Source organism: Microbulbifer sp. CAU 1566 (assembly GCF_023156515.1).
Classification (GTDB): domain Bacteria; phylum Pseudomonadota; class Gammaproteobacteria; order Pseudomonadales; family Cellvibrionaceae; genus Microbulbifer.
Window position 1 is genome coordinate 1 of the sequence record NZ_JALNMG010000008.1, and the last position, 111,543, is coordinate 111,543.

General features: G+C 58.6%; 98 protein-coding genes and 1 tRNA gene. 47 read left to right on the plus strand and 52 right to left on the minus strand.

Annotation, left to right across the window (positions count from 1 at the left end; genetic code table 11):
* From M0G74_RS17080 to M0G74_RS17130, 11 genes are all read left to right on the plus strand, one after another.
* Positions 1-91: IS3 family transposase (locus tag M0G74_RS17080; RefSeq protein WP_248216187.1), on the plus strand; the 91-nt coding region annotated here is incomplete at its 5' end.
* A gap of 43 nt (positions 92-134) precedes the next feature.
* On the plus strand, positions 135-551 hold the full coding sequence (locus M0G74_RS17085) for a hypothetical protein (protein WP_160151540.1): 417 nt from the start codon (positions 135-137) through the stop codon (positions 549-551).
* Between the two features lie 543 nt (positions 552-1,094).
* A complete protein-coding gene (locus tag M0G74_RS17090) occupies positions 1,095-1,883 on the plus strand; it encodes a DUF4349 domain-containing protein (protein ID WP_248219893.1) in 789 nt (262 codons plus the stop codon).
* Between the two features lie 62 nt (positions 1,884-1,945).
* Positions 1,946-2,476: a hypothetical protein gene (locus M0G74_RS17095; protein ID WP_248219895.1), complete on the plus strand. Its 531-nt coding sequence runs from the start codon at positions 1,946-1,948 to the stop codon at positions 2,474-2,476.
* Between the two features lie 149 nt (positions 2,477-2,625).
* Positions 2,626-3,177 (plus strand): DUF3592 domain-containing protein, encoded by a 552-nt coding sequence (locus M0G74_RS17100; RefSeq protein ID WP_248219896.1) that lies wholly within the window; start codon positions 2,626-2,628, stop codon positions 3,175-3,177.
* A gap of 41 nt (positions 3,178-3,218) precedes the next feature.
* Entirely contained in the window at positions 3,219-3,551 is a 333-nt protein-coding gene (locus tag M0G74_RS17105; RefSeq protein WP_248219898.1) for an excalibur calcium-binding domain-containing protein, read from the plus strand.
* 213 nt (positions 3,552-3,764) lie between these two features.
* A complete protein-coding gene (locus M0G74_RS17110) occupies positions 3,765-4,211 on the plus strand; it encodes a GNAT family N-acetyltransferase (protein ID WP_248219899.1) in 447 nt (148 codons plus the stop codon).
* Positions 4,212-4,257: 46 nt separating this feature from the next.
* Positions 4,258-4,863, plus strand: a complete 606-nt coding sequence (locus tag M0G74_RS17115; protein ID WP_248219902.1) for an RNA methyltransferase — start codon at positions 4,258-4,260, stop codon at positions 4,861-4,863.
* A gap of 53 nt (positions 4,864-4,916) precedes the next feature.
* Entirely contained in the window at positions 4,917-5,831 is a 915-nt protein-coding gene (locus M0G74_RS17120) for a sialate O-acetylesterase (RefSeq protein ID WP_248219903.1), read from the plus strand.
* A 38-nt stretch (positions 5,832-5,869) separates the two neighbouring features.
* Positions 5,870-6,373 carry a DUF3592 domain-containing protein gene (locus M0G74_RS17125; RefSeq protein WP_248219904.1) on the plus strand — a complete coding sequence of 168 codons (504 nt, stop codon included), beginning with the start codon at positions 5,870-5,872 and terminating at the stop codon, positions 6,371-6,373.
* Positions 6,374-6,582: 209 nt separating this feature from the next.
* A complete protein-coding gene (locus tag M0G74_RS17130) occupies positions 6,583-6,807 on the plus strand; it encodes a DUF2061 domain-containing protein (protein WP_248219906.1) in 225 nt (74 codons plus the stop codon).
* Positions 6,808-6,949: 142 nt separating this feature from the next.
* On the opposite strand, the gene M0G74_RS17135 is transcribed toward M0G74_RS17130, so the two are convergent.
* The 3 genes from M0G74_RS17135 to M0G74_RS17145 form a co-directional block, all read right to left on the minus strand.
* Entirely contained in the window at positions 6,950-7,519 is a 570-nt protein-coding gene (locus M0G74_RS17135; protein ID WP_248219908.1) for an NAD(P)H-dependent oxidoreductase, read from the minus strand.
* Between the two features lie 82 nt (positions 7,520-7,601).
* The gene (locus M0G74_RS17140) at positions 7,602-9,443 is read right to left on the minus strand and encodes an IlvD/Edd family dehydratase (protein ID WP_248219909.1); all 1,842 of its coding nucleotides are present in this window, start codon (positions 9,441-9,443) and stop codon (positions 7,602-7,604) included.
* Between the two features lie 258 nt (positions 9,444-9,701).
* Entirely contained in the window at positions 9,702-9,881 is a 180-nt protein-coding gene (locus M0G74_RS17145) for a hypothetical protein (RefSeq protein WP_248219911.1), read from the minus strand.
* A gap of 657 nt (positions 9,882-10,538) precedes the next feature.
* On the opposite strand from M0G74_RS17145, the gene M0G74_RS17150 reads away from it, so the two are divergent.
* Positions 10,539-11,231: a hypothetical protein gene (locus M0G74_RS17150; protein WP_248219913.1), complete on the plus strand. Its 693-nt coding sequence runs from the start codon at positions 10,539-10,541 to the stop codon at positions 11,229-11,231.
* Positions 11,221-11,856, plus strand: a complete 636-nt coding sequence (gene rrtA / locus M0G74_RS17155; protein ID WP_248219915.1) for a rhombosortase — start codon at positions 11,221-11,223, stop codon at positions 11,854-11,856. The genes M0G74_RS17150 and rrtA overlap by 11 nt, the downstream gene beginning before the upstream one ends.
* Here rrtA and M0G74_RS17160 read toward each other — a convergent pair.
* Positions 11,842-15,078: a DEAD/DEAH box helicase gene (locus M0G74_RS17160; protein WP_248219917.1), complete on the minus strand. Its 3,237-nt coding sequence runs from the start codon at positions 15,076-15,078 to the stop codon at positions 11,842-11,844. The two genes, rrtA and M0G74_RS17160, sit on opposite strands and share 15 nt — an antisense overlap.
* Before the next feature lie 141 nt (positions 15,079-15,219).
* On the opposite strand from M0G74_RS17160, the gene M0G74_RS17165 reads away from it, so the two are divergent.
* Complete coding sequence (locus M0G74_RS17165; RefSeq protein WP_248219918.1) at positions 15,220-16,023, plus strand: DUF3298 and DUF4163 domain-containing protein; 804 nt, start codon at positions 15,220-15,222, stop codon at positions 16,021-16,023.
* Complete coding sequence (locus M0G74_RS17170) at positions 16,010-17,248, plus strand: MFS transporter (RefSeq protein ID WP_248219920.1); 1,239 nt, start codon at positions 16,010-16,012, stop codon at positions 17,246-17,248. The genes M0G74_RS17165 and M0G74_RS17170 overlap by 14 nt, the downstream gene beginning before the upstream one ends.
* 52 nt (positions 17,249-17,300) lie before the next feature.
* On the opposite strand, the gene M0G74_RS17175 is transcribed toward M0G74_RS17170, so the two are convergent.
* Complete coding sequence (locus M0G74_RS17175; protein WP_248219922.1) at positions 17,301-17,651, minus strand: DUF2200 domain-containing protein; 351 nt, start codon at positions 17,649-17,651, stop codon at positions 17,301-17,303.
* Positions 17,652-17,807: 156 nt separating this feature from the next.
* Here M0G74_RS17175 and M0G74_RS17180 point away from each other — a divergent pair, with 156 nt between their 5' ends.
* A complete protein-coding gene (locus tag M0G74_RS17180; protein WP_248219924.1) occupies positions 17,808-20,153 on the plus strand; it encodes an arylsulfatase in 2,346 nt (781 codons plus the stop codon).
* Positions 20,154-20,385: 232 nt separating this feature from the next.
* On the opposite strand, the gene M0G74_RS17185 is transcribed toward M0G74_RS17180, so the two are convergent.
* The 7 genes from M0G74_RS17185 to rpsU form a co-directional block, all read right to left on the minus strand.
* Positions 20,386-20,462: transfer RNA gene (locus tag M0G74_RS17185), tRNA-Ile, on the minus strand.
* Between the two features lie 94 nt (positions 20,463-20,556).
* Complete coding sequence (locus M0G74_RS17190; protein ID WP_248219926.1) at positions 20,557-22,500, minus strand: autotransporter outer membrane beta-barrel domain-containing protein; 1,944 nt, start codon at positions 22,498-22,500, stop codon at positions 20,557-20,559.
* A gap of 206 nt (positions 22,501-22,706) precedes the next feature.
* Positions 22,707-23,096, minus strand: coding sequence for a diacylglycerol kinase (locus M0G74_RS17195; protein WP_201276871.1), 390 nt, complete (start codon positions 23,094-23,096; stop codon positions 22,707-22,709).
* 173 nt (positions 23,097-23,269) lie between these two features.
* Positions 23,270-25,147 carry an RNA polymerase sigma factor RpoD gene (gene rpoD, locus M0G74_RS17200; RefSeq protein WP_248219927.1) on the minus strand — a complete coding sequence of 626 codons (1,878 nt, stop codon included), beginning with the start codon at positions 25,145-25,147 and terminating at the stop codon, positions 23,270-23,272.
* A gap of 295 nt (positions 25,148-25,442) precedes the next feature.
* Positions 25,443-27,479, minus strand: coding sequence for a DNA primase (dnaG, locus tag M0G74_RS17205; protein ID WP_248219929.1), 2,037 nt, complete (start codon positions 27,477-27,479; stop codon positions 25,443-25,445).
* 23 nt (positions 27,480-27,502) lie between these two features.
* The gene (locus M0G74_RS17210) at positions 27,503-27,946 is read right to left on the minus strand and encodes a GatB/YqeY domain-containing protein (RefSeq protein ID WP_248219930.1); all 444 of its coding nucleotides are present in this window, start codon (positions 27,944-27,946) and stop codon (positions 27,503-27,505) included.
* A 201-nt stretch (positions 27,947-28,147) separates the two neighbouring features.
* The gene (rpsU, locus tag M0G74_RS17215; protein WP_010133379.1) at positions 28,148-28,363 is read right to left on the minus strand and encodes a 30S ribosomal protein S21; all 216 of its coding nucleotides are present in this window, start codon (positions 28,361-28,363) and stop codon (positions 28,148-28,150) included.
* Between the two features lie 329 nt (positions 28,364-28,692).
* Here rpsU and tsaD point away from each other — a divergent pair, with 329 nt between their 5' ends.
* Genes tsaD through folK form a run of 3 tightly spaced genes read left to right on the plus strand, consistent with a single transcriptional unit; the run spans position 28,693 to position 30,640 of the window.
* Positions 28,693-29,748 (plus strand): tRNA (adenosine(37)-N6)-threonylcarbamoyltransferase complex transferase subunit TsaD, encoded by a 1,056-nt coding sequence (gene tsaD / locus M0G74_RS17220; protein WP_248219932.1) that lies wholly within the window; start codon positions 28,693-28,695, stop codon positions 29,746-29,748.
* A 24-nt stretch (positions 29,749-29,772) separates the two neighbouring features.
* Positions 29,773-30,141, plus strand: a complete 369-nt coding sequence (gene folB, locus M0G74_RS17225; RefSeq protein ID WP_160151492.1) for a dihydroneopterin aldolase — start codon at positions 29,773-29,775, stop codon at positions 30,139-30,141.
* 1 nt (position 30,142) lies between these two features.
* Complete coding sequence (gene folK, locus M0G74_RS17230) at positions 30,143-30,640, plus strand: 2-amino-4-hydroxy-6-hydroxymethyldihydropteridine diphosphokinase (RefSeq protein WP_248219933.1); 498 nt, start codon at positions 30,143-30,145, stop codon at positions 30,638-30,640.
* Between the two features lie 16 nt (positions 30,641-30,656).
* On the opposite strand, the gene M0G74_RS17235 is transcribed toward folK, so the two are convergent.
* The 4 genes from M0G74_RS17235 to M0G74_RS17250 form a co-directional block, all read right to left on the minus strand.
* Positions 30,657-31,571, minus strand: a complete 915-nt coding sequence (locus M0G74_RS17235) for an alpha/beta hydrolase (RefSeq protein ID WP_248219934.1) — start codon at positions 31,569-31,571, stop codon at positions 30,657-30,659.
* A gap of 93 nt (positions 31,572-31,664) precedes the next feature.
* Positions 31,665-32,939: a HAMP domain-containing sensor histidine kinase gene (locus M0G74_RS17240; RefSeq protein WP_248219937.1), complete on the minus strand. Its 1,275-nt coding sequence runs from the start codon at positions 32,937-32,939 to the stop codon at positions 31,665-31,667.
* Positions 32,929-33,636: a response regulator transcription factor gene (locus tag M0G74_RS17245; protein WP_248219939.1), complete on the minus strand. Its 708-nt coding sequence runs from the start codon at positions 33,634-33,636 to the stop codon at positions 32,929-32,931. Before M0G74_RS17245 ends, M0G74_RS17240 begins: the two co-directional genes overlap by 11 nt.
* An 86-nt stretch (positions 33,637-33,722) precedes the next feature.
* On the minus strand, positions 33,723-34,835 hold the full coding sequence (locus M0G74_RS17250; protein ID WP_248219940.1) for an NADH:flavin oxidoreductase: 1,113 nt from the start codon (positions 34,833-34,835) through the stop codon (positions 33,723-33,725).
* 139 nt (positions 34,836-34,974) lie between these two features.
* Between M0G74_RS17250 and M0G74_RS17255 the strand changes: the two genes are divergently transcribed.
* Complete coding sequence (locus tag M0G74_RS17255) at positions 34,975-35,436, plus strand: helix-turn-helix domain-containing protein (protein WP_248219941.1); 462 nt, start codon at positions 34,975-34,977, stop codon at positions 35,434-35,436.
* A gap of 93 nt (positions 35,437-35,529) precedes the next feature.
* Here M0G74_RS17255 and M0G74_RS17260 read toward each other — a convergent pair whose 3' ends face one another.
* Genes M0G74_RS17260 through M0G74_RS17270 form a run of 3 tightly spaced genes read right to left on the minus strand, consistent with a single transcriptional unit; the run spans position 35,530 to position 38,120 of the window.
* Complete coding sequence (locus tag M0G74_RS17260; RefSeq protein WP_248219942.1) at positions 35,530-36,108, minus strand: phosphoribosyltransferase family protein; 579 nt, start codon at positions 36,106-36,108, stop codon at positions 35,530-35,532.
* Positions 36,109-36,124: 16 nt separating this feature from the next.
* The gene (locus tag M0G74_RS17265; RefSeq protein WP_248219944.1) at positions 36,125-36,850 is read right to left on the minus strand and encodes a pteridine reductase; all 726 of its coding nucleotides are present in this window, start codon (positions 36,848-36,850) and stop codon (positions 36,125-36,127) included.
* Positions 36,851-36,893: 43 nt separating this feature from the next.
* Entirely contained in the window at positions 36,894-38,120 is a 1,227-nt protein-coding gene (locus tag M0G74_RS17270) for a multifunctional CCA addition/repair protein (protein WP_248219946.1), read from the minus strand.
* Positions 38,121-38,638: 518 nt separating this feature from the next.
* Here M0G74_RS17270 and M0G74_RS17275 point away from each other — a divergent pair.
* Positions 38,639-39,202, plus strand: coding sequence for a response regulator (locus M0G74_RS17275; protein ID WP_248219950.1), 564 nt, complete (start codon positions 38,639-38,641; stop codon positions 39,200-39,202).
* A gap of 78 nt (positions 39,203-39,280) precedes the next feature.
* On the opposite strand, the gene M0G74_RS17280 is transcribed toward M0G74_RS17275, so the two are convergent.
* From M0G74_RS17280 to M0G74_RS17290, 3 genes are all read right to left on the minus strand, one after another.
* On the minus strand, positions 39,281-40,843 hold the full coding sequence (locus M0G74_RS17280) for a SpoVR family protein (RefSeq protein WP_248219952.1): 1,563 nt from the start codon (positions 40,841-40,843) through the stop codon (positions 39,281-39,283).
* Positions 40,843-42,123 (minus strand): YeaH/YhbH family protein, encoded by a 1,281-nt coding sequence (locus M0G74_RS17285; RefSeq protein WP_248219954.1) that lies wholly within the window; start codon positions 42,121-42,123, stop codon positions 40,843-40,845. The genes M0G74_RS17280 and M0G74_RS17285 overlap by 1 nt, the downstream gene beginning before the upstream one ends.
* A 110-nt stretch (positions 42,124-42,233) precedes the next feature.
* Positions 42,234-44,156, minus strand: coding sequence for a PrkA family serine protein kinase (locus tag M0G74_RS17290; RefSeq protein ID WP_160151480.1), 1,923 nt, complete (start codon positions 44,154-44,156; stop codon positions 42,234-42,236).
* 395 nt (positions 44,157-44,551) lie between these two features.
* Between M0G74_RS17290 and galE the strand changes: the two genes are divergently transcribed.
* A complete protein-coding gene (gene galE, locus M0G74_RS17295) occupies positions 44,552-45,577 on the plus strand; it encodes a UDP-glucose 4-epimerase GalE (protein ID WP_248219956.1) in 1,026 nt (341 codons plus the stop codon).
* A 308-nt stretch (positions 45,578-45,885) separates the two neighbouring features.
* Entirely contained in the window at positions 45,886-46,686 is an 801-nt protein-coding gene (locus M0G74_RS17300) for a CPBP family intramembrane glutamic endopeptidase (protein ID WP_248219958.1), read from the plus strand.
* Between the two features lie 33 nt (positions 46,687-46,719).
* Here M0G74_RS17300 and M0G74_RS17305 read toward each other — a convergent pair whose 3' ends face one another.
* From M0G74_RS17305 to M0G74_RS17325, 5 genes are read right to left on the minus strand one after another with little or no spacing between them, the layout of a single operon-like run.
* Positions 46,720-47,544, minus strand: coding sequence for a symmetrical bis(5'-nucleosyl)-tetraphosphatase (locus M0G74_RS17305; protein ID WP_248219961.1), 825 nt, complete (start codon positions 47,542-47,544; stop codon positions 46,720-46,722).
* A 13-nt stretch (positions 47,545-47,557) separates the two neighbouring features.
* Entirely contained in the window at positions 47,558-48,379 is an 822-nt protein-coding gene (gene rsmA / locus M0G74_RS17310; RefSeq protein ID WP_248219962.1) for a 16S rRNA (adenine(1518)-N(6)/adenine(1519)-N(6))-dimethyltransferase RsmA, read from the minus strand.
* A gap of 51 nt (positions 48,380-48,430) precedes the next feature.
* Positions 48,431-49,432 (minus strand): 4-hydroxythreonine-4-phosphate dehydrogenase PdxA, encoded by a 1,002-nt coding sequence (pdxA, locus tag M0G74_RS17315; RefSeq protein ID WP_248219964.1) that lies wholly within the window; start codon positions 49,430-49,432, stop codon positions 48,431-48,433.
* A 6-nt stretch (positions 49,433-49,438) separates the two neighbouring features.
* Positions 49,439-50,806: a peptidylprolyl isomerase gene (locus tag M0G74_RS17320; protein WP_248219966.1), complete on the minus strand. Its 1,368-nt coding sequence runs from the start codon at positions 50,804-50,806 to the stop codon at positions 49,439-49,441.
* Entirely contained in the window at positions 50,806-53,421 is a 2,616-nt protein-coding gene (locus M0G74_RS17325; RefSeq protein ID WP_248219968.1) for an LPS-assembly protein LptD, read from the minus strand. The genes M0G74_RS17320 and M0G74_RS17325 overlap by 1 nt, the downstream gene beginning before the upstream one ends.
* Before the next feature lie 375 nt (positions 53,422-53,796).
* Here M0G74_RS17325 and M0G74_RS17330 point away from each other — a divergent pair, with 375 nt between their 5' ends.
* The 8 genes from M0G74_RS17330 (at position 53,797) to trpC (ending at position 62,102) form a co-directional block, all read left to right on the plus strand.
* Positions 53,797-54,906, plus strand: a complete 1,110-nt coding sequence (locus M0G74_RS17330) for a phosphotransferase (protein ID WP_248219971.1) — start codon at positions 53,797-53,799, stop codon at positions 54,904-54,906.
* Positions 54,907-54,913: 7 nt separating this feature from the next.
* On the plus strand, positions 54,914-55,606 hold the full coding sequence (gene murU, locus M0G74_RS17335) for an N-acetylmuramate alpha-1-phosphate uridylyltransferase MurU (RefSeq protein ID WP_248219974.1): 693 nt from the start codon (positions 54,914-54,916) through the stop codon (positions 55,604-55,606).
* A 221-nt stretch (positions 55,607-55,827) separates the two neighbouring features.
* Positions 55,828-56,496, plus strand: coding sequence for a ribulose-phosphate 3-epimerase (gene rpe / locus M0G74_RS17340; protein WP_160151471.1), 669 nt, complete (start codon positions 55,828-55,830; stop codon positions 56,494-56,496).
* A gap of 616 nt (positions 56,497-57,112) precedes the next feature.
* Positions 57,113-58,594: an anthranilate synthase component I gene (gene trpE / locus M0G74_RS17345; protein WP_160151470.1), complete on the plus strand. Its 1,482-nt coding sequence runs from the start codon at positions 57,113-57,115 to the stop codon at positions 58,592-58,594.
* 36 nt (positions 58,595-58,630) lie between these two features.
* Complete coding sequence (locus M0G74_RS17350) at positions 58,631-59,488, plus strand: ion transporter (protein ID WP_160151469.1); 858 nt, start codon at positions 58,631-58,633, stop codon at positions 59,486-59,488.
* Positions 59,485-60,063, plus strand: a complete 579-nt coding sequence (locus M0G74_RS17355; protein WP_248219976.1) for an aminodeoxychorismate/anthranilate synthase component II — start codon at positions 59,485-59,487, stop codon at positions 60,061-60,063. The genes M0G74_RS17350 and M0G74_RS17355 overlap by 4 nt, the downstream gene beginning before the upstream one ends.
* A gap of 205 nt (positions 60,064-60,268) precedes the next feature.
* On the plus strand, positions 60,269-61,303 hold the full coding sequence (trpD, locus tag M0G74_RS17360; protein ID WP_160154740.1) for an anthranilate phosphoribosyltransferase: 1,035 nt from the start codon (positions 60,269-60,271) through the stop codon (positions 61,301-61,303).
* Positions 61,304-61,307: 4 nt separating this feature from the next.
* Positions 61,308-62,102, plus strand: coding sequence for an indole-3-glycerol phosphate synthase TrpC (gene trpC, locus M0G74_RS17365; RefSeq protein ID WP_248219978.1), 795 nt, complete (start codon positions 61,308-61,310; stop codon positions 62,100-62,102).
* A 128-nt stretch (positions 62,103-62,230) separates the two neighbouring features.
* Here the strand turns inward: trpC and M0G74_RS17370 are convergent, their stop codons facing one another.
* Positions 62,231-63,358 carry an S-(hydroxymethyl)glutathione dehydrogenase/class III alcohol dehydrogenase gene (locus tag M0G74_RS17370; RefSeq protein ID WP_248219980.1) on the minus strand — a complete coding sequence of 376 codons (1,128 nt, stop codon included), beginning with the start codon at positions 63,356-63,358 and terminating at the stop codon, positions 62,231-62,233.
* Positions 63,359-63,519: 161 nt separating this feature from the next.
* Here M0G74_RS17370 and M0G74_RS17375 point away from each other — a divergent pair, with 161 nt between their 5' ends.
* A complete protein-coding gene (locus M0G74_RS17375; RefSeq protein ID WP_248219983.1) occupies positions 63,520-64,407 on the plus strand; it encodes a LysR substrate-binding domain-containing protein in 888 nt (295 codons plus the stop codon).
* 246 nt (positions 64,408-64,653) lie between these two features.
* Positions 64,654-66,840 (plus strand): M3 family metallopeptidase, encoded by a 2,187-nt coding sequence (locus M0G74_RS17380; RefSeq protein WP_248219985.1) that lies wholly within the window; start codon positions 64,654-64,656, stop codon positions 66,838-66,840.
* Between the two features lie 63 nt (positions 66,841-66,903).
* On the opposite strand, the gene M0G74_RS17385 is transcribed toward M0G74_RS17380, so the two are convergent.
* Together M0G74_RS17385 and crp are read right to left on the minus strand one after the other, a co-directional pair.
* On the minus strand, positions 66,904-69,042 hold the full coding sequence (locus tag M0G74_RS17385) for a transporter substrate-binding domain-containing protein (RefSeq protein ID WP_248219987.1): 2,139 nt from the start codon (positions 69,040-69,042) through the stop codon (positions 66,904-66,906).
* A gap of 288 nt (positions 69,043-69,330) precedes the next feature.
* The gene (gene crp, locus M0G74_RS17390; RefSeq protein ID WP_160151462.1) at positions 69,331-69,966 is read right to left on the minus strand and encodes a cAMP-activated global transcriptional regulator CRP; all 636 of its coding nucleotides are present in this window, start codon (positions 69,964-69,966) and stop codon (positions 69,331-69,333) included.
* Between the two features lie 320 nt (positions 69,967-70,286).
* On the opposite strand from crp, the gene M0G74_RS17395 reads away from it, so the two are divergent.
* Entirely contained in the window at positions 70,287-70,694 is a 408-nt protein-coding gene (locus tag M0G74_RS17395; protein WP_201276951.1) for an OsmC family protein, read from the plus strand.
* 98 nt (positions 70,695-70,792) lie between these two features.
* On the opposite strand, the gene coq7 is transcribed toward M0G74_RS17395, so the two are convergent.
* From coq7 to M0G74_RS17450, 11 genes are all read right to left on the minus strand, one after another.
* Positions 70,793-71,437, minus strand: coding sequence for a 2-polyprenyl-3-methyl-6-methoxy-1,4-benzoquinone monooxygenase (gene coq7 / locus M0G74_RS17400; protein WP_248219990.1), 645 nt, complete (start codon positions 71,435-71,437; stop codon positions 70,793-70,795).
* Between the two features lie 25 nt (positions 71,438-71,462).
* On the minus strand, positions 71,463-72,758 hold the full coding sequence (gene purD, locus M0G74_RS17405) for a phosphoribosylamine--glycine ligase (RefSeq protein ID WP_160151459.1): 1,296 nt from the start codon (positions 72,756-72,758) through the stop codon (positions 71,463-71,465).
* Between the two features lie 287 nt (positions 72,759-73,045).
* Positions 73,046-74,620 (minus strand): bifunctional phosphoribosylaminoimidazolecarboxamide formyltransferase/IMP cyclohydrolase, encoded by a 1,575-nt coding sequence (gene purH, locus M0G74_RS17410; protein WP_248219991.1) that lies wholly within the window; start codon positions 74,618-74,620, stop codon positions 73,046-73,048.
* 141 nt (positions 74,621-74,761) lie between these two features.
* The gene (gene fis, locus M0G74_RS17415) at positions 74,762-75,067 is read right to left on the minus strand and encodes a DNA-binding transcriptional regulator Fis (protein ID WP_160151456.1); all 306 of its coding nucleotides are present in this window, start codon (positions 75,065-75,067) and stop codon (positions 74,762-74,764) included.
* Positions 75,064-76,074, minus strand: a complete 1,011-nt coding sequence (dusB, locus tag M0G74_RS17420; RefSeq protein WP_160151455.1) for a tRNA dihydrouridine synthase DusB — start codon at positions 76,072-76,074, stop codon at positions 75,064-75,066. The genes fis and dusB overlap by 4 nt, the downstream gene beginning before the upstream one ends.
* A gap of 209 nt (positions 76,075-76,283) precedes the next feature.
* Entirely contained in the window at positions 76,284-77,606 is a 1,323-nt protein-coding gene (locus M0G74_RS17425; RefSeq protein WP_248219993.1) for a DUF3426 domain-containing protein, read from the minus strand.
* Positions 77,607-77,852: 246 nt separating this feature from the next.
* Positions 77,853-78,743 carry a 50S ribosomal protein L11 methyltransferase gene (prmA, locus tag M0G74_RS17430; RefSeq protein ID WP_248219995.1) on the minus strand — a complete coding sequence of 297 codons (891 nt, stop codon included), beginning with the start codon at positions 78,741-78,743 and terminating at the stop codon, positions 77,853-77,855.
* Between the two features lie 404 nt (positions 78,744-79,147).
* Positions 79,148-80,491: an acetyl-CoA carboxylase biotin carboxylase subunit gene (accC, locus tag M0G74_RS17435; RefSeq protein ID WP_160151453.1), complete on the minus strand. Its 1,344-nt coding sequence runs from the start codon at positions 80,489-80,491 to the stop codon at positions 79,148-79,150.
* Between the two features lie 16 nt (positions 80,492-80,507).
* Positions 80,508-80,984 (minus strand): acetyl-CoA carboxylase biotin carboxyl carrier protein, encoded by a 477-nt coding sequence (accB, locus tag M0G74_RS17440; RefSeq protein ID WP_160151452.1) that lies wholly within the window; start codon positions 80,982-80,984, stop codon positions 80,508-80,510.
* Positions 80,985-81,088: 104 nt separating this feature from the next.
* Positions 81,089-81,523, minus strand: coding sequence for a type II 3-dehydroquinate dehydratase (aroQ, locus tag M0G74_RS17445; RefSeq protein WP_160151451.1), 435 nt, complete (start codon positions 81,521-81,523; stop codon positions 81,089-81,091).
* Positions 81,524-81,863: 340 nt separating this feature from the next.
* On the minus strand, positions 81,864-83,771 hold the full coding sequence (locus M0G74_RS17450) for a protein-disulfide reductase DsbD (protein ID WP_248219997.1): 1,908 nt from the start codon (positions 83,769-83,771) through the stop codon (positions 81,864-81,866).
* A gap of 300 nt (positions 83,772-84,071) precedes the next feature.
* Between M0G74_RS17450 and M0G74_RS17455 the strand changes: the two genes are divergently transcribed.
* The 4 genes from M0G74_RS17455 to M0G74_RS17470 all read left to right on the plus strand — a co-directional run bounded on the left by M0G74_RS17455 (position 84,072) and on the right by M0G74_RS17470 (position 88,153).
* The gene (locus M0G74_RS17455; RefSeq protein ID WP_248219999.1) at positions 84,072-84,851 is read left to right on the plus strand and encodes an N-acetylglucosaminyltransferase; all 780 of its coding nucleotides are present in this window, start codon (positions 84,072-84,074) and stop codon (positions 84,849-84,851) included.
* A 47-nt stretch (positions 84,852-84,898) separates the two neighbouring features.
* A complete protein-coding gene (locus tag M0G74_RS17460; RefSeq protein WP_248220000.1) occupies positions 84,899-85,447 on the plus strand; it encodes a copper chaperone PCu(A)C in 549 nt (182 codons plus the stop codon).
* A gap of 116 nt (positions 85,448-85,563) precedes the next feature.
* Positions 85,564-86,142 carry a YajG family lipoprotein gene (locus M0G74_RS17465; RefSeq protein ID WP_248220002.1) on the plus strand — a complete coding sequence of 193 codons (579 nt, stop codon included), beginning with the start codon at positions 85,564-85,566 and terminating at the stop codon, positions 86,140-86,142.
* Positions 86,143-86,371: 229 nt separating this feature from the next.
* Positions 86,372-88,153, plus strand: coding sequence for an EAL domain-containing protein (locus M0G74_RS17470; protein ID WP_248220004.1), 1,782 nt, complete (start codon positions 86,372-86,374; stop codon positions 88,151-88,153).
* Positions 88,154-88,222: 69 nt separating this feature from the next.
* On the opposite strand, the gene M0G74_RS17475 is transcribed toward M0G74_RS17470, so the two are convergent.
* On the minus strand, positions 88,223-89,227 hold the full coding sequence (locus M0G74_RS17475; RefSeq protein ID WP_248220006.1) for an adenosine kinase: 1,005 nt from the start codon (positions 89,225-89,227) through the stop codon (positions 88,223-88,225).
* A 294-nt stretch (positions 89,228-89,521) separates the two neighbouring features.
* Here M0G74_RS17475 and mrcB point away from each other — a divergent pair, with 294 nt between their 5' ends.
* From mrcB to M0G74_RS17495, 4 genes are all read left to right on the plus strand, one after another.
* Positions 89,522-92,260 (plus strand): penicillin-binding protein 1B, encoded by a 2,739-nt coding sequence (gene mrcB, locus M0G74_RS17480; RefSeq protein WP_248220008.1) that lies wholly within the window; start codon positions 89,522-89,524, stop codon positions 92,258-92,260.
* Between the two features lie 81 nt (positions 92,261-92,341).
* Entirely contained in the window at positions 92,342-93,361 is a 1,020-nt protein-coding gene (locus M0G74_RS17485; RefSeq protein ID WP_248220010.1) for a response regulator, read from the plus strand.
* 190 nt (positions 93,362-93,551) lie between these two features.
* Positions 93,552-93,878: a helix-turn-helix transcriptional regulator gene (locus M0G74_RS17490; protein WP_248220012.1), complete on the plus strand. Its 327-nt coding sequence runs from the start codon at positions 93,552-93,554 to the stop codon at positions 93,876-93,878.
* A gap of 229 nt (positions 93,879-94,107) precedes the next feature.
* Positions 94,108-95,865 (plus strand): cellulase family glycosylhydrolase, encoded by a 1,758-nt coding sequence (locus M0G74_RS17495; RefSeq protein ID WP_248220014.1) that lies wholly within the window; start codon positions 94,108-94,110, stop codon positions 95,863-95,865.
* Positions 95,866-95,915: 50 nt separating this feature from the next.
* On the opposite strand, the gene hemB is transcribed toward M0G74_RS17495, so the two are convergent.
* From hemB to M0G74_RS17530, 7 genes are all read right to left on the minus strand, one after another.
* Positions 95,916-96,929 carry a porphobilinogen synthase gene (hemB, locus tag M0G74_RS17500; RefSeq protein ID WP_248220017.1) on the minus strand — a complete coding sequence of 338 codons (1,014 nt, stop codon included), beginning with the start codon at positions 96,927-96,929 and terminating at the stop codon, positions 95,916-95,918.
* Positions 96,930-97,092: 163 nt separating this feature from the next.
* Positions 97,093-97,713, minus strand: coding sequence for a GntR family transcriptional regulator (locus tag M0G74_RS17505; RefSeq protein ID WP_248220019.1), 621 nt, complete (start codon positions 97,711-97,713; stop codon positions 97,093-97,095).
* Positions 97,714-97,740: 27 nt separating this feature from the next.
* Positions 97,741-98,937, minus strand: coding sequence for a benzoate/H(+) symporter BenE family transporter (locus M0G74_RS17510; protein ID WP_248220020.1), 1,197 nt, complete (start codon positions 98,935-98,937; stop codon positions 97,741-97,743).
* Positions 98,938-99,073: 136 nt separating this feature from the next.
* Entirely contained in the window at positions 99,074-100,357 is a 1,284-nt protein-coding gene (gene hemL / locus M0G74_RS17515) for a glutamate-1-semialdehyde 2,1-aminomutase (protein WP_248220022.1), read from the minus strand.
* Positions 100,358-100,498: 141 nt separating this feature from the next.
* Positions 100,499-101,290 carry a hydroxymethylpyrimidine/phosphomethylpyrimidine kinase gene (locus tag M0G74_RS17520; protein WP_248220024.1) on the minus strand — a complete coding sequence of 264 codons (792 nt, stop codon included), beginning with the start codon at positions 101,288-101,290 and terminating at the stop codon, positions 100,499-100,501.
* 187 nt (positions 101,291-101,477) lie between these two features.
* Entirely contained in the window at positions 101,478-101,912 is a 435-nt protein-coding gene (gene hemJ, locus M0G74_RS17525; RefSeq protein WP_160151438.1) for a protoporphyrinogen oxidase HemJ, read from the minus strand.
* 102 nt (positions 101,913-102,014) lie between these two features.
* A complete protein-coding gene (locus M0G74_RS17530) occupies positions 102,015-103,850 on the minus strand; it encodes a chloride channel protein (protein WP_248220027.1) in 1,836 nt (611 codons plus the stop codon).
* Between the two features lie 83 nt (positions 103,851-103,933).
* Between M0G74_RS17530 and argC the strand changes: the two genes are divergently transcribed.
* From argC to erpA, 4 genes are all read left to right on the plus strand, one after another.
* On the plus strand, positions 103,934-105,037 hold the full coding sequence (gene argC / locus M0G74_RS17535; protein WP_248220029.1) for an N-acetyl-gamma-glutamyl-phosphate reductase: 1,104 nt from the start codon (positions 103,934-103,936) through the stop codon (positions 105,035-105,037).
* A 62-nt stretch (positions 105,038-105,099) separates the two neighbouring features.
* Complete coding sequence (locus M0G74_RS17540) at positions 105,100-105,840, plus strand: DUF6776 family protein (protein WP_160151435.1); 741 nt, start codon at positions 105,100-105,102, stop codon at positions 105,838-105,840.
* Positions 105,841-105,955: 115 nt separating this feature from the next.
* Positions 105,956-106,363, plus strand: a complete 408-nt coding sequence (locus M0G74_RS17545) for a polymer-forming cytoskeletal protein (RefSeq protein WP_236250482.1) — start codon at positions 105,956-105,958, stop codon at positions 106,361-106,363.
* Between the two features lie 151 nt (positions 106,364-106,514).
* The gene (gene erpA / locus M0G74_RS17550) at positions 106,515-106,868 is read left to right on the plus strand and encodes an iron-sulfur cluster insertion protein ErpA (protein WP_160151433.1); all 354 of its coding nucleotides are present in this window, start codon (positions 106,515-106,517) and stop codon (positions 106,866-106,868) included.
* Between the two features lie 89 nt (positions 106,869-106,957).
* Here the strand turns inward: erpA and M0G74_RS17555 are convergent, their stop codons facing one another.
* Together M0G74_RS17555 and M0G74_RS17560 are read right to left on the minus strand one after the other, a co-directional pair.
* Positions 106,958-108,070, minus strand: coding sequence for an anhydro-N-acetylmuramic acid kinase (locus M0G74_RS17555; RefSeq protein ID WP_160151432.1), 1,113 nt, complete (start codon positions 108,068-108,070; stop codon positions 106,958-106,960).
* Positions 108,071-109,453 carry a peptidoglycan DD-metalloendopeptidase family protein gene (locus M0G74_RS17560; protein WP_248220031.1) on the minus strand — a complete coding sequence of 461 codons (1,383 nt, stop codon included), beginning with the start codon at positions 109,451-109,453 and terminating at the stop codon, positions 108,071-108,073.
* Between the two features lie 333 nt (positions 109,454-109,786).
* Between M0G74_RS17560 and tyrS the strand changes: the two genes are divergently transcribed.
* Complete coding sequence (gene tyrS / locus M0G74_RS17565; protein ID WP_248220033.1) at positions 109,787-111,094, plus strand: tyrosine--tRNA ligase; 1,308 nt, start codon at positions 109,787-109,789, stop codon at positions 111,092-111,094.
* A gap of 229 nt (positions 111,095-111,323) precedes the next feature.
* On the opposite strand, the gene M0G74_RS17570 is transcribed toward tyrS, so the two are convergent.
* A partial coding sequence (locus tag M0G74_RS17570) for a hypothetical protein (RefSeq protein ID WP_248220034.1) occupies positions 111,324-111,543 on the minus strand: 220 nt, incomplete at its 5' end.

The window sequence follows — 111,543 nt, forward strand, 5'->3', positions numbered from 1 at the left end:
TGAGTACATCGAAGTGTTCTATAACCGAGTACGTAGGCACTCCGCTATTGGGCATCTCAGCCCAGCGGAATTTGAGCGCAAATGCGCGTAGTTAGGGTGTCTACTTATCGTGGGTAAGACCAAGTCACACCACAATGAAGAGCCTGCTGATATTAATACTATGCCTAGAAAGTTTTCCGGTGCTAGCAATAAACTTGGATCTTGATTATCAAGAGCCAGATGAAGCAATTATGCACTACATTGGCGGCCTTCGGTCTGGCGATTTACCGACCATTAAAGAGGTCTTGTTGCCACTCCCAGGAAAAGAGTTTCAATTTCATCTGCCTGGGCCAATATCAATTCATCATGTAGAGAAAACTGGCAAACGAGTATATACAGCAGAAATGGTTAAGGCTTGCAAAGCCACGCCAAAGCCCGAAGAGGGAGATGTAGAACTTGAGGTTAAGCAATACATGGGGCCACGTAATGACGCTTTTATGTATACCTACATACTGCGAAAAATAGAAAACAGCTGGTATATTTTGTCGGCTACGTCATGGGATCAACCTTGAAAGTTCTAACAAGTCAATCAGCTTCGCGCTTTCGCCCCCGGGCAGCTAAAAGCGTGGCTCCGTCACAACGCTGCCGGCTATTGAAGCGTTATGGCATGTGAGGTGGCATGATCTTTTTCGCTTGCTGGTCATTTGGATTATTATTAATTGCTTTCTGGTTTTACTTCCATGGGAAATTTTTAGGCCGCCTCAAGAGTGCTTACCCTCAGATTTATAGTGAGCTCGGTGAGCCACGAGCGTTTACAAAATATCCTGTATCTACGAGCTTTATCGTAAATGATTCGAGTCCAAATAAAGCTCTCACGAAGTACGCGGAGTTCATGTCGGGCAAGAAATGGAAGGAACTGCGTGATAGTGAGCTTGATAGGTATGTTCGCTACAGGAGGTTCACGCAGTGTGTCCTAGTGGCAGTATTTTTCGTGGCGTTCATGAGTGTTGAACCTTGGTCATAACAATGTCGGGGATAATAACCCAGGCCTTCGCCGCCTCCGTAAGGCGGCTTACTTTGTGTGGTGGGTAATATGACTTCAAGAAGAGTAACCAATGAATCTTAGATATTTGATCGCTTTATTAGCGTTTGCAGTTTTGGTGTCGGGTTGTAGTTCAAGTGAAGATGACTCCAGTGCGGAATTTTCCGATATTAGGATGGGTGCACAGCAGGAAGAGAAGAATAAATATCTAGCGTATACACATAGAATTTCAATTGATTTACCTGTCAATAAGGTGAAAGATCGATACGACGAGCTAGTTGAATGGTGTGTAGATGATAGAGAATTTAAATGCATGCTGTTAGATAGCAGTTTGTCTACGAGTAATTTTGTGCATGCAAAGATTCGTGTGAGGATTGTTCCTGAGGGCGTTGTCCCTTACCTCACAAAAGCATCTGATCAGGGATCTACTACGGAAAAATCAACTGAAGTTGAAGATCTGGCCGAATCGATTGTTGATAATCAAAAGCGATTAGAAATGCTAAGTGATTATCGGGATAAGCTGGAGGCGCTAAGTGAGCGATCCGATGGAGATGTTGAAGCGCTAGTAAAAATTGCATCTGAGCTGGCCAAGGTGCAGTCCGATCTTGAATATTCATTGGGGAAGAAAGCGCATTTGATGCAACGGGTTGAAATGGATGTCGTAAATTTAAACCTGTTTTCCAGGTCTCAAAAATCATTTTGGCGCCCAATTGGGGAGTCTATCTCTGAATTTGGAAGTAATCTTTCAGAGGGGATCTCTTCCGTAATAACTATTATCGCGTACCTTATCCCTTGGACAATTTTGCTAAGCATTATTGTGTTTGTAGCAAGAAAATTATGGGTTCGGCGTAAGAGGCTATAGAAGTAGCTACGGTTGATCTGGGCCTTTGGCCCTGCGCAGGGCACGCAAAGCGTTGTTTCGCCATGGATTTATTGCTGAAGGAGTCTTTGTTGGAAATCTTGTTAGTTCGACGAACGGGAGCGTTTAAATTACTGTCTGTGATGTTTTTTCTTTGCTTTGGAGTTCCAGAAATTCTTAAGGCAAATGAGATCAATGCATATCTATGTGTGTTCACGGTCATAGTGTTTTTTACGATTTTATTTCATTTTTCCTTTAATCATAAAGTTTTGGTGAAAGACCTTAGGGGTGATATTTTTATTTCCTTTAGTCCATTTCCTTTGTTAAAAACGAAAGTTGGAAATGTGAGGAATGCGCTCTTTATTGGTGTTCAAGAAGGAGGCTACTCGAGACTCTCTTCAATTAATGAGTATGGTGGTCGCGCAGCGTCAGGAGAAATGCGGTGGGTATATGTTGCATTTCGTGGGAATGTTAAGAAATACTTGGTTGGTTACTTCGATAGTGCATCGCGTCAAATGGCCAGTAGCACAGCAAAGGCATTAAGTGACTTCCTGAATATAAAGTATATAAAAGGCACTGAAGTCCGAAGGTCATAACGGGTTCAAGGAGTTTGCTGCGGTCCTTCGGGCCTCCGCCGGGGGTTCGGCGCCATACAAATTTTATGCAGACGCTACGCATCCAGTTTTACAAAAATGTGCATAGTAGTGGTCGCCCTTTTTATGAGTGTTATGTTTAAAACGAAAATATGAAATTTATTACCTGGCAGTTCAAATTTTTTGTATGTTGGTTTGGTATATTTTTTTCATGCACAGTGGTTGCAATGGCAACAGCGCATGAAGCTGCTATCGATGCGGTTCTGCTGTTACTGATCGTTTTGGGTCTTGTCATGTTGGCTACGACTGGAAGGGATGCTTTTCTTTCTGTGGCAAGTAAAGATTGGCCGAGGACTGAGTTCTCTGTATTGGATTCAGGAATCCAAATTCAATCCTCGACTGAAGGGGCAAGAGTCTTTTATAAGGCTTATTTCGAACTTGGATATAATGTAATTGGTCGTGAGTATCGCTTGTTGCATCATCATTTCAATGTCCCGGATCACGATAGTAGATCGGACGCAAATGCATATATAGAGGAAGTATATAATGGGAAGCACGGGAAACATGTCTACTATATGCCTGGTTCTCCTGAAAAAGCTTATGTGAGTCCCGGGTTGAAAATTAATCACATCCTGGCCATTTTTTTTGGTTTAGGATTTGTGGTTATACCAATGGCAATCATGCTTGGATATGTATCAGCATAAAAGGTTTTTTTATTCTCCCATTAGAGTTTTGAGTGTTAATAATGAAAAAGATAGTAATTTTCGGCCTGTTGGCCTTCGCTGGCTGGAAGCTGTACCAAGATAAATTCGCTGGTCATGGCGTTCGCTGGGGAGACTACGAGGTAGAAAGTGTTGGTCATTCTGTTGATGGCATAGAAACAATCAAACTTTCTCCATCCAAAGAGCCAGTGAAATCTAGCCAGGCTTCCTATCAAAGATTTAAATGTGATGGCCGGCAGCATTGTAGCCAAATGACATCCAGAGAAGAGGCGGTTTTCTTTATAAGAAACTGTCCCAATACAAAAATGGATGGAGACAATGATGGAATTCCCTGTGAGAACGACTCCAGGTTCTGAGTCCGCCAGCTCTAATAGTCATAGGTGGCGTACCGACACAGAAAGAAAGTTTCATCAAGTAACAAAGTGCTTCGAGGCATGATCTGACAGTGAAGGGTTTAACATCGTCACCTGTGATGGTCTCGCTTGATTAGTAGCCGTAGGAAATGAATCTGGGATTATTTACCAATTTGTGGCGGTGAATGGGCAGGTGTAAATTGAATTTCTCAAGGAATGATAGTGATTGAACAAGTATCAGAAGAGAATCTGAAAGAGGTTTTGCCTCTGATTCGTGCCTATCAGGAGTTCTACAAGGTATCGGATATCTGCGATGAGAAGAATTTTGAATTCTTCTTGCAGTTCTGTAGAAACCCCTCCACAGGAAGCCAGTTCTTGTACCGGAAGGATGGGTGGGTAGTTGGATTTTCCACCGTGTATTTTACCTTTGCTTCTTCAATTATCTCGAAAGTATCAATATTGAATGACCTCTACACGGTGCCGGAGAGTCGCGGTAACGGTGTAGGGCGGAAGTTGATCGAGCATTGCCGGGGCTTCGCAGAAAGGCATGGTGCGGCAAGGCTGCAGTGGGTTACTGCACCAGAAAACGAGGCCGCACAGAAGCTCTATGATTCCATGAAAACCAGCAAGAGTTCCTGGTATTTCTATACCTATCGCAGTTAACCCGGCAATGGTGCTATTGCGGCTATCGAATAAGTGTGACACCAATATGGATGATCAAAAATCTGACGTTCGAAAAAAGGCAGACGAAATAAAGCCCTATCGCTGCAAGAACCTGATTGCCGTTCTCGAATGCCCGATGGATGTCAAGAATATCGGTACCGTCATTCGTAACGTCAACGCGCTGGGTGTGGAAAAGACCTATATCGTAGATCCGAGAAATGCGCTGCCGGACGACTGGGAGGAGATGCGAGAGCGGAAGTCTCTGTCCAAGACCTCGGTTTCCGCGATCAAGTGGAGCTTTGTCAAAAGATTCGACAGTACCGAGCACTGTCTGGAGCACCTGGCCAAAAACAGGTTCACGTCCATTGTGACCTCGCCACACGTCAAGGGAAAACAGAACTTCATCCTGCACAAGGCGGATTACACCCATCCGAAACTGGCGGTGTGGTTTGGCAATGAATCCCGTGGTATCAGTGACCTGGCGGTGGAGAACAGTGCGTTCTGTGTGTCTATTCCCATGTTCGGGATGATAGAGAGCCTGAACCTTGGCACCACCACGGGTATCGTGCTTTACGAAATCACCAAACAGCGGCGTGAGTATCAGGAAAGATACAAGCGAGCCAACCGTGGACCAAATAATCATATTGAATAGTCCCTGCGCCGCCTTTCGTTGGCCTCATTCTGTTTCACTTCTGGAGTAATACAGTGAAAATCACCAATCTAAGTCTTCTATTCTTTTTGTCGCTGCTGGCAGCTTCTCCGCTGCAGGCAAAAACCTATCAGGTGTACTTTCTCGGTGGCCAGTCCAACATGGTGGGCTTCGGATTTAACCGGGACTTACCGGAAGTACTGCAAAGCCCCATTTCCAAGGTCCGTATTTTCAATGGTGCGCCGCGGATGGACGAGGCAGCAGATGGTGGCAATGGCCACTGGGCAGCGCTGCAGCCGGGTTTTGGTCTGAATTCTGACTACCAGAGTGGCAAGTACGTCTTTTCCGATAGGTTCGGCCCTGAAGTAAGCTTCGGTCACACAATCCAGCAACTCGCGCCGGACGAGAATGTCGCCCTCATCAAGTATGCCTGGGGTGGCAGCGCGTTGGTCGATGGGGCCTCCGGCTTTGGCTCCTGGGACCCGAATGTTTCCAAGGTGAACCAGTACGATTACTTTCTGAATACGGTTAGCCAGGCACTTGGCACTGCGGATATTGATGGGGACGGGGAGGAAGATACGCTTGTCCCCGCGGGTATCCTGTGGATGCAGGGGGAGGCGGATGCCTTCGACAATGAACGAGCGGCAGTACAGTATCTGGATAACCTCAATTTGCAGGTAAAGCTGATGCGCGCTGCGCTGCACAACAATGCGCTGCCGGTTGTGATCGGCCGGATTACCGATTCGAAACACGGCCAGGCGCAGACAGTGATGCAGTTTTCCGAGTCGGTGCGCAACGCCCAGAAGGCATTTACCGAGATCGACCGGTGTGCCGCGCTCTCAACGGCGACCGAAGATTTTGCGTACGCCGATGGGGACGACTGGCACTATCGCTCTGAGGGCTATATCGCACTGGGCCGTGACTTTGCGGAGAAGCTGCACGCTCTTAAAACCCAGTGCACCAGAGGTTGATACCAATGCGCGTTGAATAGCGCTTTTACAGGTGATCCATGACCGTCAATTATTTCTCCATAGTAAACGGCGCCGGGCTTTTTCTTGCGGCGGCAGCGTTCATCTACTTCTGTTTGGTGTTCCGAAGGAACAATTGGTCTGCGGCTAAGGCGAAAGTCGAACGCAGTGGGGTAGACCGGGAGGTGGACACGGGCTTTGTCTTGACCGGAAGCGACTATGCCCCGGTCAAGAAAATCACTTCGGTCAGCTACACCCCACAGTTGCGTTATCGCTACAGCGTTGCGGGGCGTGAGTATTTGGGGGCGAAGTTGTTCTCGGTCAATCTGCTCCCGATTTCGACATCTGACCTGCTACCCATTATCGATGGATCAACGGTGCCGGTTTTCTACAACCCAAATAAGCCTGAGCGGTCATATCTGGTGGCAGCGTCATACCGTTGGCCTGTTGGGGCCTTGGTGGCAGGGGTTTTACTGGCGCAATTCAATGAGAGTCAGTACTCACAGCTGCTGAAGGCTCTCGGTAGCCTGCTAACGGCAATCTAAGCGGTGGAACTGCCGTGTTATCTACAGGGCTTTTGAAGTGGGGCGGACTAACCGGGCGCGCTTCATGCTATTGGTCATATCTATCAGGGCGAGAAGCATAAGCAATTTTTACAAATAGGAATTATTCTCAATAATAAGCATAGTGTTCTGGTGGTTTTTTGAACAACCATTGAGTTGTCGAACAGCGCTTAGCGCAAGAGGGTGATTCCATGAAGCAGCAAGCCATGACCAAAACCTGTAGTTTCGCCGCTGTCCATATGGCCGTCGCGTTTGCGGTGGGTTATGTGATGACTGGTGATATCTGGGTCGGAAGTGCGCTGGCGCTGGTGGAACCGGCCTGTAATACCGTGGCGTTTTACTTCCATGAAAAGTGGTGGAACCGGAGCAAGTCCGGGCAATCCGATTCCGCTGACATTCAAGCCGCCGCAGCCTGATCTGGGGCTGTCTGCCTGGTCATATTTCCTGTCGTCGCCGGCTACCGCAGAATTGATACGCGGTAGTCGGCGTTATTCCGTATCTGGCTGATACCCGCTAACCGGTGTTTCCTCAACCGGTATTCCCTCAACCAGTGTTTTCTCAAAAGTCCTCGGGCGCCAGTCGCCGCGTCCATTTCGCCAGGGCCTCCACCAGATCTCCGATAAACTTCCGCGTATCCGCATCGGTCAACTGGCCGCTCTCATCAAATTTCTTGTGCGCAAAGCTGATCATCACTTCCGGCTTATTCACGAAGTGGGCGTTCAGGTAGATCAAAATCCGGCGCAGGTCGTACTGGGCGCGAGCACCGCCGAAGGCGCTCATGCTGGCGCTCATCACTGCGACCGGCTTGTCCGCAAACGGCTGCGGCTCCACGCGCGAGAGCCAGTCGATGGTGTTTTTGAGTACCCCGGAAACCGAGTAGTTGTACTCCGGAGTGGAAAACAGAATGGCGTCCGCTTCCAGTATCTGCTGCTGCAGGGTTTCTACCGCCTCCGGCACTCCCATATCCCGTAGGTCCTGGTCGTACAGGGGGATGCCGGACAGCTTGGCAAAAGTGAACTCCGCAGTGCCACCGGCAATGTCGGCGGCGACCTGCAGGGCGGCGCTGTTAAAGGAGCTTTTGCGCAGGCTGCCGGAGATGGCGAGAACTTTGAAGGGCGCTGATGTCACGGCTGTTTTCCTCGGGGCTTACTGGTGAACCAAGTGAACCCCAAAGATAGCAGCCGGACGCGTCCGTCACGGTTTGATTGTATTAATGCGAGTGGCGCCCGACCGGGTGCGCATCGAGAATCCGCACAAACTGTTCGTCGGTCTCCATTACCGCCCCGGTATCCAGCTGGCTCACGGTCTTGCGATAGATTTCCTGCCAGGGCGTCTGGTTGGCCAAGGCGGGCGTCTTTCGTTGCTGCTGCCGCTCTGCCAGGGCTTCGTCGGACAGCAACACATCAACCCGGTGATTAGCGAGGTCCACGCGAATCCGGTCGCCGGTCTCCAACAGGGCAATACCGCCACCGGTGGCCGCCTCGGGGGAGATGTGCAGGATCGAGGGGCTGCCGGAGGTGCCGCTCTGGCGGCCGTCGCCCATGGTGGGGAGGCAGTTGATACCCTGTTTGACCAGCCGCTTGGGCGGCAACATGTTGACCACTTCCGCGGAGCCTGGGTAACCCACCGGGCCCACATTGCGGATCACCAGAATACAGTGCTCGTCGATATCCAGGGCCGGGTCGTCAATACGCGCGCGGTAGTCCTCGGGGCCTTCGAAGACGATGGCGCGGGCGGTGAAGCAGTCCGGGTGCGCGGGATCCTGCAGGTATTTTTGGCGGAATCCCGGATTGATGACGGACTTCTTCATCAGCGCCGAGTCGAAGAAATTGCCACGCATGATGGCGAAGCCGGCTTTTTCCATTAACGGTTTGTCCGTCGGGAAAATCACGTCGCGATTGCGTACCTGGAAGCTGCGGCAGTTATGGGCCAGGCTCTGGCCGGTGACGGTGTTCTGCTCGCCGTCGATGAGGCCGTCGGCGATCAGCTGATTCAACAGGGCGGGGACGCCACCCGCGCGGTAGAACTCTTCCCCCAGGTATTTCCCCGCGGGCATACAGTTGACCAGCAAGGGAATATTTTCGCCGTAGTCTTGCCAGTCATCCATGCTCAGTTCCACGTCTTTCAGCCCTCGGGCCAGCGCCAGCAGGTGCACTACCGCATTGGTGGAGCCGCCCAGTGCGCTGCAGGCGACCACCGCATTGAGGAAGGACTGCCGGGTGAGAATGTCCGACGGTTTCAGGTCTGCAACGGCCATTTCCACGATGCGCCGCCCGGTGTGGTAGCCCATTTGTGCGCGCTCTTTGTAGGGGGCCGGAATCGCGGCGCAGCCGGGCAGGGACATGCCGAGTACTTCCGCTAGTGCGTTCATGGAAAGCGCTGTGCCCATGGTGTTGCAGTGGCCGACACTGGGCACGGATTCTGCCGAGGCATCCATAAAGCCGGCGTAGTCCAGCTCACCCTTTGCGAGCCGTTCGCGGTTTTGCCAGATGGCGGTGCCGGAGCCGACACGCTCTTCGTGCTCCTGCGGTTCGGGTTTGTCGCTATCTCCCTCGCAACTGACCGGCCGCCAGCCATTCAGCATGGGGCCGCCGGAATAGACGATGGCGGGGATATCCAGCTGCAAGGCGGCCATCAGGGTGGCCGGCGTGGTTTTGTCGCAGCCGGTGGTCAGCACCACGGCGTCTACCGGGTAGCCGTGTAGGATTTCGATCAGCCCCAGGGTGGCAAGATTGCGATCCAGTGCGGCGGTGGGGCGGCGCCCCTGTTCGAAGATCGGGTGGACCGGAAATTCCATGGGAATACCGCCGGCATCCCGGATGCCGTCTTTTACCCGCTGCGCCAGCTCCTTGTGGTGGCGATTGCAGGGGGTCAGGTCGCTGCCGGTTTGGGCGATACCAATAATCGGTTTACCGGACTGCAGCTCTTCCCGGGTAAGACCGAAGTTGAAGTAACGCTCCAGGTAGAGGGCTGTGTGATCCGCATGGGCCTTGTCGTCGAACCAGAGTGCGCTGCGGAAGGGGCGAGAAGGTTTTCGGGTGGTATCTGTCATGGTCGCATGGTCTATGGCGCGGTGTTAGCAGTTGTTCTTATTGTGAAGCGGTTGTCGCCTGCGATATTTGTTTTTCACGCAGGTTATCAAGCGAACACGCTTATGCTCAATCGGCTTAATACGGTCGTATTGGCGCTCGCTACCTGTTGTGACGGATCACGGATGGAAAAAATCCCCGACACAGCGGGGATAAGTTTAACCACACCCGGTCACGGATGACCGGGAGAGATCGAGTAATATCCTTGTCGATTTCGGTAATTAGTTATTACCGAGCACAAAACAGCGTTCCAATTCTTTCGGGTATCGCAAACTTAGATTGTTGACGCTTTTGCCGATCTTGGCCTGCGGGTTTTGCTGGGCTTGCTCGGCTTTATGTGGTGTGGCGAGCAGATTGGGTTTGGCTGAGCCTTGAGCTGATAGTGGCAATTGCGTATTCACGGTGGCGACCTCTACTACTTATACGCTTCTGTTCTATCCTTGTGACTTTTGTTCGCTGTTGCGGCCGCACCCTGAGGGCGGTGCAAATTGCCATAAATCGACAAGGTTACTGGGTTAACTGTAGTGTAAAAGTTGCCGAACTAGCGGTACCGAATGGTGTTTGCGCGTAAATCCAGCCACTGGTGAGACTCGGCGCAAATTCCGGTTTTGAATCTGCCCGCAGGCCGGATATGTCCATGGGATTTGGCTTCACAAAAGGTCTATCATAGACTTATTTGATTAGATCTAAAGGTTTATTTAATTTTAGCTATTTCTGTGGTGGGAATATCCTGCAATTGTTCTCAATAACTAGTGCGGGAGAGAATCTATGAAAACTTTAACGACAGCTTTATTTTTAGAAACCTCGGCAGCTGAAACAGAGTGCAACTACAGCGATAACTATTACGGTGACCAGGTATGTGTGCTGAAAAAGTCGTGACCGAACTGGTGACGAGAGTCGTTTTGGGTGCACTGCAGTCCCGCTTTGGCGAGCGGGGTCGCGCGGAGTCCAGTGGCCCGTAACAGGTCGATTTTTAGGGTTGCTAGCAATAGCCGGCAGCGTTAGATTCCGGGGCTGTAAAGGCTGCCAGGGCAGCCAGTATGACCGGGTATCCAGATATGAAATTCCGCAAGCTCCATTTTCCCATTCTCGCGGCGATAAGCGTTTTTGTGGCCGCCTGCTCCGGCCCAGAGTCTCCGCAGGATGTGACCAAAGCATTCTGGCAGGCCGCAGTAGAGGGGCATGCCGCAGATGTTGCCGAGTTTTCTACCCTTCAGGGGCCCGAGCGATTCGATGACGATTTTGCGGGCTGGGCCGGATATCAGCCTTCCTGGGGACGGGTGATCATCGATAGCGATGAGGCCAGCGTGGTTTCCCGTTTCTCCAGTAAAGAGTACCCGCAATACAAGGCGCGCTCCTTTACCACCTACCTGATCCAGCGGGATGGCGAGTGGCTGGTGGATTACGAGCGCACTATCAGTAGCGCCCGTGGCGACGCCTTCGGTGACCTGCTGCGCCAGTTTGACCAGCTGGGTAAAAGCCTGTCGGAACAGTTTGATCGGTCCGCGGAGCAGGCTGGTGATCAGATGGACCTGATGCTTGAGCAGCTGGGGCGGGAAATGGAGAAAGCCCAAGGCCAGATGAACGAGCAGGCAACAGAGGCTGTGGAAAATTTTTCCGAAGAGCTGCGCAAGGCACTGGAGGAAATGGATAAGTCACTGCAACGCGCGCTGGAAGAAGAGCAGGAAGCGCCAGCAGACGCGAAGCAGTTCCACTCCACCGCACTGAGAAATTCTTTGTATGCCGGGTGAGGCCCCTTCATTGACGGGGGGTTATTGCGAAAGACTGCGTCTCCCTGCTGGCTCGGGCGGCCCGCTGGCGTTGCTGCTGCTCTGCGGAACCCTGCAGTTTTTGCAAGCCTTCTTCCCTGATGTGTTTTTATATGAACGTACCGCTATCGCAAGTGGACAATGGTGGCGCCTGCTGAGCGGACACCTTGTGCACACTAATATGGCGCACTTGTTGTTGAACATGGTCGGAGTATTTGCGCTTTGGCTGCTATTCGGTCGCAGCGCACTTCTCGGTAGCGGCCATTCTGCGGTGAAGTATCTCGGGCTGGTGGCCCTGCTGTCGCTGATGATCAGCCTCGGGCTCTGGCTGTACTTCCCTGCGGTGGATAATTACTACGGACTGTCTGGTGCGTTGCACGGCGTTTTCTGTTTCGGTGCAATCGGTGAGTTGTATCAGCGCCGCTGGTCGGGGGTGTTACTGCTCGCGGGGTGTGCGGGTAAGCTTACCTGGGAGTGGTTTGTTGGGCCCAGCGCGTCGACGGGTGCGTTAATCCAGGCAGAAGTAGCTGTACCCAGTCATCTTCTGGGCGCTATTTGCGGCTCGGTGATTGCCGCGCTACTGTGGGGTATTTCAACGTTGAAGTAGCGCCAGCAAATCCTCTTTACTGGCCGGAAGCTCCTTGGTCCTTGTCGCATCAAACAGCGCGTCTGCAAGCGCCTGCTTCTGTTTCTGCATTTGCTGAATACGTTCTTCCACCGTATTTTCTGCCACCAGCTTGTACACAAATACCGGTTTGTCCTGACCGATGCGGTGGGCGCGGTCGGTGGCCTGGTTTTCCACGGCGGGGTTCCACCAGGGGTCCATATGGATCACCACATCCGCCGCGGTCAGGTTGAGGCCCGCGCCGCCCGCCTTGAGGCTGATCAGGAATACCCGCACATCACCATTCTGGAAGCTGTCGATGGCCTGCTGGCGCTTGCGGGTCTGGCCGGTGAGTTTACTGTAATCGATGTATTGCGCGTTCAGTTGCTCTTCGACCAGTTTCAGTACCTGGGTGAACTGGGAGAAGATCAGGATGTTGCGGCCTTCTTCCAGTAACTGCGGCAGGTTTTCTTGCAGCCAATTGAGTTTGGCGCTCTCGTGAATTCCAGCGGCCTTTTCCAGTTTGACCAGGCGCGGGTCAATACAGGTCTGGCGCAGTTTCAGCAGGGCATCGAGAAATTCGATATGGCTTTTGCCCATGCCCTGGCGCTCCACCAGATCGCGGATACGCTTTTCCATGCTGATGCGCACACTTTCGTAGAGTGCGCGCTGTTTTGAGCCCAGTTCCACATACTGAATGGATTCGGTTTTCGGTGGCAGTTCGGCGACCACTTCGGATTTGGTTCGCCGCAACATAAACGGGCGCACTTTCTGTGCGAGCTCCCGCTGGCGCTCGTGATTGCCGTGTCCTTCGATCGGTGTGCGGTATGCCTGTTGAAAACTTTTGCGACCACCGAGCAAGCCCGGCAGGGCGAAGTCCATCAGCGACCAGAGTTCGCCCAAGTGATTTTCCAGCGGCGTACCCGACAGGCACAGACGGGTATCGCTGTGGATCAGGCGCACACACTCAGCGATTTTGGTGGTGGGGTTTTTGATGGCCTGGGCTTCGTCCAGAGCCAGCAGGCTAAAGGCGCGATTTCGATAGCGAGCCTGATCCCGCGCCAGCAGTGGATAAGTGGTGATGACCAGGTCGCTGTCTTTGATCTGGTCGAAGGCACTATCCCGTGCTGGCCCGTGAATCAGGGTAGTTTTCAGTTGCGGGGTGAACTGCGCGGCCTCGCGCACCCAGTTGCCGGTCAGGCTGGTGGGAGCCACTACCATTGCGGGTTTGGTGAGTGCGCCGGTTTCCTTCATGTATTGAACCAGTGCCAGGGTCTGCAGGGTTTTACCCAGCCCCATGTCGTCGGCGAGTATGCCGCCGAAACCGTACTGCTGTAAAAACACCAGCCAGTTGAGCCCGTCCTGCTGATAAGGGCGCAGGGTGGCATTGAGGTGTTTCGGTTTGGGCACTATCTGCAGGCCAGAAAAATCCTGTAGCGTCTCCATCAGCTTTTGGGTGATGGGTGCGTGGCGTTGATCGAGGCCTTCAATCCCGGAGAATTGTGCGGCTTGAAACGCGGGCAGGCGTACTGGCCGGCCGAGTGCTTTTTCTTTGAGTAAATCCAGCAGCAGGCCGCGGATGCTCTGCAGGGGTTTTGTGTCTACGCTGATCCAGTCGCCGTCGGCGATAATACTCAGCTGATCTGGAGCATCCTGTTCCAGCCACTGCTCGATCAGGTCGACAATGGGCCACTGCTGGCCATTGGGCAGTGTCAGATCCAGCCCCAGCTCAAACCAGTTTCCGCTGATGTCAGTGCTATCGGTCAATTCCATCGCAATTTTTGCGCGGGAGATATCAAATCGATAGCTGGGATCGGTCTCAACGATCCAGCCCTGCTTCTGCCACTCGGGTATTTGATTCCGCAGCAGTGCGCTCCAGCGTTCAAAAATTTTCTCGGGCTTGGTGGCATCCAGTACCCACACCTCTTTCTGGCCACCGAGGTTTTCCGGGATCAGATATAAGCCCTGGTCGTAAATCTGGTCGTTGCACTGGTGCTCCCGCAACATGTCGCGTATTACCTGCAGATATTCGCCATCGCTTTCCCGGATGACTTCCAGGCCTTCAAATTCGCTGCTGTACGAGGGCGACAGTATCAGCCCTGCGTAATTGAAGTGGAGTTTCAGCGCCGGGAGTTTGTAGTGGTCGAAGTCGCAACCTACCAGGGTGATACGGGGGGTGAATTCACTGGTCTGGGTAAGCTTTGGTTCTACCGGCAGTGGCAACTGGGAAATGGGAATCTGCCGGCGCAGTTGCGCCGCCATAAGCCCGAACTCTTTTTCGGGTACCGGTGGCATCTCCATTAGATGGATCAATTGGCCTGTGGGCAGTGGTGTAGTGATGTCCCCGATGCAGATATTTTCTGTATCCAGATAACAGGGCGGTACCACCGGAATCAGTCGCCACTGGCTGGCGCTATTCATTCCCTCAAGAACCGGCTCCAGTTGCTGGTTGCCGCTCTCATCGGGCTTCCATTGCCACTGCAATCTGCGCGCCGGTGCTCGCTGGATCACGCTGTCGTCAAAATAGAAACGGTTGCTCTCGAGCAAGTAGGTGAGGGCGCGACGGCCCTGTTCCCCGATCAATCCGAGGCGACCGGCGGCATTGATCCGGGGCAGCAGTTCCAGAATGGTGACATCTTCATCCAACAGGTGGCTGGGGCGATTCCAGCTCAGGTACTTGGTGTCCTGATTAAAATAGCGGATCTGGCTCCAGCTACCGTCCTTTTTGAGGTAGCCCTTTTTCGTGGAAAGCTGCAGAAGGCCCTGAGTGTTTTCTTCCAGCACGTACAGCAGGTAATGATGGCCGTATTCCAGAGGCCCGGAGCCTTCGCGAGGAGCCTGTGGCAGATCATTCAGCCAGTCCAGCCACGCCGGGTTGGCAGGTATCGGGGAATTTGGTGTTGATGGTGCGCCACTGACAGGCCCGTCGCCGGCGGATTCCTGCTCGCGCATTTCCTGTTCAAGGATCTCCAGTGCCACTGCGACGGCATGTTTGCAGTTCAGTGATACGGGGCAGGAGCAAAGGCCGACCAGACGCGATCGCTCGACGCCCAGTTCCACCCGGTACACGTAGCGCGCCGAACCCTTGACCCGGCCGCGGTATACCTCGGCATCTTCATCCCAATAGGCTTCCTGCACCCGGCCGCGCAGGAAGTAATCTTCCCCGCGCGCAAAGCTGCGCTCGTTGGCCATCTGGTGAATGTTTTTGAGGGCAAACGTTCTCAATCGAAGCTCCGGTGTAAGCAGTATTCTGGCCAGCCACAGTCGTCGAACCGTCCACTCTAACAGGTTCATCGCGCTTGCGAGAGAGGGGGAGGCTACTTATGCTCGAGGCTGTAAACACTTTCAAATCGGAATGGAGAACCTATGTTGATGACACGGTTGCGCGCGAATCTCGTATTGCCGCTGGCGATAATGTTCCTGCTCACTCTGGTCGGCTGCGGACAGGAAAGGAACACGGTGTCCGCGGAACTCGAGTCGCAAGTGGAGACTCTGGAGCTGCGCTCACCAAATTGCGCATCACCGGATGCCTGTGCCTCTGTCACCATTCGGAGGCTGGTGTTTTCCGATCGCCCGGCACTGAACGACGCGATTTATGCGCAGTTGCTGGAACAGCTGCAGGGCAACGGTGAATCCGACAGTGCGCCCCTCAACTCCCTGGAAAAGGTCGCACAGAAATTCCTCGAGGATGCCGACGCGGTAACAGTTGCTTCGGCGGCGTCTTGGCAGTTGAACGGGGATGCCAAGCTGCTCGCGCACCACGGCAACCTGCTGACGGTGGCCATCAACAGCTACCTGTACACCGGCGGCGCCCACGGTATGCCGGTCAGCCACTGGCTGAACTGGGATCTCTCCCGGGAGAGCGCCGTCGCTCTTGGGGATGTCATCGTCGCAGGGCAGGAGCAGGCCTTCTGGACGTTGGCTGAAGAGGCCCATCAACAGTGGTTGGATGCACAACAGGTCGACGGTGATTTTCGCCACAACTGGCCCTTTACCCACAGCGAGGATTTCCGACTCACGGAAGCCGGCCTGGTGCTACGGTACGGCGTGTATACTCTCGGCCCCTATTCCATGGGGGAGGTTGAATTGACCCTGCCGCGGGACAAACTGGCGGGTGTGATTCGCGAACCCTACCTCTCGGCCACAGGAAGTTCTGGTGACGGAAACTAGTCTGCAGGGCAGCGCCCCCCTGGCACTCAGTGCGCACGAACAGCGCAGTAATGTCTGGCGCCTGGCCATAGCCCAGGCGCTGGCAGGGGCCAACTCGGTGGTGGTCTATGCCACCGGAGCCATTGTTGGCAATACCCTGGCGCCCTCACCGGTACTGGCTACCCTGCCGCTCTCCATCTTTGTTGTGGGTATGGCGCTGTGTATTTTGCCGATGGGTGCCATTGCCGGCCGTCATGGCCGCAGCACCGCATTCCTTACCGGTGCTGGTACCGGCGTGCTGTCTGGCCTGTTGGCCATGTATGCGACGTTTTTGGGTGGCGTGGAAGGTTTCTGGCTGTTCTGCCTGTCGACCTTTTTTGGCGGCGCCTACGCGGCGGTTGTACTGACTTTTCGCTTTGCCGCGGCGGATGGGGTTGCGCCCGGCCGCAAGGCGCAGGCGCTTTCCATGGTGATGGCCGGTGGTGTTGCCGCCGGAGTCGTCGGCCCGCAACTGGTGACCTGGACCATGGACCTTTGGCCCAGGTACCTGTTTATCGTCACCTTTTTCGCGCAGGCAGTGGTGGCCCTGCTGGCGGCGTTTATCCTGATTGGCGTGCGTCTGCCGAAACCTCCGGTCGAGCCGGCGAGCGGTGGTCGCTCACTGGGCGCGATTGCCCGACAGCCGCGCTTTATTGCTGCGGCTACCTGCGGCGCCATCTCCTACACGCTGATGAACTTCCTGATGACCGCCGCCCCCCTGGCCATGCATATGCACGGGCACTCCACCGAGTCATCCAATCTCGGGCTACAGTGGCACGTGATCGCCATGTTCGGGCCGAGTTTCTTTACCGGAAAATGGATTGCGCGCTTTGGTGCGGAGCGAGTAATGATGGTGGGATTGCTGCTGATCGGCATTTCCGCCGCGGTGGGCCTGATGGGCGTGCAGGTGATGCACTTCTGGTGGACACTGATCCTGCTGGGGCTGGGGTGGAACTTCGGCTTTCTCGGCGCATCGGCGCTGGTGCTTGAGTGTCATACCGATGCCGAGAAAACCCGCGTGCAGTCCCTCAACGATTTCATCGTATTCGGGCTGATGGCCCTGGGCTCGTTTTTCTCCGGCGGTATTCTCAGCGCCTATGGCTGGAGCGCGGTGCTGTGGGTGTCCTTCGCACCGTTGGCGATCACCGTCTTTGCACTCGCGGTATTGATCCTGCGGAAAAACGCCGAGAGCATTCAGCCCGTTTGACGCTACAGTGGGCGTGTTCAATGGGTGTGTACAGTGGCGCCGAGCAAGTGCGCTACTGTCGCAGAATTTTCTCCATCGCCTTTCCCTTCGCCAGCTCGTCAATGAGCTTGTCCAGATAGCGGATTTTCTGCATCAGTGGATCTTCGACCTCCTCCACGCGCACGCCGCACACCACACCTTTGATCAGTGCCGTACCGGGATTCATTGCCGGTGCTTCGGCAAAGAAGGTCCTGAAGTCATTTTCCCGAGCAATCTGTCGTTGTAGCCCAGTGTGATCGTATCCGGTCAACCAGAAGATGATTTCGTCCACTTCTTCCTTGCTACGGTTTTTTCGCTCCGCTTTCTGTACATACAGGGGATAGACCCTGGCAAACGGCATCGAAAATATCTTGTGCTCGGGCATGTTCGCGTCTCCGTTTTCAATGGCGGGATTTTTCTGAACTGACGACGGTCGCGTACAGCCATTTGCGCCTGATTGCGTCGAAGGCTGTGCGTCATTGCTATACCTATTCATTGATATATCTGGTCAGTGACATAGTGGACCTAGAGGGAAGATCCGATGACTCGATTGCTAGTGGCTATTTTAATTGGTGCCGCGACATTCGTTGCGCTCAACGCCCATGTCCGCGCTGAGACGCCGGAAGTACTGCCGCGCCCGGATTTCCATTTCAAGGGTAAGGTCGGCAAGACCTACAAGGATTCGGATCCACCCGAGTTCCCGCAGCCAGTGCAGGCGCCAAAGGGCGCGCCAAACGTGGTGTTGATCATGCTCGACGACACCGGCTTCGGCCAGTATTCGACGTTCGGCGGCGGCATTCCCTCGCCGACCCTCGACAAGCTCGCGTCCGAGGGCCTGAAGTACAACCGCTTCCACACCACCGCGCTGTGCAGCCCCACGCGGGCGGCACTGATCACCGGCCGCAACCACCACTCCGCCGCCACCGGCGTCATCACCGAAGCCGCCACCGGCTACGACGGCTACACCAGTATCATTCCGCGCAGCGCCGGCAGTATCGCCGAGGTGCTGCGCCAGAACGGTTATATGACTGCGTGGATCGGCAAGAACCACAACACGCCAGCGTGGGAGACCAGTCTGGTGGGTCCTTTTGACCGCTGGGCCAATGGCCTAGGTTTCGACTATTTCTATGGCTTCAACGCCGGCGACATGAACCACTGGGATCCGTTCCTGTACGAAAACCGCAACCTGGTGCCGCGCAGCAAAGATCCCGATTACCACCTCACCGAAGATATCGCCGACCGCGCCATCGACTGGGTGCGCCGCAGCACCAGTATCGCACCGGACAAACCCTTCTTCCTGTATGTGGCGCCCGGTGCCAATCACTCCCCACACCACGCGCCCAAGGCGTGGATCGACAAATTCAAGGGACAGTTTGATCAGGGCTGGGACGCCTACCGCGAAGCCACGCTGGCGCGCCAGCTCAAAGCGGGCGTGGTGCCCAAAGGCACCAAGCTCACCGCGCGCAGTGAGGGCTTGCCCGCCTGGGACAGCCTTAACGCCGACCAGAAGCGGCTCTACGCACGCATGATGGAAGTCTTCGCCGGTTATGCCGCCCACGTCGACCATCATATGGGACGGGTCATCGATGCGGTGAAGAAGACGCCAAATGCCGACAACACCATTTTCATCTACATCGTCGGTGACAACGGTGCCAGCGCCGAGGGCGGCCTGGACGGCAGCCTCAACGAAAATCTGTTCTTCAACGGTTTCCCGGAGAAGTGGCAGGAAAACATCAAACACATCGATGAACTCGGTGGGCCCAAGTGGTTCAACCACTTCCCCAGTGCCTGGGCCCACGCAATGTCCACCCCCTTCCAGTGGACCAAGCAGGTGGCCAGCCATTTCGGCGGCACGCGCAATCCGATGATCATCTCGTGGCCGGAGCAGATCAAAGATCAAGGTGGCCTGCGCAGCCAGTTCCTCCATGTGATCGATATTGTGCCGACGCTGTATGAGGCCATCGGCGTGACGCCGCCAAAAATATTGAACGGCATCGAGCAGAAACCGCTGGAGGGCTTCAGCTTCCTGCAGACCTTCAAGAACAAGAATGCCCCGGAAACCCACAAGACTCAGTACTTCGAACTGCTGGTGAACCGCGGCATGTACCACGATGGCTGGATGGCCTCTAGCCGCAGCTTCGTGCCCTGGGAACCCACTCGCGGCGACTTCGATCCGTTCGCTGCCAAATGGGAGCTGTACAACATCAATGAGGATTTCTCCCAGGCCGTAGACCTCGCGGAAAAGCACCCGGACAAGGTGAAGGAGCTGGAAGCCATATTCTGGAAAGAGGCGGAAAAATACAGCGTGCTGCCGCTGGACTGGCGCGCCACCGTGCGTCTGAACGCGGAGCTGCAGGGGCGGCCGAGCCTCGCCGGCAAGCGCAGCCAGTATGTGTATTACCCCGGTCAGGTCGCACTGCCCGACGGCGCCTCGCCGCCAGTGCTGAATAAATCCTTTTCCGTCACCATGGATCTCGATATTCCCGAGAATGGTGCCGAGGGCATGATCTTCACCCACGGCGGTCTCACCGGCGGCTATGGCATCTATCTGCGCGACGGCAAGGCGCACTTCGTCTACAACATGCTGGCCGTCGAGCGTTACACCGTTTCCAGTGATGTTTTGCCAAAGGGCCGTGTGAAACTGGTGGCGGATGTCGCGTACCAGGGCGGGAAAGACGAGCGCGGTAAACCGGCCAAGGTCACGCTCTCGGTCGACGGCAAAAAGGTGGGTGAGGGCAATCTGCCGAAAACCATACCGCTGCAGTTCTCCCTCGGTGAAGGGGTGGATGTGGGAACCGACACCGGCTCCGCGATCGACTTCACGTACAACCTGCCGTTTGATTTCACCGGCAAGATTGAAAAGGTTACGGTGGACTTGAAGAAATAATGCCCGCGATGGGAATTCAGTAAATATACGGTGCGGGCTGACGTGCGCAGGCGCTTTGGCCCGCAGAACACACGCCCAAATTAGTGTGGGGCGCGAAGCTACATAGAGCAGGGAAATCGGGCAGGGAAAATGGTGGGCCTTCCGAGACTTGAACCCAGGACCTGCCCGGTTTTCGGGTAGAGAGGTGAGTCGGCATCCGACGGGTTCAGAGTGTGAAGCTTTGGGATAGAGATGGTGGGCCTTCCGGGACTTGAACCCAGGACCTGCCGATTATGAGTCGGATGCTCTAACCAACTGAGCTAAAGGCCCCCACAGAAAGGTGCTTGCGGCAGTGCGCGAGCGGGTTGGCAAAGTACTCGATTTTCCCCGCTAAATCAACGCTTTGAGGTTCGGGCTGTGGGGTTTACCAGGCCCAGTTGAATCCCAGACTGGCGCTGCCACCGGACCAGTTGAGGTCATCCAGGGAGCGCTGGTAGCCGAGGTTGAAAAACGCGCTGCCATACTTGCTCTGCAATAGCACGGCACCGCCGCCGAATTCTCCCCAGGTGGCTTGGCGCTCAAGATCGGTCTGCAGGTTGCCGTCGAAGAGTAACTGGTCGTTGCCACCCAGGGTGTGCCAGACATTACCGAAGAGATAGACGCGCAGGTTGCCGTCTAACCAGGCGGTGTCGGTGTTGTAGCCTCTGAGCCCCACACGAAAGTTGGCTTCCGGGGTCATGTCGGGTTCTACCCAGGATATGCCGTCGTTAAACGCACTGAGGTTGCTGTAGTTGGCGATGACCTGCAGCTGTGGTTCCAGGTTGAAGTGTTCGGCGGCCTGCCAGGTGAAGCCCTTTTCCACGGACAGGGTCAGCTGCGGGCCGCTGATGGTGTCACCGATTCCCCGGGACGAGCGGCTTTCCAGTGTGAGGTGGGCGACTTTGGCGGTGAAGTCGAAATAGCCCATGTCCGGGCGGTAGTCGTTGAAGTAGAAACCGATGTGGTGACTGGTGAGCTGATTCTGGCCCGCGCTGTAGTCGCTATAGCCGCGGGCGAAACCGCTGACATCACCGCTGGCGCGGGTACTGCCGACGAACAGCCCGGTTTCGCGGGCGCCGCCCGTGCAGGTGGGGCCTGACCAGAGATTGGTGCCGAGCTGAATACCGGTGATGCTGCCATCGAAGCGGTTGTCGATGTCGCCGCTCCAGTTGTAGTCGGTGCTCATATGGTGGACACGCAGCCAGTCGTCATTGATGCCGTCAAACCAGCTGCGCTGCTCACCCCGGCGTTTGTGGTAGCTGCCTATCTCTTGTAAGGAGCTGAGGCGGGCGAGGGATTTGGCCTGGGCGTAAAGCGGGATTTCGGGGCGGTAAAGGGTTATGGGGGCTGCCCCCGATTCCGGTGCGGCCGCAATAATCCCTTCAGAGGGAGAGAGAGAGGCTTGGGCGTCTGACGCTACTGAAGCATCATCAGCCACGCTACTGAAGCGGATACTGGACTGGGTGTCAGCTGGCTGTGTAACCGGCGTACTACTGGGCTGGAGGTTGGATCGCAGGTACCAATTGTTGGCGTCCTCGGGATCCTGGCTGCCGCGGAACAGGAAGTATTCATAGGGGCCGGCGGACACTGAGCCGTCCATAAAAAAAGCGCTGTTTGTGGTGCTGCCGCCGTCGCGGGCTTCCACTACCAGGATGCCGTTATCGGTATCGGCTCCGTTGCCCGTGAGGCGGTTGAATAGCAGTTGTGTGCTGCCGCTGGCACGCCCGCCGCTGATGATCAGGCGGTCGGCGAGGCTGTCATCACCGCCCGCAACCATATCCATGAGAATACTGCCACTGCCGATATAGTCGCCTCGAATCAGCAGGCTGTTGGCGGTGTTGTCGCCACTCATGTTGATCACGCCGTGATTGATCACAGAGAGAGGCTGGCCACTACCGGGCAATATACCGGCGCTGAAGTACGGCAGCAGCAGCCGGCTGCTGGAATCGATTTCCAGGAGCCCCGGCAGGGCATCGCTGCCGCCAAGTACCAGGCTGGAATCCAGTGTGAGATCGGCGGAGTGTTCGAGCGAGATGGTCTCCCAGTGCTGTAGTCTCGATGGGTTACTCAGCGAGACTCCCTGGATGCTCAGGCGGTCATTGCCCGCGCCACCGTCGATCCGTTGACCGCTGTCGATATTGGCGCGGTTGTCGCTGTTCAGGGTGTAGTGGTTGTCTTCACTGCCAAACAGTACCTGCCCATAGCCGGTGGCTGGGGCCAGAAAAACCGGCAGGGCGACGATGAGAGCTGGAAGTGTGGGGCCAAATGCGGTGATACGCAGAGCGGGGGCGCCGGCGTTAAACGCACTAGCCGCGCGGGGGTACGACATAGTTCCGTCCCTGAGTCTTATTCGTCAGGCACACATCCATTGTGGGCCCAATTGGTACGTAAGTACCGGAAGTCTAGGTCGGGAGTCTGGGGGTTGCCGGGCCTGGTGCCCGGCGGTCACAAATTTTGTCGGGCTATGCCGCGCTGTAGTGAGAGGGTAATAAAGCGGGGCCCTTGTCTGTCAATCCATTGCCAGCCAATCCAGTGTCAGCCAATCCAGCGCGGCAGCAGGATGCAGCCCCAGGTAGTGAGCCACATCAGTAGGGAAATGGACACGGCGGCGGAGCCGGTGTCTTTGGCGATTTTGGACAGCGGGTGCTTCTCTGGCCCAACGCGATCCACCACGGCCTCTACGGCGCTGTTGAGTAGCTCGACGATCATCACCAGTAGGGTCACGCCGATCAGCAGCGCGCGCTCCACGCCGGTTTCGCCCAGCCACAGGGCGGCGGGAATCAGGAAAATGGCGAGGGATACTTCCTGGCGGAAAGCCGCTTCATTGCGCCAGGTGGCGATCAGACCCTGGCGAGAATATTCGCTGGCATCGATCAGTCGGGAGATGCCGGTTTTACCAGGTTTGTTGACGAATTCGTCTTGCATGGCTGGTTTCTTGCGTCCCATTGTTTAGGTTTGGTCGTTCAGCTTGGATGGTTCAGTTTGAGCGCTTTCGCGCGTGTATCGCACCGGGTTCGAACGGTGCTGTAGCGGATCTTAGCTTGTGAAGTGTCAATAAAATGTCATAAAAAAAGCCCGGCGTTGCCGGGCTTTTCAGGTTACTCGTCCAGGAAGCTGCGTAGGTGCTCGGAGCGCGAGGGGTGGCGCAGTTTGCGCAACGCCTTGGCTTCGATCTGACGGATACGCTCACGGGTAACGTCGAACTGTTTGCCCACTTCCTCAAGGGTGTGGTCAGTGTTCATGTCGATACCGAAGCGCATGCGCAGTACCTTGGCTTCCCGCGCCGTCAGGCCGGCGAGCACGGAGCGGGTGGCGTCGTGCAGGCCAGTGGCGGTAGCGGTGTCCACCGGGGAAGACTGGTTCTGGTCTTCGATGAAGTCGCCCAGATGGGAGTCTTCGTCGTCGCCGATGGGCGTCTCCATGGAGATCGGCTCTTTGGCGATTTTCAGTACCTTGCGGACCTTGTCTTCCGGCATCTCCATGCGCTCACCCAGCTCTTCCGGGGTGGGTTCACGGCCCATCTCCTGCAGCATCTGGCGGCTGATGCGATTGAGCTTGTTGATGGTCTCAATCATATGCACCGGAATCCGGATGGTGCGCGCCTGGTCGGCAATGGAGCGGGTAATGGCCTGGCGAATCCACCAGGTTGCGTAGGTGGAGAACTTGTAACCGCGGCGGTATTCGAACTTGTCCACCGCCTTCATCAGGCCGATGTTGCCTTCCTGGATCAGGTCCAGGAACTGCAGGCCGCGGTTGGTGTATTTCTTGGCGATAGAAATAACCAGACGCAGGTTGGCCTCGACCATTTCTTTCTTGGCGCGACGGGAGCGGGCCTCACCGATGGACATGCGGCGGTTGATCTCTTTGATCTGGCCGATGTCCAGCTGGGCTTTGTCCTGGGCCTGCTGCAGTTTGCGCTGGGCGCGCTGGATCTCTTCCGCTACCTGGCGCAGGGCGTCGGAGTAGTCGCGCTTTTTCTTGATGATGGACGGGATCCAGTCATCGTTGGTCTCGTTGCCGGGGAATTCCTTGATAAAGGTTTTGCGCGGCATGCGGGCGCGTTTGATACACAGATTCATGACGGTGCGCTCTTGCTCGCGCACGTTGTCCAGAATGCTGCGCACCGCGTTGTACAGCGGGTCGAACTGGCGCGGGGCCAGCTTGAAGAAGCGGAACACTTCGCCCACGGCTTCCATGGCCTCACCGGCCTCTTTGGAGTCGCGGCCGTACTTCTGGATCGCGGCATCGGCTTTCTTCTGCGCGGCGATCAGGTTGTTCATGCGCTCGGCGAGCTCTTCCGGGTCGATGCCGCCGACGTTTTCTTCTTCCTCCTCGGAAGAGTCGTCATCGCTGTCATCGTCACCGTCGGACTCTGAATCATCGTCGCTATCGTCGCTTTTCGACTCCTGCGCAGCCTGGCCGGCCTGGGCGCCCGGGGGCACTTCGTCGGCGGGGTCGAGCCAGCCGGCGATCACGTCGGGGATGCGGCGCTCTTCTTTTTCGATCAGCGCGTATTCATCGATGATCTGCTGTACCGCACCCGGCCAGTAGGCAAGGGCAGCCATCAGTTCACGCAGGCCTTCTTCGATGCGCTTGGCGATGGCGATCTCGCCCTCGCGGGTCAGCAGTTCCACGGTACCCATTTCGCGCATGTACATGCGCACCGGGTCGGTGGTACGGCCAACGTCGGACTCAACCGCGGCGAGGGCGGCGGCCGCTTCGGCGGCGGCGATTTCATCGGCGGAGCTGTCGCCTTCGGCCATCAACAACTCTTCGGCATCCGGTGCTTGTTCAAACACCTTGATGCCCATGTCGTTGATCATGCCGATGATGTCTTCGACCTGATCGGGATCGGAGATGTCTTCGGGCAGGTGGTCATTTACTTCCGCATAGGTGAGATAGCCCTGCTCTTTACCGCGGGCGATCAGCTCCTTGATACGGGAAGTAGTCTGCTGCTGCTGGGTTTTGTCGGTCATGCACAACCCTGAATTCTGGGAATTGAAAGTCTGGACTTTTGTCTGGACAAAGACGCGGGATTATAACGTATCTGCGATAGCAATAACCACAGTGACTGTCAAGGCAGGCTGGTGGTTCAGGGTGTCCGGGCGCGCTTGTCTTAGGCATTTCCGCCGACTTTGGTCGGCGGGTCAGTGTATATGGAGATGTTAGTGGGGAATTCAAGGGGCGGTGTGAAAAAGCTTGGCTGACGCTAAAGACTGCAGGTTGCCTCGCTTTCTGCCGGGTACTTCTTATTGAGTGCTACTTGAAGAGCTACTTGCGGCGAAATTGTGCCAGCAGCGCCAGCTGTTCCGCACTGAGCTGGTTGCCGTTGCTCTTCAGTTGATCCACCAGTCCCCGCTTGCGCTGTCTTTCCGCCGCCAGTTCCAGGTTGCGCAGGCAGTCGCTGAATTCGGTCTGGGGGTCGTATTCCATCCCCTGACCCTGCCCGCCCACGATGGGGTGGCTCATGGCGAGGCGCGGCAGCAGCTCGCGGGCCTCTTTGCTTTCCAGATTCATCAGGCGGCCGAACAGCTGGTTGCTGTTAAGGGCCGGGTTTTTATGCAAAACCTGGAGGATTTCGCCGAACAGCTGTAAATCGGCGTCGTTACTGCTGCGATATTGCGCGCTGTCGTCGATCAGCGTTGCCAGCTGGGGGTGGTGCAGCAGCAGCGCGATCAGCATGCGCTCGGCGGGCAGGCGGTACTGGCCGCTGCGCCGGCGCGGTGCTTGGTGGGGCTGACCGCTGTCTTCGTGGTATTCCGGTGGCTCGTGGCCGTAGCCTTGTTCACCGTATTCAAAACCTGGCGGTGGGCCATCGTAGGCTTCCGGGGGCGGTGTTTCCTCGCCGTAGCCGGGAGCCTGGAATTCTCCCGCGCTGCTTGGCGCCCCGGTGGGTTTTGTCGCCGGTTTCGGCGCGGGTGCGGGGGCCGGCTGGGCCTGGCGGTTGAGTTCTGCGGCGCGGGCTTTTTCCGCGGCGATGATCTCTTCCAGCATGTCCTGTTCGAGGCCGGTACGCCGTGCCAGTTGCTGGAACATCAGCTGGCGGTAGACACCGGCCGGTAACAGATCGAGCAGCGGAGCGGCGGCCTTGGACAGGCGCGCGCGGCCGTCCATGGTCTGGATATTGATGCCTTCGCCTACCAGATCGAACAGAAAATCTTCCAGCGGGCGGCCCTGCTCGTCGATCAGTTGGTCGAAGCGCTCGCCGCCGATCTGGCGCACCAGGGTATCGGGATCTTCCCCTTCCGGCAGCAACAGGAAGCGCAGGCTGCGGCCGTCCTGCATGTGCGGCAGGGCCGATTCCAGGGCGCGGCGGGCGGCAGTGCGGCCGGCCTTGTCGCCATCGAAACAGAATACGATTTCCCCGGTGTGGCGGAAAGCCAGCTGTATGTGGTCCTCACCGCAGGCGGTGCCGAGGGTGGCGACGGCGCAGCGGATGCCGAACTGGGCCAGGGCTACCACGTCCATATAACCCTCGACCATGATCAGCCGCTTGAGCTCGCGGTTGGCCTGGCGCGCTTCCCACAGGCCGTAGAGTTCGCGGCCCTTGTGGAAAATGGGGGTTTCCGGGGAGTTCAGGTATTTGGGTTTGTCGTCTCCCAGTACCCTTCCGCCGAAGGCGATGGTGCGGCCGCGCTGGTCGCGGATGGGGAACATGATGCGGTTGCGGAAGCGGTCGTAGTGATGGCGCTTACCCGGTTCGTTCTTTCCCGGATTGCCGTCACTGTCGGTGCGGCGGATCGCGAGGCCCGCCAGCTCCAGCTGTTCCGCTTTCTCGGAGCTGGTGCCGAGATGGTTGAGCAGGTTGTCCCACCCGGGCGGCGCCAGGCCGATACCGAACTCCTTGGCCACGGCGCCGGACAGGCCGCGGTTTTTCAGGTAGGTGATGGCAGGGGTGGAGACCTTGTGGTCCTTCAGCTTTTCCCGATAGTAGTCCGCGGCTTTTTCCGTCAGCTGGTAAAGCGACTGGCTCTCCTGCTGCCGTTTGAGCTGCCCTGGCGCCAGCTGTTCGCGGGGGACTTCAAGCCCGAGGCTGGCGGCCAGTTTTTCCACCGCTTCCGGAAACGGCAGCCGGTCGTATTCCATCAGGAAGCCAACGGCATTGCCGCTGGCACCACAGCCGAAGCAGTAGTAGAACTGTTTGTCGGGACTTACGCTGAAAGATGGCGTTTTTTCATCGTGAAACGGACAGCAGGCGGAATAGTTTTTCCCGGTTTTACGCAGTTTTACCCGGCTATCGACGACCGGAACTATGTCGGCACGGGCCAACAGGTCGTCGATAAAGTACTGGGGAATCTTGCCTGCCATAGGGGGCTCTTAGCGCACAGCCTTTAGAAGGCCGCTTTGACCAGCTTGCTGACGGCACCCATATCGGCGCGGCCTTGCACCTGGGGTTTTACCAGTGCCATCACCTTGCCCATGTCCGCCATGCTCGCCGCGCCGGTCTCTTTCACCGCCGCGGTGACGATCTCCTGGATCTCCGCTTCGCTCAATTGCTCCGGCAGGTATTCCTGGATGACGTCGATTTCCTGCTGTTCCACTGCAGCCAGCTCCGGGCGACCGGCTTTTTCGTACTGGGCGATGGAGTCGCGGCGCTGCTTGGTCATCTTGTCCAGCAGGGCCAGGATGCGGGCGTCATCCAGCTCGATGCGTTCGTCGACTTCCACGCGTTTGATCTCGGCGTTGATCAGTCGCAGGGTTGCTAGGCGCCCTTTGTCGCGGGCCTTCATGGCATCTTTGGTGGCGGTGGTCAGGGTTTCCTTGAGGGTGCTCATGGGTTCGTCCGGTGGTCGATTGCTGTGGTTGGGTAAACAGAGGCCAATAATGGGGGATCGGGGAGAATTGGCAAGGCCCGGTTGCTCGGATCCGGGCAATAAAAAACGGCGCGCGAGAAACCTCGGGCGCCGTCTTGTTGCGAACCGCGTTCGCATCAGCGTGCTGTGAGCGAGAGAGAGGGCTCGGTTAGAGCCTCGAACTCAGTAGAGACGCTGGAACTTGCGGTTTTCGCGCTGCATTTTCTTGGCGTGACGCTTAACAGCAGCGGCAGCCTTGCGCTTGCGTACGGAAGTGGGCTTCTCGTAGAACTCGCGACGACGTACTTCGGAAAGTACACCGGCTTTCTCGCAGGAGCGCTTGAAACGGCGCAGGGCGATGTCAAATGGTTCGTTGTCTTTGATGCGTACTGAGGGCATTAGATTACCTGTAAAATTTGTTTCTCTCTGCCAGTGCCCAAATACAGGGGTTTCTGGCGGTGGCCTTCCGGCAAATTGCTCATCTCGCGGAGTGCAATCCGGAGGCCGGTTCACAGCGAGGGCGCAAATTCTATACAGATGATCTGGCCTTCGCAAGCCTTGCCGGTGCAATCCGCGGATGCCTCTAGGGCCTCGTGGGGCTACAGAGTATGATAGCGCCCCTGTAAGCCCATCAGCAGCGGTCAAATGACCGGTTTTCTGCTCTTTAGGGCGCAGTGGGCACTGAAAGACGAGCCAATACATCTTAGATTGAGGGTTTAACGAGCGCCGTGCGAGTACTCGGAATAGAAACATCCTGCGACGAAACCGGCGTCGCCCTGTACGACAGTGAGCAGGGGCTGCTGGGTCACACACTTTATAGCCAGGTGAAGCTGCACGCCGATTACGGCGGTGTGGTGCCGGAACTGGCCAGTCGCGATCACGTGCGCAAATTGCTGCCGCTGATCCGTGAAGTGATGGCGCAGAGCAACACCGAAGCCGCAGATATCGACGGCGTCGCCTATACCGCCGGCCCCGGTCTGATCGGCGCGCTAATGGTGGGCGCCTGTGCCGGTCGCGCCATTGCCTACGGCTGGGGAGTGCCCGCCATCGGTGTGCACCATATGGAGGGGCATTTACTGGCCCCGATGCTGGAAGAGCAGCCACCAGAGTTTCCCTTTGTGGCGCTACTGGTATCCGGTGGTCATACCCAGTTGGTGGATGTGCAGGGGCTCGGCCAGTACGAGTTGCTCGGTGAGTCTCTCGACGACGCCGCCGGTGAGGCCTTCGACAAAGCCGCCAAGATGCTCGATCTCGACTACCCCGGTGGCCCGCGCCTGGCGGCTCTGGCGGAGCAGGGCGATCCGCTGCGTTTTACCTTCCCGCGGCCGATGACCGACAGGCCCGGACTGGATTTCAGTTTCTCCGGCCTGAAGACCTTTACCCTGACTACAGTGCAGAAGCACGCTCTGGAAGACGGCCTGCCGGACGATCAGACCTGTGCCGATATTGCCGCGGCCTTTCAGGAGGCGGTGGTGGACACTCTGGTGATCAAATGCCGCCGGGCACTCAAGCAGGCCAAGCGCAAAACCCTGGTAATAGCCGGTGGTGTTTCCGCCAACAAATTGCTGCGCCAGCGCCTGGAAGCGCGATTGGTAGAGGACGGTTGCAGTGTGTTTTATCCGCGCCACGAATTCTGCACTGACAACGGCGCCATGATTGCCTATGCCGGCTGCCTGCGCCTGCAGGCAGGGCAGCGAGCTGACCTGGATATCGAGGTGCGCCCCCGCTGGCCCCTCACCGAATTGACCGGCGCCCTCGGCGCGGATACTACGTCGAACAAATAAGAGCGGAATAAAAGGAGATTAGTTTTGGACATCGTTTATATCCGTGATCTCAAGGTCGACACCATTATCGGGATCTACGACTGGGAGCGGGAAGTAAAGCAAACGGTCAGCCTCGATCTTGAGATGGCATTTGATATCCGTGAGGCCGCACGCACCGACAATATCGAGCACACCCTCAACTACAAGGCGGTGGCCAAGCGTCTGATCGCGTTTATCGAAGGCAGTGAATTTCTGCTGGTGGAAACCATGGCCGAGCAGGCCGCGGAAATCGTGCGCAAGGAATTCAATGTGAGCTGGCTGCGCCTGCGCCTGTCCAAACCCGGCGCCGTACGCGGTGCCCGTGACGTGGGCGTGATCATTGAGCGTGGACAAAAGCAGACCTCGGAGGCCTGAGATGGCGACCGTTTACCTGAGCCTGGGCAGCAATATTGATCGCGAAAAAAATCTGAGCGCGGGGTTGGACGCATTGGTAGAAGCGTTCGGCGATCTGCGTATGTCACAGGTGTATGAAAGCGAAGCGGTGGGCTTCGATGGCGATAACTTCTATAACCTGGTCGCCGCCATCGATACCGAATTATCGGTTGGTGAGCTGGCATTGCGCCTGCGCCATATCGAAGACGATAACGGCCGCCTGCGCAGCGGCCCCAAGTTCAGCGCCCGCACCCTGGACATCGATATCCTGACCTACGACGAGCTCACCGGTGAAGTGGACGGGGTAAAACTGCCCCGTGGTGAGATCCTCAAGAATGCCTTTGTGTTGCTGCCGCTATCGGAGCTGGCTCCTGAAACTGCTCATCCGCTGCAGGGAAAAACCTATCAGCAGTTGTGGGATGAGTACGATCAGGATTCGCAGAAGCTGTGGCCGGTGGCGTTTGATTGGCCCGCTGCCTGAGTTCATCTGCGCGCGCCTACAGTCGACTAACCAGTGCGTCGATGTAATTGCCGGGAAGAATATGGTTGCCTTTAAAAGTGAGGTGTTCCTTCTTACTGCTTGCAATCGCGGTGTAGAGGTGCTGATTCTCTTTGTGTGATGCGTATTCATCATCACTTGCTGTGATCAGAAGCACCTCGGGGTTCACGATCCGTGAGGCGAGATTTTTTGGTGCCACGGCTGCCGTCTTGTCATCCAGGTAGGGTGGCGCCACCGCGATAACCCGGTTTATCTCCGCATCTAGCCCGCCGATCAGCAGGGCGATCTGGGCGCCCATACTGTATCCCACTAGATTCAGGTTACTGCTATCCAGCTTTTTCTGCGTGCGAATCCAGTCGATCAGAACTCGGTAGTCCTGGACGGTATTCCGGACCATTTCTTCATAGTCGGTTTTGTCTCCGAAAAAATGCAGGTTGTTCATTATCGAGCGCAGTGTCTTTTTCGGGTCCTTTCTCATGCCGTGGTACCGTGCGTCGATGGCCACTAACACATAACCTTTCTCGGTGGCACTGCGCCCGATCTCGTTGACCCGGGTTACTGTCGGGCGTCCCTTGTATGAGCCCGTCCACCAGCGTTGGTGGCTCCGCCCCATTGCGGAGATGCCGATCACTACGGGGTAGCTTTCCTGTTCTATCGATGGGTAGCTGATTTGCCCGTTAACTACTGCGCCGTCAAAACTCCTGTAGGAAAAAGAATAATTCCTATCGCCGATGTCCTTTAACGTCATTTTGATATCTTCCGGCGCCTGGTAAGTGTAGGAGTCCAAAATTTCATCCTGTGGTATCGGTTGTACTTTTAACGCGAAAAAGGTGTACCAGAGCAGAGCTAGGAAACAGATTGCCAGGCAGGTAATAGCAGATGCTTTGACTAATTTGGATGGTGTATGGTTCATGATGAATGCTTCCTGATTGATGGAGGCACTCTACAAAGTCGTTGGTGAAATCCGGGTGAAATTTCGGGGATAGCAGGGCGATACGTATCGGGCTTATTGTGTCTTGTCAGAAAAAACGGATATGGAAATAGAAAAAGTGCCATTATGGCATTCAGCCGCGTAATGCCACTGTTGTGCGGTGAGGATCCGGCTTGCCAGGTAAAGCCCCTGCCCAATCCCTTCGCTGTTCTCTCTACTGCTCTCTCCGCGAACGCCAGCGTTAAACAGGGTCTCGGTTTCAAACGTAGTGCGAATCGGATTTTCAAAAACGATGGCATCGCCGCTGTAAAAGATGGTGAGCTTGGGCTGCAACGCGTAGCGAATGGCATTATCCAGCAGGATATCCAGAAGCAGCTCCGTGAGATGCGGGTTGCCTGTGACAGGAAGTGTGGCGGGTAGGGTAAGGTCTACCTCGAAACTGTCTTCGAGGGATATTTCCGGACGTGCCAGTAAGCGGCCCTCCAGCAGTGGGCGAAGGTCAAACGTCTTGCGCGCGAACGACTCCGATCTCGCGAGTGCCAACAGTGTGGTTACCGTCCGATTCATGTTTGCCAGTATTGCACCAAGTCCCTGGGTCTCGGAGACATTCAGGCCCCTGTTCCCGCACAGGGATATCGTATTGGATGCTACCGCAAGGTTGGTGCGGAACTCGTGGCTGACATCGCGCGTAAATTCCGCTTCTCTTTGTCTCGCCTGCTGAAGTTCGCGCAGATTCCGCTCCAGAGTGCGTGCGAGAAAACCGATTTCATCATTGCGGTTGCTGGTCGTTAGCGCCAGAGAGGGGGTGTTGACCGCCTGTGATTCCAACTCTCGCGCGAGAGAGAGAATCGGTCGGACGGTACTGGTAATCAGTCGATGGGCAAGCCAAAGTGCCAGCGCGGTTGTGCAAAGAAAGGTAGCGATCAGTGTCCAGACCAGTCGGCCCGACTGACTGGATACCGTGAGAAGATTACCCACTTCTGAAGCAAGGATCGCGCCTGTCTCTGGTGTCAGCTCTCGCAGGTGGTAATGCTCCTGGCCGGTAACAAATAGCTCGGCTCTACGTCGTTCACCACCCAGTGCGGCTACAAACTCCGGCGGCGTTTTGGCGGGCGAGGTGTAGAGGGTGAACTGCGGTAGTCTGGGGGAAGGCAGTTCACCGTGCTCGCGAAAATGCTGCTCGATATAGTCGATCTCGCTGTTGATCAGGTTGTCGATCAACTGGTCTTCAATCACATAGGCAGCGATTACGCCAATGCTTGAATAGATCAGGCACAGCAGCAGAGTGAATCCCCCGAAGAGCGTGAGAACCTTGCGTTTCAGCCTCCCCTTTGGAATTTCAGTTTGCACCTGGTTGCTCCAACCGGAAACCGATACTGCTGATGGTTTTCAGCATGGGGTCGGGGAAGGGGCGGTCGAGCTGACCACGAAGACTGTAGATGTGGGATTTTAGGGCGTCGCTGTCCGGTGGGTTGTCGCCCCAAATGCGGTGGCTGAGTTCACTGCGACTGAGTGGCTCCGGGTAGGCGCAGGCGAGCTCCCACAGAATATTGAATGTAATCGTGGTGAGCTTTAGTGGTTGTCCGCTTCGTGTCGCCTCGCGACGACGCCCAGAAATGCTCAGGGCGCCGATATTGATTTCATCGCTGCGATGGAGCTCCCGGCGGCGTGCGAGCGCTTCGCAGCGCAGTGCCAGCTCGCGAGGGTCGAAGGGCTTGCAAAGATAATCGTCGGCACCGGAGTGAAAGCCCTGCGCTTTATCAGCAAAGGCATCGCGGGCGGTGAGCATTAGAATCGGTGTGGCAACGGGAGCCTGCTGGCGGAGTTCGCGGCAAACCTCGATGCCGTCCATGTCCGGCAGGTTCAGGTCCAGTAGAATCAGGTCGTAGATTTCGGTAAGGGCGAGTTGCAGGCCGCGTTGTCCGCAGTTGGCGAAATCCACCTGCCAGCCGTGGCCCTCCAGGAATTCACCGGTCTGTCGCGCGAGGGTCGGATTGTCTTCAACCAGAAGAATTTTGAGTTGCTTCACCGGCAGTTGCCTGTCCATTTATCCGCTTAAGCGGACATTGTGACAAGCTGCCGGTGAAATTGAAGTGAAATATGGCCGAGGCTTATGATCGGCCTGGTGTCCTATCAGCTCAGGTTTGCCAGCGCTTCCTTGGTAAACGGCACTATCTCTTCCTCGCGGCCTTGCTTCACTTTCTGCAGCCAGTTCGGATCCTGCAACAGTGCACGGCCCACAGCGATCATGTCGAATTCGCCGTTATCCATGCGGCGGGTAAGCTCTTCCACTCCGGTTGGGTTGGCGGTGCCGCCCATGCCCTGGTTGTTGCCACCGATAAAGTCATCGTCTAGGCCGACACTGCCCACAGAAATAACCGGCTTGCCGGTAAGTTCCTTGGTCCAGCCCGCCAGGTTCATGTCGGAACCTTCAAATTCCGGCACCCAGAAACGCCTAGTAGAAGCGTGGAAGATATCCACACCGGCTTCGACCAGCGGTGTCAGGAAGCGCTTCAGCTCTTCCGGAGTTTGAGCCAGGCGCGCGTCGTAATCCTGCTGCTTCCACTGGGAATAGCGCAGCACGATGGCGAAGTCTTCGCCCACGGCTTCGCGCACAGCTTTCACGATCTCCACCGCGAAACGGGTGCGGTTTTCGATGGAGCCGCCGTACTCGTCGTCGCGCACATTGGTACCTTCCCAGAAGAACTGGTCGATGAGATAGCCGTGGGCGCCGTGGATTTCCACTCCGTCGAAGCCGACTTCCTTGGCTGCCTTGGCCGCATCCGCGAATGCGCGCACCACGTCCTGGATGTCTTCTTTGGTCATGGCGTGGCCGTTGGCTTTGCCGGGCTTGAACAGGCCGGAGGGGGAGTAGCCGGGCACGGATTTGTCCGGTCCGGTTCCCTCTTTGCGCACCGAGCCCACATGCCAAAGCTGCGGAATGATCTGGCCGCCGGCCGCGTGGACTTCGTCGACCACCTTCTTCCAGCCGGCCAGCGCTTGGTCACCGTAGATGGCCGGCACATTCTCGTAGCCATTGGCGGCCTTGCCGTCCACGAAGGTGCCCTCGGTAATGATCAGGCCCACTTCGCCCTCGGCGCGGCGGCGGTAGTAGCCGGCCACCTGGTCGTTGGCGATGTAACCGGGGGAGGCGGTACGGGTCATGGGGGCCATGGCCACGCGATTGCGCAGCTTCAGGGATTTGTGCTCGAAAGGACGCAACAGGCTGTCCAGGTTACCGCTCATAACACTCTCCGAAATCTCGTTTACAGACGCTTCAGTTATCCACAGGTGGGTCCCGATGTGGGGGTAGCCACCAATAAGGTTGCGTTATGAAACTTTATTTGGTTTTTTAATGCAACCCTTTTCGCTTATACTGATTTGCATGACACGTAAACGATTTGACGATATTGGCTGCTCCATCGCCTGTGCCCTGAACGAGGTGGGAGACTGGTGGTCCCTGCTGGTGATCAAGCAGGCAATGCTGGGTACGCGGCGCTACGGGGATTTCCAGAAGAGCCTGGGAATTGCCAAGAATATTCTCTGTGACCGTCTGTCCCGACTGGTGGAAAACGGGGTGATGACGCGGGTGGATGTGGGGGAACACGGCACCCGTTACGAGTATCGCCTGACGGAAAAGGGGCGCGACCTGTTTGCGGTGGTGGTTGCCCTGCGCCAGTGGAGTGAGCGCTGGAATGGCAACAAGGATTCCATGCAGCTGGTCGCACGCACTAGTGGTGAAGCAATTGCGCAGGTGGCGGTTCAGGATCGCGACGGCGAGGTGCTCACGGTGCGCGATGTGCTGTTTGTGGATAGTGATGGCCGGCCTATAGAGCAGGCTGGCTGAGCCTGTGTTTGCGAGTGCGAGTGCGAGTGCGACGGCGGGCGACTGACAGCGGCCGCCCGTGTTTCCCTCTGTGTTTCGCTGCCGGTTATCGGCTTATTTCTCGCCGTTCATTACCTTTCTCAGCAGTTCCTGGTGCCGGCGCAGTTCCGGTTTATTCTCCAGAATTTCCTCTTCAGACAGCCCCTTTAATTCGTGGGGGAACACCAGCCATTCGTCGGTTTTGTGCAGGTAGTAATCCGGCTCCTGGTCGGTGCGATTGCGTGTGGGCTTGAAGTAGGGGCAGGCAATGCGGATTTCCGGAGTATTCTTTTTGCACGCCTTGCGCAGGTCGGTAATCGCCTGCTGAATGCTGAGTCCGGTGTCGTAGACATCGTCGACGATCAGCAGCTTCTGGTGAGACTCCACCCGTTTGATCAGGTAGGTGAGCCCGTGCACGATCACTTCCTTGCTGCGCTGGTCGACGCCGCTGTAGGACGAGGTGCGGATGGCGATGTGGTCGGCGTGGAAGCCGAGAAAGTCGAACATCTCCTGCACCGCGATGCCAATGGGCGCACCGCCGCGCCAGACGCCGACGATATAGTCTGGGTGGAAGCCGCTCTCGACGACTTTCAGGGCCAGGGTGAAGGAGTCCTCCAGCAGTGACTGGGCGGAAATAAACTGTTTGTCGCTCACAAGGTACCTCGAGCTTTTAAATGTTGAGGCTGCGGCCGCCGTCTACGGCGATGACCTGGCCGGTGATATAGGGAGCGTCAGCGGCGAGAAAGCGCACGGTACGCGCAATGTCTGATGGGTCACCGCTTCGCTGCATGGGGATTCGCGCCAGAATCTGCTCCTTGTTATAGCCTTCACTCTCCTGTTCTGGCCACAGAATCGCACCGGGGGCTACGGCGTTGACCCGTATCCGCGGCGCCAGCTCCCGTGCCAGGCTCTTGGTCATCATCACCAGCCCGGCTTTGGCGGCGCTGTAAATGGTATGGCCGGGCATGGGCTTTTCGGCGTGGATGTCTGCCAGATTGACGATGCAGCCACCGGCATCCGCCAGGGCGGGCGCCAGTGCCTGGCTGAGAAAGAAGGGCGCCTTCAGGTTGCTGCCCATCAGTTCGTCCCACTGCTGCTCGTCGGCGTTGCCGATGGGGGTGGGGTAGAAAGCGGAGGCGTTATTTACCAGCAGGGAAATTTCGCCAAAGCAGGCGATGGCGGCAGTGGCCAGCTGCTGGCAGTCCGCGGCACTACCCAGTTCGCTGTGTACGGCTACGGCAGAGTTGGTGCGGCGTTGATTCAATATGTCCGCCAGTGACTGCGCCGCCTGAGAGGAGTGCCGGTAGTGGATCACTATCTGGTGGTCCCGATGTAACTCCTCAACGATGGCGCGTCCAAGTCGGGCGGCGGCACCGGTGATCAGGGCTGTGGCCATGGTGGTATTCCGTGTGCAGAAGTGATCGGCGGCAGGCCGGGTTTTACCCGGGGGTGCCGTAGGTATTTTTCAGGTTAGTCAGCGCTTGCAGTCGCGCCCGATCCAGGGCTTTACCCAGTTCGGCACCTTGAAAGCCCTCGGAAATCAGGACCTGGGGGTCGACATTGGCGGCCGAGTCCCGGGCCGCGCGCAGGTAGTCCACCTGTGGATACTCCCGGTCCTCCAGGCCAAGGCGGCCGCGGGCATCGGCCTCACAGCTTTCCAGAAACTGCTCGAATCGTTCTGGCCGCCGCAGGGCGTCCAGCGCGCGCAACATTTTCAGAATGGTTTGCGGGCGCAGTTCAAACGCTTTGTGGCAGTGCAGGTGGTATTCACATACACCGAGGGAGAGCGTGGTAATCGGGTTGGGAACGCGCAGGCGCTGGCAGACCTCTTTTACCAGTGGTAGTCCCGCAGCCTCGTGTCCGCGGTGGCTGGGCAGTACATGCTCAGGCGTTATGCCCTTGCCCAGGTCGTGCACCAGTACCGCAAAGCGTACCGGCAGGTCCGCTGGCGCCTGGCGCAGGGCCCGCAGTATATGGTCGCCAGTGTCCACTTCGGGGTGGTGCAGCGGCGGCTGGGGTACACCGAACAGGCAGTCCACTTCTGGCAGCAGTACCTTCAGGGCGCCGCAGTCGCGCAGCACCTGAATGAAAATATCCGGCCTGGGTTCGGTGAGGGCGCGGCTTATTTCCTTCCATACCCGCTCGGGTACCAGATGTTCCACTTCCCCTGCATCCACCATGCCCCGCATCAGCGTCATAGTTTCCGGAGCGACAGAAAACCCCAGTGGCGCGTAGCGAGCGGCGAAGCGCGCGACCCGCAGAATACGCAGCGGGTCCTCGCTAAAGGCGGGTGAAACGTGGCGCAGCAGGCGGGCGTCGAGGTCGGCGCGGCCCTGGTAGGGGTCGATAACCTCGCCATCCTCGGTTTCCGCCATGGCGTTGACTGTGAGATCCCGGCGCTCCAGATCCTGCTCGAGGGTGACATCGGGACTGGCGTAGACGGTAAAGCCGCCGTAACCGTGGCCGCTTTTGCGCTCGGTGCGGGCGAGGGCGTATTCCTCGCTAGTTTGGGGGTGGAGAAATACCGGGAAGTCTTTACCTACGGGGCGAAAGCCCTGGGCCAGCATCTCGGCCTCAGTGGCGCCGACGACGACCCAGTCGCGCTCGTGCACCGGGCGATGGAGGAGTCTGTCGCGAACCGCGCCGCCAACCAGGTAGGTTTTCACGATCCGCCCCCTGACTGAGGATTGCTTCCAGAGTCACGGAATCTGTTGATCAAATGGGGGGCGGAAGATGCCATATAAGCCGCTGAACCTGACACTACGTCGGAAAAACCCGCGGGTATCAGGTAAATACTAGGGAATTGAAGGTCGGGGAAGATAAAAAAAAGGCCCCAAAATTACAAGGGGGCCCAGGGTCTTAGGGTATTCGTGAAGAGAGAATCCCAACAAGCTCGTGTGCGCCAGGTTTCCCGAAGATCTCTGCATTTTTCTGTAAATAGTTACAAAAGGCTACAGAATCGGGGTAGATAGCGCATGTTGCTGGCGGTTAAATGACCTCATGCAACATGCTGTCCATTCTATTTAACCTGTCTTAACTGTCAACCATGGCAATCAAACTTTTATTGAGGGATGTGCCAGTTGGTTCGTTAAACATATATAGGCATAGAATTAACGCCTGTTTATTTGGTTTAATTCAGCATAATTAATAACTAAATGCGCGATTCGTGGGGGATAGTAATAAGATGAGCGAAGTGCATGTTCTTACCACCGGGGAAGCGGCCCGCTACTGCGGAGTAAATTTCCGTACCGTTATTCGCTGGATTGAGCGTGGCCAGCTGAAGGCGTACAAGCTGCCGGGCCGTGGAGACCACCGTATTTGTGTGGAAGATTTCGTCGGCTTCCTGCGGGACAACGCTATGCCGGTGCCTGCCGAGCTGGGAAGCGCCAGCCGCAAGGTGCTGCTGGTGGCGAATTCACCGGAACTGATTGCCGGCCGCCAGCTGCTGCAGCAGGCCGGGTTCGACGTGGATATTGCCGGGGACAGTTTCAGTGCGGGCGCGCTGATGGTAACGGCAAAGCCCGTATTACTGGTGCTGGACACCAACCTGGACGGCGTTAACGGTTTTCAGGTCCTGGATATGATCCGCTCGAAAGGCGAGTTCACCTCCTTGAGCGTACTGGTGATTGCCCCTGAGGGCGATCCGAGCCAGCAGCGTTGGCTGGACGCCGGTGCCGATGCGGTGGTTGCCGCCTCTTGTGACCGCAATGAGCTGGTTGGGCGCATCAACCTGTTGATGGATGTCTGATGATCGGTGCCGTTGAAGTCAGCCGCTGAGTTTCGACTGATAGGCAGGACTTCTGGCGTGCTGACCCCGGGCCGATTTTCACATCGGCTTGGGCACCAGCATGGATTCTTCTTCCTCCGATCTGTCTCTGCCCATTTCCGGGCAGTGGAAGCTCGCGGTAATGTCATCACCGTTGAGGCTGTGCAGGTGCACGTCAAATCCCCACAGGCGGTGCAGGTGACGCAGAACCTCGCTGGTATCCCGGCCCAGTGGTCTCCGCTGGTGCTGGGTGTGATGCAGCGTCATTGAGCGGTCGCCGCGGGTGTCCACCGAATAAACCTGAATGTTCGGTTCGCGATTCCCCAGGTTGTACTGCCCCGCCAGCTTGGCCCTCAACTCCCGATAACCATCTTCGTTGTGGATGGCATTCACCACAATTTCCTTCTCGCGATCGTCGTCGGAAATGCAGAAAAGCTTCATGTCCCGCATTACCTTCGGGGACAGGAACTGCAGAATAAAACTCTCATCTTTGAAATCGCGCATGGCGAACTGCAGGGTTTCCTTCCAGTTGCTGCCGGCGATATCCGGGAACCACTCTCTGTCTTCATCCGTAGGATTTTCACAGATGCGACGCAGGTCGGTAAAAATGCTGAACCCGAGCGCGTAGGGATTGATACCGTTGTAATAGGGGCTGTCGTAGGGCGGCTGATAGATGACACTGGTGTGGCTCTGCAGAAACTCCATCATAAAGCCATCGGTCACCTTGCCGCGGGCATAGAGTTCGTTCAGCAGGGTGTAGTGCCAGAAGGTCGCCCAGCCCTCGTTCATCACCTGGGTCTGGCGCTGCGGGTAAAAATACTGGGCCAGCTTGCGCACGATGCGCACCAGTTCGCGCTGCCAGTTCTCCAGTAATGGCGCATTCTTTTCGATGAAGTACAGGATGTTTTCCTGTGGCTCTTCGGGAAAGCGCCGCGCGTAAACCTGTTCTTCCGCACCGCCCATTTTGGGGATGGTGCGCCACAGGTCATTCAGTTGCCGCTGCCGGTATTCCTCACGCTCCTTCTGGCGGCGCTCTTCTTCGTGGGCAGAAATGGGGTAGGGGCGTTTGTAGCGGTCCACCCCGAAATTCATCAGCGCGTGGCAGCTGTCAAGCAGCGCCTCCACTTCGTCCACACCATGGCGCTCTTCACAGCGGGCAATATAATTTTTCGCGAACAGCAAGTAGTCGATAATACTGCTGGCATCGGTCCAGGTACGGAACAGGTAATTGCCCTTGAAGAAAGAGTTGTGCCCGTAACTGGCGTGGGCAATGACCAGCGCCTGCATGGTCATGGTGTTCTCTTCCATCAGGTAGGCAATGCAGGGGTTGGAGTTGATCACAATCTCGTAAGCCAGCCCCATACGCCCGCGCTGATAGTTGTTCTCTACACTGATGAACTGTTTGCCGAAGGACCAGTGGTTGTAACCCACCGGCATGCCTACGGAAGAATAGGCATCCATCATCTGTTCGGAGCTAATGATTTCTATCTGGTTGGGATAGGTTTCCAGGCCAAATTCCTTGGCCAGCAGCGCAATTTCCCGGTCGTACTCCTGAACGAGTTCGAATGTCCACTCGGAAGTGGTGGAGATGGGCTGCTTGTTGGTGATCGCTGTATCTAGCATCAGGCGGCAACCTTCTGTGAAAAGAGTTGGCGGAATACCGGGTAGATATCCTGCACATCGATAATCTGCTCCATAGCAAAGTGCTCGGGGAAGGCCCGTTCAACACTCTGGTATTCATCCCACAAAGCCTGGTGATCCCGCGGGGTAATTTCTACATAGGAGTAGTACTGCACGTGGGGCATGATGTCGTCGATCAGGATTTTGTGGCAGGTACTGGAGTCGTCATTCCAGTTGTCGCCGTCGGACGCCTGGGCGCCATAAATATTCCATTCGCTGGCGGGATAGCGATCACGCATGATGTCGCGCATCATTTTCAGTGCGCTGGAAACAATGGTGCCGCCGGTTTCACGGGAGTAGAAAAACTCCTGTTCATCCACTTCCTTGGCGCTGGTGTGATGGCGAATAAACACCACCTCGGTGTATTCGTAACTGCGCTGCAAGAACAGGTACAGCAGCAGGAAGAACCGCTTGGCCATATCTTTGGTGGCCTGGTTCATCGAGCCGGACACATCCATCAGGCAGAACATGACGGCTTTGGATCGGGGGCGCGGCTGGCGTACCAGCAGGTTGTATTTCAGGTCGAAGTCGTCGAGAAAGGGAATGCGATTGACGCGGCTTCTCAGATCCTCGATTTTAAGGCGCAGTTCATCCACCCTGCGCTGGTCGCGCAACGCGGGATCTTTTGCTTCTTCTATTTCCAGTTCCTGCTCAAACAGTTTCAGGTTGCGACGCTTGCCGCCACTGAGGGCAATACGGCGGGCATTGGCGGAGCGCATGGAGCGGACCACGTTTAGCCGGCCGGGGGTGCCTTCGTTAGAAATACCGGCGCGCACGACCTGGAAGGATTCGTTACCCGCCAGTTTGCGTTTGACCATGTTCGGCAATTCCAGGCCTTCGAACATGAAGTCGAGGAATTCTTCCTGGGAAATCTGGAAGGCAAATTCATCCATGCCTTCGCCGCTGTCACTGGCACCGCTGCCGCCACTGCCTTGCCCCTGTCCCTGACCTGGGCGGGGGATACGGTCGCCGGTAATGAATTCTTTGTTGCCGGGAAGTACTTGTTCCATATGGCCGCCGCGGCCATTGGAGAAAATGGGTTCGTTGAGGTCGCGGGTGGGAATGCTGATCTTTTCGCCTTTGTCCATGTCGGTAATGGACCGGCTATTCATGGCTTCGCCGACGGCTTTTTTGATATGGGATTTATAGCGCCGCAAGAAACGCTGACGGTTGACGGTGCTCTTCTTCTTGCCGTTCAGACGACGGTCGATGATGTAGCTCATTGTAATACTGCCTTATGTTGCGGTGCCCGCTCCTGTCACAGCGCGCGTGTCGTTGCGCGCAGTGGCAGGGCAATCACCGTAAGACTTCGAGACGCTAAACCGCTCTGAACTTACTGCGATTTACGTACTCGCAGGTACCACTCGGAAAGCAGGCGAACCTGTTTCTCGGTATAGCCGCGCTCTACCATGCGGTCGACGAAGTCTGCATGTTTTTTCTGATCGTCCGCCGATGCCTTGGTGTTGAACGAAATTACTGGTAGCAAGTCCTCGGTGTTAGAGAACATTTTCTTCTCGATGACAGCGCGCAGTTTTTCGTAGGAGCGCCAGTCCGGGTTCTTGCCCTGGTTGCCGGCGCGGGCGCGCAGGACAAAGTTGACGATCTCATTGCGGAAGTCTTTCGGATTGGAAATGCCTGCCGGTTTTTCGGTTTTCTCCAGCTCCTCGTTCAGGGCTGCACGATCGAGGATTTCGCCCGTTTCCGGATCGCGGTATTCCTGATCCTGAATCCAGAAGTCCGCATAAGTCACGTAGCGGTCGAACAAGTTCTGACCGTACTCGGCATAGGATTCCAGATAAGCGGTCTGGATTTCCTTGCCGATAAACTCCACATAGCGCGGTGCCAAGTACTCCTTGATAAATCCCAGGTAGTTTTCCTGCACTTCCGGCGGGAACTGTTCCTGTTCAATCTGCTGTTCCAGTACATACAGCAGGTGCACCGGGTTGGCGGCCACCTCGGTGGCATCGAAGTTGAAAACCTTGGACAGTATCTTGAAGGCGAAGCGGGTAGACAGGCCGTTCATGCCTTCGTCCACACCGGCATTGTCGCGGTATTCCTGAATGGTTTTGGCTTTGGGGTCTGTGTCTTTCAGGTTCTCACCGTCGTAGACCCGCATTTTGGAAAAGACACTGGAGTTGTCCGGATTTTTGACCCGGGACAGCACCGAGAACTGGGCCAGCATGCGCAGTGTATCGGGGGCGCAGGGAGCCTTCGACAGCGAGCTGTGTTCCAGCAGTTTGTCGTAAATTTTGATTTCTTCTTTCACCCGCAGGCAGTAGGGCACCTTGACGATATAAATACGGTCGAGGAAAGCTTCATTGTTGCGGTTGTTGCGGAAGGACTGCCATTCGGACTCGTTGGAGTGGGCCAGGATTACCCCGTTGAAGGGGATGGCGCCGAGGCCTTCGGTACTGTTGTAGTTGCCTTCCTGGGTGGCGGTCAGCAGTGGATGCAGCACTTTGATCGGTGCCTTGAACATCTCCACGAATTCCATCATGCCCTGGTTGGAGCGGCACAGGCTGCCGGAGAAGCTGTAGGCATCCGGGTCGTTCTGCGGGAAATCTTCCAGCTTGCGGATATCGACCTTGCCCACCAGTGCGGAAATGTCCTGGTTGTTTTCGTCGCCCGGTTCGGTTTTGGCAATGCTGATCTGGTCGAGAATCGAGGGGCGAATTTTCACGACCTTGAATTTGCTGATATCGCCCTTGTACTCGTGCAGCCGTTTTACCGCCCAGGGGGACATGATGGTGTTCACGTAGCGGCGTGGAATACCGTAATCCTCTTCAAGGATCTGGCCATCCTCGGTGGGCGAGAACAGAGCCAGCGGTGACTCAAACACCGGTGAGCCCTTGATGGCATAAATCGGGATCTGTTCCATCAGCGCCTTGAGGCGCTCGGCGAGGGAAGATTTACCGCCGCCGACCGGGCCGAGCAGATACAGGATCTGTTTCTTCTCTTCCAGCCCCTGGGCCGCGTGACGGAAGAAGGAGACGATCTGTTCGATGGCCTCTTCCATTCCATAAAATTCATTGAACGCTTTGTAGCGCTTGATCACTTTGTTGGAAAAGATGCGCGACAGTCGCGGATCACGGGAGGTGTCCACCAGCTCGGCTTCGCCAATCGCCATCAGCATGCGCTCTGCGGGAGAGGCATAGGCACTGCGGTCGTTTTTGCACAGCTCCAGGTACTCCTGGATGGTGAGTTCTTCCTCCTGAATCGACTCGTAGCGTTCCAGGTAGTGATTGAATATCGACATGGTGTACGACTCCCTGTAGCGTACCGCGTCAGTAACCGGCCTCCTGCCGTGGAGTGCCTACCGCGCTGCAGCGTAGTGATGACCGCGAATACTTCTCGCAACGAATGCTGAAGAGCGCTGACGCGCGAGAACGCTATCTTTATTACCTATTGATTGCGCGACGGTGCTGCTGTCGCAACAGGGGGACTGCTATCAGTTCCCGCACTTTCAGGATAGCCACCGCTGTGGCTTTCAATGGGGGAAGGGCTCAAGATGGGTAGATTCTGGCGTCAGTTTTGCGAAAGCCGTTTACGGCGTAAAATGCCTCATTTGCTTTTAACGCCCTCTGGGTAGCCAGCTGGCCCCGTTAAAAGCAGTGAATATCGCGACAAGAATACGACCATAAAAGGAAGATCATGAAAATTCTGGTAACCGGTGGCGCTGGCTATATTGGCAGTCACACTTGTGTGGAGCTTCTCGAGGCGGGGTTTGAGCCGGTTGTGGTGGACAACCTGTGCAACAGCAGCGAAGAGGCTCTGCAGCGGGTTGAGGCCATCACCGGCAAAACGGTGCCTTTCCACAAGGTGGATATCGCCGACGCCGAGGGATTGCGGGAAATATTTCGCCAGTACTCCGTCAGTGCCGTGATCCACTTTGCGGGGCTCAAGGCCGTGGGGGAATCCGTTTCCCAGCCTCTGCGCTATTACCAGAACAATGTTGCAGGCACTCTCACGCTGTGCGAAGTGATGGAAGAGTTTGGCGTGCGCCAGCTGATCTTCAGCTCTTCGGCCACCGTCTACGGCGATCCCGCCACTGTGCCCATCCGCGAAGACTTTCCCACCGGTGCGACCAATCCCTATGGCGCCAGCAAGCTGATGGTGGAAGATATGCTGCAGGACCTGTGCAAGGCACCCGGCAGCCAGTGGAAAATCAGCCTGCTGCGCTACTTCAACCCCATCGGTGCCCACGAGAGCGGCACCATCGGCGAAGACCCCGCCGGTATACCCAATAACCTGCTGCCCTACGTTGCGCAGGTGGCGGTGGGGCGCCTGCCACAACTGCAGGTTTTCGGCGACGACTACCCGACCCCGGACGGCACCGGTGTGCGCGATTATATCCACGTGGTCGACCTGGCCCGCGGCCATCTGGCGGCGCTCAGTAAGCTGCAGAAAGCGGAGACCGAGGCCGGCTGTTACACCTATAACCTCGGCACCGGTCGCGGCAGCTCGGTATTGGAAATCGTCCGTGCTTTTGCCGAGTCTTCTGGCAAAGAAATTCCCTTCAATATTGTTCCGCGCCGTCCCGGCGATATTGCCGAATGCTACGCGGATCCAGCGTACGCGGAGAGTGAGCTGGGATGGAAAGCAGAGTTCGATCTCAAGCGCATGGTGGCCGACACCTGGCGTTGGCAGTCGCAAAATCCCAACGGTTACGCGGAGTAAGTCGGTTGCGAATGCGCGGGCACTACACTTCGGAATAAACGGGCCTTCGGGCCCGTTTTTTATGTGTGTCACCGTTGGGTATACCCTTGGGGACAGGGCGCGAATTGACAGGCCTTTCCGGGATCGCGGTGTAATAGCCTGTAATGTCGGACTCTTGATTTGGAAGGCGATTCGCATAACTATTTCGCACAACAAGTTCGTATATCTATGCGCCAGTATCTTTGCCGGCTTGGGTAATCGGTCCGCAGCAAGCGAATAGATAGCGAATTCATAGATAGAATCGTAAATCGACATGGAAAGGAAACCTTATGGAACCCACTGCTGTACCACCCGCTGCCGGGCTACTGGACGAAACCCCGTCATCGCCTGAGCCCGTGGCCGGACCAAACCCCTGGCGAGCGGCCGGCTGGTTGCTGGTTTTTGCGCTGCTGAATCTGGTCGCCGTGTTTCTGTATGTCGGTGGCTACGGTGGTTACCTCGGTGCACAGCTGGGCGCTCAGGGCGAGGCGGTGGACCCGGTGGCGATACAGGCCCAGGTGATGGAGCATATGGGGACAGCATCGGCGATGGCGGGGATGTATCTGGCCCAGTTTGCGCTGATTTTGCCGGTGTTATTGCTGGTCGCTCGGTTCAAAACCCAGACCGCGGGACAGACGTTGGGGGTTCGCTCATTTCCGCAGAAACTGGCGTTGCCCTGGGTGGGCCTGCTGGTGGTATTTCTTGCGGTGCAGGCGGTCGTGGTTCAGGTGTTCGATGTCGAGCAAGGCGAGTTCATGCATATGCTCGCGGGCAGCAAACATCTGTTGCTGGCACTGGTATTGGTGTTTGCAGCACCGCTGCTGGAGGAGCTGGTGTTCCGCGGATATCTGTTTCGCGCCTGGAGAAATACCCGCCTCGGGTTCAGCGGTACTCTACTGCTGACCTCTACACTGTTTACCCTGTTGCACTGGGGGCAGTACAACGTGATCCAGCTGAGTTTCATCTTCGCTCTGGCGCTGCTTCTTGGATTCGCCCGCGAGAAAAGTGGCTCGGTGCTGCTGCCGATGTTGCTGCACCTGTGCAATAACCTGGTGGCGGCGGTAGCGGTGCTTTATCTCGGTATTTTGTGACCCTGCTGACACCGACAAAAGTGCCGCGCGGGGTTAAAAAGTGCAATCCGCACAGAAGAATGCCTCGTCTTCCAGTCGTAGGGCGGTGAGATAGCCGCCCCACACGCAGCCGGTATCCAGGGCATACACATTTTTGGTGTGTGCCTCCCCCTCCAGGGCCGCCCAGTGCCCAAAGATTACCCGGTCGTTTTTGGTTTTGCGGTTTGCATAGCTGAACCAGGGCTTGTAGTCGTGGTGTGCCGCCAGTGGCCCCTGTTTGGTGATCAGGTCCAGGGTGCCATCCGCTTTGCAGAAGCGCATACGGGTAAAGTAATTGGTGATGGAGCGCAGCCGTTCGACACCGATCAGGTGATCGTTCCACAGGTGTGGTTCGTTGCCGTACATGCCAAAGAAAAAGGCCTCCGCCATGGCGGGATCCTGCAGTGCCTGATGCACCTCCCCCGCCAATTCCAGTGCCTTGCTCATGCTCCACATAGGGGGAATACCTGCGTGCACCATGGAGAAGTACTTGTCGTTGACTTTCTTGTGCACCATCAGCGGCTGCTTTTGCAGCCAGCTCAGCAGTTTGTCTGCATCCTTGGCTCGCAGGACTTCCGCGAGGTCGTGTTCTTTATCCGTCAGCCGTTTGGCGCCGTGAGCAATGGCCAGCAGGTGCAGGTCGTGGTTGCCGAGTACTGCGGTAATCTGCTTGCGGTGTTCGTACAGGAAGCGCAGGGTGCCGAGGCTGTCCGGCCCCCGGTGCACCATATCGCCGGCGAGCCACAGTTTGTCCTTGTCCGGGTTGAAGTGGACCTTTTTCAGCAGTCGCTGGAATGGCTCGAGGCAGCCCTGGATATCGCCGATTGCGTAAGTTGCCAATGCTCTGCCCCGTTTACTGCGCTGGCTTCTGGGTCGTATTCAGGTTGCCGCAAAAATCTGCCAGCTCTACATACTCCTTCACGCTCAGCGTTTCCGGGCGACGGCTGGTATCCACCGGCAGCTGGTCAGGATCCAGGTCCGGGAACAGGGGTTTGAGTGCGTTGCGCAGGGTCTTACGGCGCTGCTGGAAGGCGACGCTGACGATGCGTTCCAGCAGCTGTTCATCCTTCGCCGGGTACGGCAGTGCCTGGTGCGGCACCAGGCGCACGATGGCGGAGTCCACCTTTGGGGCTGGCCGGAAAGATTGCGGTGGTACCGGAAAGAGCCCCTGCACCCGGCAGTAGTACTGGGTCATGACGCTGAGGCGCCCGTAGGACTTCACGCCCGGTACCGCGCTAAGGCGATCCACCACCTCTTTCTGCAGCATAAAGTGCATGTCCTGCACTTTGCCGCGGAAGCTCAGCAGGTGGAACAGTAGTGGGGTGGAAATGTTGTAGGGCAGGTTGCCGACGATCCGCAGCTGTTCACCTTCGCCGGAGGCCAGGCTGCCAAAATCAAACTTCAGGGCATCTTTTTCGATGATGGTGAAGTCCGGGTAATCGCGGAATTTGAATTCCAGCATCGGGATCAAGTCGCGATCCAGCTCCACCGCCGTCAGCGACGGGCAGCGGGCCAGCAGCAGTGCGGTGATGGCGCCCTGGCCTGGGCCAATCTCGACCAGCTTGTCGGTCTCTTTGGGGCCTATGGCGCGCACTATGCGCTCGATGATGTTCTCGTCTACAAGAAAGTTCTGGCCGAAGCGCTTGCGGGCTTTGTGCTGGAAAAAATTGTCCATGAATTCGTGTTCGATTGTTTGGGTAATTCGGGTGATAGTGCGCCTGAACGTTTAAATCTGGCGCAGCTTCACCAGCTCGATGGCCTGGCTCAGGGCAGCAATGACGCTGCCGGTGTCGGCAATGCCTGTGCCCGCAATATTGAGTGCGGTGCCGTGATCCACGGAGGTGCGGATAAAAGGCAGTCCCAGGGTGATATTGATCGCGCGGCCGAATCCCTTGAATTTTAACACTGGCAGGCCCTGATCGTGGTACATGGCCAATACGGCGTCACAGCGCGCCAGTTGCGGCGGTGTGAACAGGGTGTCGGCGGGCAGCGGGCCGATCAGGTTGAGGCCGAGCGCGCGCAGGGTGTCCAGGGCGGGCTCGATCACGTCAATCTCTTCCCGGCCCAGATGTCCGCCTTCGCCGGCATGGGGATTTAGCCCGCAAACACCGATACGTGGCTGCTCGATGCGGAACTGCTGCTGCAGGCTGCGGTGCAGAATGGTCAGGACCTGTTGCAGGGATTCCCCCTGGATCGCATCGCTGACATCCTTTAGCGGCAAATGGGTAGTGGCCAGTGCTACCCGCAGGTCTTCGGCGGCGAGCATCATTACCACCTTGTCTACCCCGGCCTGCTCCGCAAAAAACTCGGTGTGACCGCTGAAGGGCACGCCGGCATCGTTGATCACACCCTTGTGTACCGGGCCTGTGACAATGGCATCGAAGGTGCGGTTTATACAGCCATCCGCGGCGCGGCGCAGGGTTTCCAGCACATAGGGCCCGTTGGCCGCATTGAGTTGCCCGGGTGCGGCGGTTTCCGCCAGAGATACCGGAAGAAGGTGCAGGCTGTCGGCCGGGGTGGCTTCTGCCGCGAGGTCAGGCTGGAAGGGCAGCAGTTGCAGAGTCTTGCCCTGGCGGGCGGCTTCCTGCTGCAGTAGATCCGGGTCAGCAATGGCGACAAGTTGCGCAGCGGCAATGTCGGGGGTGCGCGCGGAGCAGGCCAGTTTGACCGCCAGCTCCGGGCCTATCCCGGCGGGTTCGCCGGGGGTGAAGGCAATGCGAGGAATCATTGACCGTTACTGTTCTTCGGTTTTTTCAGTACTGTCGGCCGCGGCGGGGTCTTTCAGCTCTGGCAGTTTGATTTCCACAAAAGCCTGGTCGCGGATTTCCTGGCGCCAGTTCTGCAACTCTTCCTCATAGCGGCGGTTGCGCAGCAGGTTGGCGGCCTGGTTGCGGATGTACTGGTCGGTCATATCCTGCTGACGGCGGCCTTCTACCTGCAGCAGGTGCCAGCCGAACTGGCTGCGGAAGGGCATGCTCATTTCACCGGCGGGGGTGTTGTTCATCGCCTGGGTGAATTCGGGCACAAACTGGCCGGGGTTGGACCAGCCCAGATCACCGCCCTGCAGCATGGTGCCGATGTCTTCGGAGTTGTCTCTGGCGGCATCTTCAAACTTGAGGTCGCCGGCTTCGATTTTGCCACGCAGGTCCATCAGCAGTTTGTAGGCGGCATCGTCGTCGCGGATGGCGGAGGTTTTCACCAGGATGTGGCGTACCTTGGTCTGCTCTACCACCTGCTCGGTAGCGCCGCGCTGCTCGTGGATCTTGAGCAAGTGGAAACCGGCGTCGCTGCGGAAGGGCTTGGTGGTGTCGCCTACCTTGAGGCCCTCGAGCGCATCGGCGAACAGAGTGGGCAGTTCCACGGTCTTGCGCCAGCCCAGGTCACCGCCCTGCAGGGCGTTCTGGCCGGAAGAATTGGAGATGGCCAGGGCGCGGAAGTCTTCGCCACCGTTGGACTTTTCATAAATGGATTCCGCCTTGGCGCGGGCTGCGGCCACTTCTTCCGCCGGCGCACTGGAGCCCACCGCAATCAGGATATGCCCGAGCTGGTACTGGGGCGACTTCCAGAACTCGCCCTCTTTGGAGCGCAGGAAGTTGTTGATGTCCTGGTCGGTGATCTGGATCCGGCGGCTGACACTGCCCTGTTCCACCCGGCGGATGATCAGCTCCTGGCGAATCTGCTGGCGGAAGGCATTGTTGGAGATGCCGTCGGCCTCCAGCTTGCGCTGAAACTGCTCCGGACTGGCCCCCATATTCTGCTGTACCCGGGCAATGGCCTGATCCAGTTCTTCGTCGGAAATGGTGACGCCGGCGCGGGCGCCCATCTGCAGTTGCAGGCGCTCGACGATCAACTGCTCCAGTACCTGGCGGCGCAGGATGTCGATCGGTGGTGCCTGTACATTCTGCGCGGCGATCTGCGCGGTGATGGTGTTCATGCGCTGCTGCAGCTCGCTGGCCATGACCACGTCGTCGTCGACCACCGCGACAACGCGGTCGAGCTTCTGTACCTGGGCCAGGGCGGGCATGGCCAGGGCACAACAGGCAAGGGCAGCCAGGGCCAGCAGGCCACGGCGGGGGGCGTTGAACATTTGCATTATTGTCATCACTGTTTCAGTACTTCTCTCTGTTCAAAGTTGGCAATGCCCTGGCTGAGCATACGGGTGACGGAACCGCCGAGGCCGGCCAGGCCTTTCAACTGCAGTTCAATATAGATGCCTTCGTCAAATTCCAGCTCTTCGGGAGGAACGACATCGGCCAGGTCATTGTCCAGTTCGCGGCGCCACAGCACCCGGGTGCGGTAGCAGCATGTGTCGTATTCGAGTCCTGCGAGGTACTCCAGTTCCCGATCAAAGGTGAAATCGTAGTTGGCCCGGGCCAGAAGGGAAAGGCGCGCATTGATCGGCCAGGCGGCGGAAATGTCGCCCTGTTTCACCGGCCCGCGGATCAGGAAGCTGTTGGTTTCGTCAAATACTTCCTCATTGCGCAGGTAGCGATAGCTGACGTTAAACAGACGAAAATCTTCATCGAAGTAGCGCAGGGTGACGCTGCCGCGGTCGACCACGTGGTCGGAGTCGTCGTAAATAACCTCGCTGCTGATGCGCAGGTCATTGGTGGGGCGGCTTTCCAGGCGCGCCGCGAATTCGGAACGGGGAGCGTCTTCGATAAAGTCCCGCAGTTCAACGCGGTCGCTTTCCGAATAAAACACCTGGCCCGCGCTGGCGGTGAACAGATCCCGGCCACTGGCGGGGTCCACAAAGCGCGTGGTCAGGCCGAAGGCGGCGCGGTCGGCGTCGTCGATGCGGTCATTACCGTTAAAGCGGCTGCTGCGGAACAGTTGGTCGTAGCTGAAGGTGAACAGCGAGGTATCGAACAGCAGGTTGTTGCTTTGGGCGTCAATGTCCGGGGTGTCACTGACGCCCAGGAATTGCTCCTGGTCGGCATCACTGCTGGCCAGCAGGAACAGGTGCGGCTCCAGAGTCTGCACATAGTCGAAGCCGAATAATTGGCTGTCGCGCTCGAAAAACAGGCCGGTGTCCAATGAAACCTGGCCGGCAGAGGTCTCGGGCGTGTTCTGGGTGGGATCCGTCAGAAAGGTCTTGTCGAGATCGTAGCCCAGGTAAATACCGGTGACCCGGGGGGTGAAAAAGCCCCACAGCCACTGCTTGTCCCAGCCGAAGCTGTATTCCATGTGCGCGCGGCGCGCATTGATGAAATTGGCGGTAATGGTTCTCTCGCTGTTGGGATCATTGGTGTCGGCAATGAACCTGATGGTCTGGGCTTCCGCGTGGTCGAAGCTGGTGACCTCGTTCTGCATCAGCAGTTGCCAGTCGCCCCATTTGTAGTTGCCGTCCACATTCAGGCGGGGCAGCTGGCTGTATGCGTCAAAGCGGTCCTTCACCAGCTGCTGGTACTCCTGGGCCCGCAGGCTGGCGCTCCAGTGCTCGGTGGTCAGGCGGGCCTCGGCAGTTTGGTTGAGTGCAGTCTCTGCAGAGGCGCGCACATTGTCCCGTACCTTGATATTGGCGGTGTCCAGGTCGCGGAAATAGTCGGCGTCGCTGACCTTGGTGTAGTCGATATTGGTCCGCCAGATACCGCCATTGCCGCCCTGCTGTTCCAGGTTGACCAGCCAGCGGTCCTCGCCCTTGGCGGGCAGTACCAGGTCTTCCGGAAAGCCGTCATTGATCAGCTTCTTGGCCTCGTCGTCATTGCCGCCCTTGTCGTCAGGCAGGCCGGCGAGGCGCATTTCGGTATTGAACCAGGAACTCAGGTGGCGGGTTTCCAGCTCCAGTCCGGTGCCGCGATACTGGATATAGCGCGGGGTGATGGTGGCATCCATCTGCGGCGCAATGTTCCAGTAATAGGGCACGGCGATATCCCAGCCGTTGTCTTCGTCATTGCTGATACTGGGGAAGAGGAAGCCCGACATGCGATCGGTACCCACCGGAAAACGCAGGTAGGGGAAGTAAAATACCGGCACGTCGGCAATTTCCAGGCGCACATTGCGCGCGGTGCCCTGGCGCTCCACATTGTCGATGGTGATCTCGCCGCCGGTCATTCGCCAGAAAACGTTGTCCGGTTCACAGCGGGTGTAGTTGCCTTCCGTCAGAATCAGCTCCCCGCTGGCCTCGCGGGATGCGTGGCGGGCAGAGCCGTGGACAAATTCGTCGTGGACTACATAGGTGGCGTCTTCGATAGAGGCCGCTTTACTGTCGGTGTGTATCTCTGCCGCCTTGCCGCGCACCAGCAGGCTGGGCTCGCGCATTTCGATGGCGCCGCTCAGATAGGCCGTACTTTCTTCGCGGTTGACATCCACCTGATCCGCGAACAGCTGGCGGTTACCCTGGGTAATGTGGACCTTGCCCCGTAACTGGGCGGTGCCGTCTTCCAGCCAGTCGGAGCTGTCGGCGGTGGCGCGCAGTGGCGCTTCTTCCGGCAGCATGTCGGCATTGGGGTAGTTGCGCACCGGTTCGATAAACATGCCGCCGCAAACCGGCCCCAGTTGCTCGCGTGTCAGTGGATCTAGCTGGCTCTTGGGGAACCAGTCGAGATACAGGTAGGGATTGTCTTCCGGTTGCGGCACAGTATCTTCGGCTTCCGCCGCAGTGGTTGCCTGAGCCCACAGGGGCTGGGCGGCGAGCAGGCCGAAAGCGAGAGTGCGCGGGCGTGATAATTGTCCAATGGCCAGCGCGAGACGGCGCCAGCGGGAAGCTTCCAGCATCGAGTGATTTGTTCCGGCTATCTTTAGAGTCTGTTCCGTTGGCGAGATTGCGCGATCCATATCGCGATTGCGCAGCCTGAACGCCCGGGTATCCAGTTCATGTGACAACGTTTATGCAACGTTTGTGGCATTGATTGTGCCATCAATTGTGACAATGACTGGAATTTCAGGCAGCGCCGGCAGGGCTGATGCGCAAAAATCAGCGGTCGATTCTACTTGAATGGCCGTGACCATGGAAACAATAGCGGGTGAACCGCGCCGCCAGCGCAGTTACAATGCGCAGTTTTTAGGCGGTCAGCGAGCAACCGCGCCGGAAAGTTGTCGTAAGTTATCGAAAGTTGTCGAAAAAAGTTGTCGAGTGAAAGCAGGTAACGGATGAATGAATGTGTAAACCCGGTTCCCGATGAGCGCCGCGAGCAGCTGCGCCAGTGGGCCGCCCGTGCCCTGCAGTCTGGCCACGAAGGCCTGCAAGTCGCGCCGCTTGAGAGCACCCTCGGGCTGAAGCCGCTGTCCGGAGATGCCGGCTTCCGCCGTTACTTCCGCACCGATACCAGCCCCTCGCTGATCGCGGTGGATTCGCCGCCGAGTAAAACCAACGTCAACCGCTTCGTAGCGCTTGCCGACTACCTGCGCCGCAATGGCATTCATACGCCACTGGTCATCGCCGCGGATATCGAACACGGCTATATGCTGCTCGAAGATCTGGGGGATACCCAGCTGCTGCGGGAGCTGAACCCCGACAGCGTCTCCGGCCTCTACGCCGAAGTCATGAATGAATTGCTGTGCCTGCAGCAGATCCAGCGCGCCGAAGGCATGTTCCCTCCATACAACCGCGAATTGCTGCACATGGAAATGCGCCTGCTGCCGGAGTGGCTGATCGGCAAACTGCTGGGGCGTGAACTGAGCGAGCAGGAAAATCAGTTGCTGGAGCGTACCTTTGCGCACCTGCTGGACAGCGCCTGCGCCCAGCCTCAGGTACTGGTGCACCGCGACTACCACAGTCGCAACCTGATGATTCGCGACGGCGAACGCCCCGGTGTGGTGGACTTCCAGGACGCTGTCTGGGGGCCTGTCACCTACGACCTCGCATCCCTCCTGAAAGACTGCTACATCCGCTGGCCCCGCGAACAGGTAGAAAACTGGACCCTGGCCTACGCCTCCAGCGCCATGGACGCCGGCGTCATCCCCGAAGTTGCCCCGGCGACCTTTCTGCGCTGGTTCGACTGGATCGGCCTGCAGCGCCACTTCAAAGTGCTCGGCCTCTTCCCACGCCTCTACCTGCGCGACGGCAAACACGGTTATCTGCCGGACCTGCCACTGGTGATCCGCTATACCCTGGAAGTGTGTGATCGATATGACGAAATGCAGCCCTTCGGCCAGTGGTTCCGCACTGAAATCCTACCGTTGATCGAGCAACAGGACTGGTATCGCGACTACCACACCGCCGGCGAGCGGAGCGCTGTCGAAACGGAACTGCCTCAGTGATTGCACAATGACTAGCAACCAACAACCGCCTGTCGCCATGCTCCTCGCCGCCGGATTCGGCAAACGCATGCGTCCGCTCACCGACTACACGCCCAAACCGTTGATTCCGGTTCTCGGCAAGCCGTTGATCGAATACGCCATCGAGCGTCTCGCCGGCGCCGGTGTGAAAAAAGTGGTCATCAACCTTGCCCATCTCGGCAGCCAGATCCGCGACCACCTGGGTAGCGGCGACGACTGGGGTGTGGAAATCCAGTACTCGGAAGAGCACGATCCCCTGGAAACCGCTGGCGGTATCACCAAAGCCCTTCCTTTACTTGGTAGCGAGCCATTTCTGGTGGTCAACGGCGATGTCTGGTGTGACTTTGACTTCTCCGGCTGGATCGCCAATCCACTAGCTGCAAGCGTCCCCGGACGCCTGCTGATGGTGCCCAACCCGCCCCACAACCCCGAGGGGGATTTCGGAATCGAAAACGGCCTGCTCTCCGGCACCGCCAAGCCCAGATTCACTTTCGCCGGAATCAGCTACCTGCGCCCCGAGATTCTCACCAGCTACCCGAATGCGCGCGAACGCTACGGCCTGGGCGAAGTATTCGCCCACAACGAAGACAAAATGCAGGCGGAAGTCTATGAAGGCGACTGGTGCGATGTGGGCACCCCGGAAAGATTGAACAACCTGGAAGAACGATTGCGAGCTGAATAATGGCTAAGCCTGAAGAAATGTATGGGCTTACGAAGTACGAAAACCAGAATTGAAGGCCGGGTGCCGGGAGGAGCTTTTCGGGATCGTCGCAAACAGGATGTTTGCGCCGAAGCGCCCAGGGATGGGTTCACAGCGGTCCCGAAAAGCTCCTCCCGGTGACCGGCCGCCACCGAGCTGATACAAAGCTCCGGGGCGAAACCTCCAAGCACCGAGACGAGAAAATGCCAGACTACAAAATTGCACCCTCCATCCTCTCCGCCAACTTCGCCCGCCTGGGTGAAGAAGTCGACAACGTCCTTGCCGCCGGCGCCGACTGGGTGCACTTCGATGTAATGGACAACCACTATGTCCCCAACCTCACCATCGGCCCCATGGTCTGCAAGGCACTCCGCAACCACGGCGTAACCGCCCCCATCGACGTCCACCTAATGGTCGAACCCGTCGACGACATGATCCGCATGTTCGCGGACGCCGGGGCCACCTATATCACCTTCCACCCGGAAGCCAGCAAGCATGTCGACCGCTCCCTGCAACTGATCCAGTCCCTCGGCTGTAAATCAGGCTTGGTGTTCAACCCCGCCTCCAGCCTCGACGCCGCCAAATATGTCATGGACAAGCTCGACATGATCCTGCTCATGTCCGTAAACCCCGGCTTCGGTGGCCAGAAGTTCATCCCCGCCACCCTCGATAAGCTGAAGGAAGCGCGCAAACTGATCGACGATTCCGGCCTCGACATCCGCCTGGAGATCGACGGCGGCGTAACCAAAGACAACATCCGCGAAATCGCCCAAGCTGGTGCCGACAGCTTTGTCGCTGGTTCCGCCATCTTCAATGCGGATGACTATGCGGAAGTGATCAAGGTGATGCGCTCGGAGCTGGCGCAGGCCTGAGGGTTATTGGTTGCTTCGTAGATGACTCTGTGGCGGCCGGGCACCGGGTGGAGCTTTTCGGGACCGCTGTGAACCCATCCCTGGGCGCTTCGGCGCAAACATCCTGTTTGCGACGATCCCGAAAAGCTCCACCCAGCACCCAGCCTTCGCATCTGAGTTCAGCGATTATTAGCCCGAATCGAAGCTGGAGTGCCGGGTAAGGGGTTTTGAAAGCGTCAGCGACAGGGACGTCGCTGACGCAGCGTACAGGGATGTATCTACAGCGGTTTCAAAACCCCTTACCCGGTGCTCCGGCGCCACAGGGGGTGATAAAGGACTTGAAAGGGGTTAATAAGAACCACAAAATCCCAAGCTTGCCGCCTCTACCAGAGATTTGTACACTTGCTCGCCGGAATACAGGGAAGCAACTCGACGCTGCGACGTCAACGCTGTGAGAAAGCGAACATTGAACTGCACTGCCCCCCACATCAACAGCTGGCGATGGCGCCACTGATCCGCTGAGCCTGAAGACCAGAACTGGTCCGACGGGCGCCTTTCTCGCGGGTAGGATTCCACTAAAGATGCGCAATCCAGGCCCGAATACAAAATACGAAGCATTGCACAGACCGGAGTCGCCATGACCCCCAGCGAATACGCCCAACTTGCGTCTGCAGGATACAACCGCATACCTCTTGTCCGCCGCGTACTGGCCGACATAGAAACCCCGCTGACGACTTATATGAAGCTCGCCGCCCGCGATGGCGGCCGCTATAGCTACCTGTTTGAGTCCGTACAGGGCGGGGAAAAGTGGGGGCGTTACTCCATTATCGGCCTGCCCGCACGCACTGTACTGAGAGTGGCCGGTCACGATGTGGTAGTCGAGCGCGATGGCAAAATCGTCGAGCAGAAAACCGTTGCAGACCCGCTGGCCTTCGTCGAGGAGTTCCGCGGTCGTTACAAGGTGCCGGAAATCGAGGGCCTGCCGCGCTTCAACGGCGGCCTTGTGGGCTATTTCGGCTATGACGTGGTGCGCTATATCGAGCCCAAACTCGCCGACAGCTGCCCGCCCGACACCCTGGGTAATCCGGATATCCTGCTGATGGTCAGCGACGAGCTGGTGGTGTTCGACAATTTGGCCGGCGCGGTGCTGTTTATCGTGCACGCGGACCCGCAACAGGAAGACGCCTTCGAGTCCGCCCAGCGTCGCCTGGACCAGCTGGTGGGCCAGCTGTCGCAGCCGCTGGCCAGCGTCGAGCCATTGGGCATCGACGGCGAACACACCGCGGAAGACATTTTTACTTCCCATTTCGGCGAAGAAGCCTTCAAGCAGGGCGTGCACAAGGTCAAAGAGTACATCCTGGCCGGCGATGTCATGCAGGTAGTTCCGTCTCAGCGCCTGTCGGCACCGTTTACGGTTCCGCCGCTGAACTTGTATCGCGCCTTGCGCAGCCTCAATCCGTCTCCATATATGTACTTCCTCGACCTGGGGGATCATCAGGTAGTGGGTTCGAGCCCTGAGATCCTGGTGCACCTGGAAGATGGTGATATGACCGTGCGCCCGATCGCCGGCACCCGCCGCCGCGGCGCCACCGAGGAGCAGGATCTGGCGCTGGAAAAAGACCTGCTGGCGGACCCGAAAGAGATTGCCGAGCACCTGATGCTGATCGACCTGGGTCGCAACGACGTGGGTCGGGTTGCGCAAACTGGCACAGTGCAGGTGACCGAAAAGATGGTGGTGGAGCGTTACTCCCACGTAATGCACATCGTCTCCAACGTGACCGGCAAGATCAAACCGGAGCTGCACGCCATCGACGCCCTGCGTGCGGCCCACCCGGCAGGAACCCTGTCCGGCGCGCCCAAGATTCGCGCGATGGAAATTATCGACGAGCTGGAGCCGGAAAAGCGCGGTATCTACGGCGGTGCCGTGGGTTATCTGGCGTGGAACGGCAACATGGATACCGCCATCGCGATTCGCACCGCGGTGATCAAGGACGAAAAAGTATACGTGCAGGCCGGTGCTGGCCTAGTCGCGGATTCCGATCCGCAGTCCGAGTGGGATGAAACCATGAACAAGGCGCGGGCACTGTTCCGCGCTGTGGCCATCGCTACCGGGCAATAACCTTATTTTCTTGATCCATTGGAAGCTGTAGAACCGATGAGTAGTGAAGTATCAGTAGGGCAGAACAGCAGTTTTGCTGAACAGTGTCGCCGCTGGGTCGACGCACCAATTTTCAATCAGGTGATTATCGCCCTGATCTCGGTGAACGCCGTAGTCGTTGGCCTGGAAACCTCCACCTGGGTGCTGGAGCGTTTCAGCAGCACCCTGCACGGTATCAACCAGCTGATCCTGCTGGCGTTTATGGTGGAGGCCGCGATCAAAATAGCCGCGCACGGCAACCGCCCCTGGCGCTACTTCGCTAACGGCTGGAACTGTTTTGATTTCAGCATCATCGTGCTGAGCCTGATTCCGGCCGCGGGCCCCATGGCCACACTGGCGCGGCTGGTACGCGTACTGCGGGTTTTACGACTGGTATCGGCGTTTCCGGAACTGCGACTGCTGGTGGATACGTTGCTGCGCAGTCTGCCGAGCATGTTCCATATCAGCTTGCTGATGGGGATCATTTTTTACATTTACGGGGTGGCCGGTTATTTCCTGTTTCACGAAATCGACCCCACCCACTGGCGCACCCTGCCGATTGCGTTGTTGAGTCTGTTCCGTATCGTCACCTTTGAGGACTGGACGGACATCATGTACACCGCGATGGAGGCCATGCCCTATGCGTGGATTTACTTCATCAGCTTTGTGGTGATGGGTGCGTTTGTGATGATCAACCTGTTTATCGGGGTGGTTCTGAACAACCTGGAAGAGGCCAAGCTACGCCGCCTGGACGAGCTGGCGATGCCGCCGAGTCAAACCGAAATTCTGCGCGAACTCCGCGCAACCCAGGAATCCCTCGCCCGCTTGCAGAAGCGCCTGGGAGACATGGGAGATGAGAAAGGAAGCGAATCATGATCCTGATGATCGACAACTACGACTCCTTCACCTTCAACATCGTGCAGTACTTGGCGGAGTTGGGGGCTGACGTCGTAGTGAAGCGCAACGACGAAATTACCGTTGCGGATATCGAAAAGCTGAACCCGGAGAAAATCGTAATCTCACCGGGCCCCTGCACGCCGAACGAAGCGGGAATCTCCATGGAGACCATTCGCGCCTATGCGGGCAAATTGCCGATTCTCGGTATCTGCCTCGGTCACCAGAGTATCGGTCAGGTGTTTGGCGGTCGCGTGGTGCGCGCCGGAGAGGTGATGCACGGCAAGACCTCGCCGATCATTCACAACAACCTCGGCGTGTTTCACGGGCTGTCCAATCCGTTTGAGGCGACCCGCTATCACTCGCTGGTGGTGGAGAAGGGCAGTCTGCCGGATTGCCTGGAAGTTACTGCCTGGACCGAGACCGAAGATGGTGAGATCGATGAGATTATGGGAATTCGCCATCGCGAGTTGCCGATTGAGGGCGTGCAGTTCCATCCGGAGTCGATCCTGACCCAGCATGGGCACGATATGCTGAGAAACTTTCTGGAGAGCTGAACTGGAACAGCGCTCGAATGCCTGATGCGAAGGCCCTGATGCCGGGGACTGTTTGCGAGACCTTCCGCGAGAGGGACCTCGCGGAAGAGCCCCCAGGGATGGGTTTACGGCGTGTCTCGCAAACAGTCACCGGCAGCAGGGCCGCCAAGGAACCTGTTTAAAGCCACCGAAAGACCAAGGAAACAGTCTTGGGGGAGCAAGAATAATGAATATCCAACAGGCCATCGGAAAACTGGTCGAGGGTGAGCATCTCACCCGCGGAGAAATGCGCGAGGCCATGGGCCAGATTATGCGTGGGGAAGCGGAAGACGCGCAGATTGGTGCGTTTCTTGTGGCGCTGCGTATGGCCGGTGAATCCGTGGAGGAAATCACCGGTGCGGTAGAGGTGATGCGCGAGTTGTGCACCAAGGTCGAGATCGATCAGACCAACGCGGTGGATATCGTTGGTACCGGCGGTGATGGTGCCAACCTGTTTAACGTCTCCAGTGCTTCCAGTTTTGTCGCCGCCGCTGCCGGTGCGCGGGTGGCCAAGCATGGCAATCGTTCCGTTTCCTCTTCTTCCGGTGCCGCAGACCTGCTGGAAAAAGCCGGTATCTATCTACCTCTGACTCCCGAACAGGTTGCCCGCTGCATCGACGGCGTGGGGGTGGGGTTTATGTTTGCTCCCAGTTATCACAGCGCCATGCGTCACGCCATAGGCCCGCGCAAGGCATTGGGACTGCGCACCATTTTCAATCTGCTGGGGCCGCTGACCAACCCCGCCGGCGTCAAGCGCCAGGTCATCGGCGTGTTTGATTATCACTACTGCCGCATGCTGGCGGAGGTGCTGCAGACCCTGGGTGCCGAGCATGTGCTGGTGCTGCACAGTGATGACGGCCTGGATGAAGTAAGTCTGGCCGCAGATACCCGCGGTTGGGAGCTGAAGAACGGTGAATTGAAAAAGGTCACCATCGCGCCGGAAGATTTCGGTATCGAGCGCCAGAACCTGGACGGGCTGTGTGTGGACGGTTCCGAAGCGTCCCTGGCCCTGATCCGCGATGCCCTCGGCAAGCGTGAAACCCCCGCAGGGGACAAGGCAGCTGATATCATTGCCATGAATGCCGGTATGGCCATCTACGTCAGTGGCGTGGCTGCAAGCCGGGCGGAAGGGGTGAGCATGGCGCAGGACGCCATCTACAGCGGCCTCGCCGGAGAGAAGATCAACGAGCTGGCCGCCTTTACCAGCGCATTCAGAGAGTGAAGTAATGAATACGCCAACAATTCTGAAAACCATTGTCGAGCGCAAATGGGAAGAAGTAGCCGAGCGCAAGAAGCTGGTCAGTCAGGATGAAATGCAACAGCGCGCCCTGCAGCAGCCTCCCTGTCGCGGTTTTGTGAATGCCATTGAGGCCAAGCGCAATGCCGGTGAAGCGGCGGTCATCGCCGAGATCAAGAAGGCCTCGCCGAGCAAGGGTGTGATCCGGGAAGACTTTATCCCCGCGGAGATCGCCACCAGCTACGAGAAAGGCGGTGCCGCCTGTCTGTCGGTGCTGACCGATGTGGACTTTTTCCAGGGTGCCGACGAGTATCTGCAGCAGGCCCGCAATGCCGTGCGCCTGCCAGTGATCCGCAAAGATTTTATTGTCGATCCTTACCAGGTGTATGAAGCCCGCGCTATCGGTGCCGACTGTATCCTGCTGATTGCCGCCTGTCTGGACGACGCACAGCTCACCAGCCTGAATGACCTGGCGCTGGAGCTGGGCCTGGATGTGCTGGTGGAAGTGCACGACCGCCAGGAACTGGAGCGGGCCCTGAAGCTGCCGAACCGCCTCATCGGTATCAACAACCGCAATCTGCACAATTTCGAAGTGCAGCTGGAAACCACCTTCAAGCTGCTGGACCTGATTCCGGAAGATCGCATCGTGGTGACCGAAAGCGGCATCCATACCACCGACGATGTGGCGGCAATGCGCGGCCACAATGTGGATACCTTCCTGGTGGGGGAAGCGTTTATGCGGGAAGAGGAACCGGGCCGTCGTTTGCTGGAATTGTTCAATTAAGTTGTGCCGTTCAGGAACGGCGTTCGCCGATAAAAAAACCGGGCAGTGCCCGGCTTTTTTATGCCTGTGGGATAGGGCTGAGACCTAGTCCTAACTTTCAGCCTTAACTTTCGGCCCCAGTTTTGCGCTCACTGGTCGAAATGGATTACCGAGCGGATGCTCTCGCCACTGTGCATCAGGTCAAAGGCCTCGTTGATAGCGTCTAGCCCCATGGTGTGGGTGATGAAATCGTTCAGTTTGAACTCGCCTGCGAGGTAGCGCTCCACGTAGTCCGGTAGTTCCGAGCGACCCTTCACGCCGCCAAAGGCGGTGCCTTTCCACACCCGGCCGGTGACTAGTTGGAAGGGACGGGTGGCGATTTCCTGGCCGGCACCGGCGACGCCGATGATGATGGATTCGCCCCAGCCCTTGTGGCAACACTCCAGCGCGGAGCGCATCACGTCCACATTGCCGATGCACTCAAAGGAGTAGTCCACGCCGCCATCGGTGAGCTCGATGATCACTTCCTGGATCGGCTTGTCGTAGCTTTTCGGGTTGATGCAGTCGGTCGCACCCAGCTGACGCGCCAGGTCGAACTTACTCTCGTTGATGTCGATCGCAATGATGCGTCCGGCTCTGGCCATGGCCGCGCCGATCACCGCTGACAGGCCGATGCCACCGAGGCCGAAAATGGCAACGGTGGCGCCTTCCTCGACCTTGGCGGTATTCATCACCGCACCCATGCCGGTGGTGACGCCGCAGCCCAGCAGGCAGACCTCTTCCAGCGGCGCATTTTTGTTGACCTTGGCCAGGGATATTTCCGGCAGCACCGTGTACTCGGAGAAAGTGGAGCAGCCCATGTAGTGGTAAATGGGCTGGCCGTCCCTGGAGAAGCGGGTGGTGCCGTCCGGCATCAGGCCCTTGCCCTGGGTCTCACGGATCTTGCCGCACAGGTTGGTCTTGCCGGATAGGCAGAATTTGCACTCGCCGCACTCAGGTGTATATAGCGGGATCACATGGTCGCCCACCGCCACACTGGTCACGCCTTCGCCCACGGATTCGACGATACCACCGCCCTCGTGACCGAGAATAGCCGGAAAAATACCCTCGGGGTCATTCCCGGACAGGGTGAACGCATCGGTGTGACAAACACCGGAGGCGATCACGCGGATCCGCACCTCGCCAGCCTGCGGTGGCATCACATCCACTTCCTCGATAGACAGCGGCTTGCCCGGGCCCCAGGCCACGGCAGCTCTGGATTTGATGGTCTCGGTCATATCTGACTCCTGTTCAGCTCCTGTTGATTTCTGGCGGCGGTCTGGTGCCATTTGCGGCGCAGTCTATCTTTTTCTGATTTGCGTATAATCCGTACCAATTGCAAAACATTTTTTCCATTTGGTAACAGTCCAGTCCCGTGATTACGAGAGGTGACAGATCAGTGAGCGCAGGTAATTGGGAGGGGGTGAGTGAATTTGTGGCCGTGGCCGAGTCCGCTAGCTTTACCGGCGCAGCGCGCAAGCTGGGAATTTCCACGGCCCAGGTCAGTCGGCAGGTGAGCGCACTCGAGGGTCGGCTTTCTACCCGATTGCTGTATCGGACCACCCGCAAGGTATCGATGACAGAAGTGGGGCAGGTGTATTACCAGCACTGCCGCCGGGTGCTGGATGGGCTGGCGGAGGCTGAGCGGGCAGTGACGGATCTGCAACAGGTGCCTCGGGGCCGATTGCGGCTGACGGCACCGGTGACCTACGGCGAGACCACGCTGGCACCACTGGTCAACGATTTTGTCCTGCGTTATCCCGAGTTGCAGGTAGAAATGGAGCTCACAAACCAGAAGCTCGACCTGGTAGCGGAGGGCTACGACCTCGCCATTCGCCTCGGCAAGCTGACAGACTCCAGCATGATGGCGCGACGGCTGGGGTCGCGCACCCTGTATGTCTGCGCCTCCCCATACTACCTGTCTTCCCACGGCGAACCACACAGCCTGTCCGAGCTGGCGCGACATAACTGCCTGCCGGGCACTTTGGATTACTGGCGTTTTCGCGAGCAGGGGCGTTCACGGAATATCAGGGTGAGCGGCAGCTTCCGCTGCAACAGCGGCCGTGCACTGGTGGATGCGGCACTGAAGGGCATCGGCATTGTGCAGTTGCCGGATTACTACGTGGACCAAGATTTGCAGGAGGGGCGGCTGGTTTCCCTGTTGGAGTCCTACCGCGAGGAGGATGACGGTATATGGGGGATCTATCCCCACAACCGCCATCTGTCGCCCAAGGTCAGTATGTTGCTGGACTTCCTGAGTAAATCTATCGGCTCCGTGACTGGTTAGTGTCGTAAGAGTGTTGCGTAAGGGGGTTGCGTGAGGGAGTTACGTAAGTATCGAGCCGAGCGACGGGATGAATGGTTGGGCTGTCGGGATGAACGACATTGAGGTGAATTCCCAGTCATTCATGAAATGCTATATTGGCGCGTTAGACATTTTGAGTGGGTACGGCAACGGCCTCTTCCGGAGACCTTTGGAACCGATACCTGATCACAACCCAAAATACCCCCTGATGACATAGCGGAGAATGAAATGCGCAAATCCCTGCTCGCGGTCGCTATCGTGGCGATCGCTGCCTGTTCCGAGGCTCCCAAGCCGGACTCAGAAAAGTCTGTGCAGGCATCTGAAGTCGAAAAGAGCCAGGTGGCTGGAGATCAGGCGACGCCGGTAGCCGGGGATAACCCCCTGCTCAGCGCCAGTACTCTGCAATACCAGGCGCCGGACTTCGGCAAGATCGAGGACAGCCACTTTGAGCCCGCCTTCGAGCAGGGGATGAGCGAGCACCTGCTGGAAATCCAGGCGATTGCCAACAACCCGGAACCGGCCAGCTTCAACAATACGATTGTGGCGATGGAGGAAGCGGGCTCTCTGCTGACTCGGGTATCCCGCATCTTCTTCAACCTGGTGGGCAGCGACAGCAACGAAGCCCGCCGTGCCCTGCAAAGCAAGCTGGCGCCGAAACTGGCGGCGCACTCCGACAGTATTTACCTGAACCCGGCGCTGTTTGCCCGAGTCGAAGCGCTGTACAACCAGCGCGTCGAGAAAGAGCTGGACGCGGAATCCGCGCGCCTGCTGGAAGACTACTACGACAACTTCGTGAAGGCCGGTGCCAAGCTTTCCGCGGAGCAGAAAGTAACCCTGCGTGCGCTGAACGAAGAGCACTCCAAACTCACCACCCAGTTCAGCCAGAATCTGCTGAAGCTCAGCAAAGACATTGCGGTGATTGTCGAGGAGAAGGGCGAACTGGATGGCCTGTCGGACAGCCAGATCAAAGCCGCCGCTGAGGCTGCTACCGCTGCCGGCCACGAAGGCAAATACCTGATCAGTATTACCAATACCACTCGCCAGCCGGTACTTACCTCCCTGAAAAACCGTGAGCTGCGCCAGCGTATCTGGGAAGCCTCGGCTCACCGCGGCACTTCCGGCGAGTTGGATAACCGTCCGCTGGTCAAACGCCTGGTGCAGATCCGCGCACAGAAAGCTGGTCTGCTAGGTTACGGCAACTGGGCCGAGTATCAGCTGACCGGCACCATGGCGGAAAAGCCGGAAAACGTGCTGAACATGCTGAATTCCATGGCGCCGGCGGTGGTGAACAACACCAAGGCCGAGCAGGCCGATATCCAGGCCATGATCGAGCGCGAAGGTGGTGACTTCGAGGTGCAGCCCTGGGACTGGGCCTACTACGCGGAAAAAGTGCGTCAGGAGAAATACCAGCTGGATGAAAGCGAAGTGCGTGAGTACTTCGAGTTCAACCGGGTGCTGAACGATGGTCTCTTCTACACCATGAATCGTCTGTACGGCATCACCTTCAAGCCGCGCCCGGATCTGCCGGTGTACCATCCGGACGTACAGGCGTTTGAACTGTTCGACCACGACGGCGAGAGCCTGGCAATTTTCTACGCGGATTACTTCGCGCGCGACGGCAAACGCGGTGGCGCCTGGATGAGCTCCTTCGTGGGACAATCCGAGCTGCTGGAGCAGAAGCCGGTGGTGGTGAATGTCATGAACATTCCCAAAGGCCCGGAAGGCGAGGCCACCCTGGTGAGCTTCGACCACGTTACCACCATGTTCCACGAACTGGGCCACGGTCTGCACGGCATGTTGTCCAAGGTGCATTACCCCAGCCTGGCGGGCACCGCGGTATCCCGTGACTTCGTCGAGTTCCCGTCCACGTTTGAAGAGGATTGGGCGAGCCATCCGGAAGTGCTGGCGAACTACGCCTACCACTACAAAACCGGTGAAGCGATTCCCGAGGAACTGCTGGCAAAAGTGCTGAAGGCGAAAAACTTCAATATGGGCTTCGACACCTTGGAGTACATGTCTGCGGCACTGCTGGATATGGAATGGCATTCCCTGCCCGCCGACGCGGAGCAACAGGACGTGGAGAAGTTTGAAGCCGAAGCGCTGGCCAAGCACGGTGTTGACCTGGCTGCGGTACCGCCGCGCTACAAGTCCACCTACTTTGCCCACTCCATCGGTGGCGGCTACTCCGCCGGCTACTACGCCTATATGTGGAGTGAGATTCTGGCTGCGGATGCCTTTGCCTACTTGCGCGAACGCGGTGGCCTGACCCGCAAGAATGGCGACCTGTACCGCAAGAACATTCTGGAGGTGGGTAACTCCCGCGCGCCCATGGAGTCCTACGTGAAGTTCCGGGGCAAGGAACCTACCACCGATGCCCTGCTGATCCGTCGCGGTCTCAACCCGGAAAAAGGGTAAGTCTCAAGGGCTGCGCAGGGAGGCGCACGTAATAACTGAAATCCGGGCTTGCGCCCGGTTTTTTTATGGGGGCTGTGAGCGTATGGGGCTGAGCAGCGGTGCCGGCATACCTGTATCACCGGTGGCGACGCCGGTATAGGCCTTGTACAGCTGGCTGATGTTGCGCACATATTGTGCCGGCTCAGCGCCTCGTACATAGCCGTAGCGAGCATTCTGGAAGTATTTGGGCTCGGATAGCTTCAGCATGGCCTCTTCGACATTGCCAAACCAGACATTGGGGTCCAGCTCGAGCTCTTTTGCCAGCCGGCGGGCATCCAGCAAGTGGCCGTAGCCGGCGTTGTAGGAGGCGAGGGTGAACCAGAGCTTCTCGATGGCCGGCAGGTTGGGTTCAAAGCGGTCGCGCACCCAATTCAGATACTTGATACCTGCCTGAATATTGCGATCCGGGTCGAACAGCGGCGGAGGGAAGCCCATGTCTTCCGCCGTCAGCGGCATCACCTGCAGCAGGCCCTGGGCGCCAACCGGTGACACCGCATTGGGGTTGAAGTTGCTCTCCTGCCACATCTGCGCCACTACCAGGCGCCAGTCGAAGTTGTATTCCAGCGACTGTCCCTTGACCAGAGTGTCGAAGGGAGACAGGTCCTCTCCCGGAATCACGCGCGCAGCGACCCGCTGGGTGAAGCGTTTGTTGGGCTGGAAGTAGGCGGCAATCTTCTGTTGGTACTGATCGCTCTTGCGGTACTTGGTGAGGAATTTGTTGAGTTGCTTGAGCAGCTCACGGTTCTGCGGCATCAGCATCCAGCCCTGTGGGCGCGGGTCGCTCACCAGCGTGCCGGGTCTCAGGTCCGGCCGCAGCGATGAGGCCATCACCACATCATCGTTGTCGACGATGGTTGCATCCAGCTCCCCATCGGAAATTTTGGTAATGATTTCCCCGAGGGACACCTCGGGCGGTGCAACTTCCACCGCGACATCGATACCACTTCTTTGGATGGTGCGCGCGGTGGCGATGAACGGGGAAAACGCGCGCAATGTCAGGGTACGGCCCGCGAGGTCCTGTACTTTATCAATGGCCGGCTTCTTCTGGCTGCTAACCACCTGCTCCGGTGTTTCCCGATAGGAGGTGGTAAAGACGATGCCCTGGTCGATACGCTCCTGGGTAATGTTTTTCACCGCACCGGCGAAATCCCCGCGTCCGGCCTTGAGCCAGTCGATCAGAGTTTCGTCGTAGGGCACGACGATGATCTGCAATTGCAAATTGTGCTGTTCGGCAAAGGCCTTGGCCAGGTCATAGTCAAACCCCATCAGCACGCCCTTCCACAGGTAGTAGACGGAGGGTCGGTTGTAGGTCAGAAAGCGGACAACACCGGACTTCTTGATTTCTTTCCAGTCTGCAATCCGGTCGTCCGGTGGCTGAGCCAGGTTTCTGGTCAGGAAGTTATTCACCCGCGTTAGCAGGTGCTTTGAATCCTTGCGCAGGGCCCAGGCGATATTTTCCGGCTCAGTCACCGCCGCGCCGGTGCGGACATCGTTCCGGTAGCTCACGAGGTTGTCGGTGATGTAGTCATCCATGATGGCCACCCGATTACTTTTTTCGCTCAGTAGATCGACTAGGGCATCGCGGTTTTCGTAGACAATCGGCTCAATGATGCTCAGGTTTGCCTCGGGAAATTGCGCAATCAAACGGCGTGCCGTGTCCACGTAAGTGGATCCCGCCTGGGCGACCAGCTCCACGTTGCGTAGCAACTTGGGGTCGCTGATGTCTGGTCCCAGGGTGCTGGTCAGCAGCTTCTGACGGGCCTGCATCAGCGGTACGGTGAAATCGACCAGCTGGCGCCGGGCCTCGTTGTCGGTAAGGGAGTAAGCGGCAATATCGGCGCGGCCTGATTGCACCATCTCAAGCGCCTGTTGCGGGGTGTCGGCCTTGATCCAAAGCGGCTTGAGCTGCAGTTTTTCGGCCAGTTTATTGGCCAGGTCGAAGCTTCTCAGGGTGACGATGCTGTCTCTGGGCAGCAGGTTTTCACCAGCAGGGCCGGACAGGTTGACGAAGCGAATAATGCCGCGCTTCTTTATCGCCTCCAGATCACCTGTTTCGATATAGGTGGCCGGAATCGGTGCCGGTGAGCTGGCAGGTGGGACTGTGCTCGAGTTTCTGGTCGCGTTTTGTGGATCCTGTTTTCCACAGGCGATCACTAACAACACAGTAACGATCAAAAAAATGATCGCGCTAAAAGATAGTCTGTTGCATCGCTGAGTTATCCGGCAACAGCTGCGCATAGGCCGATACCTCGCATTTATATAGCGAAATATTAGTGTCGCAGTGGATGAATCAGTGCAGTGGAATTAGCGCCGGGGCCGTGTGGTACGCGCGGCAAAGTGCGCAGTTGTGATTGCTTGGGTCGGGACTGGGGTAGGGGAGCAAAGGGTACTGCAGGGATGGAAAGAGGGGGGCGAGCAGGGCGCGTGAAGCGGCCCCGCTCAACCGTGGAATCAGCGAGTGCCGAATACCACCATGGTTTTTCCCTTCACCGAGACCAGGCCCTGTTCTTCCAGGGTTTTCAGAACCCGGCCCACCATCTCCCGGGAGCAGCCGACAATACGACCGATTTCCTGGCGGGTGATCTTGATCTGCATACCTTCCGGATGGGTCATTGCGTCCGGCTCGTTACACAGGTCCAGCAGGGTGCGGGCCACACGGCCGGTCACGTCGAGGAACGCCAAGTCTCCCACCTTGCGGGTGGTGTTGCGCAGACGCAGGGCCATCTGGGTGGCCAGGTTGAACAGGAATTCCGGGTGCTGACGGGTCAGTTCCTGGAATTTGCTGTAGGAAATTTCTGCGACTTCACACTCGGTCTTGGTGCGCACCCAGGCGCTGCGGGTGTCCTGGTCAAACAGGCCCATCTCGCCGAAGAAGTCGCCGTCGTTCAGGTAGGCAACGATCATCTCGCGGCCTTCGTCATCTTCGATCAGTACGGTTACCGAGCCGCGCATAATGAAGTAGAGGGACTCGCAGCGGTCACCGGCATAAATGATGGTGCTCTTGGCCGGGTAACGGCGGCGGTGGCAGTGAGCGAGGAAGTCTTCGATATTGCCAGTAGTCAGAGTTTCTTCGGTAGCGACCGTCACGGATCTACTCCTTTTCTTGAATTTTTGTGCCTGATCCCGGGTAAGAGGACGATTATCCCGCTAAAAGACCGGTGCCGACAGGGGCAGGGCGCGGCAATGCTTCGCAATGTGATCTGGGCCACTATTTGCAAAGGGCTGGGACTGGGTGTTGTTTATAGCGGTTGTGGACTGTGCTGACAACCGCCGTGAGTAAAGGCTTACTTTGGTTTGTGAGCCGCTACAGAGTAATTCCATACCGGGGTGCTGCGGAACTGGGGTTCCCATGTGATAAGCTCCCGGCCCCCATCCATTTTGAAGGAGATTATTCCATGGCGGGTGTTATGCAGGGTCAGGTGACCTGGGTGAACGGTGTCACTTTTGTCGGTGAGTCCGGCAGTGGCAATTCGGTGGTCATGGAAGGTGGCCAAAAGAACAACGGTATCCGCCCGATGGAAATGATTCTGCTGGGGGTGGGCGGCTGCGCTTCCTACGACGTGGTAGGCATTCTGCAGAAGGCGCGCCAGGATCTGGTCAGCTGTCACGTTGAACTCAAGGGTCACCGCCCCGATGCGGTTCCGGCACCGTTTGAAAAGATCGAGATGGAATTTGTGGTGCGTGGGCGGAATATCAAAGAGGCGCAGGTGGCGCGCGCGGTGGAACTGTCCGCGGAGAAGTACTGCTCGGCATCCATCATGCTGGGCAAATCCGGGGTGGAAATCGTCCACAGCTACCGGATTGAAGAGGTGTGAATCGGACTTGTTAGCTGGTTCAGCCGGAAAAATAAAAAACCCCGGGTCTCGTCGAGAACCGGGGTTTTTTATTGGCGAGAAATACCCAGGGGCTGCGACTAGACCCGGTAAGTGACAGACGTCATCGCCTTGGACATGAGCGTCATCAGTCCCTTCACCGGGCCGGGAAAACGCGCACCACCGGCATCCAGCGCCGCGTGCTGGTGCTTGGCTTCGTCCACCAGCATCTGCTCGACCACCGCGCGGCTGCGTTGGTCCTGAGCGGGTAAACGCTGGAGGTGGTCTTCCAGGTGCTTGCACACCTGCTCTTCGGTCGCGGCCACAAACCCTAGGCTGACCTTGTCACTGATCTTGCCGGCGGTCGCACCAATCCCGAAGGAAAGGCCGTACCACAGCGGATTCAGCAGGCTGGGGCGGCTGTCGAGCTCCTGCAAACGCTGCTCACACCAGGCCAGGTGGTCGATCTCCTCATCTGCCGCATGTTCCATTTCCGCCCGTACCTGCGGCAGCTTGGCCGTCAGCGCCTGGCCCTGATACAGCGCCTGGGCGCAGACTTCACCGCTGTGATTGACCCGCATCAGCCCCGCCGCATGGCGGCGCTCGGCGTCCGACAGCTCGGTCTCGTCTGCGGATTTGGCCGGTGACGGTCGCTCGTGGCAGGGCGATCCCGGGCTCAGGGTGCGCAGGGCGCGATCCGCCTGCAGCAGCAGGTGGTCCAGTCCGGTCAGTTGGCGTTGGCTCATGGCAATTCTCCCACCGATGAGGCCATCAGGCCTCTTCAGACTGCTCGCGCTCGACCGCGCGGTAGCCGATATCCTTGCGGTAAAAAACGCCTTCCCAGTGGATATTGCGGGCGCACTGGTAGGCGTTTTCTTTGGCTTCCGCCACGGTGTCTCCCAGTGCAGTGGCGCAGAGCACACGGCCGCCGCTGGTCACAACACGCTCGCCGTCCAGGGCGGTGCCGGCGTGGAAAATCTTGGCATTTTCGCTGTCGGCCTTGTCGAGTCCGTTAATGGCATCGCCTTTGCGATAGCTGCCCGGGTAACCGTTTGCGGCCAATACCACACCCAGGGCCGGGCGCGTGTCCCACTCCACTTCCACCTTGTCCAGGCGCTTTTCGATGGCGGCCATACACAGCTCTACCAGGTCGGACTTGAGGCGCATCATGATCGGCTGGGTTTCCGGGTCACCGAAGCGGCAGTTGTACTCGATAACCTTGGGTGCGCCTTCTTCGTTGATCATCAGGCCGGCGTAGAGGAAGCCGGTGTAGGGCATGCCTTCGGAAGCCAGGCCTTTCACGGTGGGCTCGATGACTTCTTTCATCACTCGCGCGTGGACATCCGGGGTGACTACGGGTGCCGGGGAGTAGGCGCCCATACCGCCGGTGTTGGGACCGGTGTCGCCGTCGCCGACGCGCTTGTGGTCCTGGCTGGTGGCCATGGGCAGGATGTTTTCGCCGTCGACCATGACGATGAAGCTGGCTTCTTCGCCGGTGAGGAATTCTTCGATGACCACGCGGCAGCCGGCGTCGCCGAAGGCATTGCCGCTCAGCATATCGCGCACGGCCAGCTCGGCCTGTTCCACGGTTTCGGCGACGATGACGCCTTTACCGGCGGCAAGGCCATCGGCTTTGACGACGATGGGGGCACCCTGTGCGCGCACGTATTCGATGGCCGGTTCGACTTCGGTGAAGTTCTGGTAGGCGGCGGTGGGGATGGCGTGGCGCTCGAGGAAGTCTTTGGTGAAGGCTTTGGAGCCTTCGAGCTGGGCGGCGGCTTTTTCGGGGCCGAAGATGTTGTGGCCGCGGGCGTTGAAGAAGTCGACGATACCGGCGACGAGGGGGACTTCGGGGCCGACGATGGTGAGGTTGATGCCTTTTTCTTCGACCAGGTCAGACAGGGCGGAGAAGTTGTCGACGCCGATGTTGACGTTCTGGAGTTTGGGTTCGCGGGCGGTGCCGGCGTTGCCCGGTGCGACGAAGACGGTGTCTACGGCGGGGTTTTGGGCGGCCTTCCAGGCCAGTGCGTGTTCGCGGCCACCAGAGCCGATTACCAGGATATTCATTCTTGAGTTTCCCCGTGCCTGTTATTTAGGTGGGCTAGTTTAGCATTTTGCGCTGGGTTGCCGGGTAGAGACTGGTTTGGGAGGTAGTTAAGAGCGCTTCGTTGCCAGTCCTGTGGCGGTTCTGAAGCTGGTGCCCCTTTCCGAGACACGCCGTGAACCCATCCATGGGGGCTCGGCTGCGGCCGTCCTGGCCGCAGACGGTCTCGGAAAGGGGCACCAGCTCCAGAACCTTCCCGTATAACGCGGGAATATTACGTACCCGTGTCGGTAGTCGTATTAATTTGCGCTTAGTGACGGAAGTGACGCATGCCGGTAAACACCATCGCCATACCGTGCTCGTCGGCTGCGGCGATCACTTCCTCGTCGCGCATGGAGCCGCCGGGCTGGATCACGGCGCTGATGCCGACCTTGGCGGCGTTGTCGATGCCGTCGCGGAAGGGGAAGAAGGCGTCTGATGCCATGACGGCGCCTTTGACTTCGAGGCCGGCGTGTTCGGCCTTGATGGCGGCGATGCGCGCGGAGTTGACGCGGCTCATCTGGCCGGCGCCGACGCCGATGGTGCGGCCGTCTTTGGCGTAGATGATGGCGTTGGATTTGACCATTTTGGCGACTTTCCAGGCGAACAGCAGTTCGTCCATTTGCTCGTCAGACGGTTGCACCTTGGTGACCACTTTGAGATCTTCCTTGGCGACCATGCCGTTGTCTTTTTCCTGGATCAGCAGGCCACCGGTGACGCGTTTGAAGTCGAACGCTGTCGGGCTTTCGCTGCCCCATTCGCCACACTCCAGCAGGCGCACATTCTGTTTGGCTGAGACCGCTTTTGCCGCACCTTCGGAGACTTTGGGGGCGATGATGACTTCGGAGAACTGTTTGTCGACGATCAGCTGGGCGGTTTCGGCGTCCAGTTCGCGGTTGAAGGCGATGATGCCGCCGAAGGCGGATTCCGGGTCGGTGGCGAAGGCCAGTTCGTAGGCGGTCTTGATGTCCGCGGCTACGGCGACACCACAGGGGTTGGCGTGCTTGACGATGACACAGGCCGGCTCGTCGAACAGTTTTACGGTTTCCAGGGCGGCGTCGGTGTCGGCGACGTTGTTGAAGGAGAGTTCCTTGCCCTGCAGCTGGCTGGCGGTGGAGACGGAGGCTTCTTCCGCATCAGCTTCCACGTAGAAGGCCGCCTTTTGATGGGGGTTCTCGCCGTAGCGCATGTCCTGGGCTTTTTCGAACTGCACGTTGAAGGTGTTGGGGAATTCGCGGGCAACGTTTTGGGTGTTACGCGCGCCGAAGTGGTTGGCGATCATGCCGTCGTACTGCGCGGTGTGTTCGAACGCCTGTACCATCAGGTCGTAGCGGGTTTCGTAACCCAGCTGGCCGTCGTTGGCTTTCATTTCCTCGATCACGGTGTCGTAGCTGTGGGCGTTGACCACGATAGCGACGTCTTTGTGATTCTTGGCGGCGGAGCGGACCATGGTGGGGCCGCCGATGTCGATGTTTTCGATGGCGGTGGGCAGGTCGCAGTTAGGATCGGCGACGGTGGCCTTGAAGGGGTAGAGATTGACCACGACCATGTCGATGGGCTTGATGCCGTGTTCACTCATTACCGCGTCGTCTTTGCCGCGACGGCCAAGGATGCCGCCGTGCACTTTCGGATGCAGGGTTTTGACGCGGCCATCCATCATTTCCGGGAAGCCTGTGTAGTCGGAAACTTCCACTACCGGGATACCGGCTTCGCCCAACTGGCGGTAGGTGCCGCCGGTGGAGAGGATCTCCACACCCATTTCAGAGAGCTCGCGGGCAAATTCCACAATGCCGGTTTTGTCAGAAACGCTGATCAGCGCGCGGCGAACGGCCACCTTGTCAGTCATATCGCATCGTCCATCTATATGTACAAAGAGCAGGTTAAAAAAGTCGAAAATACAAATAGCGAGGGGGGATGGGTAAAACCCATCCCCCCTCGTCGAATTTTTACCGCTCCGGCTTATGTCTGCCGGTAGCGGTGGGCTGCCTTACAGCAGACCGTAGCGCTTGAGCTTTTTACGCAGGGTTCCCCGGTTGAGGCCCAGCATTTGCGCGGCGCGTGTCTGGTTGTGGCGGGTGTGTTTCATTACCACTTCCAGCATCGGTGCTTCAATCTCGGACAGAACCATGTCGTAGACTTCAGTCACCATCTGGCCGTCCAGGTGACGGAAGTAGTTTTCCATCGCCTGCTCAACCGCATCGCGCAGTGACTGCTGCTGCGGTTGTTGTAGTTGTGTCTGGCCCCCGGTGGATGCCACATCACTGGCATCCGGAATCAGTGCTTCATTATTCATGCCGCTTTTGCCCCTCTAGTTATTCGGCGTTCAAACCACTCACGAACGCTGGCATGTTGTGCTTCTGCGCTATCAATTTGGTTAAAGGTCTTGCGAAAGGACTCGCTGTCGGCGAGTGTTTTTACGTACCAACCCACGTGTTTGCGGGCGATGCGTACCCCCATAACCTCACCGTAAAAACGATGTAGCTCACTCAAGTGAGTAAGCAATATGTCCCTGACTTCTTCCAGTGATGGCTCCGGTAGCTGCTCTCCCGTTGCGAGGAAGTGAGCAATCTCCCGGAAAATCCATGGACGTCCCTGAGCCGCACGGCCAATCATGACCGCCCTGGCGCCGGTGTAGTCCAACACCTTGCGGGCCTTTTCCGCGCCGGTGATATCGCCGTTGGCAAAGACCGGAATCTTTACCGCAGACACAATCTCGGCAATGGTATCGAATTCGGCCTGACCATGGTAGCCACAGGCGCGGGTGCGTCCGTGAACCGCCAGGGCAGTGATCCCGAGATCTTCGGCCATTTTGGCCACCGTCACCCCGTTGCGGGAATCCGGACACCAGCCAGTACGAATTTTCAGCGTTACCGGTACTGAGACGGATTGCACCACCGATTCCAGAATGTCGGCGACCAGTTTTTCATCGCGCAGCAGGGCAGAGCCCGCCGCTTTTTTGCACACCTTCTTTGCCGGGCAGCCCATGTTGATATCTATGATCTGGGCGCCACGCTCAACATTTGCCTGCGCAGCTTCGGCCATCATCTGTGGATCGCCACCGGCAATCTGTACGGATATGGGGCCGGCTTCTCCGCTGTGATCCAGGCGCATTCGCGATTTGCGGCTGTCCCACAGGCTGGTGTCAGAGGTAACCATTTCCGACACCACCAAGCCTGCGCCGAGTTCGCGGCACAGTTGGCGGAAGGGGCGATCAGTAACGCCGGCCATGGGCGCCAGTATGACTGGCGCACCGATGTTATAGGGGCCTATGGCGAAGCTGCTTGGCAATTCCGTGGGCAACTGCGCCCTCCCGCGGGTTAATTCCTGCCAGGGATCTTACTTTCGATCCCCGCGAGGGCAAATTGGGTGTCTAAAGAGCGGCCTATAATAGCGGCTGGTCGGCCGCTGGAAAAGCGAAAAAGCGCGCAAATTGTTCGATGGCTGGCCGTTTAGGGCGAAGTTTGTGCAGTAATACGAAGATTATTACGCCGTGCAGGGTTCTCGGCATCTCACTGCTTTGCGATGCGCAGCTCATAGTTCACGGCGTCCTCGCCCGGGTCGACAATATCGAGGGCGATATGTACCGGATTGCCACTGGGCATCAGCTGGCGCCCGGAAAGCTCGCCCTTGAGGTATTCCTGGGGCTGGAAACGACGGCTGGCGACAGGGGCGTTCTTCAGGTCGGTAAAGCGCAGCTGCAGTGCCGGGAAAGGCTGGTCAAAGGGTGCCCGGTTCAGTAGTACCGCCTCCACCGCCAGCGCGCCGGGAATGGAAGGGTGGCTGCGCACCACCAGGTTGGCGGTATGGATGGCATGGATGTCCACCTGTGCCGGCAGTTTGCACCCCAGCAGCGGACACAGTTGCGCGTAGATACCGCGCCACGGGTCGCGCTTGCTCAGGGTGTCGAAACGGAAGTAGGCGACCTGGGCTGCCAGTGTCAGCATTAAAAGTACGCTGCCGAGTGTCCACAGCCAGGCTGGCACCCGGTTGTGTCGCCGGGGCTGCCAGTTCACTTCGATGGGCGCCGGACCTATGGCGGAAATCAGCTGGTCTCTGGGGAGCAGTGGGGCCTGGTCGCGTTGCCGGGGGTCGATATGGTCGTCGTGATCGTCCGGCTGGCTACGCGGCTTCTGGTGCGTCGCACTTGCCCTGGCCAGGGGGCCGTCGTCGGAAAAGCGCTCGAGGTCCTCATGCGCGTCGATATCGTCCGGCAGGATAAACGGGTCATCTTCTGGTGCCTGGGGTAGTCCCAGGTCGTCGGTGAAGCTGAATTCGTCGCGGGCTGCTGTGGGCTCATTAAAGTCCGCTGGGTTGCGGGGGGGGTGATCCCAGCTGTCTACGCCACTGGATTCCTCCCGGGCGATCTCTTCTGCCCAGGGATCCTCGCTGGCAGCTTCCAGGTCTTCGCCGATGCCCAGATCCAGGTCTTGCTGGGCGTCTTTGTTATCCAGCTCCTGCCACTGCTGCTCGCCAAAAGCGTCATCGATCAGCGGGCTTTGGCGGGCGCGGTTCTCCGTGGCCGGTGCTCCCAGCGCTTTGTCGCCACTGGCCTTGCGGGCGGGGGCGATTTCGTCGGAAATGCCTTCGGCGGAGTCGTCACCTTCCAGCTCGATATCGTCGTGGATCAGAAAGTCGTCGTCTTCCAGTAGTTCTTCAATGGCTTTCTTGCTCGCTGGCTGCGGGTCATCCTCGTTGAATACGATGTTTTCATCGGCGCGAAAGACTTGCAGGCAGGAACCGCAGCGCACGGCACCGCGAGCGGCGCGAAGCTGATCTTCACTGACATGGAAAGAGGTGCTGCAGTGGGGGCAGCGGGTGACCAGTTGCGACATGGATTTCGACGATTATTGCTTTGGCGGGGAAGTTTATCAGTCGGAGGGCTTTGCGCGTAGTCCGAGGCGCTTGGTAGCTGGTCCGGGTGCCTTGTAAGTCCGATCCCGGGCGTCGCTGCTACCGATACTCTTTCGCGGGGCACGCTACGAGTACATCCCTGTAAGCTCGGACGCGGCCATCCATGGCCGCGTACGGTCCCGCGAAAGAGTATCGGTATCAGCGCCTTAGCATCTGAGTTCGGTGCTCTATCTCACCCTCGTTCCGCTGAGTCGAACCCAGTCCTCCTTCGTGCCGTCCGTTTCGAAATCGATCCACTGGCTGTAAGCCGCCTTCACTTTGTCTGCCTGGCTGGAGAGGATGCCGGACAGGCAGATACGGCCGCCGACCCTGGTGCGTTCTATCAGTTGCGGTGCGAGTTCTACCAGGGGGCCGGCGAGGATATTGGCCAGCATCAGGTCGGCGCTGGCTTCACTGGCGGGCGGTGTCTTCTCCGGCAGGTATACCGGGAAGCGATCCGGGTCTATGCCGTTGCGCTTGGCATTGTCGCAACTGGCGATCAGGGCCTGGGGGTCGATGTCGGTGCCGAGGGCACTTTCAGCGCCGAGCAGCAGGGCGGCGATGCCGAGGATGCCGGAGCCGCAGCCGTAGTCGATGGCGGTTTTGCCGCTGACGGGTTCGCTGGCGAGCCACTGCAGGCACAGAAAGGTGGTGGGGTGGGTGCCGGTGCCGAAGGCGAGGCCGGGGTCCAGCAGCAGGTTGACGGCGTTGGGTTCAGGCGGTTCGCACCAGCTGGGGCAGATCCAGAGGTTGTCGGCGCACTGGATGGGTTTGTAGTGGCTCATCCATTCCCGCTCCCAGTCTTTGTCTTCAAGCTGTTCCCAGCGGGCGTTGGGGAGCAGTTCGCAGAGGTGGGAGGCGGCTTTGGCTTCGGCGATATTGGTGTCGACTTCGGCGTCGAAGAGGCCGGTGACGAGGGTCTCGTCCCACAGGGGCGTTTCGCCGAGGCCCGGCTCTAGAATGGGCTGGTCGGCATTGTCTTGCAGGGTGACGGAGACGGCACCGGCGAACAGCAGGGCATCTTCGATTTTGCCTGCCTGTTCTCGATTGGTGTTTACGCGGAGTTGGAGCCAGGGCATTGAGTATAATCCGAAGTTCGGTGGTTTAAGTTTTCCCGAAGCCCTGAGGCGGTGCTGCCCCCGGTAAGGCTTTGCGGGACACGCCGTGAACCCATCCATGGGGGCTCGACTGCGGCCGTCCTGGCCGCAGACGGTCCCGCAAAGCCTTACCGGGGGCACCACCTTCGATTCGGACTGCGGTGCTACTTGGGTAGTGCGGAAATTGGCTTACAGGGTAAGAAAGGTCGGGCTAAAGGGGAAGTGCCGGGTATCGGTTTTCAAAAGCGTCGGCGACAGGGACGTCGCCGACGCAGCGTACAGGGATGTATTCACAGCGGTTTTGAAAACCGATACCCGGTGCTGCCCCGCCACGGTGGTGGGGCAGAGCTGCATCCCTCCGGGCTGAGATGCACAGTGCCGAGGGCTTATTCGAGACCCAGCTTCTTCTCGAGATAGTGGATATTCACCCCGCCTTTGGCGAATTCCGCATCGCGGACCAGTTCTTCCTGTAGCGGAATATTGGTCTTGATACCGGTGATGATGGTTTCGCTCAGCGCCACTCGCATCCGCGCCAGCGCGGTTTCGCGGTCTTCGGCGTAAGTGATGATCTTGGCAATCATCGAATCGTAGTTCGCCGGGACGGTGTAGCCGGAGTAGAGGTGAGAGTCCACGCGCACACCGAGGCCGCCAGGCGCGTGGTAGTTTTCTACCTTGCCGGGGCTGGGGAAAAAGTTCTTCGGGTCCTCGGCGTTGATACGGCACTCGAAGGCGTGGCCGGTGATCTTGATGTCTTCCTGCTTGAACGACAGCTTCTCACCCGCGCACACACGGATCTGTTCCTTGATCAGGTCCACGCCGGTCACCATTTCGGATACCGGGTGCTCCACCTGAATACGGGTGTTCATTTCAATGAAATAGAAACGCTCGTCTTCATACAGGAATTCGAAAGTGCCGGCACCGCGGTAGCCGATATCGATACAGGCCTGAACACAGGCATCCTGCACACCTTTGCGTACGTCGTCCGGAATGCCCGGGGCTGGGGCCTCTTCCAGGACCTTCTGGTGACGGCGCTGCAGGGAGCAGTCGCGGTCGCCGAAGTGCACGGCGTTGCCCTGGCCGTCGGACATCACCTGGATTTCCACGTGGCGCGGGTTCTGCAGGAATTTTTCCATATATACGGTGCTGTCGCCGAAGGCGGCACCGGCTTCGGATTTGGTCACCGAGATGGCGTTCAGCAGGGCGCCTTCACTGTGCACCACGCGCATGCCGCGACCACCACCACCGGCGGCGGCCTTGATGATCACTGGCAGGCCGATTCGGCGGGCAATCTCCAGGCACTTTTCGCCGTCGGCGGGCAGTGGGCCGTCAGAACCGGGTACTGTCGGCACGCCTGCTTTTTTCATCGCAGCGATGGCGGATACCTTGTCGCCCATCAGGCGAATGGTATCGGCGTCGGGGCCGATGAAGGTGAAGCCGCTTTTCTGTACCTGCTCGGCGAAGTCAGCGTTTTCCGCCAGGAAACCGTAACCTGGGTGTACCGCTACCGAGTCGGTGATTTCCATCGCCGAAATGATGGCGGGAATGTTCAGGTAGCTCTGGGGCGAAGGGTTGGGGCCGATACAAACGGCCTCGTCCGCCAGGCGCACGTGCTTGAGATCGCGGTCGATCTGCGAGTGGACGGCAACGGTGCCGATGCCCATCTCTTTACAGGCGCGCAAGATGCGCAACGCGATTTCGCCGCGGTTGGCGATCAGGATTTTTTCAAACATGTAATGGTGCCCCCGCTCAGGAAATGGTCACGAGCGGCTGGTCGAACTCTACCGGTTGTCCGTCTTCCACCAGGATGGATGCGATGGTGCCCGCTTTGTCGGCTTCGATCTGGTTCATCATCTTCATGGCTTCGACGATGCAGATGACGTCGCCCACTTTCACCTGTTGGCCAACTTTCACAAAGGGATCGGCGCCCGGGCTGGCGGCAGCGTAGAAGGTGCCCACCATCGGTGATTTCACCGGGTGGCCGGTCAGGGCCGGTACAGATTCTGCACTGCTTTCTGCGGCGGCGGGGGCTGCCGGAGCGACAGGTGCGGCGGCCGGTGCCGCAGGTGCCATCATCGGCATGGCCATTTGTTGTGCCTGCATGGCGGCAGCGCCGCTGACGCCGCGGCTGATGCGCACGGACTCTTCGCCCTCTTTGATTTCCAGCTCGCCGATGTCGGACTCTTCGAGCAGTTCAATCAGTTTTTTGATCTTGCGGATATCCATAACAGTGTCACTCTTGATCTTGTGATTTTGTGGTCAGGGTGCCGGCGCTTGGCGTGGACGGCCCCCATAAATGAAATTCTTTCGAAATCGATTCAACGTCGCTTTTAAAGCCGCTTCAGGGCCGCCTGTAGCGCCAAAGTGTAGCTATCTGCTCCAAATCCGCAGACAACGCCCAGGGCCAGATCCGATAAATAGGAATGGTGGCGGAAGCTTTCGCGGGCGTGGGGATTGGAGAGGTGGACTTCAATAAAGGGAATTGCCACCCCCGCCAGGGCGTCGCGCAGGGCGACACTGGTATGGGTGTAAGCTGCCGGATTGATGACAATAAAGTCCACTTTGTCGGCAAAGGCCTGGTGAATGCGTTCTACCAGCCCTGCTTCGCTGTTGCTTTGTAGGCAGTCAAACTCGCAGCCGGCCTCGGCGCACTGGGCGCGGGCGGCTTCGTTAATCTGCTCCAGAGTAGTGGAGCCGTAAATCTGCGGCTCGCGGGTGCCCAGCAGGTTCAGGTTGGGCCCATGCAGCAAAAGCAGTTTAGCCATTCGGTGCCTCGCTCGATGCTTCACTCTTCGTATTGGAGGGGCGCAAGAAAATGTGACTAAAATCCGGGAAAAGTCATTCAACTTGCCGGAAAACAGCGTCAATCAGCTGATTTGCCGAAATTGGACGCGAGTTTGCCGCAAAAGTGACCCTCTGTCCATGCCCCAATGTGGGAAATCGAGAAGTTGCGCGCAGTTCGGCGAATTTCCCGCCCATATTGCTGCAAAGTTTTATGGGCGCTGGCTTATTCGCCTGATGGATTGGCTACAAAGGCTATGTTGGGATCTTGGGGCGGATGCAGGCCTGGATGGCCTGCCCGGGTGGCTGCGCGGGTAACTGGCGTTACCCGTTGTCCCCGGCCACGGCTTCGCTGCCGCTGGCATTGCGCATGGCGGCGAGAAGACCGTCACGCGTGAGAATCTGCGGCAGTATCTGGGCTTCGCCGCCACCGGCGGGGTAAAGCAGATAGAGCGGCACACTGGAGCGCCCGTAACGGGACAGCAGTTCTGTAATTTGCGGGTCCTGGTTGGTCCAGTCACCCTTCAGCGCGGTAAAGCCAAGGTTGCCGACGGCGTCGACCACGGCGTCGCTGGAGAGCACCACTTTCTCATTGGCCAGGCAGGTAATGCACCAGGCGGCGGTCATGTTGATGAGTACCGGGCGGCCCTCGTTGCGGGCGGCCTGCAAGGCTTCCGGTGAATAGGGTTGCCAGTAGCCGCTCTTATGCGTCTGTGCCATTTGCGTGCCGCTGGCACCCAGATTCGGCAATACCCAGGCCGCCCCGGCGACGGCGGCGATGGCAAAGGCGCTGCGCAGCCAGGATTTGTTGCTGGCGGCCTGTGGGCCTGGCCACAGCCATAGGGCAAAGGCGATGGCGACGACGCCGGCGAGTACCAGTGCTACCCCGTCGCTGCCGGTTTGGCGCCCGAGCACCCACAGCAGCCAAACAGCGGTGAGATACATGGGGAAGGCCAGCAGCTGTTTGAGGTTTTCCATCCAGGGGCCGGGGCGCGGCAGGCGCTGGGCCAGCGTCGGCAGGTACGTCAGTAGCAGGAAGGGGGCCGCCATACCGGCGCCGAGTGCGGCGAACACGGACAGGGCGACAGGTGCAGACTGGGTGACGGCAAAGCCCAAAGCTGAGCCCATTAAGGGCGCAGTGCAGGGGCTGGCCACCACCGTGGCCAGAGCGCCGGTGCTGAAGGAGCTGCCCAGGCCTTTGCCCTGGCTGCCAGCGCCGAGACCCATCAGGCGTCCACCAAGCTCAGTGACGCCGGACAGGCTGAGGCCCATGGCAAAAAACAGGTAGACCAGCACGGCAACCACCGCGGGGGACTGCAGCTGGAAGCCCCAGCCCACCGCCTCGCCGGCCGCGCGCAACAGCAGCATGATGGCGGCGATCAGGACAAAAGTACTGACGGTGCCGGCGGTATAGGCCCAGCCGTGCAGATGCTGGCGGTCACCGCCGTGGGTGATCGCCAGCGCCTTGATCGACAAAACCGGGAAGACACAGGGCATCAGGTTCAACAGAAGGCCGCCGCCAAACGCCAATAGGATGGCCAGCAGCAGACTACTGCTAGCCCCATTGGGTGCGTTGCGTTCCAGGGCCTGGCTGAGTGGGCCTTGGCTGAACGGGACCTTGTTAGCCCCACCCGGACCGGTACCGTCGAGGGGCGCCGCGGTCTGGCCTGCCGGATCAATCTGGAAATTCCGCACCTGTGGCGGGTAGCAGAGGCCGGCATCCGCACAGCCCTGGTAGTGCACCTGAATTTGCAGCGGTTTGTCGCTATCCAGTTCCAGTGGAACTTCCAGCTGCCAGCGGTAGACCTCGGTGTCTTTTTCGAAGTAGTCGTCCCAGATAACCTCGCCTTTTTCCAGTGTCAGCGGCAGCTCGGTTTTCTGCTCGCCATTCACCTTGTAGAGGCGCAGCTTGTCGCGATACAGGTAGTACTCGGGCGCAATTTGGAACAGCGCGCTGGCGCCGCTGTCAGTAAACAGGAAATCCAGTTGGTAGGCCTGGTCGACCGGCAGGAATTCATCCTGGGCGCCGCCAAGTGCGCCAAAGCCTGAAGACTGTGCGCTGGCAACAGAGAAGCCGCCGCTGACTACAGGCGATTTTTCTGCCGCACTTTCCGCCGCAAGCAGGGCTGAGCTGGTCAGCAGCAGCGCAAACAGCGTGGCGAGCTGTACCGCCAGAATCGTCCGGAACGGCAGTGATTTTTTTTCTCGCAGGCCAGAAGTCTTCACAGTCATGGGTAACAAAATTCTTTATAGTCGGGATCACTTGGACTGAAATTGCAGGCTGCTGTTCCCGTTTTTTCAGCGGTCTTTTCCGTGGTCGTTCCAAAAAGGGGCGGCATTGATCCGCCGGCTTGGCCTTGATGGGGCGCCCCTGCAGTGAACGGGCAGTATAGCGGTGGTGGCGGTACAAAAAAACAACAGTCGAAGGGCACTTGCCCGGGACTGCGTTGATAGGTGCTCGGCACAAGGGTGATAGGTGCTCGGCACAAGGGCGATAGGTATCAGACAGCGATCAGGACGGATATCAGAAACGTGAACTCCATTGCAAATTCGAACGCCGATAGCGGCTCCGGACATTTTTTGCAGGCAGCGCGCGCTGCCAAGCTGGTTGCCGGCGCCTTGCTGCTCACGCTGTTTGCAGGCTGTGTATCAACAACGCCACCACCGGCGTCGCCACAACCGCCCCCACCCCCGCCGCAACCGGTGGGTCCCAGCCCGGAGGAAATCAAGCGTCGTACCGTGCAGCACTTTTTACAGCGGGCCGAGGTGGCCCAGCGCGAGGGCTTTATCACCATGCCCGCAGGCGCGAGCGCCTACGACTTTTATCTGCAGGTGTTGCAGCTGGATCCGGGGAATACTCAGGCGACCGCGGGCGTTCAGACCCTGGTGATGGAGCTGGTTGGCCGAGCGCGCGATGCTCTGCGCCAGCGCGCTTTTGGGCAGGCCAACAGCCTGCTGAATACCGCGGATGAGATTGCGCCGGGGAACCCGCTGTCGAAAGAAGTGCGCACGCAGGTGCAGCGTGAGCAGCGTCGCGCCAGGGAGGATGTCACACTGGATGGCCCGGCTGCGCAGACTGTCGCGCTGCCCCCGGCGGAATTGTCGGCACAATCGGCATCCATGGTACAGATGCTGGCGGCCACGGCCGAGCGCATCCGCCAACACCAGCTGCGGGTGGTGATTGTGGCGCGCACCGATGCCGAGGGCCGCTGGATTTACGGCCAGTTGCGTCAGGCGGTACCCGGCTACCGGGTGCGGGGTGATATAAAGCTCGGCAATCCTCCGCGATTACTGTTACAAAAGATGCAATAACCTTGTCACCGGGCCAGGTGTCGTAAAGACACCGCGGGAGCGAATGTATGAAGCGAGAGAAAACGGTTCGTAATGACCGCCGAGCTGCGGGGTTGCCTGTGGCGCTGGCGTCGGTACTGGCGTGGATGCTTGCGCTGGCGAGCGGCTTCGCGGCCGCTACCGCTGCAGAAATCGAGGCCACCGGCTTTGCCCGGGAGATGCCTCCGGGGGCGCCCATGGGGGCGGCCTATGTGACGTTGCGGGATCTCTCGGGCAAAGCGCGGGAGTTGACCGGGGTGGAGTTGCCCGGGCATCCGCGGGGCCGCGTGACCATGCACGACACGCTGGACGTCGCGGGGGTAAGCCGGATGCGGGCACTGGAAAAAATTACCCTGCCGGGTAGTGGCACTATTGAAATGCGCCCCGGGGCTACCCATCTGATGGTTGAGGGCGTGGCCCTGCGGGCGGGAGAAATACTGCCGGTGAAACTGGTATTTGCCGATGGCTCCAATATCCAACTGGCGTTGCCGGTGCTGGGCCTGAACGACAGCGCTGCAGGCACGCGGGCGGCTCCGGATGCCGCGGGGCACGCGCATCATCATCACCACGAGGGTTGAACGTTCGCGCCAAAATGCACTCTAGGAGTGCTCGAAAATTCGAGATGCTTGATAACCAATAACCGTTGGGCGAGATGCGTCTGCGCCCATTTCCCAAACAATGCAGGAGGGGGATCATGAAGAAATTAACCGCAATATTGGTGACCGGCCTTGCCGTTATCCTGGCCGCGTGCGCCCACAGCCCGGTACAGGTGGTGGTAAAGCCCCAGGTCCAGGTGGCGCCAGACAATATTGGTTCCGGCTACAGCATTTATGTTCGCGGTGCCAACCAGCTGCCGGGAGGTGGCCTTGGCTCCCTTGGCGGCATCTATGCGGATTCCTCGAACGTGACCCTGGCGAACGATATTGAACAGTCCATGGCGACAGCGCTGTACCAGGGGTTTGAAGCCTGGTCCTTCCGCGGGGTGGAAACCGGGGGGGATGTCCAGGTGGTCGCTAACTTGACGGACCTCAGCTACGACAGTCCCAATAAGCTGTATACGACCAAAGTTGATTCCGGTGCCTCGATCCAGTTGCAGGTCATGGTGAAAGGGGCAACTTTCTATGGCAACTACAGCACCAGCGGCAAGGATCGCAATTTGATCAAACCGAGCCGCGAGGAAGTGGAGGTCACCATCAACCAGTTGCTGAGTGCGACTTTGCAGCGGGCGTTTGAAGATGAAAAACTCAAATCCTTTCTGCGCCAGCACCTCTGATCCGGTTAACCTGTCATCCAGAGAGGCGCTTCAGGTATAGATGAGACCAGCACCTGTGAATCGGGTCACAATTGTTGTTGGGGGCTAAGCCTTGAACCGCAAATGGTGGTTTCCGCGCCGCCAAAGAAGCCGGTATTATTTTCCCTGACGCGAGCGCCTTACGCCCACTTATGGCAGTCTGCAGAAGTCTGCCCGAGAAGTGCCGGCTCCCCGAGCCGGCCGAGATGGAATGCCATTGACTGAGTTCACGCCGAAAAACGCCGAATACCACGGCCAGTTGCAAGAGGTTGATACGGACGCATCGTCTGTAGGGCACCTCAGTGCAGCGGCTGCGGAACTGGCGCTGGGAGAAGTTGCCGATGGGGTCGTGGTCACCGATTGCAGTGGCCGCATTCGTTACAGCAATCCTCTGGCGGGAGAGCTCTGCGGCAATTTGATGGGGCTGTTACCGGGGCAGTTGCTCGCCGATGGCCTGCCGCTGGTGGATGATCAGGGCAGCCGGCTTGACCTGAATCTGGTGGGGGATGACAGCGCCGAAGGGGATATACCCAGTCGGCGCGAATTACGCGCCAATATTCGCCGTGACACCGGTGAGCTGGTCGAGGTCAGCGTCCAGATCAACAGCCTCCGTGACGGGGTAAACCTGGAAGGTTATGTGCTGATACTGCGACATACCTCCGAAGCCCGCAGAATTTCCTCCCGCCTCAGCTGGCAAAGCAGCCACGACGCCCTGACCCATCTCCCCAATCGGCAGACCTTCGAGTACGCGTTACAGCAGTTGCTGAACCAGGATACCGGCCCCAAGCAGCGCCATATCCTGCTGTACCTCGACGTATACCAGTTCAAAGTGGTCAACGACACCCTGGGTTACAGCGCCGGTGATGCCCTGCTGATTGCGCTGGCCAAGATTCTCACCCGTTGCCTGGGCAACGGCGATCTGCTCGGCCGCGTTGGCAGTGACGAGTTTGCATTGCTGTTGAAAGACTGCACCCTCGAGGAAGCCAAGCGCATTGTTACCCGCTTGCGCGAGGCGGTCAGTGGTTATGTATTCCAGTGGGACGACAGCGAAACCCGCCCGGCACTCTCCATTGGCGCGGTGAGCGTGGATACCCATGCGCCCCCCGCCAGCCAGCTGCTGGCCTCGGCCAATGATGCCTGCAGCGCAGCGCGTGATCAGGGACGCAACCGGGTGAAGTTTTTTGGTGACTCCCGCAAGGCCCTGGAAAAGCGCCGCGAGAGTACCTGGCTGGCGGAGATTCACGCGGCCATTCGCGAGGATCGCCTGCTGCTCTACCGCCAGCCGGTCGTTGCCCTGCAGGACAAAAACCGGGTGCACCACTACGAGGTACTGGTGCGCATGCAGGGGCGCGATGGCGATGTGATCTCCCCCGGATTGTTCCTGCCGGCAGCAGAGCGTTACGGCATGATCGATGAGGTGGACCGCTGGGTAATCCGCAATATTTTCCGCTATATGGCGCTGGAGCAGAGCAGCGGCGCCGGCGGCTTCCACTACGCCATCAATATTTCCGGCATCAGTCTCGGGGATGAATTGTTTGCAGATTTTGTGCTGCGGGAGCTGACCGAGGCTGGGGTAGCGCCGTCGCGGGTACAGTTCGAGATCACCGAAACCTGCGCCATCAACAATCTGGATCGGGCGCTGGTGTTTATTCACAAGTTGCGCGCGGCGGGCTGCAGTTTCGCCCTGGACGATTTCGGCCGCGGCGCTTCGTCACTGGCCTATCTGCGCCAGTTGCCGGTGGACTACCTGAAGATCGATGGTTCTTTCGTGCGCAATATGCTGGAAGACGAAATTGACAGTGCCATGGTCAGCACCGTGGATCACCTGGCCAAACGCATGGGTATCAGCACCATTGCAGAATTTGCCGAAACCCCAGAGCTGCTGGAAAAGCTGCGGATCATGGGGGTGGATTACGCCCAGGGGTTTGGTATCGCCGCCGCTTCCTGCCTGCCAGAAATCAGCGGGCCACGGCCGACGACGGCAGTAAATTAGCGGCTAGCGGCGGTGAATCGAGTTTAGTGCTCTGGTGAAACGGGCCCGCTTTTTCGCGGGCCCTTGTCGTTATGCCTTGGCAGACTGGGCCAGCAGCGCCTGATGTTGTTCCGCGCGCAATCTCGGACCGTACTGGCTCACTACCTGTGCCGCAGCCCTGCAGGCCAACTCTCCCGCCTCCGCAAATCCCATGTCGCGGTTTATGCCGTACAGGAAGGCGCCGGCAAACATATCGCCTGCGCCATTGGTGTCGATCGCCTTGATGCTCGGCGCCGCGACGCGAACTTCCTGTTCGCCGTCCCACAGCAGCGCGCCGTCCGCACCCAGGGTGATGGCGAAGGCATTGCAGTAATTGCGCAGGGTTTGAGCCGCCTCTTCCAGGGACTGGGTACCGCAGAACTGCAGGGCTTCATCGCGGTTACAGAACAGCAGGTCAACCCCGTTGCCGAGCATTTCTTTCAGGCCATCGTGGAACAGTTGCACCATCATGGGGTCGGATAGGCTCAGGGCGGTTTTTACGCCGCTGGCTTCCGCCTGCTCGCGCAGGGCAATGGCTGCGGCGCGGCCGGTGGGGGAGGAGACCAGATAGCCTTCGATATAGGCCCAGCGGGACTGGCTCAGGGCACTGCTGTCCAGTTCTGCGGTGGAAAGCTCCGCGCTGATACCGAGAAAGGTATTCATACTGCGCTCGGCATCCGGGGTAATCAGTACCAGGCATTTACCGGTGGTACCTGCATCGGCGTTCTGCAGCACTGCGGGATAGGCGACGCCGGCGGCGGCGAGGTTGTCGCGATAGAAATCGCCATTATCATCGGCGGCGACCTTACAGGAATAAAAGGTATCGAGGCCAAAGTAGCTGGCAGCGATCACGGTATTGGCGCCGGAACCGCCACAGGCGTGGCTCGCTGTGACAAGGTGGTTTTTGAGGTCGTCTACCAGCTGTTGCTGACGGCTGTCGTCCACCAGTGTCATAACTCCCTTGTCGACGCCCAGGTCTTGCAGGTCACTGTCGGTGACTTCAATTTCGGTATCGAGGAGAGCGGCGCCGATGCCGTAGAGGTCGTACTGGTGCATAGTGATTTCCGTGGGGTTTCTTGAGGGGGCCGTTGCGGCTAGCCGCTGTATTCGGGCGTCTGTATTCAGGTGAGTATGCAAAAGCAGTTTACAAACTCGGGCCCGCATCGGGCGGGCGCCGGGGCATTATGGCGGCCAGACGGTCAAGTGCAAGTTTGCAGCGGCGGCGGGAAATGACCCGCCGGGTTTGACTTGTGCCAAGCTGACCTTATAAAAGCTGGCTATAAAAAGGCGAGGGTGTGCCTGTGCTACCCGGCCGATTTCCTTTAGAACAAAGAGTTTATTTGAAGCGATATGGCATCAACCAAGCGCCGGAATAACACAAGTAGTAACACAAAAGGCCGAAGAAGCAGTTCCGGAAGGCTGCGCCGCTGGATCAAGCGCCTCAGTCTGCTGGCTCTGCTGGGAGTGCTGCTGCTCGCCGGCTATATGGTGTGGCTGGACGTGCAGCTGCGCGAGCGCCTCGACAGCCGCCAGTACCAGCTGCCGGCGCGGGTCTACGCGCGCCCGCTGGTCCTGCACTCGGGTATGGTCATGCGCCCGGACGAGCTGGAGTCGGAGTTTGCCGCGCTCAATTACAAAAAAGTCCCGGCGGTGGAAGAACCGGGGCAGTGGCAGCGCGACGGCATGGAATACCTGGTGTGGCGGCGCGACTTTATCCACGCCGACAAGCGCGAAGCTGCCGCCAAGGTCCGCTTCCGTCTGCGCAATGACGAGCTGACCGGGCTGCGCGACGAGGCTGGCGGCAGTCTCAAAGAGTTCCGTCTCGACGCGGCACCCATCGGCACCCTGCTCGGCGGTGGCGACGACCGTACGCCGGTGCGCGTAGAGGAGATACCACCGTTGCTGGGGGCCACCCTGATTGCGGTGGAGGACCAGGACTTTGTGCATCACTTCGGGGTGTCACCCCGGGGCATAGCCCGCGCCATGGTGGCCAATTTCAAGGCCGGCGGCGTGGTACAGGGTGGATCCACCATCACCCAGCAGCTGGTGAAGAACATCTTCTTTGACCACAAGCCCAGCCTGTGGCGCAAATTCAATGAAGCTCTGATGGCCATCCTGATGGAGGTCCATTACGACAAGGCGTACATACTGCAGGAATACATCAACGAAGTCTGGCTGGGGCAGCAGGGCAGTCGTGCCATTTACGGCTTCGGCCTGGCGTCGGAATTCTATTTCCAGAAGCCTCTCGCCCAGCTGGAACCGCACCAGATTGCACTACTGGTGGGGTTGGCCAAGGGCGCTTCCTACTACAACCCCTGGCGCAATCCGGAGCGGGCGCTGGAGCGGCGCAATACGGTGCTGGATGTGATGCTGGAGCAGAAGCTGATCACCCAGGAACAGTACGACCGCCTGCGCAAAAAACCGCTGGAAGTGGCGGCTGCCGGCGCGGCGGCACAGAATCCCTATCCCGCCTTTACCGAGCGTCTTCTGGAAGAGTTGCGCCCCTATTACTCCGTTGAGGAATTGCGCACCGCGGGCCTGCGGGTATACACCACACTGTCTCCCTCGGTGCAGCAGCTGGCGGAAGACGCCATCAGCCAGGGCGCGGACAAGCTGGAAAAGGATCGCGGTATCAAAGCGGATTCCCTGCAGGGGGCCACGGTGATTCTGGAAAATGTCAGCGGCAATGTGCTGGCCATGGTGGGGGACCGCCGCCCCCACTATCCGGGATTCAACCGCGCTTTGGAGGCGCGTCGCCAGGTGGGTTCTCTGATCAAGCCGGCGGTGTATCTCACCGCGCTGGAGCGCACCCATGAATACAACCTTGGCACCCTGATCGACGATGCGCCCATTCGTGAGGTGACCCAGGATGGCCAGGTGTGGATGCCGGCCAACTTCAATAACCGCAGTCACGGCCAGGTGCCGCTGTATGTCGCCCTGTCGCGTTCCTACAATCAGGCCACCGCGCGCCTGGGTCTGGAACTGGGCATAGAAAATGTGCGCCAGACCATTCGTCGCCTGGGAGTCCAGGCCAGCCTGCCGCGGTTGCCGTCTCTGTTTCTGGGGGCGGTGGAAATGACCCCGTTTGAAGTGGCGGGCATGTACCAGACTTTTGCCAATGGGGGGGAACACGTGGAGCCGCGCACCCTGCTGGCTGTATCCGACGCCGATGGTAATCAGGTGCAGCGTTTTAGGCCCAAATCCAATCGCGGAGTGGATGAGGTGCCCATCTACCTGCTGCGCTACGGCATGGAACAGGTGATGCGCGAGGGTACCGGCAAGAGCGCCTATCGCCGCCTGCCCAACAGTGTGCCCTTTGCCGGTAAGACCGGCACTACCAACAACTATCGCGACAGCTGGTTTGCCGGTTTTAGCCCGGGAGTGACAGCGGTGGTATGGCTGGGCCGGGATGACAACGAGCGCACCAGTCTCACCGGTGCCACCGGCGCCCTCAGTGTGTGGACCGAGATCATGCGCAAGCTGCCCCACCGCCACGGCCGAATCCAGGCACCGCGCGGTGTGGAGTGGAAGCCGGTCAATGAGAAAGGCGAGTATATGGATCCGCGCAATTGCCAGGGCGGGCGCGAGATTCCGGTGTCGGTGGAAAGCCGGCTGGAAACCGACCCCCGCTGCCAGAGTCGCGGCTGGTTCCGCAACTGGTTTGACCGCGAGGAAGAGAAAGACGTGGCGCCACGGGAGGATATGACCCCGGGCTGGGGTATCGACCCCGAGCAGCAACGCCGCGAGCAACTGCAGCGACAGCGGGAGCAGGAGCTGCGCGAACAGTTGCAGCGGGAGCAGCCCCAGTCGATTCCCCAGCAGCGCGACGACCGCATCCGGGAAGAGGCGGTGCCACAGACGGAAGCGGAGCGCCTGCGACGCCTGGAGGAGTCCGGCCGTATTCAGGAGCAGCGCTACCTCGAGGAGGAGCGCCGCGCCCAGGAAGAGCGCCGGGTTCTTGAGGAGCGCCTGCAGAGAGAGGAGCTTGAACGAGAACAAGAGCTTCAGCGTGAGGATGATCGCCGCCGCGGAGCGCCGGTTGAGGATGCGCAGCCCTGGCCGCCCCAGCAGGATGACCAGTGGCCGTAAACAACAGACTATGGCGTCATTGGTACTGAATCGGTCATAATTCACGGCGAAAGTGATTCTTATTTCACAAACCTGTGACCCATGCAGTACGGCTTTGATAAATTCATACTCGATACCGGGCAGTGGCACCTCACTGCTGGCGGCGCTGCGTTGGACGCAGATGCCCGCCAGTTACACCTACTTTCCCTTCTAATCGGGGCCTATCCCGACTGTTGCGAGCGCCAGTTTCTCCTCGACCAGCTGTGGCCAAATACGGTGGTATCGCACTGGTCCCTGGGTCGCCTGGTGTCCGACACCCGCAAGTGGTTTCGCGAGCAGGGCTATCAGGGGCCGCTGATCCAGACACTGCATGGCCGCGGTTATCGGCTGTCGCCGGAACTGGCCGAGCGGATGCAGCCGTTGGCAGAGCCCGCGGCGGAGGAATTACCCCTACCTGACAGGCCCGACGTGGCCATGCCCCCGGAGCCGCTCCCCGAAATGGAGGGCGGGGCCGCTACTCCAGAGCTCTCGGAGCAACCTCCCGCCCCTGCACCCGCTCCCGCCCCCGACAGTGCCGCAGCAGCGCGGCCCGGTCTCTCCTACTGGCGGACTCTGGCTGGATTGGGGGTATTGTTGCTAATCACCGCCCTGACGGTGTACCTGATTACCGCGCGCAGGATTCCCAGCGAAGGCGTGCCGCTGGTGATCGGTGAGGCGCCCAACGTGCGCGGTCGCCTCCTGTGGGTGGACGACAACCCGGACAACAATATTGCCGAGCGCAGCTATTTCGAATCTCAGGGAGTTGCGGTCTATATTGCGACCAATACGGAAGACGCACTGGTGCTATTGTCCATGTACCGCTACGACGCGGTGATCTCCGACATGGGGCGCGGGGACGAGCCGTTGGCCGGCTTCAAACTGATGGAGCGTATCCGAGGCAAGCAGAATCAAACCCCGTACTTTCTGTATACCATCATGCCGTCGGAATCCCAGCGACAGCTGGTGCGTCAGCGGGGTGGCAACGGCGTGGCAGTGACCTCCGAGGAACTTTACCAGCTGGTTTTGCCTTTGCTTGAGCGTCAATCGGGCGCCGAACCCGAGGGGAAAACCTCTCTTCCCTAATCTCCTCCAGGAGCTGCCCGGTTCCCTGCAGCCCCCGTAAATCGGGGGTTTCACAAGGATTCAAAAGCTTTCAAAGACCGCAACCCCTCTTCCTAGCTAAATTCCCGCCAGCAGTTGGCTCTAAAGCGTCCCGTTCTGGGGAAGGTCACTGCGGCTGGGGGTAATTGGGAATTTAATGGGGGGAGATACGATGTTGGGGGCAGGTTTTCGGGTGCTTCTGGTGGGGGACAATGAGACCAGTGGTACCCTTGAGGGATCAGAGGTGAGCAGGGATTTACCGGGGGAGCTGCCCTCGGTCAGTGAGGCTGCGGACTCCAGTCCGGCCGCTCTGTTCAGCCGTCGGGAAAAAGAAGTCCTGGCGCTGATTGCGGTGGGGGCGACCAGCGGGGATATCGCCGATCGACTGAGTATCTCCACGCACACGGTGAAGAATCATCGCAAAAATATTCTGCGCAAGGCCGGGTGCCGCAACTCGGGTCAGTTGATCGCCAAGTGTGTCGCGCGCAATATCGTGTGAAGCACGCGCTGAAACCGGCAAGCGAGTGCTGGAGAAGACAGGCAAGCAGCCCTGGCTAGGAACTGGATATCGCGAGTGCGTAAAACTTAACCGGCTTGTGCCGGTTTTTTTGTGGTCCCGTTTTGCTGCCCCGTGTCAGCTTGCGCTCTGCCCGCAAGTGGGACGAAGTGCTCCGGGGGAGTGTGCGTCAATGGGCCCTGACCAATAAGGTCGATCAAAGGGGGCCCAGATGCCGAAACAGGCAATACACACTTTATTCGCAATCGCTTTGGCGGTTTTGTTCGCCAGTAACGTGCAGGCAGACGGCTATGTGCGCGCCGAGGGCACCGCCATCGTCGATGCCGACGGCGAGCCGCTACTGCTGCGGGGGATGGGGCTCGGGGGCTGGATGCTGCAGGAAGGCTACATGCTGGGCCTGGGCAACCTCGGCCAGCAGCATGTGATCCGTGAACATATCCGGGCCTTGATCGGCGAGGAAAAAACGGAGAATTTCTATCGTGCCTGGCGAGCCAATCAGGTGCGGGAAGAGGATATTCGGGCTATGGCGGCGTGGGGCTATAACTCCGTGCGCCTGCCGATGCATTTCAACCTGTTCACGCTGCCGGTAGAACAGGAGCCAGTACCCGGGCAGAACACCTGGCTGGAAACCGGTTTCGCGCTCACCGACCAGCTGCTCGCCTGGTGTAAAAAATATAATCTCTATCTGATCCTCGATTTGCACGCCGCACCTGGCGGCCAGGGTAACGACTTCGCCATTTCCGACCGCAACCCGGAGCTCCCCTCCCTGTGGGACAGCCCCGCCAATCGCGCCAAGACCGTCGCCCTGTGGCGCAAACTGGCGGCACGGTATAAAAATGAGCCGGCCATTGCGGCTTACGATCTGATTAACGAGCCGAACTGGGGCTTTGCCGGCACCGATGACCCGCACGGTTGTGCAGAGAAGGGCAACGAGCCGTTGCGCACACTGATGATGGAGATCACTGCGGCAATCCGCGAGGTGGACCGGGAGCACATGCTCATCATCGAGGGCAACTGCTGGGGGAATAACTATGCCGGCGTGATGCCGCCCTGGGACGACAACCTGGTGGTGAGTTTCCACAAGTACTGGAACGACAATAACCGGGAGAGCATCGCCAGTATGTTGGCGCTGCGGGACCAATACCGGGTGCCCCTGTGGCTCGGGGAGTCCGGCGAGAACTCCAATGCCTGGTTTGCCGACGCCATTGAGCTGGTGGAGTCCGAGGAGATAGGCTGGGCGTTCTGGCCGCTGAAAAAAATCGGCTTCAATAACCCACTGGAAGTACACCCCAATCCCGGCTTTCAAGACCTGGTGAACTACTGGAAAGGGGAAGGTCCGCGGCCGACCGCGGAAGCAGCTTACGCGGCGCTGATGCAGCTGGCCGAGGTGGATATTCGCTATGAGCACGCCGAAGTGCACCGGGATGTGGTCGATGCCATGTTGCGCCAGCCCGGAGATCGCAGCCCGCGGGCATATCGCCCCCACAGTGTCGACCGCGAGGCCGGGGGTGTCATCGCCGCGGTGGACTACGACCTTGGGCGCCCCGGCATCGCCTACCTCGATCATGACACGGCCAATTACCACGTCAGCACCGGCGGCGAGCGCACACCGTGGAACCGCGGGCGCCGCTATCGCAATGATGGAGTAGATATCGGTGCCGGAGCATCCGGCAGCAATCTGGTAGAGCTGGATTCGGGGGAGTGGCTGCGTTACACCCTGGAAGTGCAGCACGCGGGGAGCTATGTATTGGAGGCTCTGCTGGATGAGACCGGCAGTCCGCTGGCGCTGGAGTTCTGGTTAAACGATGGCGACCCGGCGCCGTTGGCAGAGCAATCGCCGTCGCGCCACTCTGCCGTCGTGCACCTTGCAGCGGGTCCGCAAACCCTGGTGGTGCGGGCCGCTGCCGGCAGTGCCCGGCTGGGGACACTGCAGCTGGTGCCCGCAGCGCCTGGCGGTTCGGGCGGTTGACGTCCCGCCGCCTGGTGCTGCGTCTGGTGTGACGGTAATTGAGGGCGGGGTCAGCCCGCCTGAATCAATTTTGCCGCCTCTTCCGCGAAGTACGTCAAAACACCGTCGGCGCCCGCGCGCTTGAATGCGATCAGGGATTCCAGAATCACCTGCTCACGGTTCAGCCAGCCATTTTCAAAAGCCGCGCAGTGCATCGCGTACTCTCCGCTGACCTGATAGGCGAAGGTTGGTACGCGCAGTTCGTCTTTTACCCGCCGCACAATATCCAGGTAGGGCATGCCCGGCTTCACCATGATCATGTCGGCGCCTTCCTGGATGTCCAGGGCACATTCGTGCAGCGCCTCGTCGCCATTGGCCGGATCCATCTGGTAGCTGAACTTGTTGCCGCCTTTCAGGTTGCCGGCGGAGCCCACGGCATCGCGGAAAGGCCCGTAATAGGCCGAGGCGTATTTGGCGGCGTAGGACATGATCAGGGTGTTCACGTGTCCGTCCCGCTCCAGCGCCGTGCGGATGGCGCCGATGCGTCCGTCCATCATGTCAGAGGGGGCCACCATATCCGCACCGGCAGCGGCGTGGGACAGTGCCTGCTGTACCAGGACCTCGACGGTGTCGTCATTGACGATGTAGCCATTGTCGTCCATCAGCCCGTCCTGGCCGTGGCTGGTGAAGGGGTCCAGGGCGACATCGGTAATGACACCCAGCTCCGGCGCCGCGTCTTTTAGTGCGCGCACCGCGCGCTGGGCCAGGCCGTCGGCATCATAGGCGGCGCGGGCATCGTCGGATTTGTGCGCGGCATCCACTACCGGGAACAGGGCCACGGCGGGAATCCCCAGGGCGACCAGTTCCTTGGCTTTTCGGGCCAGCAGGTCGACGCTCAGGCGCTCGACGCCGGGCATGGAGGCAACCCGTTGGGTTTCACCGCGGCCCTCGATCACGAACAGCGGCAGTATCAGATCGTCGCAGCTGAGCTGATGCTCTCGTACCAGGCGGCGGGAAAAATCCTGGGCGCGCAGGCGGCGGAGGCGGGTGTTGGGATAGGCGCCGCGCTGAAGACTGATACTCATGGGTGGTCACTCCGGCTGGAAATAGAAACAAGGTTAGGTCGTTGGTGGGGCAGCGGATCTGCAGGCTGGCACCTGGCCGGCCCCTAGCTGGCGGCAATCATAGCAAAACGCGCGCATCCGTTGATCACCGCCTGTTCCTGGTTCCTGCGGGAACGGGGGCTTGTCAGCTGCGCGACAGGTGTTCAACCAGGGCGCGCCCGGCGCGGGCAATATGCTGTTCAAGCAGGGCTACCGCCGCTGCGCTCTCGCCCCGCTCCAGAAAATCCAGCAGCTGATAGTGTTCCCCCTGACTGGTGGCCTGATAGTCGAGGCTGCGGGATTGGTAGCCAATATACCGCTCGCACTGACGGTGCAGCTGCTCCACTGCGGCAAACAGGGTAGGGCGCTCGGCCGCGCGGTAGAGGCAGGTGTGGAACTGCCAGTTGAGTGCGCCAATCTCTGCCGCCCCGAGTGCTGGTGACGCCTCCATCGCATCCAGAATATCCCGCGCCCGGCCCAGGGTTTCGCGGTTCAGGTTCGGCGCGGCCAGCTCTTGGAGCAATGGTTCCAGGCGCATGCGCATCAGGTACAGATCTTCCGCTTCCTGCGGGTCGAACTGCGGCACGGCCAGGCCGCGCTTGCCGTGCGCGGTGAGCCAGCCTTCACTTTTGAGGCGGGCGAGCGCATCCCTTACCGGAATCCTGCTCACACCATAGAGCTCGGCCAGTAGCGTCTGCTTCAGTACGGTGCCGGGGGCGAAGTGGCCCTGTTGCAGGTCCGCTTTTAACTGTTGGTAAAGATCCATTTGGCCTCCATTTGGCCTCTTAGTCTCTTAGTCTCTCCGCGACATATTCTTGCTCAGAAGCAGGTGGCAACCGAGGCCACACAAAAGACCCCAGAAGGCAGAGCCGATACCGAAGAAACTGACCCCGGACGCAGTAATCAGCAGGGTGACCAGCGCGGCTTCGCGGTGGTGCGGGTCGGCAGTGGCGCCGGCGAGACTGGAACCGATGACACCGATCAGTGCGAGCCCGGCGACACCGGCGATCATGGCCTGGGGCAGTGCGGCAAACAGCGCCACCACGCTGGCGCCAAACAATCCCGCCAGCAGATAGAAAACACCGGCCGCAATACCTGCGGTATAGCGGCGCGATGGATCCGGGTGTGCCTCGGGACCGGTACAGATGGCCGCGGAGATGGCCGCGAGATTAAAGGCAAAGCCACCGCAGGGGGCCAGCAGCAGAGACATCAGCCCGGTGCCGCCGATCACCGGGGATACCGACACCTGCGAATAACTACTGGCGCGCAGAGTGGCGACCCCGGGTATGTTCTGTGAAGTCATGGTGACGATGAACAGCGGCAGGCCCACACCGAGCAGTACTTGAAGGTTGAATTCCGGCGCGATCCACTGCAGTCGCCCGAGGGACCAGGCCAGTTGTTCAGTGTGCACTTCTCCCAGCAGCCAGCTGGCGGAAAATCCCACCGCCAGTACCAGCAGGATGCCGAAGCGTGGCAGCCAGCGACGCCCGATCAGGTAAGTGGCGAACATGGCGCCCACCAGCAGCGGCTTTGCCTGCAATGAGGTGAAAATCGATAATCCGAACTGCATCAGGATGCCGGCCAGCATGGCGCTGGCAATAGGCAGGGGTACCCGCTGCATGATGCGCTCGAAGGCGCCGGAAACTCCCAGTATCAGGGTCAGCAGTGCACAGAACATAAAGGCCCCCACCGCTTCGGCCAGTGAAACACCGTGCAAACTGGTTATCAGCAGTGCCGCACCGGGCGTGGACCAGGCCGTCACCACCGGCGCCCGGTAGTACCAGGAAAAACCGATGCAGGTGAGTCCCATGCCCAGGCCGAGGGCGCCGATCCAGGAGACCATCTGTGTCTCACTGGCGCCAGCGGCGGCTGCAGCCTGCAACACGATTGCCACGGAACTGGCAAAACCCACCAGCACCGCGGCAAAGCCGGCGCTGATCGCTGACAGGGTGGTATCGGCTAACAGGGAGCGCTGGGCGATCTGCTCCATAAAATGTATACCTTGAGAGAAATGTATACATTTTATGGGGCGAGTCCCCCCAGGGCAAATCAGTAGAGTTTGCCCTGGGGGTTGTCAGAAGAGTTTGTCAGAAGGGCTTGTCAGGAAAGCTCGTCAGGAAAGCTCGTCAGGAGAGTCTGGCAAACACCCGGCGCGCGGCGGCGATGGTGTTGTCGATGTCCTCGTCGCTGTGGGCGGCGGACATAAAGCCGGCTTCGTAGGAGGCCGGCGCCAGGTAGACCCCCTCATCCAGCATGCCGTGGAAGAAACGGTTGAAACGCTCGGTGTCGCAGGCCATTACCTGCTGGTAGTTGGTCACCTGTTCCGCATCGGTAAAGAAGAAGCCGAACATGCTGCCCACCTTGTTGGCGGTCAGCGGAATACCTGCTTCTTTTGCCGCACTCAGAATGCCTTCTACCAGACGGTCAGTATTGGCGGTGAGTTGCTCGTACAGGCCCGGCTCCTGGATCAGTTGCAGGGTTTCGAGGCCGGCGACCATCGCCATGGGATTGCCCGACAAGGTGCCAGCCTGGTACACCGGGCCCAGTGGCGCGATCTTTTCCATGATCCCGCGCTTGCCGCCGAAGGCACCCACCGGCATACCGCCACCGATCACTTTGCCGAGCGTGGTGATGTCGGCGTCGATACCGTAGTAGCCCTGGGCGCCAGTCAGGCTCACGCGGAAGCCCGTCATTACCTCGTCCAGGATCAGTACCGCACCGGATTGATCACACACTTCCCGCAATGTTTCCAGGAAGCCCGCTACCGGCGGGATGCAGTTCATATTGCCCGCAACCGGCTCAACGATGATGCAGGCAATCTGGTCGCCGATCTCCGCAAAGCACTTTTTCACACCCTCGATATCGTTGTAGGTCAGGGTAATGGTGTGATCGGCCAGGGCCGCCGGCACGCCGGGAGAAGAGGGCACACCCATGGTCAGGGCACCGGAGCCTGCTTTTACCAGCAGGGAGTCGGAGTGGCCGTGGTAGCAGCCTTCAAATTTGACGATCTTGTCGCGGCCGGTGTGGCCACGCGCCAGGCGGATGGCGCTCATGGTGGCTTCGGTGCCGGAGTTGACGAAGCGCACCAGGTCCATGTTCGGCCACAGGCGGCACAGCTCTTCCGCCAGCTCGGTTTCCAGCTCGGTGGGCGCGCCGAAGCTGAGGCCGGACTGGGCTTGTTCTACCACCGCGTCGATCACATCCGGGTGCGCGTGACCCAGCACCATCGGGCCCCAGGACTGCACATAGTCGATGTATTGCTTTTCGTCGGCGTCATACAGATAGGCGCCGGCGGCGCGCTCGATAAATATCGGGGTTCCACCCACCGCGCGGAAAGCGCGCACGGGTGAATTGACGCCACCGGGGATGACCTTCTGGGCTTCGGCAAAAAGGGATTCGGATTTGCTCATAGGGTACAGATACTGGGTTGAAATTAAGGGAAGGGAAGCGAAAGGGTTGATTGCTGCGCGCTATTATCTTCACCGCCGCCTGCGGTCGCAAACGGCGTGGCGGATTGCGCAGAATTTTTATGGTTCAGTCGTGCCTGCGGCTCAGTCTTTCTTGGTCCAGAAGAGGCGATTGGGCACCGGGCGGCCCATGCCCAGGCGGCGGCTGTCGGCAATGGCGCTCCAGGTGAACTGCTGGCTGCGGTTGACGGCCTCCAGCATGGTCAGGCCGTGGGCAATGTGACACGCAATGGCGGTGGTCAGTGTGCCACAGGCACCATAGGCCGCCGGTGGCAGGCGCTGCCAGCGGAATTCCCGTACCAGCCCGCGCACGTCGTAGAGCCTGTTTTCCAGTTGCTGATCGCAGGCCGGGACACCGGTGAGCAGCAGGTAGCTACAGCCGCTTTCCAGCAGTTCCTGGGCCTGGGCATCGTGTACATCGGCCTCCCCGGCCATGGCGCGGGCTTCCCGTCGATTGGGGGCCACCAGTGTGGCCAGGGGCAGTAGCAGGTCGCACATGGCCCGCCACAGCGGCGGTGCCAGCAGGCTTTCTTTATCCGCCAGGGTGGCGTCGGGATCGATAATCAGGGGGATGTCAGGGTAGTCGCGCAACACACTGTGCAGGGCGTGCACATTTTCCACGGAACCCAGATAGCCGATTTTAATCGCCGCAACCGGCATATCTTCCAGCACCGCGCGCGCCTGCTCAATCAGCAGGCTCTCGTCTACCGGCGCTACCCCTGCCAGATCCCGGGTGTCGCCAACCGTGATGGCGGATACCACCGAGGTGCAGTGACAGCCGAGGCTGGCGGCGGTTTCGGTATCGGCGGCAATGCCGGCGCTGCCACTGGGGTCGTGGTGGGTAACGGTGAGAACAATGGGCTGGCGCGTATCCATGATGCTGTGTGCACTTCCCTGGCTGTGGGCTCTTTTCCCGGCTGTGGGCACTTTCCCCTAGCTGTAGGTACTTTGCCTGAACGGTGGTTTTATTCTAGCCCTGATCAAGGGGACGACGCTGCCCCCTCGGTTGCTGAAGGCGCCCCACTTCGCAAAAATGCGAATTGTCGCGGCAACAAATGTTGGGTCAGAAGGGTTTCACCACCGCGAGAATCACGATCGCGATCAGTGCCAATACCGGAAGCTCATTGAAGATACGGAAATAGCGTCCGCTTTTGGTGTTGGTACCAGCCGCAAACTTTTTCACATAGCTGCCGCAGATATGGTGGTAGCCGATCAACAGCACGACCAGGGTGAGTTTGGCGTGCAGCCAGCCCGAGGTCTTGAAGTAGTCCGGGTTGTAGGAGTAATTGATATGAATCAGCCAGATACCAAATACGATGGTGGCAATCATTGATGGGGTGGCAATGCCCCGGTACAGCCGGCGCTCCATGATATTGAAGCGGTCTTTGCTCAGGGCGTCGGTGGCATCAACGTGGTAGACAAACAGGCGGGGGAGATAGAACAGCGCTGCAAACCAGCAGACCATGGAAACAATGTGGAAAGCTTTGACCCAAAGCATTGAAGCTCCTTATCCGGATACCTATCCGGTTATGTATTGATTGCGTGTGTTGCGCACTTGGCCAGTGTCGAACATCCGTTTCGGGCAACTATCTACGGACAACTACTGCCGGTAATAGTGTTCGATATGCTGTGGCAGGATGATACCCGCCACTTCGCTGTCCAGTACACCGGGGTTACCCTGATCGTAATCGCGTCCGATATAGAGGGCGTCAGCACCTCGCAGGTCCAATTGCTGCTGGGCTTCCAGCAGGGTCGCGCGCCAGCTCAGTGGGGCCAGCTGCAGGCGTTCCCCGGGCAGGCGCAGCAGGTCGATCTTTTCTTCCGGCGCTTCTTCCTGGGTCGGTTCGTCGGACTCTTCTGTTTTCGGGCGCTGTAAAAAGTTCGCCAGGTCCGCGGTGCGCAGCGCCTGGGGTGTTCCTTCTCCACCCACCAGCAGCCAGGCCGGCTGTTGCTCAATCAGTCTTTCTGCCTGCGCTTTGTCCAGGAGTTGTGGCGTAACCACTACGGCTTTTTCCATCACGCTGGCAACGCCCACCCGGTTAAGCATTTGCGCGCGCCAGCTGGGCGTGCCGCTTTTCCCCAGGGCGCGCAGGGACTCTTGATAAATACCGTCGGTGGAAAAGAACTGGCGGCTGACCAGGCAGGCAACGACGATGGTCATCATCCCCGGAAACAGCACGTTGGGGTTGTAGGTCAGCTCAAGTATGGCGAGCAGTGCCGCAAGGGGGGCATTCAGCAGTGCCGCCATCATTGCCGCCATGCCCACCATAGCATAGAGCCCGGGGCTGGCGGTGGCGGCACCCAGCCACAGGTTGGCCAGGTGCCCCGCAGCCCCGCCAATACAGGCGCCCAGAATGAGGCTGGGTCCGATAACGCCACCGGGAATTCCCAGCCCGGTAGCGAGTGCGGTGGCGGTCAGTTTGGCGAGTGCGATCGCAATCAGAGCGACGGTACCCAGCTGTCCGAGCATCGTTAGTTCCAGCGTGTCGTAGCCGGCGCCGAGGATTTCCGGGACCCACAGCGCGAGGATACCGGTGGCGATGCCGGCAGCGGGCAATCGAATCAGCGGCGAGTGCTTCTGTTGCAGCGGCACCAGGTGGCGCTGGCTGATAATAAATATTGATGCCAGTGCGCCGATAACCAGTGCGCAACAGAACAGGATGGGAAGCTCTGCAAGGGACTGCAGCTGGGTGGCGGGCACGCTGAAGGCGGCCTGGTGGCCGAACGCCAGGCGCGTCGCCGCACTGCCGCTGACCGCGGCAATCATCACCGGCAGGAACCCACTCACCGTGTACTCCAGCATCACCACTTCCATGGCGAAGATCACGCCAGCCAACGGTGTGTTAAAGGAGGCGGCAATGGCCGCAGCGACCCCGCAGGCCAGCATGGTGCGTGCCGAATTGTTCGGTAGCCGCAAACGCTGCGCAACCCAACTGCCGCTGGCCGCACCCAGGTGCACCGACGGGCCTTCGCGGCCGATGGACTGGCCGCTGAGGAGTGCCAGGGAGCCGGCAAAAAACTGCAATGCTGCGTTTTTCATTGGCATTCGGCCCTGGTGGTTGTGCAAGCGATCCAGCACGTGTACCACACCGGTAGGGCGGCCCGAGGGGGCCACCCAGTGGAAAATCAGGCCGAGCACCAGGGCGCCACAGACGGGTAGCAGGAAACGCCAGAGGGACGGTAGGGATTCGAAGTCTTCGAGCTGTGGCAGGTAGAGAATGGCGGGGCCTTCACTGATTTGCCGAAAGCCGATCACCACCAGACCTGCGCAGATACCGATGACCAGCGCCAGCAGTATCAGCAGTGACAGGGCGTTCTGGGCAGACAGCTGCAATTGCACCCTGCTCAGTACACCGCTGCGGAGCCCCAGCAATCCCCCGCGGCGTAAGCGTGCATAGGCGGATGATTGGGAGTCTGGCTGCTGGCGAAACCGCACGGTTAGTCCTTTAAATTCGGTAGCTTATGGTAGAGTGCACGGCTCAGTATACAGGGGCCGACGCCAGCCAACAGATCCCGGCGATGGTCCGCAAACCGCAGTGCAAGGACAGAGGACAGCGAGGAGTCACAGTGAGCGTCATCAAAGCGGCAATCGTAGGTGGAACGGGGTACACGGGCGTGGAATTACTGCGCCTGCTGTCGGGCCATGCCCAGGTAGAGGTGGCTGCGATCACCTCCCGCGCCGAAGCTGGCACCCCAGTGGCGGAACTCTTCCCGAGCCTGCGCGGTCACTATGACTTGAAATTCAGTGCCCCGGATGTGGATCAGCTGGCCCAGTGTGATGTGGTGTTTTTTGCCACGCCCCACGGCGTTGCCCAGGCTCAGGTGCCGGAGTTGATTGCCCGCGGCGTGCGCGTGATCGACCTGTCCGCGGATTTCCGCCTGAAGGACATCCCCGCCTGGGAACAGTGGTACGGCCAGCAGCACGCCTGCCCGGAACTGGCGGCGCAGGCGGTGTACGCTCTGCCGGAAGTGAACCGCGCGCAGATTGCCGAAGCGCAGCTGATCGCCTGCCCGGGTTGTTACCCCACGGCCATTCAATTGGGCTTTATTCCTCTGCTGGAGGCGGGCCTGGTTGAGCCGAAAGGATTGATCGCCAATGCGGCCAGCGGCGCCAGTGGCGCCGGCCGTCAGGGCAAGACGGACCTGCTGTTTGCCGAGAACAACGACAGCTTCCGTGCCTACGCCGCGTCCGGTCACCGCCATTTGCCGGAAATCGAACAGGGGCTGGGCTTGGCTGCGGGCGCCGAGGTGGGGCTGACCTTTGTCCCACACTTGCTGCCCATGGTGCGCGGTATCCACGCGACGCTCTACGCGAAACTGAAGTCCGCTGGTGATGCGAAGGCTACCCAAGAGGCGCTACAGCAGTTATTTGAACAGCGTTATCAGTCCGAGCCCTTTGTCGATGTGATGCCGACGGGCAGCCATCCTCAGACCCGCAGTGTGCGCGGCACCAATGTGTGCCGAATCGCTGTTTTGCGGCCCCAGGAGCGCGATACCGTTGTGGTTCTCTCGGTCATCGATAACCTGGCGAAAGGCGCATCCGCACAAGCGGTGCAGAACATGAACATCATGTTTGGCCTAAATGAGAACCAGGGGCTGGAGAGCCCGGCACTGCTGCCTTAGAATCTGGCACAGCACTAAAAAACAAAATACACGACACCGAATAAAGAGCTTTTCCTGATCCCATGGCGCGCAAAGTAAAAGGCAGCAAACAGTACCGCATGAAGGTGGTGGCCCACAGGCCCTTCCACGGCGTTTTTTCTGTGCTGGGGGTGACCCTGCTGGTGCTATCGACCAGTGCCGGCGCCTACTTTGCCGGTCAGTATCAGTTGAGCAAAAACCTGGATGAAAAGACCCGCGCCTACGCTAAATCCCTGGACGAGGTGGATCGCCTCAAGGCCGAAATAGAGGCATTGCGGGTGAGGGCGGCGACCGCCGAGCAATCGGTGACCATCGGTGAGCAGGCCAGTGAGTCGGTACGCAGCGAGCTGGTTGCCAAGGAAAACCAGATCGCGGAGCTGCGCCAGGAGATTTCCTTCTATCGCGGCATTATGGCGCCCTCCGAAGGGAGCGATGGGGTATCCATCGGCCGCTTCAGTATTTCCGAGGCCGGCGAGCGTCGTTACCAGTACAAATTATTGGTGCAGCAGTCCGCGGCCCGCCATCAGGTGGTAACCGGCGCGGTACAGTTCACTATCGTTGGCCAGGTTGATGGCGAGCTGCGGCGCTATGCGCTGGCAGATCTGTCGCAGCAGGTGGAGAGTGAATCCATCCCCCTGCGGTTCAAGTATTTCCAGAATATCGAGGGAGAGCTGCAGTTGCCGGAAGGTTTTGTGCCGGAAGGTGTGGAATTGTCGCTCAAATCCAGCAAACGCAATGGGTTCAGTATTGACCAGCGTTATGGCTGGCTGGTGCAGCAGAGCTGAGTTTCTGACTGGGTTTTTGACAACAGGAAGCGCAGCATTGCTTCACAGGAGTTACCAGGCTCCACTCTATTCATGAGGTTTTGGTTGAATTATGTTGAAGAAAAAAGAGAAAACTATGGCTAACACTGGTGGCAACAATACGACCCTGATCGCCCGTCATACCGAAGTGACCGGCGACCTGCACTTTCGCGGCAACCTGGTGGTTGAAGGTCGGGTGAACGGCAATGTTTGCGCGCACAGTGACAGCGATGCCCGTCTGCAAATCGTTGACGGCGGTGTGATCGAGGGCGAAATTCGTGTGCCGAATGTCGTGGTGAACGGCAATGTGAAAGGTGACGTTCACGCCAGCGGCCACCTGGAACTGGCTTCCAAGGCGATTGTGGAAGGCAATGTGCACTACAAGCTGATCGAGATGGTCAAGGGTGCCCAGGTCAACGGTTCACTGGTGTCCAACGTAGAAGTCGATACTGCGGGCGAGCCCCGTATGCTTGGCTACTCTGAAGAGACCGTAGAGGCTGAGTAAAGCCCTTTTATCGGGGGCAATTGGTGAAACCTGGCAAATTTGGCAATACTTGACCTGTTTGCTGGGTTTTACCCATAATGCGCCCGCGCCACGGCCAATCCGGAAGTGGGCAACCTGCTTGCGGGTTGCGAACCTGTCTCGAGAGTGATCTATGTCTGAAGCTGTTTCCTTTTCTCCCGATCCGGTCCAGGTGACCGAAAAGGCTGTTGCCAAGGTGAAGGGGTTGCTGGAAGAGGAAGGCAATCCTGAGCTGAAGCTGCGCGTGTTTGTGACCGGTGGCGGCTGCTCTGGTTTTCAGTACGGTTTTACCTTTGATGAGCTGGTAGCCGAAGATGACGCTGTGGTCGAGAAAGACGGGATTCAGGTGCTGGTCGATGCCATGAGTTATCCCTATCTGGTCGGCGCCAGCGTGGATTATGAAGAGGGACTTTCCGGCTCCCGTTTTGTGATCCAGAACCCCAATGCCTCATCGACCTGCGGCTGCGGTTCGTCCTTCTCTATCTGAGCCCGCCCTGGCTGGATACCCGGAAGTAGCCATTGTGCCTGTCCGGGTATCGCGCCTGAATCGCCCTTCTCGCCGTATCCCGGCTGTGCCTAAGCCGGGAAGATACCACCCAGTATGGTTTCCTTCTCCGCGCCGGTTACGGCGGGGCAGTTTCCGCTAAGCCCCATTATCGTCTGTCGTGCCAGCCACGCGAATCCTGCGCCTTCCACCCAATCCGCATCGATACCGTATTGATCCGTTGCCGCGACCGACCAGGTAGGCAATCGTCGGCGCAGTCTCTCCATCAGGTCCTGGTTGCGGGCACCGCCACCGCAAATCAGCAGTTCGCCACCGGGGGCAAATTCGTGCACCCCGTCGGCAATGGAGGCTGCGGTTACTTCCGCCAGAGTGGCCTGAACATCGACCGGTGCCAGTTCCAACCCGGCGCAGGCGCGCTCCAACCAGCTGGGATTGAATGCCTCTCGGCCAGTACTTTTCGGTGCTGGCGCACTGAAGAATGGATCGGCCATCAAGCGGTTCAGTAGCTCCGGATGCGGCCTGCCACTGGCGGCCCAGCCACCGTCGGCATCGTAAGCTTTGCCGCGGTGCAGCTTGACCCAGTAATCCAGCAGGGCATTGCCCGGGCCTGTATCGTAGCCACGCACACCGCCGTCGGCCGACAGCTCGGTAATGTTTGCCATGCCACCGATATTGACTACAGCTCTGTCCCGGTCGGCGCGGAATACGGCATTGTGAAACGCTGGCATCAGCGGTGCACCCTGGCCACCCAGGGCCATATCCCGACGTCGGAAGTCGGCGACGGTGGTAATGCCGGTCACTGCAGCAATGGTGTTCGGGTCTCCGAGCTGGAGAGAGAAAGGGGTGGAAACTGAGCCCGGGGGGCGGTGCCGCACCGTTTGGCCGTGGCTGCCTATGGCGGTTACCGCAGTCGGCTGGACGCCGGCCTCGCGTAGAACCGCCAGGGTGGCATCGGCAAATTCTTGCCCCAGCAGGCGATCCAGTTGCCCCGCGCGATCAAGCTCCGATGGGCCCGGGGCGCAAAGTGCTAGGATTGACTCGCGCATTTCCGAGTTGATGGGGTGTCCCAGTGCTGCCACGGTCTTGCAGTGGAGTGCGCCGTCGGAATCCGAAAACTCCACCAGCACCGCATCGATACAGTCGATGCTGGTGCCGGACATCAGGCCTACGTAAAGGTCCGTCATTCAGTTTACGGAATCCTTTGTTTCGTCACTCTCGTCCTGGTTCTGGGCCAGTGCTGGTTGTCCGAAGCGCTCCAGCTGGGCGATCAGCGGTTGCGTCTGGGCCTGGAAGCGGGCCATTTCCGCGGAGGGAATGGCTTTCGCCTTCGGCAACTGGCGCACAATGGTCGCCGGGTTGCGGTGGTGGCCATCCACCAGGAATTCATAGTGCAGGTGGGGGCCTGTGGCATAGCCGGTGGATCCTACGGTTCCGATTACCTGGCGCTGCTTGACGCGCTGTCCACGTTTAACGCTGCGCTTGTTCAGGTGCAGGTAGCGGGTGATGTAGCGCTCACCGTGCTGTACGAACACATAGTTGCCGTTGGCTTTGCTGTAACCGGCCTTGATCACGCGGCCATCACCGGCGGAGTACACCGGGGTGCCCCGCGGGGCGGCGTAATCCGTGCCGTTGTGGGGGCGGCGCGTTTTGAAGATCGGGTGCAGGCGGCGCGGGTTGAAGTGGGAGCTGATGCGGCCAATATCCACCGGGGTGCGGATAAACGCCTTGCGCATACTCTTGCCGTCCGGGGTGAAATAGTTGGTGTCGCCGTTGCTGTCGGTATAGCGCACCGCACTGAAGGTTTTGCCTTGGTTGGTAAAGGTCACCGCCTGGATGGCGCCGTTACCGATTTTCTCCCCGTCCAGGAACTCTTCGTTGAATACCACGCTGAAGCTGTCGCCCTTGCGGATATCCAGGGCGAAGTCGATATCGGAGCCAAAGATGTCCGCCATTTCCATGATCAGGTTGTTGCTCAGTCCTGCCTTGCTGCCATCGACAAACAGTGAGCTTTGGATCTCGGCCTGGCGGAAGGCAGTGTAACTGTCGGGCTGGCGCTGGTGCAGCGCATACTTGTATTCGTCGGAGCTGTCGCGGCTGAATTCCACCTTGCTCAGGCGATCGCGATGCAGCTCCAGAGTTTGCAGGCTGCCCTCGCCATTAATCTGGAAGGTCAGCTCCTCACCGGGTACCAGCTTCGCCAATTGCTTGGCTTCTTTGCCGCTGGCTAACAGCTGGTACATTTCTGCACTGCTGATGCCGGCACGCTGGAACAGGTCAGAGAGGGTGTCACCGTTGCGCACAGTTTCCTGTACGACTCGCAGTCCCTCCATGACACTCGCTGGCGCGTTAACTTCCGGCTCGGCGACGGCTTCGGCGATGACTGGGGCTTCTTCCGGGGCGCTGAGCGACACCGGCAGCGCAGTGCGCTTGGCCTCTACTTCCGGCGGGGAAATAAACAGTGTCAGAGCAAGCGCGAAGCTGGCGGCGCCGGCTGCGAGGGCGTGTGTGCGGGGGAAATGCTTCCCCATGGCGCCTAGCAGGCGGGGGTTTTTGCGATGATCTTGCATGGTGTTATACAGGGGTTGCGCTGACAGTCATTGTTATCGGGTTCCGGCCCAGGCTTTGCAGGCTGTGCCTAAAAAACGAACACCGGGGCGACTTTATAACAAAATTCCCGCCGTGGTTCACGGGGTAATTGACCTGTCTGTCCATGATTCAGTTCCTCTGACAAGCAACTATTTACTACAGTCGGTGCGCGATAGTCCTGGAGAGCCCAAAGTCCCGCCAATGCTTGTATTTGCCGCAGGATTCGGTACATTTGCAGCCCAATTTTTCGCCGCCAGACCCTTCTGTCTGGCGGACTCATTTGAGCACACCTGAACTTACCGCAAGGGGATACCATGGCCGGAGTGGATACGACACTGCTGGAAGATCTCACGCGTCGCGGGCTGGTCAATCAGGCCACCGGTGACGGCGAACTGGAAAAGCACCTGGCAGAAGCGAGTCGTACACTTTATTGCGGCTTTGATCCTACTGCGGATTCCCTTCACATAGGGAGTTTAGTCCCGCTGCTGACACTCAAGAGGTTTCAGGCGGCAGGACATAAACCCATTGCGCTGGTTGGCGGCGCAACCGGCCTGATTGGCGACCCATCCTTCAAAGCCCAGGAGCGCTCCCTGAATACGCCCGAGGTCGTCTCCGGTTGGGTGGAGAAAATCAAGCGCCAGGTCAGTGCCTTTGTCGATTTCGATGCCGGGGACAATGGCGCCCTGGTCGTCAATAACCTGGATTGGACCAAAGACCTGAATGTGCTGGACTTCCTGCGGGATGTGGGCAAGCACTTCTCTATTAACAATATGGTGAACAAGGAGTCCGTGAAGCAGCGGATTCAGCGTGAAGGCGAGGGTATCTCGTTTACTGAGTTCGCATACATCTTGTTGCAGTCCATGGACTTCTCCGAACTGTATAAGCGCCACAGCTGCACCTTGCAGATTGGCGGCTCGGATCAGTGGGGCAATATTACCGGTGGTGTGGATCTCGCCCGTCGCCAACATCGCGGCAAGGTGTTCGGCCTTACCCTGCCGCTGGTTACTAAGTCGGATGGTACCAAGTTTGGTAAAACCGAGAGCGGTACCATCTGGCTGGATACGCAGCGCACGTCGCCTTACGCTTTCTACCAGTTCTGGCTGAATACGGCCGACGCAGATGTGTACAAGTTCCTGCGTTATTTCACCTTCCTGAGTGTGGACGCCATCGATGAGCTCGAAAAGGCGGACGCCGAGCGCGCGGGCCGCCCGGAGGCCCAGGGTGTTCTGGCCAAAGAGGTGACACGCCTGGTACACGGGGATGAAGGTTTGGCGGCTGCCGAGCGCATCTCGCAGGCGCTTTTCTCTGGTGGAATCGAGGAGTTGTCGGAAGGCGATCTGGAGCAGCTGCGTTTGGATGGCCTGCCCAGTTCCGCGCTTCCGGTTGAATATGGCGAACAAAGCCTGATTCAGTTGTTGGTGGATGCGGGAATGGCGCCCTCCGGCAAGCCAGTAAAAGATGCACTTGGTCGAAATGCTGTGCTGGTCAATGGCGTGGGTGTTGGCATGGAGAGCAACGGTGATCCCGCGAGTGTATTTGCCGCAGCGAATGCCATGCACGGTAAGTACTTCATTGTTCGCCTCGGCAAGAAGAAGTATCACCTGTTTTACCTGGCTTCCTGATTGAAATGTGAACAGGGAGGGGCGCGAAAAATCTTTTTTACAGTTTTGTCATAAAAGTACTTGCGCGGTCTCAGGCCGGCTCGTATAGTTCGCGCCCTCACCGCTGCAGGGGCAACCCAAAGCGCGGCGAGAAGGTAAGATAACCGATTGATTTTCAAAGAGTTTTTCTCTGAAAAAGAATTTCAAAAAGTGCTTGCCGAGGTCGGAGAGCTCGCTATAATGCGCGCCCTCAAGCAAGGTCGCCAAGCGCACTTGCTGAGTGTTCGACCGGGGTCTCGGGTAGATCCTTCGGGGTTGGAAGTGTCGCTGTTAAAGCTGCTTTCCAAGCCTGAAAAAAGCTCTCAAAAAAGAGCTTGCCAAACGAGATTGGCGCCATATAATGCGCGTCCTTCTCGGGGTCACCGGAACGGTGATCGAGACTGAAAAAGACGTTGTTTTTAAACGCTTTT

Excerpts from the sequence above, each read along its gene's own strand:
- M0G74_RS17085 (WP_160151540.1), top strand. The coding sequence starts at position 135 with ATGAAGAGCCTGCTGATATTAATACTATGCCTAGAAAGTTTTCCGGTG.
- M0G74_RS17090 (WP_248219893.1), top strand. The coding sequence starts at position 1,095 with ATGAATCTTAGATATTTGATCGCTTTATTAGCGTTTGCAGTTTTGGTG.
- M0G74_RS17095 (WP_248219895.1), top strand. The coding sequence starts at position 1,946 with ATGGATTTATTGCTGAAGGAGTCTTTGTTGGAAATCTTGTTAGTTCGA.
- M0G74_RS17100 (WP_248219896.1), top strand. The coding sequence starts at position 2,626 with ATGAAATTTATTACCTGGCAGTTCAAATTTTTTGTATGTTGGTTTGGT.
- M0G74_RS17105 (WP_248219898.1), top strand. The coding sequence starts at position 3,219 with ATGAAAAAGATAGTAATTTTCGGCCTGTTGGCCTTCGCTGGCTGGAAG.
- M0G74_RS17110 (WP_248219899.1), top strand. The coding sequence starts at position 3,765 with ATGATAGTGATTGAACAAGTATCAGAAGAGAATCTGAAAGAGGTTTTG.
- M0G74_RS17115 (WP_248219902.1), top strand. The coding sequence starts at position 4,258 with ATGGATGATCAAAAATCTGACGTTCGAAAAAAGGCAGACGAAATAAAG.
- M0G74_RS17125 (WP_248219904.1), top strand. The coding sequence starts at position 5,870 with ATGACCGTCAATTATTTCTCCATAGTAAACGGCGCCGGGCTTTTTCTT.
- M0G74_RS17130 (WP_248219906.1), top strand. The coding sequence starts at position 6,583 with ATGAAGCAGCAAGCCATGACCAAAACCTGTAGTTTCGCCGCTGTCCAT.
- M0G74_RS17140 (WP_248219909.1), bottom strand. The coding sequence starts at position 9,443 with ATGACAGATACCACCCGAAAACCTTCTCGCCCCTTCCGCAGCGCACTC.
- M0G74_RS17150 (WP_248219913.1), top strand. The coding sequence starts at position 10,539 with ATGAAATTCCGCAAGCTCCATTTTCCCATTCTCGCGGCGATAAGCGTT.
- rrtA (WP_248219915.1), top strand. The coding sequence starts at position 11,221 with ATGCCGGGTGAGGCCCCTTCATTGACGGGGGGTTATTGCGAAAGACTG.
- M0G74_RS17165 (WP_248219918.1), top strand. The coding sequence starts at position 15,220 with ATGTTGATGACACGGTTGCGCGCGAATCTCGTATTGCCGCTGGCGATA.
- M0G74_RS17175 (WP_248219922.1), bottom strand. The coding sequence starts at position 17,651 with ATGCCCGAGCACAAGATATTTTCGATGCCGTTTGCCAGGGTCTATCCC.
- M0G74_RS17180 (WP_248219924.1), top strand. The coding sequence starts at position 17,808 with ATGACTCGATTGCTAGTGGCTATTTTAATTGGTGCCGCGACATTCGTT.
- M0G74_RS17190 (WP_248219926.1), bottom strand. The coding sequence starts at position 22,500 with ATGTCGTACCCCCGCGCGGCTAGTGCGTTTAACGCCGGCGCCCCCGCT.
- M0G74_RS17195 (WP_201276871.1), bottom strand. The coding sequence starts at position 23,096 with ATGCAAGACGAATTCGTCAACAAACCTGGTAAAACCGGCATCTCCCGA.
- rpoD (WP_248219927.1), bottom strand. The coding sequence starts at position 25,147 with ATGACCGACAAAACCCAGCAGCAGCAGACTACTTCCCGTATCAAGGAG.
- dnaG (WP_248219929.1), bottom strand. The coding sequence starts at position 27,479 with ATGGCAGGCAAGATTCCCCAGTACTTTATCGACGACCTGTTGGCCCGT.
- M0G74_RS17210 (WP_248219930.1), bottom strand. The coding sequence starts at position 27,946 with ATGAGCACCCTCAAGGAAACCCTGACCACCGCCACCAAAGATGCCATG.
- rpsU (WP_010133379.1), bottom strand. The coding sequence starts at position 28,363 with ATGCCCTCAGTACGCATCAAAGACAACGAACCATTTGACATCGCCCTG.
- folK (WP_248219933.1), top strand. The coding sequence starts at position 30,143 with ATGGCGACCGTTTACCTGAGCCTGGGCAGCAATATTGATCGCGAAAAA.
- M0G74_RS17235 (WP_248219934.1), bottom strand. The coding sequence starts at position 31,571 with ATGAACCATACACCATCCAAATTAGTCAAAGCATCTGCTATTACCTGC.
- M0G74_RS17245 (WP_248219939.1), bottom strand. The coding sequence starts at position 33,636 with ATGGACAGGCAACTGCCGGTGAAGCAACTCAAAATTCTTCTGGTTGAA.
- M0G74_RS17250 (WP_248219940.1), bottom strand. The coding sequence starts at position 34,835 with ATGAGCGGTAACCTGGACAGCCTGTTGCGTCCTTTCGAGCACAAATCC.
- M0G74_RS17255 (WP_248219941.1), top strand. The coding sequence starts at position 34,975 with ATGACACGTAAACGATTTGACGATATTGGCTGCTCCATCGCCTGTGCC.
- M0G74_RS17265 (WP_248219944.1), bottom strand. The coding sequence starts at position 36,850 with ATGGCCACAGCCCTGATCACCGGTGCCGCCGCCCGACTTGGACGCGCC.
- M0G74_RS17275 (WP_248219950.1), top strand. The coding sequence starts at position 38,639 with ATGAGCGAAGTGCATGTTCTTACCACCGGGGAAGCGGCCCGCTACTGC.
- M0G74_RS17280 (WP_248219952.1), bottom strand. The coding sequence starts at position 40,843 with ATGCTAGATACAGCGATCACCAACAAGCAGCCCATCTCCACCACTTCC.
- M0G74_RS17285 (WP_248219954.1), bottom strand. The coding sequence starts at position 42,123 with ATGAGCTACATCATCGACCGTCGTCTGAACGGCAAGAAGAAGAGCACC.
- M0G74_RS17290 (WP_160151480.1), bottom strand. The coding sequence starts at position 44,156 with ATGTCGATATTCAATCACTACCTGGAACGCTACGAGTCGATTCAGGAG.
- galE (WP_248219956.1), top strand. The coding sequence starts at position 44,552 with ATGAAAATTCTGGTAACCGGTGGCGCTGGCTATATTGGCAGTCACACT.
- M0G74_RS17300 (WP_248219958.1), top strand. The coding sequence starts at position 45,886 with ATGGAACCCACTGCTGTACCACCCGCTGCCGGGCTACTGGACGAAACC.
- rsmA (WP_248219962.1), bottom strand. The coding sequence starts at position 48,379 with ATGGACAATTTTTTCCAGCACAAAGCCCGCAAGCGCTTCGGCCAGAAC.
- pdxA (WP_248219964.1), bottom strand. The coding sequence starts at position 49,432 with ATGATTCCTCGCATTGCCTTCACCCCCGGCGAACCCGCCGGGATAGGC.
- M0G74_RS17320 (WP_248219966.1), bottom strand. The coding sequence starts at position 50,806 with ATGACAATAATGCAAATGTTCAACGCCCCCCGCCGTGGCCTGCTGGCC.
- M0G74_RS17325 (WP_248219968.1), bottom strand. The coding sequence starts at position 53,421 with ATGCTGGAAGCTTCCCGCTGGCGCCGTCTCGCGCTGGCCATTGGACAA.
- M0G74_RS17330 (WP_248219971.1), top strand. The coding sequence starts at position 53,797 with ATGAATGAATGTGTAAACCCGGTTCCCGATGAGCGCCGCGAGCAGCTG.
- murU (WP_248219974.1), top strand. The coding sequence starts at position 54,914 with ATGACTAGCAACCAACAACCGCCTGTCGCCATGCTCCTCGCCGCCGGA.
- rpe (WP_160151471.1), top strand. The coding sequence starts at position 55,828 with ATGCCAGACTACAAAATTGCACCCTCCATCCTCTCCGCCAACTTCGCC.
- trpE (WP_160151470.1), top strand. The coding sequence starts at position 57,113 with ATGACCCCCAGCGAATACGCCCAACTTGCGTCTGCAGGATACAACCGC.
- M0G74_RS17350 (WP_160151469.1), top strand. The coding sequence starts at position 58,631 with ATGAGTAGTGAAGTATCAGTAGGGCAGAACAGCAGTTTTGCTGAACAG.
- M0G74_RS17355 (WP_248219976.1), top strand. The coding sequence starts at position 59,485 with ATGATCCTGATGATCGACAACTACGACTCCTTCACCTTCAACATCGTG.
- trpD (WP_160154740.1), top strand. The coding sequence starts at position 60,269 with ATGAATATCCAACAGGCCATCGGAAAACTGGTCGAGGGTGAGCATCTC.
- trpC (WP_248219978.1), top strand. The coding sequence starts at position 61,308 with ATGAATACGCCAACAATTCTGAAAACCATTGTCGAGCGCAAATGGGAA.
- M0G74_RS17370 (WP_248219980.1), bottom strand. The coding sequence starts at position 63,358 with ATGACCGAGACCATCAAATCCAGAGCTGCCGTGGCCTGGGGCCCGGGC.
- M0G74_RS17380 (WP_248219985.1), top strand. The coding sequence starts at position 64,654 with ATGCGCAAATCCCTGCTCGCGGTCGCTATCGTGGCGATCGCTGCCTGT.
- M0G74_RS17395 (WP_201276951.1), top strand. The coding sequence starts at position 70,287 with ATGCAGGGTCAGGTGACCTGGGTGAACGGTGTCACTTTTGTCGGTGAG.
- coq7 (WP_248219990.1), bottom strand. The coding sequence starts at position 71,437 with ATGAGCCAACGCCAACTGACCGGACTGGACCACCTGCTGCTGCAGGCG.
- purD (WP_160151459.1), bottom strand. The coding sequence starts at position 72,758 with ATGAATATCCTGGTAATCGGCTCTGGTGGCCGCGAACACGCACTGGCC.
- purH (WP_248219991.1), bottom strand. The coding sequence starts at position 74,620 with ATGACTGACAAGGTGGCCGTTCGCCGCGCGCTGATCAGCGTTTCTGAC.
- fis (WP_160151456.1), bottom strand. The coding sequence starts at position 75,067 with ATGAATAATGAAGCACTGATTCCGGATGCCAGTGATGTGGCATCCACC.
- M0G74_RS17425 (WP_248219993.1), bottom strand. The coding sequence starts at position 77,606 with ATGTCGCAACTGGTCACCCGCTGCCCCCACTGCAGCACCTCTTTCCAT.
- prmA (WP_248219995.1), bottom strand. The coding sequence starts at position 78,743 with ATGCCCTGGCTCCAACTCCGCGTAAACACCAATCGAGAACAGGCAGGC.
- accC (WP_160151453.1), bottom strand. The coding sequence starts at position 80,491 with ATGTTTGAAAAAATCCTGATCGCCAACCGCGGCGAAATCGCGTTGCGC.
- accB (WP_160151452.1), bottom strand. The coding sequence starts at position 80,984 with ATGGATATCCGCAAGATCAAAAAACTGATTGAACTGCTCGAAGAGTCC.
- aroQ (WP_160151451.1), bottom strand. The coding sequence starts at position 81,523 with ATGGCTAAACTGCTTTTGCTGCATGGGCCCAACCTGAACCTGCTGGGC.
- M0G74_RS17450 (WP_248219997.1), bottom strand. The coding sequence starts at position 83,771 with ATGACTGTGAAGACTTCTGGCCTGCGAGAAAAAAAATCACTGCCGTTC.
- M0G74_RS17460 (WP_248220000.1), top strand. The coding sequence starts at position 84,899 with ATGAAGCGAGAGAAAACGGTTCGTAATGACCGCCGAGCTGCGGGGTTG.
- M0G74_RS17465 (WP_248220002.1), top strand. The coding sequence starts at position 85,564 with ATGAAGAAATTAACCGCAATATTGGTGACCGGCCTTGCCGTTATCCTG.
- M0G74_RS17470 (WP_248220004.1), top strand. The coding sequence starts at position 86,372 with ATGCCATTGACTGAGTTCACGCCGAAAAACGCCGAATACCACGGCCAG.
- M0G74_RS17475 (WP_248220006.1), bottom strand. The coding sequence starts at position 89,227 with ATGCACCAGTACGACCTCTACGGCATCGGCGCCGCTCTCCTCGATACC.
- mrcB (WP_248220008.1), top strand. The coding sequence starts at position 89,522 with ATGGCATCAACCAAGCGCCGGAATAACACAAGTAGTAACACAAAAGGC.
- M0G74_RS17485 (WP_248220010.1), top strand. The coding sequence starts at position 92,342 with ATGCAGTACGGCTTTGATAAATTCATACTCGATACCGGGCAGTGGCAC.
- M0G74_RS17490 (WP_248220012.1), top strand. The coding sequence starts at position 93,552 with ATGTTGGGGGCAGGTTTTCGGGTGCTTCTGGTGGGGGACAATGAGACC.
- M0G74_RS17495 (WP_248220014.1), top strand. The coding sequence starts at position 94,108 with ATGCCGAAACAGGCAATACACACTTTATTCGCAATCGCTTTGGCGGTT.
- hemB (WP_248220017.1), bottom strand. The coding sequence starts at position 96,929 with ATGAGTATCAGTCTTCAGCGCGGCGCCTATCCCAACACCCGCCTCCGC.
- M0G74_RS17505 (WP_248220019.1), bottom strand. The coding sequence starts at position 97,713 with ATGGATCTTTACCAACAGTTAAAAGCGGACCTGCAACAGGGCCACTTC.
- M0G74_RS17510 (WP_248220020.1), bottom strand. The coding sequence starts at position 98,937 with ATGGAGCAGATCGCCCAGCGCTCCCTGTTAGCCGATACCACCCTGTCA.
- hemL (WP_248220022.1), bottom strand. The coding sequence starts at position 100,357 with ATGAGCAAATCCGAATCCCTTTTTGCCGAAGCCCAGAAGGTCATCCCC.
- M0G74_RS17520 (WP_248220024.1), bottom strand. The coding sequence starts at position 101,290 with ATGGATACGCGCCAGCCCATTGTTCTCACCGTTACCCACCACGACCCC.
- hemJ (WP_160151438.1), bottom strand. The coding sequence starts at position 101,912 with ATGCTTTGGGTCAAAGCTTTCCACATTGTTTCCATGGTCTGCTGGTTT.
- argC (WP_248220029.1), top strand. The coding sequence starts at position 103,934 with ATGGTCCGCAAACCGCAGTGCAAGGACAGAGGACAGCGAGGAGTCACA.
- M0G74_RS17540 (WP_160151435.1), top strand. The coding sequence starts at position 105,100 with ATGGCGCGCAAAGTAAAAGGCAGCAAACAGTACCGCATGAAGGTGGTG.
- M0G74_RS17545 (WP_236250482.1), top strand. The coding sequence starts at position 105,956 with ATGGCTAACACTGGTGGCAACAATACGACCCTGATCGCCCGTCATACC.
- erpA (WP_160151433.1), top strand. The coding sequence starts at position 106,515 with ATGTCTGAAGCTGTTTCCTTTTCTCCCGATCCGGTCCAGGTGACCGAA.
- M0G74_RS17555 (WP_160151432.1), bottom strand. The coding sequence starts at position 108,070 with ATGACGGACCTTTACGTAGGCCTGATGTCCGGCACCAGCATCGACTGT.
- M0G74_RS17560 (WP_248220031.1), bottom strand. The coding sequence starts at position 109,453 with ATGCAAGATCATCGCAAAAACCCCCGCCTGCTAGGCGCCATGGGGAAG.
- tyrS (WP_248220033.1), top strand. The coding sequence starts at position 109,787 with ATGGCCGGAGTGGATACGACACTGCTGGAAGATCTCACGCGTCGCGGG.